Source organism: Rapidithrix thailandica (assembly GCF_039710355.1).
GTDB classification, from domain to species: Bacteria; Bacteroidota; Bacteroidia; order Cytophagales; family Flammeovirgaceae; genus Rapidithrix; species Rapidithrix thailandica.
This window is the reverse complement of record NZ_JBDKWZ010000014.1, coordinates 57,672-173,014: the sequence shown is the minus strand read 5'-3', so window position 1 is coordinate 173,014 and position 115,343 is coordinate 57,672. Positions and strand designations below refer to the sequence as shown.

Annotated in this window: 99 protein-coding genes (1 of these 99 only partly in view); 22 read left to right on the top strand and 77 right to left on the bottom strand. The window is 40.8% G+C overall.

Annotated features, from left to right (window positions below; translation table 11 throughout):
* The 7 genes from AAG747_RS21685 to AAG747_RS21655 form a co-directional block, all read right to left on the bottom strand.
* On the bottom strand, positions 1–5,191 hold the 5' portion of the coding sequence (locus AAG747_RS21685) for a leucine-rich repeat domain-containing protein (RefSeq protein WP_346823331.1). It extends 3,278 nt beyond the left edge of the window; the window shows 5,191 of its 8,469 coding nt (coding positions 1–5,191); it begins with the start codon at positions 5,189–5,191; its stop codon lies off the left edge, out of view.
* A gap of 111 nt (positions 5,192–5,302) precedes the next feature.
* Positions 5,303–6,001 (bottom strand): LolA3 family protein, encoded by a 699-nt coding sequence (locus AAG747_RS21680; RefSeq protein ID WP_346823330.1) that lies wholly within the window; start codon positions 5,999–6,001, stop codon positions 5,303–5,305.
* Positions 6,002–6,094: 93 nt separating this feature from the next.
* Positions 6,095–8,221 carry a hypothetical protein gene (locus AAG747_RS21675; RefSeq protein WP_346823329.1) on the bottom strand — a complete coding sequence of 709 codons (2,127 nt, stop codon included), beginning with the start codon at positions 8,219–8,221 and terminating at the stop codon, positions 6,095–6,097.
* 240 nt (positions 8,222–8,461) lie between these two features.
* Entirely contained in the window at positions 8,462–13,705 is a 5,244-nt protein-coding gene (locus AAG747_RS21670; protein ID WP_346823328.1) for a hypothetical protein, read from the bottom strand.
* 47 nt (positions 13,706–13,752) lie between these two features.
* Positions 13,753–14,337: a hypothetical protein gene (locus tag AAG747_RS21665; protein WP_346823327.1), complete on the bottom strand. Its 585-nt coding sequence runs from the start codon at positions 14,335–14,337 to the stop codon at positions 13,753–13,755.
* 3 nt (positions 14,338–14,340) lie between these two features.
* A complete protein-coding gene (locus AAG747_RS21660) occupies positions 14,341–15,120 on the bottom strand; it encodes a hypothetical protein (protein ID WP_346823326.1) in 780 nt (259 codons plus the stop codon).
* An 11-nt stretch (positions 15,121–15,131) separates the two neighbouring features.
* Complete coding sequence (locus AAG747_RS21655) at positions 15,132–16,364, bottom strand: hypothetical protein (protein ID WP_346823325.1); 1,233 nt, start codon at positions 16,362–16,364, stop codon at positions 15,132–15,134.
* Positions 16,365–17,201: 837 nt separating this feature from the next.
* On the opposite strand from AAG747_RS21655, the gene AAG747_RS21650 reads away from it, so the two are divergent.
* From AAG747_RS21650 to AAG747_RS21620, 7 genes are all read left to right on the top strand, one after another.
* Positions 17,202–18,113: an STM4015 family protein gene (locus AAG747_RS21650; RefSeq protein WP_346823324.1), complete on the top strand. Its 912-nt coding sequence runs from the start codon at positions 17,202–17,204 to the stop codon at positions 18,111–18,113.
* Between the two features lie 126 nt (positions 18,114–18,239).
* Positions 18,240–19,154, top strand: a complete 915-nt coding sequence (locus AAG747_RS21645) for an STM4015 family protein (RefSeq protein ID WP_346823323.1) — start codon at positions 18,240–18,242, stop codon at positions 19,152–19,154.
* Positions 19,155–19,157: 3 nt separating this feature from the next.
* On the top strand, positions 19,158–20,297 hold the full coding sequence (locus AAG747_RS21640) for an STM4014 family protein (RefSeq protein ID WP_346823322.1): 1,140 nt from the start codon (positions 19,158–19,160) through the stop codon (positions 20,295–20,297).
* A complete protein-coding gene (locus AAG747_RS21635; protein ID WP_346823321.1) occupies positions 20,290–20,949 on the top strand; it encodes an HAD family hydrolase in 660 nt (219 codons plus the stop codon). The genes AAG747_RS21640 and AAG747_RS21635 overlap by 8 nt, the downstream gene beginning before the upstream one ends.
* A gap of 4 nt (positions 20,950–20,953) precedes the next feature.
* A complete protein-coding gene (locus AAG747_RS21630; RefSeq protein WP_346823320.1) occupies positions 20,954–21,757 on the top strand; it encodes an STM4013/SEN3800 family hydrolase in 804 nt (267 codons plus the stop codon).
* An 88-nt stretch (positions 21,758–21,845) separates the two neighbouring features.
* Complete coding sequence (locus AAG747_RS21625; protein WP_346823319.1) at positions 21,846–23,174, top strand: STM4012 family radical SAM protein; 1,329 nt, start codon at positions 21,846–21,848, stop codon at positions 23,172–23,174.
* The gene (locus tag AAG747_RS21620) at positions 23,171–24,073 is read left to right on the top strand and encodes an STM4011 family radical SAM protein (RefSeq protein ID WP_346823318.1); all 903 of its coding nucleotides are present in this window, start codon (positions 23,171–23,173) and stop codon (positions 24,071–24,073) included. The genes AAG747_RS21625 and AAG747_RS21620 overlap by 4 nt, the downstream gene beginning before the upstream one ends.
* Here AAG747_RS21620 and AAG747_RS21615 read toward each other — a convergent pair.
* Together AAG747_RS21615 and AAG747_RS21610 are read right to left on the bottom strand one after the other, a co-directional pair.
* Positions 24,046–25,593 (bottom strand): sensor histidine kinase, encoded by a 1,548-nt coding sequence (locus AAG747_RS21615; RefSeq protein WP_346823317.1) that lies wholly within the window; start codon positions 25,591–25,593, stop codon positions 24,046–24,048. The genes AAG747_RS21620 and AAG747_RS21615 overlap by 28 nt on opposite strands.
* Positions 25,594–25,707: 114 nt before the next feature.
* The gene (locus tag AAG747_RS21610; protein WP_346823316.1) at positions 25,708–26,415 is read right to left on the bottom strand and encodes a response regulator transcription factor; all 708 of its coding nucleotides are present in this window, start codon (positions 26,413–26,415) and stop codon (positions 25,708–25,710) included.
* 299 nt (positions 26,416–26,714) lie between these two features.
* Here AAG747_RS21610 and AAG747_RS21605 point away from each other — a divergent pair, with 299 nt between their 5' ends.
* The 3 genes from AAG747_RS21605 to AAG747_RS21595 all read left to right on the top strand — a co-directional run bounded on the left by AAG747_RS21605 (position 26,715) and on the right by AAG747_RS21595 (position 29,348).
* Entirely contained in the window at positions 26,715–27,599 is an 885-nt protein-coding gene (locus AAG747_RS21605) for an anti-sigma factor domain-containing protein (protein WP_346823315.1), read from the top strand.
* A gap of 91 nt (positions 27,600–27,690) precedes the next feature.
* Positions 27,691–28,356, top strand: a complete 666-nt coding sequence (locus AAG747_RS21600; protein WP_346823314.1) for a DM13 domain-containing protein — start codon at positions 27,691–27,693, stop codon at positions 28,354–28,356.
* A gap of 143 nt (positions 28,357–28,499) precedes the next feature.
* Positions 28,500–29,348 (top strand): hypothetical protein, encoded by an 849-nt coding sequence (locus tag AAG747_RS21595; RefSeq protein WP_346823313.1) that lies wholly within the window; start codon positions 28,500–28,502, stop codon positions 29,346–29,348.
* Positions 29,349–29,589: 241 nt separating this feature from the next.
* Here the strand turns inward: AAG747_RS21595 and AAG747_RS21590 are convergent, their stop codons facing one another.
* On the bottom strand, positions 29,590–31,362 hold the full coding sequence (locus AAG747_RS21590; RefSeq protein ID WP_346823312.1) for a TonB family protein: 1,773 nt from the start codon (positions 31,360–31,362) through the stop codon (positions 29,590–29,592).
* The gene (locus AAG747_RS21585) at positions 31,355–31,732 is read right to left on the bottom strand and encodes a BlaI/MecI/CopY family transcriptional regulator (protein ID WP_346823311.1); all 378 of its coding nucleotides are present in this window, start codon (positions 31,730–31,732) and stop codon (positions 31,355–31,357) included. Before AAG747_RS21585 ends, AAG747_RS21590 begins: the two co-directional genes overlap by 8 nt.
* Positions 31,733–32,185: 453 nt before the next feature.
* Here AAG747_RS21585 and AAG747_RS21580 point away from each other — a divergent pair, with 453 nt between their 5' ends.
* A complete protein-coding gene (locus tag AAG747_RS21580) occupies positions 32,186–33,907 on the top strand; it encodes an HsdM family class I SAM-dependent methyltransferase (protein WP_346823310.1) in 1,722 nt (573 codons plus the stop codon).
* Between the two features lie 303 nt (positions 33,908–34,210).
* Here the strand turns inward: AAG747_RS21580 and AAG747_RS21575 are convergent, their stop codons facing one another.
* Both AAG747_RS21575 and AAG747_RS21570 read right to left on the bottom strand, forming a co-directional pair.
* On the bottom strand, positions 34,211–35,236 hold the full coding sequence (locus AAG747_RS21575) for a S1 family peptidase (protein ID WP_346823309.1): 1,026 nt from the start codon (positions 35,234–35,236) through the stop codon (positions 34,211–34,213).
* A 751-nt stretch (positions 35,237–35,987) separates the two neighbouring features.
* On the bottom strand, positions 35,988–37,121 hold the full coding sequence (locus AAG747_RS21570) for an FAD-dependent monooxygenase (RefSeq protein ID WP_346823308.1): 1,134 nt from the start codon (positions 37,119–37,121) through the stop codon (positions 35,988–35,990).
* 82 nt (positions 37,122–37,203) lie between these two features.
* On the opposite strand from AAG747_RS21570, the gene AAG747_RS21565 reads away from it, so the two are divergent.
* Complete coding sequence (locus tag AAG747_RS21565; protein ID WP_346823307.1) at positions 37,204–37,824, top strand: TetR/AcrR family transcriptional regulator; 621 nt, start codon at positions 37,204–37,206, stop codon at positions 37,822–37,824.
* A gap of 84 nt (positions 37,825–37,908) precedes the next feature.
* Here the strand turns inward: AAG747_RS21565 and AAG747_RS21560 are convergent, their stop codons facing one another.
* From AAG747_RS21560 to AAG747_RS21480, 17 genes are all read right to left on the bottom strand, one after another.
* On the bottom strand, positions 37,909–38,745 hold the full coding sequence (locus tag AAG747_RS21560; RefSeq protein ID WP_346823306.1) for a toxin-antitoxin system YwqK family antitoxin: 837 nt from the start codon (positions 38,743–38,745) through the stop codon (positions 37,909–37,911).
* A gap of 143 nt (positions 38,746–38,888) precedes the next feature.
* On the bottom strand, positions 38,889–39,125 hold the full coding sequence (locus AAG747_RS21555) for a hypothetical protein (protein WP_346823305.1): 237 nt from the start codon (positions 39,123–39,125) through the stop codon (positions 38,889–38,891).
* Positions 39,122–39,391, bottom strand: coding sequence for a hypothetical protein (locus AAG747_RS21550; protein WP_346823304.1), 270 nt, complete (start codon positions 39,389–39,391; stop codon positions 39,122–39,124). The genes AAG747_RS21555 and AAG747_RS21550 overlap by 4 nt, the downstream gene beginning before the upstream one ends.
* A gap of 253 nt (positions 39,392–39,644) precedes the next feature.
* Positions 39,645–40,076 (bottom strand): energy transducer TonB, encoded by a 432-nt coding sequence (locus AAG747_RS21545; protein ID WP_346823303.1) that lies wholly within the window; start codon positions 40,074–40,076, stop codon positions 39,645–39,647.
* Between the two features lie 30 nt (positions 40,077–40,106).
* Complete coding sequence (locus AAG747_RS21540) at positions 40,107–42,152, bottom strand: leucine-rich repeat domain-containing protein (RefSeq protein WP_346823302.1); 2,046 nt, start codon at positions 42,150–42,152, stop codon at positions 40,107–40,109.
* A 317-nt stretch (positions 42,153–42,469) separates the two neighbouring features.
* Entirely contained in the window at positions 42,470–44,077 is a 1,608-nt protein-coding gene (locus AAG747_RS21535) for a S8 family serine peptidase (protein WP_346823301.1), read from the bottom strand.
* Positions 44,078–44,372: 295 nt separating this feature from the next.
* Entirely contained in the window at positions 44,373–45,344 is a 972-nt protein-coding gene (locus AAG747_RS21530; RefSeq protein WP_346823300.1) for a hypothetical protein, read from the bottom strand.
* A 12-nt stretch (positions 45,345–45,356) separates the two neighbouring features.
* On the bottom strand, positions 45,357–48,572 hold the full coding sequence (locus AAG747_RS21525) for a TonB-dependent receptor (RefSeq protein ID WP_346823299.1): 3,216 nt from the start codon (positions 48,570–48,572) through the stop codon (positions 45,357–45,359).
* A 390-nt stretch (positions 48,573–48,962) separates the two neighbouring features.
* Entirely contained in the window at positions 48,963–49,931 is a 969-nt protein-coding gene (locus AAG747_RS21520; RefSeq protein ID WP_346823298.1) for a FecR family protein, read from the bottom strand.
* A 686-nt stretch (positions 49,932–50,617) separates the two neighbouring features.
* Positions 50,618–52,117, bottom strand: coding sequence for an IPT/TIG domain-containing protein (locus AAG747_RS21515; protein WP_346823297.1), 1,500 nt, complete (start codon positions 52,115–52,117; stop codon positions 50,618–50,620).
* Between the two features lie 284 nt (positions 52,118–52,401).
* Positions 52,402–53,901 (bottom strand): IPT/TIG domain-containing protein, encoded by a 1,500-nt coding sequence (locus AAG747_RS21510; protein ID WP_346823296.1) that lies wholly within the window; start codon positions 53,899–53,901, stop codon positions 52,402–52,404.
* A 175-nt stretch (positions 53,902–54,076) separates the two neighbouring features.
* On the bottom strand, positions 54,077–55,588 hold the full coding sequence (locus tag AAG747_RS21505) for a hypothetical protein (protein WP_346823295.1): 1,512 nt from the start codon (positions 55,586–55,588) through the stop codon (positions 54,077–54,079).
* A gap of 485 nt (positions 55,589–56,073) precedes the next feature.
* Positions 56,074–56,691, bottom strand: a complete 618-nt coding sequence (locus AAG747_RS21500; RefSeq protein WP_346823294.1) for an RNA polymerase sigma-70 factor — start codon at positions 56,689–56,691, stop codon at positions 56,074–56,076.
* A 225-nt stretch (positions 56,692–56,916) separates the two neighbouring features.
* Entirely contained in the window at positions 56,917–57,390 is a 474-nt protein-coding gene (locus AAG747_RS21495) for a gliding motility lipoprotein GldH (protein WP_346823293.1), read from the bottom strand.
* A gap of 224 nt (positions 57,391–57,614) precedes the next feature.
* Positions 57,615–59,822 carry a xanthine dehydrogenase family protein molybdopterin-binding subunit gene (locus AAG747_RS21490; protein WP_346823292.1) on the bottom strand — a complete coding sequence of 736 codons (2,208 nt, stop codon included), beginning with the start codon at positions 59,820–59,822 and terminating at the stop codon, positions 57,615–57,617.
* Positions 59,819–60,283, bottom strand: coding sequence for a (2Fe-2S)-binding protein (locus AAG747_RS21485; RefSeq protein WP_346823291.1), 465 nt, complete (start codon positions 60,281–60,283; stop codon positions 59,819–59,821). The genes AAG747_RS21490 and AAG747_RS21485 overlap by 4 nt, the downstream gene beginning before the upstream one ends.
* Before the next feature lie 11 nt (positions 60,284–60,294).
* Positions 60,295–60,666, bottom strand: a complete 372-nt coding sequence (locus AAG747_RS21480) for a c-type cytochrome (protein WP_346823290.1) — start codon at positions 60,664–60,666, stop codon at positions 60,295–60,297.
* A gap of 287 nt (positions 60,667–60,953) precedes the next feature.
* On the opposite strand from AAG747_RS21480, the gene AAG747_RS21475 reads away from it, so the two are divergent.
* From AAG747_RS21475 to AAG747_RS21460, 4 genes are all read left to right on the top strand, one after another.
* Positions 60,954–62,357, top strand: coding sequence for a pyridoxal phosphate-dependent decarboxylase family protein (locus AAG747_RS21475; RefSeq protein WP_346823289.1), 1,404 nt, complete (start codon positions 60,954–60,956; stop codon positions 62,355–62,357).
* Between the two features lie 151 nt (positions 62,358–62,508).
* Positions 62,509–63,084 (top strand): Crp/Fnr family transcriptional regulator, encoded by a 576-nt coding sequence (locus AAG747_RS21470; RefSeq protein WP_346823288.1) that lies wholly within the window; start codon positions 62,509–62,511, stop codon positions 63,082–63,084.
* Between the two features lie 67 nt (positions 63,085–63,151).
* On the top strand, positions 63,152–64,255 hold the full coding sequence (locus tag AAG747_RS21465; protein WP_346823287.1) for an SMP-30/gluconolactonase/LRE family protein: 1,104 nt from the start codon (positions 63,152–63,154) through the stop codon (positions 64,253–64,255).
* 278 nt (positions 64,256–64,533) lie between these two features.
* A complete protein-coding gene (locus AAG747_RS21460; protein ID WP_346823286.1) occupies positions 64,534–65,517 on the top strand; it encodes a carboxylesterase family protein in 984 nt (327 codons plus the stop codon).
* Positions 65,518–65,608: 91 nt separating this feature from the next.
* Here the strand turns inward: AAG747_RS21460 and AAG747_RS21455 are convergent, their stop codons facing one another.
* The 10 genes from AAG747_RS21455 to AAG747_RS21415 all read right to left on the bottom strand — a co-directional run bounded on the left by AAG747_RS21455 (position 65,609) and on the right by AAG747_RS21415 (position 74,980).
* Positions 65,609–65,776 (bottom strand): DUF1660 family phage protein, encoded by a 168-nt coding sequence (locus tag AAG747_RS21455; protein WP_346823285.1) that lies wholly within the window; start codon positions 65,774–65,776, stop codon positions 65,609–65,611.
* 147 nt (positions 65,777–65,923) lie between these two features.
* Positions 65,924–66,370: a PepSY-like domain-containing protein gene (locus AAG747_RS21450; protein WP_346823284.1), complete on the bottom strand. Its 447-nt coding sequence runs from the start codon at positions 66,368–66,370 to the stop codon at positions 65,924–65,926.
* Between the two features lie 97 nt (positions 66,371–66,467).
* Positions 66,468–66,593, bottom strand: a complete 126-nt coding sequence (locus AAG747_RS29285; RefSeq protein ID WP_488168897.1) for a hypothetical protein — start codon at positions 66,591–66,593, stop codon at positions 66,468–66,470.
* A gap of 115 nt (positions 66,594–66,708) precedes the next feature.
* Positions 66,709–67,551, bottom strand: a complete 843-nt coding sequence (locus AAG747_RS21445) for an alpha/beta hydrolase (RefSeq protein ID WP_346823283.1) — start codon at positions 67,549–67,551, stop codon at positions 66,709–66,711.
* 773 nt (positions 67,552–68,324) lie between these two features.
* Positions 68,325–68,819 carry a MepB family protein gene (locus tag AAG747_RS21440; protein WP_346823282.1) on the bottom strand — a complete coding sequence of 165 codons (495 nt, stop codon included), beginning with the start codon at positions 68,817–68,819 and terminating at the stop codon, positions 68,325–68,327.
* Positions 68,820–68,963: 144 nt separating this feature from the next.
* Positions 68,964–69,728 (bottom strand): hypothetical protein, encoded by a 765-nt coding sequence (locus AAG747_RS21435; protein ID WP_346823281.1) that lies wholly within the window; start codon positions 69,726–69,728, stop codon positions 68,964–68,966.
* Between the two features lie 575 nt (positions 69,729–70,303).
* Entirely contained in the window at positions 70,304–71,506 is a 1,203-nt protein-coding gene (locus AAG747_RS21430; RefSeq protein WP_346823280.1) for a winged helix-turn-helix domain-containing protein, read from the bottom strand.
* A 373-nt stretch (positions 71,507–71,879) separates the two neighbouring features.
* On the bottom strand, positions 71,880–73,310 hold the full coding sequence (locus tag AAG747_RS21425) for a serine hydrolase (RefSeq protein ID WP_346823279.1): 1,431 nt from the start codon (positions 73,308–73,310) through the stop codon (positions 71,880–71,882).
* Between the two features lie 208 nt (positions 73,311–73,518).
* Positions 73,519–74,535, bottom strand: a complete 1,017-nt coding sequence (locus AAG747_RS21420; protein WP_346823278.1) for a S41 family peptidase — start codon at positions 74,533–74,535, stop codon at positions 73,519–73,521.
* Between the two features lie 4 nt (positions 74,536–74,539).
* Positions 74,540–74,980, bottom strand: coding sequence for a MarR family winged helix-turn-helix transcriptional regulator (locus AAG747_RS21415; protein ID WP_346823277.1), 441 nt, complete (start codon positions 74,978–74,980; stop codon positions 74,540–74,542).
* Positions 74,981–75,283: 303 nt separating this feature from the next.
* Between AAG747_RS21415 and AAG747_RS21410 the strand changes: the two genes are divergently transcribed.
* Entirely contained in the window at positions 75,284–75,601 is a 318-nt protein-coding gene (locus tag AAG747_RS21410) for a hypothetical protein (RefSeq protein WP_346823276.1), read from the top strand.
* A gap of 391 nt (positions 75,602–75,992) precedes the next feature.
* The gene (locus AAG747_RS21405) at positions 75,993–77,456 is read left to right on the top strand and encodes a trypsin-like peptidase domain-containing protein (RefSeq protein WP_346823275.1); all 1,464 of its coding nucleotides are present in this window, start codon (positions 75,993–75,995) and stop codon (positions 77,454–77,456) included.
* A 141-nt stretch (positions 77,457–77,597) separates the two neighbouring features.
* On the opposite strand, the gene AAG747_RS21400 is transcribed toward AAG747_RS21405, so the two are convergent.
* The 14 genes from AAG747_RS21400 to AAG747_RS21335 all read right to left on the bottom strand — a co-directional run bounded on the left by AAG747_RS21400 (position 77,598) and on the right by AAG747_RS21335 (position 94,032).
* Positions 77,598–77,909, bottom strand: a complete 312-nt coding sequence (locus tag AAG747_RS21400) for a cupin domain-containing protein (protein ID WP_346823273.1) — start codon at positions 77,907–77,909, stop codon at positions 77,598–77,600.
* A 132-nt stretch (positions 77,910–78,041) separates the two neighbouring features.
* The gene (locus AAG747_RS21395) at positions 78,042–78,254 is read right to left on the bottom strand and encodes a hypothetical protein (RefSeq protein ID WP_346823272.1); all 213 of its coding nucleotides are present in this window, start codon (positions 78,252–78,254) and stop codon (positions 78,042–78,044) included.
* A 430-nt stretch (positions 78,255–78,684) separates the two neighbouring features.
* Positions 78,685–80,364 carry a CocE/NonD family hydrolase gene (locus tag AAG747_RS21390; RefSeq protein ID WP_346823271.1) on the bottom strand — a complete coding sequence of 560 codons (1,680 nt, stop codon included), beginning with the start codon at positions 80,362–80,364 and terminating at the stop codon, positions 78,685–78,687.
* Between the two features lie 178 nt (positions 80,365–80,542).
* A complete protein-coding gene (locus tag AAG747_RS21385) occupies positions 80,543–80,998 on the bottom strand; it encodes a hypothetical protein (RefSeq protein WP_346823270.1) in 456 nt (151 codons plus the stop codon).
* Between the two features lie 147 nt (positions 80,999–81,145).
* A complete protein-coding gene (locus AAG747_RS21380) occupies positions 81,146–81,286 on the bottom strand; it encodes a hypothetical protein (RefSeq protein WP_346823269.1) in 141 nt (46 codons plus the stop codon).
* Positions 81,287–81,485: 199 nt separating this feature from the next.
* Positions 81,486–83,411 carry an ATP-binding protein gene (locus AAG747_RS21375; protein WP_346823268.1) on the bottom strand — a complete coding sequence of 642 codons (1,926 nt, stop codon included), beginning with the start codon at positions 83,409–83,411 and terminating at the stop codon, positions 81,486–81,488.
* Between the two features lie 1,188 nt (positions 83,412–84,599).
* Positions 84,600–85,475 (bottom strand): alpha/beta fold hydrolase, encoded by an 876-nt coding sequence (locus tag AAG747_RS21370; protein ID WP_346823267.1) that lies wholly within the window; start codon positions 85,473–85,475, stop codon positions 84,600–84,602.
* A 12-nt stretch (positions 85,476–85,487) separates the two neighbouring features.
* Positions 85,488–86,045 carry a TetR/AcrR family transcriptional regulator gene (locus tag AAG747_RS21365; RefSeq protein ID WP_346823266.1) on the bottom strand — a complete coding sequence of 186 codons (558 nt, stop codon included), beginning with the start codon at positions 86,043–86,045 and terminating at the stop codon, positions 85,488–85,490.
* A gap of 206 nt (positions 86,046–86,251) precedes the next feature.
* Positions 86,252–86,905 (bottom strand): hypothetical protein, encoded by a 654-nt coding sequence (locus tag AAG747_RS21360; RefSeq protein ID WP_346823265.1) that lies wholly within the window; start codon positions 86,903–86,905, stop codon positions 86,252–86,254.
* Between the two features lie 89 nt (positions 86,906–86,994).
* Positions 86,995–87,561, bottom strand: coding sequence for a hypothetical protein (locus tag AAG747_RS21355; RefSeq protein WP_346823264.1), 567 nt, complete (start codon positions 87,559–87,561; stop codon positions 86,995–86,997).
* Between the two features lie 669 nt (positions 87,562–88,230).
* A complete protein-coding gene (locus tag AAG747_RS21350) occupies positions 88,231–89,796 on the bottom strand; it encodes a right-handed parallel beta-helix repeat-containing protein (protein WP_346823263.1) in 1,566 nt (521 codons plus the stop codon).
* A gap of 2,014 nt (positions 89,797–91,810) precedes the next feature.
* Complete coding sequence (locus AAG747_RS21345; RefSeq protein WP_346823262.1) at positions 91,811–92,200, bottom strand: RidA family protein; 390 nt, start codon at positions 92,198–92,200, stop codon at positions 91,811–91,813.
* A 135-nt stretch (positions 92,201–92,335) separates the two neighbouring features.
* The gene (locus tag AAG747_RS21340) at positions 92,336–92,899 is read right to left on the bottom strand and encodes a Crp/Fnr family transcriptional regulator (RefSeq protein ID WP_346823261.1); all 564 of its coding nucleotides are present in this window, start codon (positions 92,897–92,899) and stop codon (positions 92,336–92,338) included.
* A 278-nt stretch (positions 92,900–93,177) separates the two neighbouring features.
* The gene (locus tag AAG747_RS21335; protein WP_346823260.1) at positions 93,178–94,032 is read right to left on the bottom strand and encodes an NAD(P)H-binding protein; all 855 of its coding nucleotides are present in this window, start codon (positions 94,030–94,032) and stop codon (positions 93,178–93,180) included.
* 601 nt (positions 94,033–94,633) lie between these two features.
* Between AAG747_RS21335 and AAG747_RS21330 the strand changes: the two genes are divergently transcribed.
* Entirely contained in the window at positions 94,634–94,987 is a 354-nt protein-coding gene (locus AAG747_RS21330) for a pirin family protein (protein WP_346823259.1), read from the top strand.
* A gap of 16 nt (positions 94,988–95,003) precedes the next feature.
* Here the strand turns inward: AAG747_RS21330 and AAG747_RS21325 are convergent, their stop codons facing one another.
* The 14 genes from AAG747_RS21325 to AAG747_RS21260 all read right to left on the bottom strand — a co-directional run bounded on the left by AAG747_RS21325 (position 95,004) and on the right by AAG747_RS21260 (position 106,356).
* Entirely contained in the window at positions 95,004–95,357 is a 354-nt protein-coding gene (locus AAG747_RS21325; protein ID WP_346823258.1) for a VOC family protein, read from the bottom strand.
* Positions 95,358–95,404: 47 nt separating this feature from the next.
* Positions 95,405–95,986, bottom strand: coding sequence for a YdeI/OmpD-associated family protein (locus AAG747_RS21320; protein ID WP_346823257.1), 582 nt, complete (start codon positions 95,984–95,986; stop codon positions 95,405–95,407).
* Positions 95,987–96,066: 80 nt separating this feature from the next.
* The gene (locus AAG747_RS21315; protein WP_346823256.1) at positions 96,067–96,453 is read right to left on the bottom strand and encodes a DoxX family protein; all 387 of its coding nucleotides are present in this window, start codon (positions 96,451–96,453) and stop codon (positions 96,067–96,069) included.
* 11 nt (positions 96,454–96,464) lie between these two features.
* Entirely contained in the window at positions 96,465–96,626 is a 162-nt protein-coding gene (locus AAG747_RS21310; protein WP_346823255.1) for a GxxExxY protein, read from the bottom strand.
* Positions 96,626–97,090: an SRPBCC domain-containing protein gene (locus AAG747_RS21305; RefSeq protein ID WP_346823254.1), complete on the bottom strand. Its 465-nt coding sequence runs from the start codon at positions 97,088–97,090 to the stop codon at positions 96,626–96,628. Before AAG747_RS21305 ends, AAG747_RS21310 begins: the two co-directional genes overlap by 1 nt.
* A 6-nt stretch (positions 97,091–97,096) precedes the next feature.
* Positions 97,097–97,420 carry an ArsR/SmtB family transcription factor gene (locus AAG747_RS21300; protein WP_346823253.1) on the bottom strand — a complete coding sequence of 108 codons (324 nt, stop codon included), beginning with the start codon at positions 97,418–97,420 and terminating at the stop codon, positions 97,097–97,099.
* 442 nt (positions 97,421–97,862) lie between these two features.
* Positions 97,863–98,753 (bottom strand): mechanosensitive ion channel family protein, encoded by an 891-nt coding sequence (locus AAG747_RS21295; protein ID WP_346823252.1) that lies wholly within the window; start codon positions 98,751–98,753, stop codon positions 97,863–97,865.
* Positions 98,754–99,416: 663 nt separating this feature from the next.
* The gene (locus AAG747_RS21290; protein WP_346823251.1) at positions 99,417–100,400 is read right to left on the bottom strand and encodes an alpha/beta hydrolase family protein; all 984 of its coding nucleotides are present in this window, start codon (positions 100,398–100,400) and stop codon (positions 99,417–99,419) included.
* 210 nt (positions 100,401–100,610) lie between these two features.
* Positions 100,611–101,555 (bottom strand): alpha/beta hydrolase, encoded by a 945-nt coding sequence (locus tag AAG747_RS21285; RefSeq protein ID WP_346823250.1) that lies wholly within the window; start codon positions 101,553–101,555, stop codon positions 100,611–100,613.
* Between the two features lie 99 nt (positions 101,556–101,654).
* The gene (locus tag AAG747_RS21280; protein ID WP_346823249.1) at positions 101,655–102,515 is read right to left on the bottom strand and encodes a helix-turn-helix domain-containing protein; all 861 of its coding nucleotides are present in this window, start codon (positions 102,513–102,515) and stop codon (positions 101,655–101,657) included.
* 155 nt (positions 102,516–102,670) lie between these two features.
* On the bottom strand, positions 102,671–103,330 hold the full coding sequence (locus AAG747_RS21275; protein ID WP_346823248.1) for an SDR family NAD(P)-dependent oxidoreductase: 660 nt from the start codon (positions 103,328–103,330) through the stop codon (positions 102,671–102,673).
* Positions 103,331–103,429: 99 nt separating this feature from the next.
* The gene (locus tag AAG747_RS21270) at positions 103,430–104,224 is read right to left on the bottom strand and encodes an alpha/beta fold hydrolase (RefSeq protein WP_346823247.1); all 795 of its coding nucleotides are present in this window, start codon (positions 104,222–104,224) and stop codon (positions 103,430–103,432) included.
* Positions 104,225–104,478: 254 nt separating this feature from the next.
* Entirely contained in the window at positions 104,479–105,399 is a 921-nt protein-coding gene (locus tag AAG747_RS21265) for a GNAT family N-acetyltransferase (RefSeq protein ID WP_346823246.1), read from the bottom strand.
* Between the two features lie 54 nt (positions 105,400–105,453).
* Positions 105,454–106,356 (bottom strand): EamA family transporter, encoded by a 903-nt coding sequence (locus AAG747_RS21260; RefSeq protein ID WP_346823245.1) that lies wholly within the window; start codon positions 106,354–106,356, stop codon positions 105,454–105,456.
* Between the two features lie 150 nt (positions 106,357–106,506).
* Between AAG747_RS21260 and AAG747_RS21255 the strand changes: the two genes are divergently transcribed.
* A complete protein-coding gene (locus tag AAG747_RS21255; RefSeq protein WP_346823244.1) occupies positions 106,507–106,968 on the top strand; it encodes an Lrp/AsnC family transcriptional regulator in 462 nt (153 codons plus the stop codon).
* 72 nt (positions 106,969–107,040) lie between these two features.
* On the opposite strand, the gene AAG747_RS21250 is transcribed toward AAG747_RS21255, so the two are convergent.
* The 3 genes from AAG747_RS21250 to AAG747_RS21240 all read right to left on the bottom strand — a co-directional run bounded on the left by AAG747_RS21250 (position 107,041) and on the right by AAG747_RS21240 (position 108,095).
* On the bottom strand, positions 107,041–107,337 hold the full coding sequence (locus AAG747_RS21250; protein ID WP_346823243.1) for a hypothetical protein: 297 nt from the start codon (positions 107,335–107,337) through the stop codon (positions 107,041–107,043).
* Between the two features lie 11 nt (positions 107,338–107,348).
* Complete coding sequence (locus AAG747_RS21245) at positions 107,349–107,516, bottom strand: hypothetical protein (protein ID WP_346823242.1); 168 nt, start codon at positions 107,514–107,516, stop codon at positions 107,349–107,351.
* A 252-nt stretch (positions 107,517–107,768) separates the two neighbouring features.
* Positions 107,769–108,095, bottom strand: a complete 327-nt coding sequence (locus tag AAG747_RS21240) for a winged helix-turn-helix transcriptional regulator (protein WP_346823241.1) — start codon at positions 108,093–108,095, stop codon at positions 107,769–107,771.
* A gap of 208 nt (positions 108,096–108,303) precedes the next feature.
* On the opposite strand from AAG747_RS21240, the gene AAG747_RS21235 reads away from it, so the two are divergent.
* Positions 108,304–108,645 carry a DMT family transporter gene (locus AAG747_RS21235; RefSeq protein WP_346823240.1) on the top strand — a complete coding sequence of 114 codons (342 nt, stop codon included), beginning with the start codon at positions 108,304–108,306 and terminating at the stop codon, positions 108,643–108,645.
* Between the two features lie 103 nt (positions 108,646–108,748).
* Here the strand turns inward: AAG747_RS21235 and AAG747_RS21230 are convergent, their stop codons facing one another.
* The 3 genes from AAG747_RS21230 to AAG747_RS21220 form a co-directional block, all read right to left on the bottom strand.
* On the bottom strand, positions 108,749–108,961 hold the full coding sequence (locus AAG747_RS21230) for a hypothetical protein (RefSeq protein WP_346823239.1): 213 nt from the start codon (positions 108,959–108,961) through the stop codon (positions 108,749–108,751).
* Between the two features lie 295 nt (positions 108,962–109,256).
* Positions 109,257–109,814: a YbhB/YbcL family Raf kinase inhibitor-like protein gene (locus tag AAG747_RS21225; protein ID WP_346823238.1), complete on the bottom strand. Its 558-nt coding sequence runs from the start codon at positions 109,812–109,814 to the stop codon at positions 109,257–109,259.
* A gap of 90 nt (positions 109,815–109,904) precedes the next feature.
* Positions 109,905–110,744 (bottom strand): helix-turn-helix domain-containing protein, encoded by an 840-nt coding sequence (locus AAG747_RS21220; RefSeq protein ID WP_430300667.1) that lies wholly within the window; start codon positions 110,742–110,744, stop codon positions 109,905–109,907.
* A 306-nt stretch (positions 110,745–111,050) separates the two neighbouring features.
* On the opposite strand from AAG747_RS21220, the gene AAG747_RS21215 reads away from it, so the two are divergent.
* On the top strand, positions 111,051–111,833 hold the full coding sequence (locus tag AAG747_RS21215) for a helix-turn-helix domain-containing protein (protein ID WP_346823236.1): 783 nt from the start codon (positions 111,051–111,053) through the stop codon (positions 111,831–111,833).
* Between the two features lie 383 nt (positions 111,834–112,216).
* Here the strand turns inward: AAG747_RS21215 and AAG747_RS21210 are convergent, their stop codons facing one another.
* The 3 genes from AAG747_RS21210 to AAG747_RS21200 all read right to left on the bottom strand — a co-directional run bounded on the left by AAG747_RS21210 (position 112,217) and on the right by AAG747_RS21200 (position 115,322).
* Positions 112,217–113,287, bottom strand: a complete 1,071-nt coding sequence (locus AAG747_RS21210; RefSeq protein WP_346823235.1) for a basic helix-loop-helix domain-containing protein — start codon at positions 113,285–113,287, stop codon at positions 112,217–112,219.
* Positions 113,288–113,496: 209 nt separating this feature from the next.
* A complete protein-coding gene (locus tag AAG747_RS21205) occupies positions 113,497–113,817 on the bottom strand; it encodes a hypothetical protein (protein ID WP_346823234.1) in 321 nt (106 codons plus the stop codon).
* A 122-nt stretch (positions 113,818–113,939) separates the two neighbouring features.
* Positions 113,940–115,322 (bottom strand): hypothetical protein, encoded by a 1,383-nt coding sequence (locus AAG747_RS21200; RefSeq protein WP_346823233.1) that lies wholly within the window; start codon positions 115,320–115,322, stop codon positions 113,940–113,942.
* Positions 115,323–115,343 lie beyond the last annotated feature (21 nt).

The window sequence follows — 115,343 nt, the reverse complement described above, 5'->3', positions numbered from 1 at the left end:
TTTCCCCTTGTGCAATCACCTCGTTTTGACAAGCTACTAATTGCTCCTCTTCCAACTGCGCCAGCGTCTTATCCGTCAGTAGTTTCAACCCAAACGCATCTTCATTAAATGTATAATCCGTACAAATACCTTGTGAGACTTCCACTAATGAGGTTTGAAGCGTTAATTGAGGTAAATCCGAATTGGTAATCTTACACAGATACAACCCAACATCTTCGGGCGAAAAACCGGGAATATAACAATTGGCATCCTCCTTTTTAGGGGTAGGGAACAGGGCTACCGGTACTCCATTCGAATTTAGTTTGAACCATTGGTAATGGATATTGGGAACTGCTTGATCCGCATCAATCGTTAATATCAAAGATCTCCCTTCCCCAATCAAATACTCCGATTGCTCTTTGGGCAATTGGATTTCCCCTTGATTATTATAATATAAATATCCAATACTCGAAAAATTAACTTTTGAATTATACAGGTCTTCAAATGTCAGATGGTTACTTCTAAGGTAGAAGTGTGATAACTTTGTAAGGTTTTCTAATACAGGAAGGCTTGTGAGTTGGTTCTTATCCAGTAATAAATATTGCAACTCAATTAAGTTCCCTATTTCCTCGGGAATACTTGTGAGTTGGTTTTCATTTAAGTATAAATATCGTAACTCAATTAAGTTTCCTATTTCCTCAGGAAGGCTGGTGAGTTGGTTAACATACAAATATAACTCGCGTAACTTAGTTAGGATGCCTATTTCCTCAGGAAGACTGGTAAGTTGGGTATTTGATAAGTTTAATCTTTCTAAATTAAGCAAGCTGAGTAGCTCTGTTGGAAAAACCGATAAGGAATTATCAGACAAGTTTAATACACGTAACTTAATTAAGTTTATAAACTCCTCAGGAAGGCTGGTGAGTTGGGTATTTGACAAATGTAATCCCACTAAATCAAGCAAGCTAAGTAGCCCCTTAGGAAAAACTGATAAGGGATTATCAGACAAGTGTAAAGACTGTAACTTAGTTAGGCTTGCTATTTCCTCAGGAAGACCGGTGAGTTGGGTATTTGTCAAGTTTAATAGTTTTAAATTAACCAAACTAAGTATTTCTGTTGGAAAAACTGATAAGGGATTATCAGCCAAGGATAATTCATATAATGTAGTTAAGTTTATGAATTCCCCAGGAAGACTGGTGAGTTGATTATTCGCCAAGAATAACCTACCCAAACGAGTTAGGTTTATAATCTCACCAGGTATACTGGTAAGCTGATTTCCGCTCAGGTTTAAGTATTGTAAACCTGTTAGGCTTATTATTTCTTCAGGAAAGCTTGTGAACGAGTTTTTTCCCAAGTTTAATATTCTTAAATTATTAGATAGGTTTACGATGTTCTCAGGAAGACTTGTGAGACCGTTACCATATAATTGTAATTCATGTAAACTCGATAGGTTTCCTACTACTTCAGGAAGACTGGTGAGTTTGTTCTCATTCAACTCTAATACCTGTAACGAAGTTAACCCTTGAATCTCATCAGGAATACTTGTGATATGATTATGAGACAAGTATAATTTTTTTAAATTCTTTAGACGCCTTATCCTTGCAGAAAGTGGTCCGGTTACTCCCATCCACCTCAAATTTATCGTAATCACATCCCCTCCTTCACTAAGGGTAACACCGTACCATGAATCGTCAAGTCTTGTTTTAAACGTTCCGTCCGCATTTTTCCATCGCTTACTCTCCGGTACCTTATCCCAATTCCAAAGGTCTCCATTCATTTCAGTGTACAGGTTGATCAAAGCCCTTCGTTCAAACCCAAACCAATCACCCAACTCATTGGCAGTAGAAGTCTCTAGTAATGCCTCCGAGGAAAACTCCGTTGTTTGGGTAGATGAATTCACTAACTCAGGTTGCCCATCTGCTTCAACAGACGCTTTGCGGGCGGTCATATCCTGTTGCTGAATTGCAATGTACTTTGCTTTCAGTGTTGCGTCCGGTTCTGTGAGCGGGGCTAATACACAGCCTCCCTCCATTGCATTTTCAATGGCAATATCCTCCAGCACCCCACACTCGCCCAGCAAGGCTTTTAAAGCGTCCAGCTCTCCGGAGTTGAGGTCTTCCTGCCGGATAATTCCCGGAAGCACGGCTCCTGCTCCTCCGGCTTCCCGTTTCTTTTGAAAGTAGAGAATCAATTCCGCTTCTACCTCTGCACGGTTCGCCTCGGTTACCGCCTCACATTCTTCCATAAAGTGTAAGGTGTATGCTTGAGCCCGGCTTTCGTCGTCTTTTTGATCCTGCTCTTCTGTGGTTCCTCCTTGTTGCTCACTCAGCTGTTCATCCAGCCAAGCGTCCGTCTGATCCGGTTTTAACTCAAACATCGCCAGGTCCGCCCGGAACTGATTTTTGAGACCTTCACAATTCAGTACCACTCCCTGGTATTGCAAGTCGCCCTGATCAATGAGTTTGCTTATTAATTTCCGTCTATACATTAAGTACAGGTTGCGGTACATATCCAGGCTCTGTTTGTCATAATCACTGACAGCCGTTTCCAGGTACAGGATATGTTTCCCTCCAGCAGGGTCATGCTCATAGTTTTGATTGACAAAAAAGGCTTTGCCTGCCTGAGTCGCTCCTGCCGGATCTGTGATCCCCGCCAACGTTCCCGAGAGGGTAAGGGTTTCCGAGACTTTAATTTCAATCTGATTGAGGCTCTGCTCCATCTCTCCTTTCCAGGCATACCCTGCTCCTCCTTGCTGAAAGAAAGGATCGTTGGTCCAAGGCAAATAGCCTTTGTTTTGGGCCGCTGTCAAGGTCGTCACTGTGTACAGCTTACCTTCCCAGGTTTTGCTTTCCTCCATCAAATTGCAATACAGGTATTCACAATATGAAGGGTCTTGTTGAACGGCAGTTTCATCTACTTGTCCGTTGGCATCAGTGTATTTGGCCTGTATTCTAGCCAGTACATTTCCACATTCCTGTTGAACAAAATCGCCCAGCGCCTCTTCAAGATATGCCTCCTCCTCTTCTTCCGTGAGACTGTCCGGTGCACAATATTGTGTAGCCTCATTGGTAGCCTGATCAATTTCGTTTTTCAACTCATTGATTTCTACAACGTATTTCTCTTCCATCCGGGTGCGAAGTTCCTCGTAGCGGGTATCCCGCAACACCAACTCTTTGGTCAGGGTGTATTCCCCGGCATCCCCCAGGCAAGCGGCAAACTGCAAGGTCTGACTCCCCAAGGGACTCTCACAGGTGGCCAACAGGTCTTCAATCACAATCTCCTGCTGTGCAGGAATACTCCCTCCGCAACTGCTCGCCCCAGGATACAAATCCACCGGAACTCCTCGAACGTTGGTGATCCGGATCTTCAAATCGTAGATACAGTCCTGACATACCGGTTCCTCCCCGGCTTTCACCTCAAAAGAGGCCGCCTCTGCCGACATGTCATACTCAAAATGATAGGTAGTCGGAGCCACGTTCAGGATTTTATGATACAACACTGAGCCCTGCCCTCCCTTCCGGTTGTTGGCCATCAGGCTGACGGTCATTGCTTCGTTTTGAGCTTTGGCTTCCTCGTAACTCTCCAAGCCGTCCATGCCTGCCGGGGGATCCCCGGCCAATGCCGTAGCTATCGTCCTTCCTTCCTGATCGGTATAGCTAATGCTGCTCTGCCCGTTGGGATCCACCACCATGTTTTTCCGGTAATGGGAAGCATGCCCCACATTGCCACCGAACAAGCGGTACAGCTCCGCAGCCGCAGCCCCTCCGTAGAAATAACGGGTCGTGCGATTCACATCGTGATCCGTTTTAAACACCTCTCCTACCCCCGACTGGGCCCGTACCCGGCCGGTATTGTCCAAGGTGTAGACGGCCTGGGTATAGGGAAAACCTTCCGCATCGGGAATGTAATCGCGGAATTTCGAAGTGCCGGGATTGTTGGGTGAATAGTACCGGCTGGCCCCCTTGGCAGGATCCAACGGGCTGTTGTATTCGATATCGTTGTCGTAATGGTAAGGGTGGACGGGATCGGTACCCACCACGGCGGCTACTTCCGGGTCGATGCCCGTACTGGCAAAGCCGTTGAAGTCCGGACGGAAATTCAGGGAGTTGTCCCCGGCCGGTACCGGCAAGATGTTCACCGAGGCCCGGCCTTCAAAATCGTACATACTCTCCGCCACCAAGGTCTGCCCGATCGAGTTCAGGTTGGTCACCGTCTGCCGGCTGCGCAAGCTGCCGTCATAATAGCTGACTACCTGTTTGCTCTTACCCGCTTCCGCATAAGTGCTCACCCCTTGCCAGTTCAGATCCGGTTGAGGATTGTCAATCGCTAAAAAGGCCCATTCGGGTAGTGAGTCCAAAGGTTCCTCACAATGGTACAGCCAGTTTCCGGTGATGCGATGGTGACGGTTTTGAGAATAGTAGGTAGCCCCCCGCACCCGGAAATACAAGCGGCCTTTGGGATACACCGGGCGAAAGCGATAGTCCATCCGGCCCACCGTCACCCGGGTAGCCGCTTCAAAATCACCCTGTTCGGCAGTATGAGGCTTTTCATTCCCCTGCTCATCGTACAGGGTTTCCAAATACAACCACTCAAGGTCATATTCCAGGGCCCCGGGCATCTCCGGCCAGCTCAAACGCAGCTCCCCATCGGTATACAACAAATCGATATTGGCTGTAGCCGCGTCAAAGCCCGGAGGGGTATCGCTCAGCTGTCCGGAAGGAAAACGCAACACTTTCAGACTGAAATCATCCGGATTAACCGTTCCTTCCGCAGTCGTAGTTTTGAATCGCACCCGGTAATTTTCACTGCAACGGATCTCCTGGTCGTAAAACACCGTAGTGACATACACTTGCGGGCTTTGACTCACTGTCAAGACCTGAGAAAAAACCTCGGTAGTGCCCAAGCCGTCCACAGCGGGCTTCTCCAGCGCAAGCTCTACACTCAGCGCTTGCCAATCTGAAGCCGAGCGGGGAGTGTATTCCAACTGAAATGCCACACGGTATTGGTCTGTGGTACAAGTCTCATAGACCAACCAGGCATCCCCCTCATTCAAGGCAGACAAAAGCCGGGCTTGTTGATGGTCGCTTTCCGGGCCAAAGCCGTCCCGCTGAACCTGTAAGGCAGCCGGAGGAACGGTCTGTTGGCCTACTACCAACCCCGGCAAGGTAAATACAAAGAGGAGTGTACTAAATAAAAATGTAGTAAAATGACGCATCACGATCGGGTGATTTAAGCGGTTATTGGGATAATTTTTTAATTTTCAAGGATGACACTCCTTGCCAGTAATTTTTTCACACAAAAAGTAAAAAAGCCTGGTTTTCACTTTTCAATGGACCACACGGTATTGAGCGTATTGCCTTGCCGGTTCCAGACCTTCTTTTGTCTGGCGGACAAAGCGCGTTTCGGAAAACAAATTGCCCGCAAACTGTGGCCGGGTCTCAAAGCGCTTGTATTCGATCTCCACTTCCTGGCTCTCACCGGTGTACAAGGCATTGTAGCGATACCGTACCCGGTGCACTTTTCTAGCATCGGCCGAAAGGTACAAGTCCGTTTGACTGATCTGCCCCCCGGGTTGCTCCAGACGGTAGTGCTTCCAACCCTCCGGGCTCTTTCCCTTATATTCGATGTGTTCGTACTGTGCCAAAGCACTGTCCAACATCGTTTGTAGCAGTTGCTCTTGTCCCGGAGACTGAAGTGCTTCCCCTTGTTGTTTCTGACAGAAAATTACTTTGCGCTCATGGGTCACTGTAATTTTATATTGGGTATTGACCAGCAATTCCATTTTGCCCATGTCGTAATAAAAGTTCTTTCCGTCTTTGTGCATCTTGAAACGCTGTACGGCTTCCGGCTGGCTCTTCCCCTCCGGATAAACAGATACTTCCAAATCGATCAGCACTTTGTCCAAATCGGCAAAAGTCGCTTGCAGTTGCGCCAAGTCCTTGCGGGCATCCTGGGCTATCAAAGCCGTACAATTCAAAATACCCAGCAGTAAAAATACTTGGACCCCTTTTCCAAATGATTTCATTGTAAGCAATTGAGCTAAATTATTATTTCTTTTCATCAGTTATCAATCCCCAAACACTTCAAGGTTTCCATCAACCTCGAAGAGTCGAACGTATTAATTTCCTTGTGGCACCTGATAAGAATGTGCTTCCTGTACGGTGACAATCCCCCGGGCCGTTTCTTTTTTCACGATCTTCAACCCACCTTCCTCATCGTAATAGTACAAGGTGGCAAAATTGTTCGGGTCCAGTGTCGCTTTCAAGCGGTAGTTTTCCGGATCGTATACATACGTTTGCATGCTTCCATTGGCTGGAAATAAACGTATATCATCGTAATAGGCAGTTTTCCCCCCAGCGCCCGGGTGAAAGGTCAACATGAGTTGAGCTTCTTTTTCCTCCGGAAAAGTAAACTCCGCCTCTACCTGTTGCCAGCCTTCAATGATTGGTCCTTTGGGAACGGCTTTTATTTGTTCTTGACTACTACTTTTTTCAAAACTTACCGTTATGCCTAGCCTGCCAGCCAATTCATCACTTTCCGGTTGCTCCTCTCCCACAGATACCCAAGCATTCAGTAGGTATTTTTTATTTCTTTGAAGTTCCAACTGGTCTTGAATAAACCCTTGCTCTCGACTTATGATCAAGCTTTTTTGACCGGTATGGGCATAAGCCCCACGTATATCTCGGTTGTCTACTACCCAAACTTCTTCAAAAGGATACTCTTCAAGATCACTTATATCACTATCATTCAATTCCAAATACCTTCCTTCGGTGTCTTCCCCATATTCGTTCTTAAAAGTTATTGGCCAATCTACTAATTTCATCACATTTACAACCTTGTAATAAGATTGATCAGATACCCTATATTTAATCAGTAGATTTAAATCAGACATTTTATCAAATTCATCTGATGAACCGATTACATTCATCTCTATATATCCTTTGTCTTTTTCATCTTCTACTATATTATATCCTTTATAATGGGCATTATATGTTTGAAAGGGTGTCCTGTTCACAGGAATTTGAGTTTCCAACCAACCTTCCCAATACGACAGTTGATGAAGCTTCTCTTCTTCCAGCCTCACCAAGGTTGTATTTTCAGGGTCTTCCGGATTAGGAATTTTGCAACTAACTACTACTTTTTCCCAAGCAGAGGGCAATATAGCTTCCTCCATACTTCCAGGGTAAGTTTGGCATAAAACATCCACTTCATTCAAAAAATCCAATTCATCCACAGGAAGATTAATTACTGCCGTTTTTCCCGAAGCTCTTGATACTTTTATCCTCTTGGTAGTATAAACAAAAGGTGTACGGGTAGAAAAATGTCCTGTATTTTCTCCGGTTTCAAAACTTGTAAAGAGCATCTCTTTATGCCGGGTATTGGCTCCCACGGCTATGGGTAAGTGATCCTGGTAACCGTACAAGGCAGCCGAATAGCGACCCAAGACATCCATATTTTCCAACTCATAGCCTGAGGGGCTGTACTTGGTAATCGTATTGGCTCGCAGCCATTTACGCACCGTATGGGTGCTTGGGGTATTCCATACAAAACTTTCCAAAGAAAAAGTACCATCACTGCTAAGGTTTACCTGCCCGGTAGCGGATGCTATATTTTGATAATTGCGTTCCTGCCGGTAAGCATAAGAAGAAGAAGGTCGCCAAACTCCTTTTCTACCGTTAAAATACGGATGGCGATCCGAACTTTTATCAACCGGCCAGGTATCACTATAGGTCACCACAGAGGCCGAAAGCACATTCGATATATTTACTCCCTGAGCTACTGGCAACGTTGGAGGAGGTTGTACCCCTTCGGCAATAATCTCGTCTTGCGTATAGCATTTTACTCCATCTATTAACCACATTTTCACCTTATATTTCCCCGGTGCGCAAATATCCGTACTGCGCTGTGTCGAAATAAGGTCCTCATTCGGTCCATAGTACCATTCAAAACGGTAATCATCCGGATTACTATTGGGGTGGGTAGGAGTAGCGGTTAATTTATAGGTTTCCGTATTTTGACTAATTGATACTTCTGATATAGGGCATTTTACTTCGTATTCTGTTGACCAAATTTTCCATAAATCATTACCACACCTTACCATAAATTCCAAATCATGGATACCTATATCTTCTTCTGTCCAAGTGATATCCAATCCAGTGTTATTTCTACTTATCACTTTTGAATCTAAATACCATATGAACTCTCGCTCATCATCATCTACCTCATCACACCATCTTGCTTCCATAACACAGTCTATAAGCTGCCAGCTGACACTGAAACTAGTTGAAGATCCAACATACCCTAACTTATCTGGGGTGGCTCCAGTATAGTCAGGAAAGTTTTCAAAACAATCACATTCAATACAATTGGAAGATGTTTGTTGCCCTATAGCAAGGTTTGCAATTAATACAAAAGTAATTACAAAGATTATAGAAAGCTTTTTATATAAATTCATTACTATTTGTAATTAAAATTTAGTCGTTTCTTATTGTTGTCCGGCTTCCGGTTCCATGGGGTTTTTCAAAGCGGTGATCCCCCCCGCATCGGCATTGAGTTGGTTGCGTCTGCCACTGCGGTAGATATAAAAATGATACTCATTACCTCCCGAAATCCTCCCCTCATCTTGGGCAAATATTCCATCTCCTACATATACCATCCGGGCTTGTGCAGGTTTAATGTTGCCATTTTCATCTTTGGGATATACCAAAAGTTCATCCCACGGCATCAAAAAAGGCTTGGCTTTCATCCAATTACCTTCACTGGCCTCATATGCTAAAGCTTTTAACACATAAGGTGTACATTGAGCTGTGAACTCCAGACCGGTACGGTTCAGACGAAACCGATAGTCGGTATCTTCAGCCACATTTCCTCTCCCAAGATCTTTGGTAAAGATTCCGAATCCTTTATACCTCATTCCGGTAATTGCCTGATTATTGCCACTGGTAGTGAATACCATCACTTTGTCACCTGGTGACAATTGAGAACTCACTTGGTCCCAAGTTCCTCCTTTTACTTTAAAAGAGGGAGCATTTGGTTGATATACATTCAGTTTCGCATCAAACTCCAAACCTATATTTTTATAAGCGGGCCCCATCCCTTCGTACTTCCAAAAGGCTGGTATCTGGTGACTGTAAATAGGTTGATCAAAGTTGTTGTTAACTTTGGTGAGGATGGCTCTTCCCGTTTGGGCATCCCAACATAAGTTTTGTGTAGTCACTCTACTTCCCTCATGCTCGGCCACGATTTCTTGTAAAACCCCACTTTTATGAATCACTTTGTTGATCACCGTGGTGTTTAATGCTGAAAAGCTTTTTCCCAAATTAGGCCACCAACTAGGGATAGGGATGGGAAGAAATATGGCAAATATAAAGTCCACATTTGTATCTGTTCCCCCATTGTATACTCCATCCACGTTTCTGCGCATATCAATCATCACTTCCTGCTCCAGCCCCAGGTAGCGGCTATTGGAAGTCACTTTGTTTGTTTTTTGCAAATACCCTTGACCATCTTCCTGTTCCTGATAAGCAAACAGGTTATCTAGCGCTTGAACTGTCTTCCCCTCATGCCGCATCTTTTTGTTGAAATACTTGTATTCCACTTTGGAGAATGGAGACTGTGCCATTTGACCGTCTTCTCCCTGGGCATAGTGCCGAGTGGCTTTTGGCTTCCCGTGCATATCGTTAAGCACAATGCTGTACCCTTGGCTGGAAGTAAGTTTACTCTCCTCATCCTTATAAAGACCTAAATTAATCTTATGTTTCTTAGGCTTGTCTTTTTTATCCGTTTCATATGCCAACACCGGGAAATCTTTGGCCGTGTAGAATTCGTGTTCGGTCTGCCCGCTACTACCGAATTTCAGTTTGCTCTTATCCGGTGTTTTTGAAAACCAATCGTCAAAGTACTTCATTTCCCGGTTTTCCAACCAACCCGAAGCCAAGCTCTTCACTGTCACCTTCCGGTAACCTACACTCGCTCCCGGATAGTAAGCTGCATTGACCGGATACTCAAAGTATAAGTTGTTGTTGGAAGCCAAAAAGACACTCTGCGTGTACTTTTTTCCATAACGCAGGGTATTTTCCTCACCACCCAGGATGGGTTCATTGGTAGCCACTCCACTACTGATTTGCTCTCCGTTTTCCTCTAAAGTATAATCGTATACCTGTCCGTACACTCCTTCCCGTTCGCCTTTCTGCTCACTACTCAGGTTCTCTTGCCGGGCCCAGTTATCAAACAAAGTCAACTGTTTCACCCGGTGCCCACCCCCTTTTTTAATCTTGTCCGGAGTATACAATCGCACCCAGGCCTTGTCTTGAATCACCTGTTTGGCCCAACCTTTTTCCTGGGCATAGTTATAATACCCGGTGAACATTTGATCTACTTCTTTTACCATCCCAATCAAGGCTTCTATTTGTCCTTTCAAACCATCGGGATTCACACCTGACCGAGCAATGGGGGTAGCCAGTTCCGGTTGGTTCACCTTCAAATGTTGCCAAGCCCGGTAAGCGATGGCCTGGTATCCTCTGTCTTCTTTCATTTCAAAATATCCATAGCGATATTCTCCATTTACAGCGGGTTCCAAACCCATTGAAGCCGGATTGGGATTCAGATCCACATAACCCTTGATAAAGTCGTCAAACACCTTTCCCCCTTTGCTTCTTAGCCGGAGTAAAAACTTAAAGTATAATTGCCTTTCCCGCCCCTGGTCCAACACTCCGTTCCCATTTTCGTCCAAATAGCGCAACACCACCTCTTGAGCGGTCTGTTGTCCTGCTCCCGAACCTACCTTCTCTGCCGGAATCGGCTGTTCCAATTCGAAAATCACTTTGTTAAAATCCACATGTGCCGGTCCGCCCATAGGAAGATAGTTGTCAAACCTTCCCACTTCTTCTAACCCTACCACTTTCATCATCTGCATAGCCTTGCGATTTTGCACATAGGCATAGTCATCCATTTCGTAATCCACCACGATTTTCCCTCCACTAGGCAAGCGAATTTCTTTCAGGCTCCAGCTTCCTGCATAGGCATCCAAGGTTTCTTTTTCGGTTGTCTGATCGATGTAAGGGAAATCGTAATTGGACAGTACATCCTCCTCGTTAGAAGCATTCTTAGGTACCGGCTTGTAATTGCCCCAACGGTCTACCGCATACATATTGTAGTTGGGGTTTTCTATTGGGTTACTAACATGATAATCGAAGGTGTAAGGATTCAACTTACCTCGACTGTTGTTTCCATATTCAAACCATAACTGTTTCAACGTCAATTTCCCCCGGCCATTAGCCGCATTTTCTATCCCTCTACATAATTCATCCTCGGCGGTCTCTGCATACCGGAATCGCACTTGTTTAATGGGTTGCTTGTCTTGTTGTTTACTATACAAGGCTATTTTATCCAGTTTGTAAGAAGCAAAGCTCCCCTTGGCTCCTAGAGTCGCAAATTCCCCTGCGGCTTCCAGTCCATCCTCTCTCTTCGAAACTGAAAACTCGGCATAATGCGACTTGCTTTCCACTCGGGCCAACAGCCACATTTCTTTTTCTCCATATACATAACTTCCCCGGTCATCTTCATCCGAAGAACGATACCCTTCGTCAAAATTGGCTCTGTCATAAGGTGATCGCCAACGATAATACTCCCTTCCACCATCTGTTACTAACTTGCGATAGGTAAATTTAATCCAATAGCCCAGATCATCGTCAGTAATCCCGTTGCCAGTCACATCCACATAATCCGGTCCCGTCACGGAAGTCAGTAAGAAAGCATGAGGATAGGCTGGGGTAGTATTTTCGTGAAGGAATTGATCCGTTCTATTATGTTTATGTTTGGCAGAACCACTATTACCGTCCTCTTGGATATCTACTCTACTCCGTATATTCACACCACCATCATTGACACTAAAAGTCGCTTCCTTTTGGGTAAGGTTATACGCCGGCAAGGCATAGGTGTACTGTAAACCGTCCGGATTCAAAGCTGTAAATCCAGCTATATGATGCTTTTTACCATTACTTTGGAGATTCGTACGTTGGTACGGCCGAAGAGTAGTCGTTTCAGTTCCATGATAATATTGCAGAGAAAACAGTGGATATAATTCCTTATTTTGTCCATCGAGTAATTGTTCCACACGCAAGGGCTGTACCACTTGATTCCGGCTCACACGTTCGTTCAAATACGCCTGAGGGGCTATGGGAGAGGATATTTCATTCACTCCATGTAAATTAAATTTTACAGCTTTTTCCCCTCCGATAGCCTGAAGTTTGTTAGCTGATACGGAGGTCAACTCCCCATGTACTTTAAAATAGGACGGTTCGTACAAAGGATTATCCAAGCTTTTCCCCCGGAATTCGAAATTCTCCCTGCCTGAAAACGACTTTGGCACCCATTGTCCCGACCAGGAATCTGCTAAAAACAGACTTGCATTTACGCCAATATGGCTTGGAATTCCCACATCCACACCCAAACTCAGACTATGTGATCCCGATTCTTTTACCGGATCCGCCACTATTCCAAAATCCGAGCGGAAAGGACGGTACATCGCCCCCATCCCCTGACCACTTGCCGAATATACATCATAGGTATAGGAAGGTAAGCCCAAATTAGGCGTCTCTTCACTCACCATCCCGTCTTTTTCCCGGTTGAGATCCGAAAGTGCATGTTTGTTTAAAGCCCCTTGCTCGTAATTTAAGTATCCATAACCTTCCCAAGGCACTTCAGCCCCATTATTTTTTAACTCTTGTTTGGTATAGAAACCCTGAATAGAGCCATAAGGATATACCCCACTATAAGCAGGTCCCAATTTAAACTTTAAAGCATAACTTTTTGTGTACATGGGATAACTGATGGCCGGAGTATAACTTGGCACACCAAAGTCCAAATTCATACTATAAGATCCGGCACTCAATGTTTCCTTAATTGTTATTTTCACAGGTTCACCGTTCTCATTTGTCACAGGATTACCGGCCTTATCCGTTACCACTACCTCTTTTTTTCCTATTTCTTCTGCACTCCCGGTTATAGCCAAACCCTGTACTCCGTGTCGTGAACTATATGTTCCTGATAAACCTAGGCTTACAGCGCGATTTTTCTCCATTTCATGAGAAAGCCCGTAACTTGCATTGAGCGCGACTCCCTCCTGACTATTTAAACTTAAGCCGATACTAAGATTTGAAGACCGTTTTTCTGCAGTAACTTTATTAATGGTTGCAGTCAATTGAGGTTCCAGACTATAACCAACCCCTTTATAACTGTTATTAAAAATCTTGAGCCCGATTTCTCCCTTAATTTTACTATTTCCAAAAATTTCTCCTCCGACTCCCAATTCCCCTCCAATGGTCACATTGGGTTTGATATGTGTTTTGGTCACTATTTTATCCCCTTTAAACTCATCGGGCAAGCCTCTCACTTGCCGGTTGATTGCTCCGGGGTTCAAAGACCAACCTAAGCCTACCCAACTCGCTTCTTGGTCCATTCCCACTCCGGCGTGGTAGGCCAAATTGAACGGATAGCCCCCGTTTGGTCCCGGCAATTCAAATAACGGAATGTTATAAGTGAAGTCACCGCTGAACAAATCCACCATCTCAGTCGTCCCTACCGGCTCAAAGGCTTGCACCTCCGGTTGACTCGGACCTCCCGTCAACGCATAACTTACCGGAACCGAGAACAACTGTATTAGTATGCTCAAACTGAGACCCAAAGCTACCGTACGCACCAACCGCCTTTTCAAGAATAACTGTATCATTGTCTGTTGTTTTGCTTGTTTTCTTTCTATGTTTTATACTTTATTTCCTACAACCACAATTGTGGCAGACCGTCTTTCTCTATCACAAAGCGCAAGGGCTGCTCCCACAAGGCCGATTCCAACACCAAGGTGCTTGTCCCCTGCCCTTTTGCAGGGTCTTCAAATCCTAGGGTAAAAGTCCGGCTGCCTCCCAAATCGTAGGAGCGCTCGAAATGGTACAGCACACAGGGCAACTTTTGTCCCGACTGTTCTATATAAATATCCGACTGTAGCCCATAGGAAAAATAGTACAACAACCGCTGCACCTCTTCCGGGCCCGAAGTCAGGGACTTCACCAGGTCCTCTCCCGGAATGCCCAACTTTAAGGTATAATACTGCATCCCGGACATCGCCTCAATCCGGCTGACCAGGCTATCTTCGTACTGTTGCAGGGCCATATAGGCTGCCGGAGTGTACCACAACTCCACCCGGAAATCATCCACTTCTTGCCTCTGGCAAAACGCACCTTCCCGGTCACGCACCTCGGCCAAATAGGCCTCCTTGCTCAAGGGGCCAAAAAAAGACCAATATCCCACCAAGGCCAACACGAATGCCAGGCCTATGGCGATGCTCCATCGTACTCCTTGTTTCATCCTTTATTTGATTGGGGTTCCCGGTTGTACTTTTTTAGGTTGTTCGAACCACTCCAGCTCCACCGAGGTATCGCTGTCATTCGCCTTGCAATCCACCTTGGCCACTTGCTCACCGTATTGCCCGCACAAATCCCATACTTTTAAGGTCACATAATACCCTCCGGCTTTGTCCAATTGGATCCGGGGTACTTCTCCCCCTCGCTGTACGGTCGCCTCCAAGGGTTCGTAAAGTAAGGCTTCTCCTTCCCGGTCGGTGGACACCAACCACTCAACCCGGTAGGGCGCCTGTCCTTGCTCCACCGTGCCTAAAAACTCCACCAGGTTTCCTTCTGCCCGGTCACAGTCCACTGACACCGCGTTCATACGAATGTTCGGAGAGGGTTTTTCAACCGCCCCTTTCACACATTTGAAATACAAAGCGTGTTCGCGACCCTGTTCATCGCTCACCACCAGCCGGTACCGTTCCCCCTCTTGCCAACCGGTATACCCCGAAGCAAACAGACGCAAGGCATAGTTGTTCTGTCCGTACTCCTTGGCTAAGGTTACCGATGCCAGCTCCCGTTGAAACTTGTCTTGAAGCCGGCAATCCAACTCTCCCTGTTTGACTGTGTGTTCCGTAAAGGAAAAGTACAAGGTGCTGTCTTTCGCTTCGTACACTTTGTAACTATCCGCCCGTTGAATGGGCAGGTAGTACTGTAGCGAATCGGGCGACTGGCCCCAAGAAGGGACACCGCTCAGCACCCACAGTAAAACGGGTATTAAAAAAATCTTTACATTCATCATTCTTGTACCATTTATATCTTCAAGCCCAGGCGACCTATCAAAGGCGATTGTAAGGCCGGGGCAGGCAAATCTTCATTTACATTGTACAACAAGCTCATGGTCACCGACAACAGTTTGCTCAAGGCCACTTCGTAGGTAGCACCCAACAGGGCCGTATGACCTGCCTGCTTGACCGATTCCTCCGCCTCTCCCCAATAGGAAACTTCCGGTAACAGGGATACCGTCTCGGCCCGCAGGTAAAAGCGATCCGGTTTCAAGGCGTATTTAGCCAAAGTCTTCAAACCAAAAACCAAAGACACCGGAGCTGACTTATCTCCCGTATATTGCAAGGTAAAGCCACCGCCCAAAGAAAAGCGTTTACCAGCCTTCCAGCCAAAATGCGGTGACAGGTGAAAGGACAACTTCTCTCCGGTAGAAATTCCTCCTATCAAATCGAAAAAAGTCTTGTCAGGCAGGCTGAGCAACTGTTTCTTTTTCAAGACAAACTCCTTGTACCCCGTTTCTCCTTTTTTCTTCACCTCTTTTACCTTCATCGGCACCTCTGTTTCCGGTACATACTGCTGGACCTGGGTAGGATCTATCCGGCCCGGAGTCGGCAAAGCGGGAAGTTTGTCTTTTGCTTGTTTGAGTTTATCCATTTCTTTGACCTTCCCCAAAGCTTCTTCTCGTATATCTTTTTCCTCTAATAAAGACGTTGTTTTCTTTCCCTCTTCTACCCAGTTGTTTATTTTTTCCCTTTGCCCCTTGGCCTGGGCCACTACTTCAAGGCTGTCGGTGGCCGTTTCCAATTGTTGGGAAAGCCCCTGAGGTTTGATGGTTTCTTTGCCGGGCAACTTGTTTTCCCAATGCTCTTTCAGGGAATCGATGCCCATTCCAGGTACCGTTGGTACTGCTTGTTTTTTAGCAAGTTTCCCTATGTCAAATCCCGGCACTCCCTTTTGCCCCAACCCGGACAAGCTCTCCGGTTTCCAACTCGAAAGTGATAAATTCTCCGGAAAACGGGCTTTCCCCAAAGACCCTTCTTTTCCTTGCAAATACTCGTAACGGCCAATGCCCCACTCCAGGCTTTCATCACTCCACAACTTGGACTTGGGCGCTTTCCAAGCCGAAGTATCCGGCAAATAACTTTTAGAAAACGAATGCTTCTTTTCATCCAGACGGGGAGCCCAAGAAGCCGGATCTCCGACCGGATCTCCGAAAAGCTTTGTATTTAGCTTTAAGCTATCTTGCTTTATTGTAGGCATAACAAATCCCTCCTGTGCCTGAACACGGAGTAGTACACCCAAAAATAGGAACAATGTGAAACAGCCCTGCCTCATGAAGGTGTGTCTTTTTAAATCTTAACAGGACTGTGCGTTATCATTGAAAAAAATTGACTTTACATGGAAAGCCATAGGAGGAATAAATCCTCTTAAATTAGAGTAGGTGTTAATCATCATCAGGGAACGTTAGTGTAAATAATCAGAAATACAATGCCGCAAAACACTAAAATATTCTCAACTCTATCAAGTCATATTGATACTAAAAATCACTTACACTTTATCGTTCAAAACCGAATTCATAAACACTATTGCACCCATAACAAAGTATAGCATTTTAAAAAAAATGATTTTTTTTAAAATTTCTTACACGATTAACACATTGTTAAGAGATATTTACTACTTAAAAAACGTGATTTTTTCTTGATGAATAAGGTTCCGGAATGTTTGTGTTGGTAAACAACCATAATTTTGGAAGACTTTATACCCAACACAATCTACGTAGTCAGCGATATTTTTTCCCGTTCAAGTTCTACAACTTTAACACCCATTTATTAGCACTTTATGAGATAACACCTCTGGCGGAATTACAAAACAGCAGAGGGAGCTAAACTGCCTTTCCTTTCTACCTCTAGATTCAAAAAAAAGACTACTCTTCCACTTAAAAGGATCTTTTTTAAAAAAGCACCTTGAATACTTACCCTTCCAAACAATTTTTGCACAGACTCTTAAAATATATTACACACCGTAAATCTTTTACGGTGTAAGGGGCTAAACTTGCGCCAACGATTTTAACCAATTCCAAACGAATAACTTTTTAACATGACTATTAACGAAAATCTGTCTGCGTTCAACAACAAGCGAATTGTTGACTTTGAAGAGGAAATTTCTTCTTTAGACTTTGTCTACCGGATAAGGGTTGATTATGATGATGAAGAACAGGATTTCGAAGCTTTACTTCAAAAATTTTGTAATGATCCTAAAGCAGCAGAAGCAAAAGAATTAATCATCGGAGCTTGGAATGAGATTGATGAGGGGACCGAATCATTAGAAATTGTAAATTTTTTGACCCGAAATAAAGACAAATTGCCAAAACTGGAATATCTTTTCTTAGGGGATATTACCTACGAAGAGTGTGAGATGTCCTGGATCAATCAATGCGATGTTTCTCCTTTATTGGCCGCATTTCCACAATTAAAACACTTTCAGGTTCGGGGTGGAAACGACCTCTCGCTGGGCTCACTGCACCATGAGGCACTCGAAACCCTGATTGTAGAAACCGGTGGAATGAATCGCCAAATCCTGAATGAAATCACCAATGCGAAGCTCCCAAAATTGAAGCATTTGGAATTATGGTTGGGTAATGAAAATTACGGATGGTCCGGAACCCTGGAAGACCTACAGCCTTTTTTGTCCAGAGACCACTTCCCTAACCTCACTTATCTGGGTTTGAAAAACAGCGAAATTTCTGATGAGATTGCCAAGGCCTTGAACGATGCAAGCATCCTGGATGGTTTGGAAGTGCTTGATCTTTCAATGGGAACACTCGGAGATGAAGGTGCCCAAGCGCTGTTAGCCAACCCGAAAATTGCCCAACTGAAAAGTTTAAACCTCAGCCATCATTATATCTCTGACGAAGTATCTGCAAAGCTGAGCGAATTACCTTGCCAGGTAGACTTGTCAGACCAAGAGGAAGAAGATGAATACGGCCGCTATGTAGAGGTAGGTGAATAGAAAGTGATTAGAGAACATGTCTGAATTTTACTTTTGGGTTGTAAAAGGGCTCCCACATCGAATTTTAGACATGTTCTAACGCTATGACTATAATTTTAACCGATTCCAAACGAATAACTTTTTAACATGAGTAATAACGAAAATCTGTCTGCTTTCAACAACAAGCAAGTTGTTGACTTTGAAGAGGAAATTTCTTCCTTAGACGTTGTCTACCGGGTAACGGTTGATTATCTTGAAGAAGAACAGGATTTCGAAGCTTTACTTCAAAAATTTTGTGATGATCCTAAAGCAGCAGAAGCAAAAGAATTAATCATCGGAAACTGGAATGAAGTCTATGGGAAGATCGGATCATTAGAAATTGTAAATTTTCTGATCCGAAATAAAGACAAATTGCCAAAACTGGAATACCTTTTCTTTGGGGACATTACCTACGAAGAGTGCGAGTTGTCCTGGATCAATCAATGCGATGTTTTTCCTTTACTGGCTGCATTCCCACAATTAAAACACTTTCAGGTTCGGGGTGGAAAAGGACTCTCATTCGGTTCACTGCACCATACCTCACTCGAAACCTTGATTGTAGAAACCGGGGGAATGGATCGCCAAACCCTGATAGAAATTGCCAATGCAACTCTCCCGAACTTGAAACACTTGGAATTATGGTTGGGTAATAAAAATTACGGATGGACCGGAACCCTGGAAGACCTACAACCTTTCTTGTCTGGAGACCACTTCCCTAACCTCACCTACCTGGGTTTGAAAAACAGCGAAATTTCTGATGATATTGCCGAGGCCTTGGCCAATGCGAGTATTTTGGATGGTTTGGAAGTACTTGATCTTTCGATGGGAACCCTAGGCGACAGAGGAGCCAAAGCCCTGTTAGCCAACCCGAAAATCGCTCCGTTGAAAAGTTTAATCCTCAGACACCATTATATCTCTGATGAAGTATCTGCAAAGCTGAGCAAATTACCCTGTCAAGTGGATGTATCAGACTCGGAAGGAGTCTGGGATGAGAGTGATCGTTATGTGGAAGTAGGCGAATAAAGGATGCAATTTGTAGTTGTTGGCAACCCGGAAAACAGAAGGGTTCAATTTCTTAAAGAAGCCATTGCCAAAAAGGGGCTGCCTGAATTAAAGGTGGTCTCTTACCAATCGCTATTGGAAAACCGGGAAGTTCTGGCCGAAGTGCTTTCGCCCGGTTGTTGCCTGAAAGTGGAATCTCCCGGGGAAAACCCCGAAGCCTTCCAAAAGTTGGTTGCTTTGGGAGAAGATTCCGTACCCGATTATTTTAATAAAATCCCCGCCCATAAAATCCTTTCCACCCCTTTGGAGTTCGGGAGGATTCAATACGGGGCACAATGGTATGCCGGGTTTTCCAAATTGCTGGATGAAATTGATAACCTTCTGACAAAGCACCCGGAGGTACAAGTAGTCAATGCACCGGGGGAGATTAAAATGCTGTTTGACAAAGTGGCCTGTAGCCAAGAATTTCTCAAACAAGGAATTTCCGCGCCTCCGTTTCTCGGAGTAGTGCGGTCGTACGATCACCTTCAGGAAATTCTTCAAACCACAGGACACAAACAAGTATTTATCAAGCCGGCTCATGGTTCTTCTGCTTCCGGGGTAATGGCCTATAGGCAAAATTCCCAGGGAAAAGAATTGATGACTACATCGGTGGAAATGGTAAAAGAAGGGTTCGAAATAAAGCTATTTAACAATCTGAAAATCAGAAAATATAACAAGAAGGAAGATATTGCAACTATCATTAATACCTTGGCCAAAGAACATCTCTATATGGAACAATGGCTTCCTAAAACACAAACGGAAAACGGACTTTTTGATTTGCGTTGTGTGAGCATTGGAGGCAAGGCCCGGCAAATGGTCATGCGGCAAAGTCATCATCCGATGACGAACTTGCATTTGGGAAATCAACGGGGGGATTTGGAGCAATTGCAAAACCGGCTTCCGGAAGATCAATGGCACAGTATTTTACAAATCGCCGAAAAAGCAGCCCGGGTCTTCCCACAAAGCAATGTATTGGGTTTGGACATCGCCTTGAACCCTAAGCAAAAGAATCCCTTCGTCATCGAAGCCAATGCCTTTGGCGACTTGTTGCCTCATGTATTGCACCGGGGAGAAACTACGTACGAAGCCATGGTCACCTATTATTTGCAACAAAATGCCTGAACTCAAAGCCATTGTCTTTGACTTGGACAATACCTTGATCGACAGGAACCAGGCCTTCCGTTTGTTTTTGGAGGATTTTTTAGCCCGGCACCAAAAAAACATCTCAAAAAAAGATTGGAAAAACATTGAAAAACAAGATCAACAAGGCTATGCCCAACGACTTATTTTCACAAAATGGTTTTTAAACTATTATAAACTCAAAGACCTTTCCCCGGAAGCATTTTGGCAATATATGCAACAGCACTTGGGAAACTTTGTAGAATGTGTTTCCTCTGTAAAAGAATGTTTGCGGGTTCTGAATGAAAATTATAAGCTTTGCCTGTTGACCAACGGGGGCAGTCAAAATCAGCGAGCAAAAATCCATTCGGCAGGCTTGGATAATTTTTTTGAAAAAGATAAAATTTTTATTTCCGGGGAAATGGGATTTGCCAAACCTTCAACAGAAGCTTTTGAGCGGGTGTTGGCAAAAACAAAGACAAACCCCGTTGAAACCTTAATGGTTGGGGATCATTTTATAAATGATATTCTCCCTGCCCGGAAGCTGGGGATGAAAACTTGTTGGATCACTTCAAAACCGGAAAGCGGAATACAACATACAGATTACTGTCTTCCCCATGTAGGGAGGTTAGCAGAAATTTTGAAAAAAAAGTAGTACAATGATTAATGCAAATGAGCTTGTAGGCGAAAGTCATATCGTTTTTATCACCTTGGATACTTTGCGGTACGATGTCGCCCAAGAACTGTTTCACCAAGGGGCGCTTCCCAACTTACAACACTATCTGCCTGCATCGGGATGGGAGCTCCGGCACACTCCGGGTAGCTTTACCTATGCAGCCCATCAGGCATTTTTTGCGGGTTTTTTCCCTACTCCGGCGAAAGCGGGTAAACATCCCAGACTTTTTGCCGCCCGGTTTGAAGGCAGTGAAACCACCCAACAAACTACGTATACCTTTGATACCCCGGATATTGTCAGCGGTTTGCGCCAAAAGGGATACCATACCATTTGCATTGGCGGGGTAGGTTTTTTTAACAAAAGAACTCCTTTGAGCCGGGTCTTTCCGGACATGTTTCACGAAAGCCATTGGGAAGAGACTTTCGGCGTTACGGATCCCGAATCTACCAAACACCAATTCCAACGGGCCGTTCATTGCCTGGAGGCTTTGCCGGATCAACAGCGTTTTTTCCTTTTCATCAATGTTTCGGCCATTCATCAGCCGAATTACTTTTACCTCGACCCGGAGAAAAAAGAAGATAACCTGGCTTCCCATGCAGCCGCCTTAAAATATGTAGACAGCCAATTACCCATTCTGACGGATTATCTGAAGACCAAGGGAAAAACCTTGTGTATTTTATGTGCGGATCACGGTACCACTTATGGGGAAAACGGCTATCAGGGTCACCGCTTGGCGCATCCTAAAGTTTGGGAGGTTCCTTATCTGGAAACAGTAATCAATCAATAAGAAAACGGTTTAAGGAGCAAGGCACATCACTGACCAATTCCTCCTCCTTCATTCAAATAAATTTTTAATTCGAATTATCTAAAAATATATGCAACTCAGCTTAAAAGAGCGGATCAATCAGGGAAATTATTTTCAGGGATATGCGTATTCTTACCCACATAAAACGGCTTACCGGCCTTTTGAAAAGCCTTATTCCCTGGAAGAAATTTGGAAAGAAGAAGCTAAAAACCAATTGTTCATGTATGTGCATGTTCCCTTTTGCGAAATGCGCTGCGGATTTTGCAATTTGTTTACCGTAGCCAATCCCAAAGAGGGTTTGTACAATCCTTTCTTAAAGCAATTTGCCCAACAAGCCGAAACGGTGTCCACTTCCTTAGGAGATGCTAAGTTTTCAAGAGTGGCCATCGGCGGAGGGACGCCCACTTTTTTGAGTTTGCCAGAGTTGGAATCCCTTTTTCAAATAATGAAAGATCAGTTTGGGATCATTCCGGCTGAGCTTCCTACTTTTATCGAAGCCTCTCCCAAAACCATCGATGAAGATAAATTGGCCTTTTTGAAGGAGACCGGAATCAGCAGAATCAGTATGGGAATTCAGAGTTTTATCGAAGAGGAAACCAAAACTTTAGGAAGGCCGCAAAACCCTAAAGATTTGGAAGAAGCACTCCGGCGGCTCAAAAAATTTAATTTCCCAATCACCAATCTCGATCTGATCTACGGGGCAGGTAACCAAACTCCCGAAAGCTGGATGTACTCCATAGAAAAACTGGTGGATTATGCCCCGGAAGAAGTCTTTTTGTACCCCTTGTACATTCGTCCGCTTACCGGGCTTTGGAAGAAAAACAGTCAAGCGTGGGATGATTTCCGCATCAAACTGTACCGTGCCGGCAGGGATTACCTTCTTACCCATGGATACGAACAGGTGAGTATGCGACAATTCCGCAAAACAGGCAGTCCTAAATTTACCGAACCTGCCTATAGTCCGCAGGAAGATGGCATGGTCGGTTTGGGAATCGGAGCCAGATCGTATACCCGTTCCTTACACTACAGTTCGGAATACGCGGTGAGTAGTAAAGAAATCAAGCCGATTATCCAGCAATACAATCAAATGAGCCCGGAGGAATTTGGTAAAGTCTATTACGGAGTCCGCCTGACAGAAGAAGAACAAAAAAGAAGATATGTGATCAAATCGCTTTGTGAAGGAGCCGGATTATACACGGAAAACTACCGACAATTCTTTGGTACGGATGTCATGAATGATTTTCCTGTGTTGGAAGAGCTATTCGAACTTAATTTGTGCGAAGATACTTCCGAAGGAATTTTCCTGAACCTTGCCGGGCACGAGTTGGAAGATGTAATCGGCCCTTGGTTATACTCTGATGCAATGGTGGAAAAATCTGAAAAATTTACGGTGTTATGAGAAAGCAATGGTCCATTTTGTACCGGGGTTCCTTGAGCAGTTGTAACTATGCCTGTACGTATTGTCCTTTCGGAAAAACCAAAAACACCCGGGAAGAACTAGCACAAGATAAAAGGGAACTACAAAAATTTGCCGGATGGGTCGCAAACCGCAAAGAATCCATTGGGGTCTTGTTTACCCCTTGGGGAGAAGGCCTGGTCCGTAAGTATTATCAAGAGATACTGACGGAACTTACCCACTTGGAAAATGTGCGCAAAATAGCCATCCAAACCAACCTGAGCTGCTCTACTGCCTGGATGGAAAAGGTAAATAAGTCCAAATTTGCTTTGTGGGCAACGTATCATCCCACCCAGATCAGCCTGGAAAAGTTTGCTGCCAAATGCCATGAGCTGGACGCACTAGGTATCCGGTACAGTGTGGGCTTTGTGGGTTTCAAAGAGGATTTCGAACAGATGGAAAAGTTGAGAGCTTTACTCCATCCCAATGTATATTTATGGGTCAATGCCAACAAGAAAATAGCCGATTATTACTCCGCTACGGACTTGGAACGCATCGGAAAAACAGATCCGTATTTTATAAACAATACGGTTTATCACCCCAGCAAAGGAGAAGCTTGCCAGGCAGGGGATTCTGTGTTTTCCGTGGATGGCGAGGGCAATGTCACCCGTTGTCATTTTGTCAAAGAAGTCATCGGCAATATTTACGAGCCCGCTTTTGAATCCGTACTCTATCCGCGAAAGTGTGTCAATGCCACTTGTGGCTGCCATATCGGCTATGTACATATGGATAAGCTCAAACTGTATGAGCTATATGGAGAAGGTGTGCTGGAAAGAATCCCCGACAATTGGAGGCATCAAACGGCTGAAACCCATCATGTCAAGGAAACATCTTCTTCATAAACCGGAAGCCAAAAGGTAAAAGCCGTCCCTTGTTCGGGTGCACTGATCACTTTGATGGTCGAATCGTGAATTTCCAATATCTTTTTGACAATGGCCAAACCCAACCCGGCCCCGCTATTGATCTCTTTAGTGGGGCTGGATTTTCGGTAACGTTCAAAAATATAGGACTGTTCTACTTCCGGAATGCCCGGTCCGGTATCTTTGACAATGATTTCAATCGTAGATTTTGTCGGTTTGATTTGAAGGGTTACCGTCCCTCCTTCGGGAGTAAATTTCAGCGCATTGTCCATCAAGTTCTGAATCACCCGGTCCACCAATCCGATATCGGCAAAGACCAAAGGAGTTTTGTCTTTTACATCCAGCTCCAGCCGAACCCCCTTGTTTTTGGCCAAGACCTGGTATTTGTAATAATTGTCCAGTGCCAGTTCTGTGATTTGAAAGGGTTCTTTTTGCGGTTCGATTTGTTTGGCTTCCAGTTTGGAATATTCAAACAATTGACTGACCAAACGGGCCAGTTTTTCCGCACTTCCCCGGATAATCTGCAAGTATTTTTCTTTCTCCTGTTTATGAAGTTGTTCGCCTTTGATTTGCAAGGTTTCGATATACCCTTGCATAATGGCCAACGGAGTACGTAAGTCATGAGACACATTGGCGATGAGCTCTTTGCGAAGCTTATCCACGGATTGGAGTTGTTCGATATTCCGGACAATGGTATCGGCCATTTCATTGTAGGTCGTTGCCAGTACAGACAAATCTGTTTGGGCCGCATTCGGAATACGGGAAGTCAAATCGCCTTCTTTAAAGCGTTGCACCGCAAAGATAATTTCCCGGAGGTTTTTGGTCAGGTACCAGATGGCCAACAGTCCGATGCCTCCTGCAAAAAGTACCGTCAATAGCGAAGCCCCCAAACCTAAGCGAATGTAATAACTGGCCAAAAGGCTTTTTGTTACGTTTTCAAACTCCTTACTCGCCAACACAATATAGATATAGCCTTCCTGCCCCTGATCCGTAAAATGAGCTGCGGAAAAGATCGTTTTCTCTTCCGGCTTACGAGGATTGTCTCCTAACACATAGCTCTTTCCGTCATTTTGAATAAAAGAGCGGACCGGTGCCAAATCCACTTTGGCAAGCGGATCGTCCGGACCATCGTGGCTCAAGACAACCGAATACAACACTACCCCTTCTTTGTCCAGCAAATATACTTCAATGCCCCGGTTGACCGCCATCATATCGTGCATAATGTCTCCAAATAACGGTTTGTTTACCGAACCGTCTTCCAGAAAAGGCGAGGCATTTTGAAACTTCTCATTGATCAGATGACTGGCTACTTCTGCATTTAACTGTTGAGTGGTTTCATTGTAATATTTATTGGAAAAATAGACTGTAATAAGCATGTATGCGATGCCAACCAATACAATCAGCATTAAAAAAATCACTGATAATTTGATCAGTAAGCGGTTGGTGATAGAACCTCCAAACCGGGAGTTTTCTAAAGCAGAACCTGAATGGTGAATTGTCATGACCGGTAAATTGTAATGTTTCGAGGAATTTTCATTTCAGCAGTGTTCCTTCAAATTATCTGTAAGCAATCCTATCGGATTTATAACTTCATCCCCTCAATCCTTTATTTTGCATCAACCCGGAATCTCTTCATTAAATCGATACCCTACACCCCAGGTAGTCAAAATGTATTGAGGGTTGTTCATATCCGGTTCGATTTTCGTCCGCAGGCGGTTGATATGCGAATTGACCGTATGCTCGTAGCCGTCAAAATCGTATCCCCAAATCAAGTTCAACAATTGACCGCGGCTGTAACTTCTTCCCGGATGCATTGCCAACAAAACCAATAATTCAAATTCTTTCGGAGAAAGCTCTACTTTCACTCCTTTTAAAAGCACCTTTCTTTTTTCCACTTCAATACTTAATTCTCCTGAACGGATCACCGCCTTGCCTTCTTCAGACAAACTTTCTTCTATCATTTGGGCTCTGCGGAAGATCGCCTTTACCCGGGCGATAAATTCCCGGATGCTAAAAGGTTTGGTGATATAATCGTCCGCTCCCATTTCCAGTCCCAGCACCCGGTCGATTTCTTCCGAACGGGCCGTAAGCATCATGATTGGGGTTTTGAGTTGGTTTGCACGAATTCTCCGGCAGACTTCAATTCCATCCATTTTAGGAAGCATTAAATCCAGAATCACCAAATCGGCCTTTTCCGTAAGGGCTTTCTCCAAGCCCTCTTCCCCATCATACGCCTTAATCACTTCGTAAGAAAGATCGTGTAAGTGGATTTGTAATAATTCAACAATTTCCCGGTCATCTTCTATAATCAATACTTTTTTCATGGTGTAATGAGCCTTTTGAATAAAAGAAAAGAGATAGTGTCACAGAACCATCACAAATGGTTCACGTTTTTGAAGGTTTCTACATTGAGCAAACAAAAAGGCTTGGGGAGGTATGCATGATTTCCCCCTTATACAAACCTACGCAAATGTCTATTACCGTTCTCTCTTTTCACTGTTCTTCAAGCCAATCTGTCGCCTGGAAGACATATACCCCCTTGTGATGAAAATGTGATATTTATGTGACTTGGGGGTTATAGCTTCTGCCTTCCTTTGTACTATAACCAAAACAAATCAAACCTATGAAAAAATTATGGATACTCGGAATGCTCCTTACGACAGCTCTACTTTATACTGCCTGTGATGACGATGATGACAACGGGCCGGTGGACAAGAACTTGCAGCTGTCCGTCAACGGACTCACGGATCTGGGAAGCGGATATGCCTATGAAGGCTGGCTGATTGTAAACGGAACACCCAAAAGCACAGGGGTATTTACCGTGGATGGTAGCGGAATGTTATCAAAATCCGGTTTCAAAATCCCGGTCAGCGATTTGAGCAATGCATCCGCTTTTGTGTTAACAATTGAGCCTTCTCCGGACAGCGATCCGGCTCCCAGTGAGGCGCATATTTTAGCCGGTGATTTTTCTAACGGAAGTGCTAACCTTTCAGTCGCACATACTGCCGCCTTGGGGGACGACTTTGGCGATGCAGCCGGAAAATACATACTGGCAACACCAACCAATGGGCCTGACAGCGATGAGAATAGTGGGGTTTGGTTTTTAGACCCTGCCTTAGGTCCCGGGGCCACTTTGAATTTGCCAACGCTTCCGGCCGGATGGACATATGAAGGGTGGGCTGTCATTGGAGGTTCCCCTGTCACTACCGGTACTTTTACCCAGGTGGATATGGCGGATGACGCAGCTCCGTTCAGTGGCGATCAGGACGGTCCTCCTTTTCCCGGGGAAGACTTTTTGGTCAACGCACCTACTGGCCTGACATTCCCTACCGACCTTTCCGGAACAACCATTGTGATTAGTATCGAACCAGTTCCTGACAACAGCTCCGCTCCCTTCTTACTGAAACCTCTGCTTGGAAATGTGCCTGCCGATGCTGACAGTCATACAACCTATGAGATGATGCAAAACCTCAATTCTTTTCCTACTGGGTCCGTTACTTCGAATTGAAAAACGGAGGCAGTTGTTATTACAAGGTAAAATTACTTATTCATTATCATCATCCGATGATTTATAGATCTCTTCATGTAAAGAAACTTATATGAAAACCCAACTCTATATACTGAGCCTTTTCCTGATTTCAATGGGTTGTATCGGTACGGATGTATTGGAGCTTACCCCGGTACCCCCCCGGTTAAAAATCACTTCTTCGGTACTTAGTTTAAAAGTAGGCGAAAGTCATCAATTTGCCGCTACGTATTATGACGAATACGGAGAGACACAAGCGGCAACGGTTCAATGGACATCCGGAAATTCTTCCATTATTCAAATTGATCCGCAAGGACTGGCGAAAGCTTTGCAAGCCGGAAAGGTATACATCACGGCCCAAGCGGCAAATTTGAAAGACTCTGTAATGGTAGAGGCCGGGGAAGAAACCATAGGGAGCCCTACGCAACGAACAGGTACGTTACAAGGCAGCAATAACTATTCGGTAGAGGGGACTTTTACTTTGACGGATAACGGAGGTAGCCTGACCCTGAGACTTGAGGGTAATTTTAAAGCAAGCAATGGTCCCGGCTTGCATGTGTATATGGCCCATTCTTCCCAATCCGTAGCGGGAGGTCTTGATTTAGGAGCTTTGAAACAAGTGGAGGGCACCCAAGCGTATACTCTCCCTTCGAATGTCAGTATCAATACCTACGACTATGTAATTATCTATTGCAAACCTTTCGGGGTAGTCTTTGGCAACGGGATGTTTAGCAATTAAGTAACTCAAGTTGCGGGTTATCATCACAATTTGGTGTTCCAATTTGGTGAAATTGTGAATGAGTAATATGGTGACTGTGATAGAACGTCTGTTCCTTGTAAATCTCTTACCCATTGACTGAACAGTAAATTCTTCAAAAAATCATGATGAAAAATCTATATATCCTTCTTAGCCTACTTATTTCTGTTCCGTCCATTTCTTGGGCAGGTGGGGGTTGGCCACAAAAAAAAGGAAAACTCTATTTGAAACTGGGCCAATACTCTATCCTCGCAAAGCATTACTATTCCCCTGCCGGGCATGTGCTGGACATTACCACAACGGGGTATCACGCCACCAGTCTGTATGGGGAATGGGGTATCACCGATAAGTTTACGGCAATTGCCTATTTTCCTTTCTTTGTTCGCTCTACCCTGAACAAAGTGGAAAGACCGGACGGGCAATTGGTACAGAAAGGGGATGAACTCAATTCCATAGGGGATGCGGACATTACGTTGAAATACGGCATTCTCAAAGCAGGTCCTTATGTAGGGGCACTCAGTCTTACCCTCGGTGTGCCTTTGGGAGAGCCTTCGGGCGGAAGAACGGAATTATTACAATCCGGAGACGGAGAGTTTAACCAAATGCTGACCTTTGAATTGAGCCGTTCTTTTGGCAAAGGCCATCAATATGTCAGCTTACTTTTGGGTTTTAATAACCGAACCGAGAACTTCTCAGACGAATTCCGCTACGGTGCCGAATTCGGGGCGAAAGTCAAAAGGTTTTGGCTCATTGCCCGCCTTTATGGCATAGAGTCTTTTGAGAATGGCAATGAAGCCATCATCGCCAATAACGGCATTTTTAGTAACAACCTGGAATACCTATCCCTCAGCCCGGAAATTGCCTATGAGTGGAGTGAGCAGATGGGGGTAAGTGTGGGTGCCGGCTTTGCCTTACAAGGCAAAAGAATTCTGGCAGACCCTTCTTTTTCCATGGGGATTTATTTGAAAATTTAACCCCTCATTTCCTTTTACAGATAGCATAAAAAACTCATGGAGCATATATGAATCCATGAGTTTTTCTATCAGAAGTGGTTTACACGTATAGTTTTTGACCGAACATGGAATCAAAATCGGCTCATCAAGGCATTTTTTGAAGAGAATAGCCAAAGCTATTGTTGAAAAAAGTAACACAGAGGAGGCGTTTTTGAAACATTTTTTTAGGAAAATGAAAAAGGTTAATTCACTTCTCAGTTTACTATAGATGTATTTCTCTCGGTTGATAACCAACATACTGAACTACAATAGGTAGTTTCTCTTCTAGTTCTATCACAAACTTTCCTTCAGCATTGGTAACGGTTCCTTGAGTAGTCCCTTTTACAATCACTACAGCTCCATTTAAAGGCTCACCTTCATCACTGTGTACTACCCCACTGATAAGCCAAGTATCACTTTTCTTTTCCAAATCATAGTCTACTTTTAATTTATTCAAAAAGGCTGTACCATCATGCTCCCCGGTTACCGGAGCGCCTAACGAGAAATTGATCGGCAACACAATTTTTTGCTTCACTTTTGCTCCCCTTTGTACTGCAGGTTCCCATGCCGCTGCCAGCTTCATCACTCTTACGGCCTCTTCATCACATCCTCCACCAATACCCCGAATCGACTTTATACCGGACAGGGTCCCGTCTTTGTTCACAACAAACTCTATATATACCTTTCCCTCAATCTTATTGGCAAGGGCTTGTTGAGGATAGCGAATATTTTCACTGAGAAAAGTATAAAGCTCACGAAAGCCCCCTACAGGCTTTGCCGATTGTTCTACAACCGAAAACACATCCTCTTTGGCCGTATACTCAGCGAGTTTATCAAAATTACCCGTTTCTTTTAAGATGATTCCTATCTTTTCTTTCTCTTTGAGCATAAATACCTGAACTACGGTTTGGGGATCTGTTTCATGCAGTTGTTGCAATTGCCCCGGTGCCGATTCACCTATTTCTATCAAGGTATGAACCCCTGGCGCTTTCATATGATTGGGATTGTCTATTTCCACATAGGCAAATTCATCATTTGGAAATTCAGCTTGTAGAGCTTCCAATTTTGCTTGGACTTCCGGAGGATACTCTCCTTCCACCATGGTCAGGTTCATTTTGTCCAGATCATCCAATGCTTGATTCTGACAGGCAAAAAAGCCAAGCATAAAACAGAGAGAAAAAATTGCCATCATACGGCTTACAGGACTAGTAGGGTTATTTTTGGTCATCATTTCTAAACGGTTTAAGATGTTATGCTGATTTAAATTACTCTCAAGAGTGAGGGGAAATACTGACAAGGCTTGCCGGGCCAATAAGTCTTTATAGTCGTCCAACTCGACTTGCCGAAGCACTTCCCGGTCGGCCAGGTATTCATGCAGTAAGCGAACCTCCTGGTTGAGCCACCAACTTACCGGACTGCACCAACAGATGATTTTTAACAATTCCACCAATAAAATATCCCAACTGTGTCCTTGCCGGATATGGGCTAACTCATGCAATAAAACCTGGTTGCGCTCTTGCTCATTCCGAAGCGATTTACTAAGAAACACATAGTGAAAAAAGGAAAAAGAAGAGGTAAACGACTTGCTTTCCAATAGGAAAAAACCGCCTTCCCGGTTGGCAGGAGTACTCCTGATAAAAAACCAAAGTCTGGCCATCCGGTACAGGAATATAGCACTCAAAGCAATTACTCCGATAAGGTAAACATACAAGAATACCGTTTCCCAGGCTACTTCTTCCGGAGCGGCTGCACCAGCAACCGGGCGGGGTGTAACGATGGCAATCGGGATGTATTCTGCGATCGTCAATGATTCCTTGGAAAGCAAGGAAAACGGCCACAGCAGTTTGGGAGCAAGTAACGAAAAAAGCATACTAAGCACCAAATAGCAACGACTAAATTGAAAAGACGTTTGCCGCCTAAGCAGTAAGGCATATACGACAACGGCAAGAAGTAAAAAGCAATTTACTTCCAGCGAATACACTAAAATACTACTCATGAGATTTGTCTGTTTTACGGGTCTGTTTCGCGTGGTGAAGCAATTGTTCTACTTGTTTCAAATTCACATCCCCTTCCTGAGCGAAAAAAGAAAACATCTTTTCAAAAGAACCATTGAAGTAGCGGCTTAAAAAAGAACTCATAAAGTCTTTCCTGTAAGCATCTTTGGATATCAATGGAAAATACCGGTGAGTTTTTCCAAACGTCTCATAACCTACAAATTCTTTTTTGACCAGAATCCTTAAAATGGTCAATACTGTGGAATACGCCGGACTCCCGGAAACCTTTTCGTAAATCTCCTTGGCAAATCCTCTTTCTATTTCCCAGATCGCCTGCATTACTTCCTCTTCTGCCTTAGTTAATTCTTTCATATTTATTTACATTTATAATTAATAGTTTAAATATATAACTAAATATTTAATTATAAAACTAATTACTTAGTTTATAGTAATTTTTCTATTCCACTCTCGAAAAAGAGCAGAAGCAATCACTCCTATAAAACCCTGAATATTAATAAATTAAAAAAACACTCATTTAATTTATAAAACCTAATTGATACTCAAGAAGAAAATTTAAAGGTGATTCTATCGGACAAACCTGAGGTAATAGAAAAGCAGCAACCGTCTCAGCTACCATATTTTCTCCGGCAGCGAACTTTCCTTTTTATCTAAACATCCATTGCCTTATTCGCGCAATAAACTGAATGTTCCGATGGATGAAAACCCATCAACGATGTCTTAATTTTTCTATATTCCGGTTCATTTATACACTTTCTTTGGCAAAGTGTAACCTATGCTTTTGCCTTTTTAAGTACCTTTGACGGCATGAATCTGAAGGAACAAATTAAACATACTGGTGCAACATTTACTCCGAAGGAATTAGCCGCCTTTTTGGCAGAAAGATTAACCAGACATATACATACAAGTGCACTTATCAAGGTACTGGATCCTGCTTGTGGTGACGGGGAATTACTATTAGCCATGAAGAAAGCTTTACACCCAACAGGCCAACACTACTCTCTGACCGGATACGATTCCAATGAAGATTATCTCAACGAAGCCCGTTCCAGATTGAGTGATAACGAAATGGGAAAGGTTCATTTTCACCATGCTGATTTTCTAGAGGCTGTTGATCTATCACATGAGCAACTGGCGTTGGGACTTGAAGCGGAGAGCAAGGGCAATATAATCAACGCATCCGCAGATATAATCATAGCCAATCCCCCCTATGTTAGAACGCAACTTTTGGGTTCGGAAAAGGCCCAAAAGCTAGCAAAGAAATTTAATTTAAAAGGCCGGGTGGATTTGTACTATCCGTTCTTAATTGCAATGACAAAAAGCCTTAAAGAAGGTGGAACTCTCGGAGTCATTACATCCAATAGATACTTATCTACCAAAGGAGGGGAAAGCATTCGTAAATTTCTTGTGGATCATTTTGAGATCATAGAACTCATTGATCTGGGAGATACCAAATTATTTGATGCAGCCGTATTGCCCGCAATATTTATAGGTAAAAAGAAAAAAAAGCTAGATACAAACTCCTGTAAAACAACATTTTTAAAGATTTACGAAGCACTGAACGGATATCAGGGAAAGCTGGAAAGCGCAACGAGTATTTACGATATCCTGAAACATAAAAGTCCGGGATATTTTCAAGTAGGACAAAGAAAGTATAAGAAAACCAATGGCATACTGAAATATGATAATCAACCGGAAAAGCCTTGGCAAATGCTATCCGATAATGAAACGGATTGGGTGCGTAACATCGAACAAAATGCCGCCTCAAAGGTAGGAGATTTGTTCAAGGTCAGGGTGGGCATTAAAACCACCGCTGATAAAGTATTCATCCGCGATAAATGGGATGAATTGGGTAAGGATACGCCTGAAGAGGAAGTACTGAAGGACTTGATTACTCAAGAAAATATTGCGCGATGGGGACTCACAGACACAGTCCGGTTACGGGTACTTTATACCCATGTCCATCAAGACGGTAAAAAGGCAACCATAGATCTGGAAAAGTACCCGAAGGCCAAAAAATACCTCTTATCTCACGAAGCGCAATTGAAGGGCAGAAACTATGTGATCAAAGCAAAGCGTGAATGGTTCGAAATATGGGTACCGCAAAATCCCGGCTTGTGGAAGAAACCCAAATTGGTGTTTCCGGATATTAGCGTAAGTCCAAGATTCTATTTCGATCATGACGGAAAAATTGTCAACGGTAATTGTTATTGGATGGTCGCTAATAGCAAAGACGATATTGACAAGCTACGGCTGATCCAGGGGATTGCCAACTCTAAATTGATGACTCGCTACCATGACCTTGTTTTTAACAACAAGTTGTATTCCGGAAGAAGAAGGTACTTTAGTCAGTACGTAGAGCAATATCCCCTTCCGGCCTTCAGCTCCAAGGAAGCTCAAGACATAATACGCATTGCGGACGAGTTACATCAAGCTTCCGGGCAGTCAACTATTGAAAAGTTGGAAACGGAACTGGAAGGAGCCGTGGCAAAGGCTTATGGCGTTTCCCCTGTCTTTCATCCGGACTAGCGGCTGATTTTTGCCTTGATAATCTTTAGCTTTTTTTGACTCATCACAATGACCTTGTTCAAATAAAATAACAGATTTGATACCCTATGCCTTCAACTTCCGTAATCGCATTTGGTTTTGGCTGAATTTCTTAGATTAAATTTCATCCTTTGGATTGCAAGTTCCCATTTCAAGAGCTTCAAAGCAGCATTTTTAAGAATCCCATTGTTGATCTACTTTCGTTTTTTTATACATTCATTGCTGAGTTTTAACAACTCATTTGTTCTTATTAAAACGTTATCACATTTGTTTGTAAGAGCAGGTTTAAAGCTCTCCACTGATAAATGGTCTGAGTTTCTCTTGGCCGGTTTGTGACAGCCCATTATAATACCCCAGCATTTTTGATTTGATGTAAGTGACTTTCACCACTCGGATAATTTTCGGAGCTTTTTCCGCATCACTGGCTCTTACCATAATGCCTAATAATTGTCCTTCCAAATTGAACACCCCGCCTCCGCTCATTCCGGCTACTCCTTGAGCATCCAGAAAGAATTCGACATGGGGGTTGTATGGTATATCTCCTTCAATATCTCCGGCTGCTTGTAATTCCGTAATTTTCACGGCGGCTTCTTCATCCGAAAGTATTTTTCCATAAGACACCGCACCGTTCGGGAAGTTTGTTACATCTTGAGGGTAGCCCAGCGCTATGGCATTTTCTCCTACATTCGGGGTATTCCAAGTTTGGCCGGCTTTTGTGCGATTGTCCGGGTCGTACATCTTCAAGGGTGTGCCTGTATCAACAGGTTTTGGCCATTGAGGCAGGGAGCCAGGTTCTACTCTTTGATTGTCAACAATGCCAATATAAAAATCCTCAGCAGGCAGAATGGTTGAATTGGTAACAGAGGTAGAAATATCAAAGTGCATTAAAGGAAAATCTGCAACCCAAAGGTTTTCCAATTCCACCTGCCCATTCACCGGAGGAATTTTAGAAGTTTCAAAAATACCCATGTCTTCAGAAGTGATATCAAAGTATTCTGCATTTTTTGAAAGCCAACTGTTTATAGAAATAACATGATTTGCGCTGATATACAGCCCCAGGTCGTAATCGTTTTTTCTGCTCCAGATAGTTTTTGATCCCGGGCCTCTTTTTCCCACACTTCCCCTTACTTTATTCAACAAATTCTTTAAGACTTGATCCTCCCCATCGATAATCTCTTCTATTTTAGCGACTTGAACTTTGCTCCCTGGTAATGGAGAGGGATTCGGCTGGTTATTATCGCCATTGGAACAGGCTTGTAAAAAATAGGTAAAAGTTGTTAACAGTAAAATTTTCAATAATAGATTTTTCATAATCAATTGTACCTCTGTTTTATTGATGAATTGGCAATTGTAATAAAAGGAATGTCCCATGATGATGAACCTAAACACCTTTTCAATTACACATAACGGCATAGCCCATGAGAAGCATCTTCTCATAGCATTCTTATAGCCATTAAGTTTTGTGAAGGAAAGTGTGTTTAAACTATTGCTTTCAATCAGGTATGGATTCTTCTCAAAAGGTAAATTCTCCAGGTCAGACAAGCCGTCTGAGAGGATTGTCCACAATAAAAATTTTGCTATACACTATCTGACACAGCGTATAGCGAAACCGTTGTAGATGGTCTTTAATTTTTTCCATTTTAATATGGAAGTGAATTAAGCTTTTTCTTTTTTTTTGAAATGTTTCAAAAACGCCTCCTCTGTGTTACTTTTTGCAATAATAGCTTTGGCTATTCTCTTTAAAATGTGCTTTGATGAGCCGATTTTGATTCCATCTTCGGTTAAAAACTATACGTCTAAACCACTTCATGGATTAAACAAATGCAATGCTTGAAAACTGTCAACTTTATTCAAGATATACGAGGCTTTCTTTGAGACGCCAGAACTAAACTAAGGAATCAAAAGGGACAATAGCATATCATCAAAAAAGCCAATTATTCCATTGACTAAAAATGAGCTATTCTCAAATACATTTGAAAATAACTCATCCAACTTAGGAAATTAGTAATTTTTGTCACTTTCCTTGCTCAGGCGCGAATGGGTATTGGCAATACCACCGGAATCATATTTTTGCCAATTGAAAAATTTGTTCGCTTTGTCTTCTATTGACAGATTCTGGCGTTAATCGCAACAACTGGTTACGCAGGCGGACGAGCACCGGATTGGAAAGATGAGCCATTTTTCCAATCAACCAACTTGTATTGACTACTTGGTGTGCTTTTGGTAATCTTAATTTTTGAAACTCTTCAAAGGCTTGAGCGGGCTCATACTTATCCAAACATTCGGAAAGTAAATACGCATCTTCGATTGCCTGACAAGCACCTTGACCCATATTTGGCGTGGTGGCATGGGCAGCGTCACCGATTAAGCAAACATTCTCTTTATGCCAACTACCTGTTGGTTTTAGATCGGATATTTCGGCCGTATTTACGCGGTCTTTTTGGGTACAGGAAATTATATCTTTAATGACCGAATGGTATTTCCCATAGTATTTTTCGATATTATTTACAGAGAATTCCTCTTTATTCTTTTTAAAAGACTTAAGTGCGTACCAATACACTTTATTTTCGGCAATTTGAACAAAGCCAAACCGTTCCGCTTTGCCCCAGGCTTCATTTAATTCATTTTTATATTCTATGGGTAAATTGAAATCAATAACTCCTCTCCAACATATTTGATTTACATTTCTTACGCTAGTGTTTGGAAATAACTCCCTCCTTACCATGGAATTAATCCCATCGGCCCCTAAAAGAACAGAAGATTGAACTTGCTGCCCGTTCGTAAACGTCAAGGCATAACCCTCTGCATTTTTGATCACCTTATCAAGTTTATGGTTAAGGGTAATCTCCGTAGACTTCAACTTATCCAATAAAATTCGTTGCAAGGCACCCCGGTGTATGGCAATGTTTTTCACTCTATATTTCTTTTCAAAATAGGACAAGTCCACTTTTGAAAGAATTTTCAGATGGGTATTGGTAATGTTCATGGAAGAAATAGGATTTCCATTTTCTTCAATTACGTTTCTTAAACCCAACTTTTCATACACTTGCATTGCATTATTCGCCAGGATAATGCCCGCACCTACAGGTTTAATACTTTCAGCCTGTTCAAAAATCCTGGTTTTAAACCCTTTTTGTTCGAGAGCAATTGCTGTGGTTAATCCTCCGATTCCTGCTCCGATAATATCGATTGTCATCTTAATTTATCTTTGTTTAGTACAAATGTACTAAAAACAATTCAACTAGTACAATTGTACTAAGTTAAGTAACTTTGCGGCTATGAGTAACACAAAAGAAAATATATTAGAGCAGTCATTAAAACTATTTAATGAAAGAGGTTTGTCAAACGTTTCTTTGAGAACGGTAGCCGATGAACTCAATATCAGTGTAGGAAACTTACAATATCATTTTAAAAAGCGAGAGCATATCATTGAAGCGCTATATTTTCAATTGGTAAAAAAAATCGATACTTCCATTGTAAAGTCATCTACTTTGGGCGGTATGTTACAGTCATTTTTTAACATCACTCAAAGTACATTGCTTTCTTTTTTTGAATACCGCTTTTTTCTACTGGATTTTACTTTGATCATCCGACAACACGAAAAGATAAGAGCCCATTATAAAGAACTGATCAAAGTCAGGGAGCAACAGTTTTTTAATTCCTTAACGCTGTTAATTGAAAATGGATTTTTACGAGAAGAAATCTTACCCTCTGAGTACAAAAACTTATTTATACGGCTTCAAATTTTAAGTGATTTTTGGGCTTCATCGGCGTCTATTCATTCGGAGAAAATTTCAAAAAACATGGTTTTGGAATATTCACAAGTAATAAACCAAAGTATATTTCCATACCTAACTGAAAAAGGCAGAATACAATATTTGAAAAAAATCGAGTCTTAAAATACAATCCCGCAAGGTGCATGACAAGTTCGTAACGATTCAGGCTTTTTACACAAAACCACAATGAATGATAGCCATGGGTAATTACCGTATTTGTTCTCCATTTCTATTCCATTTTTTGACAACATCACTTATCCGTTCCATTTCCATTTGTCCGTTATCATACCAATATCGATAATCGGAATCATTTATTTTCTCAAATTCAATTTGGCCATTGCTATGCCAACTTTTAATAGTTTCTTCATCAAAGCATCCTTCTTTAAAGGATAGTTTTCGTTTGTTACCATCATTGTCATATTCAGTATATTCACCTAATATTTGTCCATTTACCACTGAATACTCACATTTGAGAATCCCATTTTTTAAATACTCTTTATATTTCCCCGTATAATTTGGATTAATAGAGTTGCCTTGTTCATCTCTGCAAAAATTATCCGGATTCTTTATAATTTGATTCGCTACGATTTCTAATGTTTGAGAATAATAAGCGTTATATTTATCTTCCAACGCTTGGGTTTTATCCCACCAATCGTCATCTTCTTGGTTTTCACCGAGTTCTTTTATTTCCGCCTCATTCTCAATATAAAACTCTAATGTTTTCTTTAAATTAGGAATCTCGGATTCAAATTGAAATTCATTCGCAAAAAGGATCAGTTTTTTGTAATAATCTTCAACATCTTTTCTTTCAGGAAACTCAAAAAAGAATGGAATTTTTCCATTCCGGGAAGTCCATTCATCTTCAAATAGCATTTCACAAAGCTGTATTCTTTTTGAGAATATTTTCTGTTCTGCAGGGCTTAAAATAACGTTATCCACATATTCATTCGAATGAGCAATCAGTTGAATCAAGTTCAGAGGGTTATCCCCGTCAGAAAAATCACTGTATAAATAAAATTCGTATTTGTTAATTTTCGGAATCATTTTTTTATTGAGTTTATGTTATAACTAACGGTTAATTATATGAGTAGTGGCAAATTGTGTAGCCTTTTACAGCCCGCCTGTAACGAACAAGGTGAAGAGCCTAAAACGTTAAATTTAGCTTTTGCCTACTTTGACAAATGGTTTTATTCTTCATTTTCTGCTTCAAACAATTCAGCAAAATATTTTTTCGATTTTATGCTTTCGTATTTGAAGCCACCTGTTACGATTACATAACCCAAAATTAGCATTCCAAAAGGAATTAAGGACATTGAATCAAAATTATGCCTTTTTGAAAAGGACCCCAAAACAGCCAAACACCCCATCCCAACTCCACCAAGCCATATCAACATGAAGACCATAACCAATGGATGTAACCTCATTTATACGTAGATCTTTGTTCCATGAATATCCTTTCAATATTTCCCTTAATTCGTGGTAGGAAAGAATTTCCATATCCAATTATTCTGGTAATAGTAAATGACGTTCCATCCACTCGTCCTTCATATGGTTTGTAATTACTACTTCCCCAAAAACCTGTCTTCCTAAAGATCTTTTCAGGTTCAATGATTTCTGTAATTCTATTTTGAATTTCTTCAGAATCCAGTTTTGTCTTATAGGTTATATTTTCAAATGGTAAATATTTCATCTTTACCATTTAAGAGGGGAAAATAAAAAGGAAATCTACAATAAAAGAGAAAAATGACACAAACCTTCAAATGTTACTTGTAAAGGCAGGTTTTACTGGTTTTCGGATTTGATCGTTCGAAAAACGAAAAAATAAACGCAAACCACTAAAAAGGTACTTTTTGTTTAACCTTAGTGTTTGGAAATGTAACCGTAAAGGGTACTGTAGACACCCTTTTTCAATATGGATCATTCGTTTAAATTAAAACAGCCAATCATTTCAATCTAAAGTGAATCGGTAAGATAATTTTTTGTGCTATATTTTTATTTAATTCACTTGAAAATCCAGGTATCCACTTTGGGCTTTTCTTAATCAGCCGTACAACTTCACTGTCACACGAAGCATAAATACCTCTAACGACTCGTACACTTTCCTGTCTGATTTCACCAGTCGATTCAACGATAAACTCTATTCTGACGATTCCTTCTATTCCCAATTTCTTTGCGTCCTTTGGGTATTTTAATTTTTTGGAGATATACTTTACGTAAAAATTCATCATTCCTCCAGGAAACTCCGCATATTTTTCAACCCTATGGGGCTTTTCTGTTACTGTAGTGTCAGCCGTTTGCACCCCTGTGTCGCTTTGCCCCTTTGCTTCAACTATCAGCACCATGCTAGTAAATAGTATTCCAAGTAATTGCTTCATTAAATTTTCTGTTTGAACTGTTTACCAACCCTATACCCAAGAGTCTGATTCGTCAAAGTACAGCCCGATTAGGTTGGGTAGTTTTTCTGTTATTCCTAATTCCTCCAATTGTTTTCTATACAGGTAATCCGGTGTTACTTCCGTGACCTTTTCCAACCAAGCGCTTTTCTCCAAGGCAACTTTGCTACTATAAAAACTTTGCAATGCCTTTAATTCTTCCAAGATGCTTAGGTCATGGAGGGAAGTCCCTCTTATATCCAAAAATAATAAATGAGGAAGCTCTGTTAATGCGCTAACATCATTGACAGGGTTCTGGCTCAACTTTAAGAATTGCAACTCTTTACAGGCACTTGTAAAGCCTATGTCCCTCACATAATTCTGACTGATGTCCAAAGACTGCAAGTTGGGTAGCTTTGACAGACTATGATAATCCTTTACCGGATTTTGAGAAAGACTTAACACTTGCAACCGGGTTAACGTCTCCAAGGGCCGGAGATCTTCAACTTGGTTTTCATTGAGGTTGAGGCTTTGTAAATTAGAAAAGCTTTCTAAAAACCGGATATCCGTAATACCCGTATTTTCCAAACTCAAGAACAAAAGCTTTGACATCGGTTTGAGAGCATCCAACTCATCAATCATACAATATTCCAAACTGAGCGATTGTAATTCAGTAAGCTTCTCCAAAAAACACAAATCGTTCAGTTCCATTCCTTTGAGCTCCAGCGTTTGCAAAGCCGTAAACTGCTCTAACACCTCAAAATGATTAGTACTTTCTCCCTCAAAAGATAAATATTGAAGTTTGGTAAGGTGGGCCAAAGGCAAAATATCCATAATTTCATTAAAGCCCAAATCCAGAAAACGAAGTTGTGTAAGTCCCCTTAAGCTATGAATATCCTGAATTTGATTATTGCTGAGAGATAAGGTTTCCAGATTTGCTAAATACCCCAGACTGGTACTATCCTCTATTTCATTACAATCCAATTGCAGAGATTGCAGCCGGTTAAGCTCCTTTAAGCTATGAATATTCTGAATTTGATTATTACTTACGTCTAAGGCTTGAAGTCTCCATAAGTTTTTTAAACCGGAAATATCTTCAATATTATTCCGACTCAGATTTAAGGTTTGTAAGTTGGATAATGCTTCCAAACCACGAATGTCACTGATTTCATTATTACTGAGATCCAACGAAAGCAGGTTGGGCAGTTTTTCCAAAAAACGTAAGTCGTCAATCAAATTACTTCCAAGATCTACCGTATGCAGATTGGAAAGATTGCTTAAGAAACGGAAGTCATTCATCACTCCGTCACTTATGGATAAATATTCCAAATCAGGCATACTTTTCAATACTTGGGCATCACTGATATCATTCGGGTTAAAGTGCAAGGTTTGTAGTCTTTTCATTTCACCCAAAATGCTGAAATCAAAGACTTCATTCCCACTGATATTTAAGCTTTGCAGGTGTGAAAGATTGGCCAAATGCTCAATTTCCTTAAGGTTATTTCCTCCCAGGTCCAGGTGTGAAAGCTGCGTGAGATTTTCTATAAAATGACTATTTTCCAATTCATTATCGCTGAGATCCAAGTAACGGAGATGAGATGTTATTTCCGAAAAACGAAACTCACGAATCATATTTTCACTCAAATTCAGAGATTGTAACTTTGGGAGTTTCGTCAAAAAGCGATAGTCTTGGATGAGGTTATTTTTCAGGTATAAGGTTTGTAAAGTTTCCAGCTGCCCCAATACACTGCAATCGTTCGCTTCCCAATACCGTATTTGCTCCTCACAAAAATCATCATCGCCTCCCCAATACAATTTTTTCAAATTCTTCAAACGGACAAATTCATCGGGAAAAGCCTCCATTTTAAAGTAATTGAAGTGCCCCCTTTTAGGCTGATAAGGAGGCATCACCCCCCAATGCTTTTTTTCATCGGGGTCATTACAAAAAGATAATTCTTCTAACCATGCAAGTTCAAATACTTCCTTGGGAATTTCCGTCAGTCCGCAAGTACCTAAATCCAGTTTGCCGGTTCTATCTCTTTTTTCTTGTGCGATACGTTGTAAAGCCTGTTCAGACATTAGATCAGATTATTTGGTTGAAATTTACCGGGGTAAAGCTAGTCAAGCCCCACCGGTTTTCAAAGGCAATCCCTATATTAAAATACCTAAATAACAGTAAAAAAAATTAAGAACCATGAAAGTAATTGGGTTTCAGGCCACTATTTAAACAAAAAGTGAATGAGTGAAGGGGTAAGTGAGTGAAATAGAGAAAGGATGAAGGGGTGAAATAGAGAGTGGGTAAATAGTTGTAAACGATGGATCATTAACAGATCAAACGGCTTTCTTACCCTTCAAAGGAGGACGCATAACGGCAGAGAGGAGATGAAGTTCTTTATTCAAATTTTCAATAGCTTTTTTACCCATTGTTTTCTTTCGGTTTTGATTATAATCAAATAGATCCCCGGAATCCAGGTGGAAGTATCCAGGGCTCCCTCTACTCTACGCGTCTCTTTTTCCGACAAGAATACAGTCTGCATTACCTGTCCATTCATATTCAATACGGTCGCTTGTACGGTTTCCGGGAAGGAAGTTTGCAGGTGAATGTTTACAATATCCTTGGCGGGATTGGGGTAAATAAACGGAGTATCTTCTCCTTCAAATTCTCTTTCCTCTAATAAAGTCAAAGCCCTGAAAGCATCGACTCGACCGAAGCCGTAAAACGAGTCCCAACCGGGCCGGTCTTCGGAAAGATCGCCTAGATTGTCCTGGGCGGAGCGGCTGATAATCTGTGTCAGTTGAGCGGGCGATAAAGAAGGGTCTTCTCCCAAAAGCAATGAAGCCACTCCCGATACAATGGCAGTAGCCATGGAAGTACCTCCCCATAGATTACCAGGCATCTCTGCAGAAGAAGCATTCAGCCCGTAAATATAATTGCCGGGTGCTACCACATCAATATGCTTTCCGGTATTGCTTCCAAAAGCCGGGTTACCGTTAAAAGCAATGCTCCGTTGGTCGTCCGGATCGGTAGCTCCGACCGCAAGGGTTTGATGGTAGGCTGCAGGATAATAAGGTTCGGAACTATTGGTATTGCCCATACTGCAAACCACTAAAACGCCTTTGCTGTGGGCATAGGCAATTGCATCTTCCATGGCCTGGGAAGGCATTTTGCCCACTATCGAAAAATTAATGATGTCTGCACCATTGTCTACCGCATAGCGAATCCCTTCAATCCAATGACTGTAACGACCGGACAGCTTTGCATCCAGCACTTTTACAATCATCAATTTGCACTTCCAATTCATACCTGTATAACTAAAGTCGTTGTCCCCAGAGGCTCCCAACACCCCCGCTACCGCAGTACCATGTCCGTTGTCATCTATAGGTTGTGCATCTCCATTCACAAAATCCCAACCTTCGTAATCATCAATATACCCGTTGTCATCATTGTCCTTCTGATCTCCCGGAATTTCATTTTTGTTGATCCAGATACGGTTTTTAAACTCCCGGTGTTCCTGGTATATTCCACTGTCCATCACAGCCACTACCACGGTACTGTCTCCTCTTGTAATTTCCCATGCTTTTTCGGCTTGTACATCCGCTCCCATAAGGGCTTTTCCAAAAGTAAAAGAACCATCGTTGTGCCAATACCATTGTTGTACATAGCCCGGATCGTTGGGAGCCTGGGCTTGTATACCGGCTGCATGTCCGACGAGGTCTTGTTCTACATAAGCGAACAGTGCTGAATTTTTATAGGTTTGAAGAATCTTTTTCCCATTCATTTTCCGGTCAAATGTAAATAGCCATACCGAATCTTGTACTAAGGTGGTGATGGAGGAAGGTAAAGGTAATTGGTGCTGTTCCAAGATCCGTACAGTCATTTTCCGGCTTTTGCCAACTACGGCAAAGTTACCTTTTGGCTTCACTAAGAGACGCAAAGGTGCTGTTTGGGGAAAAGCCAAAAAAGAACTCAGTATTAAAAACAAGAACCATCCTGTCGTTTTCATAATTGTTTGATCTGATTCGGATTTGTAGTTTTAAACCTACCAGGTTTCAGAAACCTGGTAGGTTTTCCATCCTATTAGACATTGGCCCTCCATTTAAAGAAGAGGGCATCTAATTGATTTTTATCACGCTTTTGTCCTTCATTTTACACAACCCTGCACCCTTAGACCTTCCAGGTTTTGAAAACCTGGAAGGTCTCAAGCCCATTTCCCAAAATAAGGCGCCAGGGGAAAACCCCTGACGCCCGTTGAAAGGGTACCAGATGAAAGAATCTTTCGGTCATTGTTAATTTTTTTATTATAAAAGTGGCGTAGTAATGGTGATTACGGCCAAACCCAGCCCCACTTGAATACCTCTTAACAGACATTCCGGCTCCGAACGTCCAGCCAGTGTTCCCCTGTAAATACTACCCTCGTTGAGTTGATTATGCCAATAGAGATATTCCTTTCCAGGGCCTACCGCCAGCGCATAGGCATTCTCTACGCCATCTTCCCGGTTATACAGCATTTCCAAGGCTTGTTTGCCATCCAGGCTTCCTTTAAGAATACGATCCGTATGGATAGAACCTGGCAAAGGATTATCCAGAATATACAATGCATTCAATTCCTCGTTCACCGCCAAGGCATAGGGTCTTAAAAAACCACTTCCCCCTGCATATAGCAGTTCTGGCTTTGCCTGATCCCGTAATGAGACCCTCCATACTTCCGCATCGTTATACTCTACCCAGTACAAATGACCGGAACTTAATGCCAATTGAACACCCCACACACCGTTGATTTGTTCTTTTTTCGAAAACAAGGTATCCACTGGGCCACCTCCGTCTGCCGGTGCCCGAAGGATCAAATGGTCGTACGGCTGGCTCCAATAAATGGTACGGTTTTTCTGGTCCAAGACTAATTCTAACGGTCCTTTTCCTTTGTAGGAAGCCGTGTATAAGACCTCCGGGTTTCCACTTCCGTCCCAAGGGGCTCTTAAAATTTGACGAGCCGAAAAATCAGTCCAGTAAATAAACTGAGTACTCCCGTCCGCAACTATGCCCGAAGGCGATTGGAGCCCTTTTACTTCATCGTACAAAACTTCTGTTTCTACCGCCATTCCCTCTTTTATCACGGCCCTTTCAATCGTTCGGTCTTCCAGACTCGTCCAAAATATATAGGTTTTCGAATCCAAGAGCGGTTCAGGGTCTTTCCCTTCCGTACAAGCCCCCAAGAAATAAAGTGGCAACATCAGCCATAGGTAATAGTTTATTTTACAAAACTCTTTAAGCATCCTTCTCCTTACTTAAAACTCCAAGTTGATCCCAAAAGAAAAATAACTTCCGGGTTTGTACTCACTTTCCACATAGTCCTCGTAAAGGATTGTACCGGCATCGTTACGCTGTTTGATCATTTTCGGTTTTCCAGGGTTATAATCCCCGGAGAGGTCTTCATCCCGGATCAAGCGTACCGGTTGATTCAATAAGTCTTGTACCCCGATTTTCACACTTAGAAATTTGGTAATTCGTTGCATCAATACCAGATCCAAGATATGACGGGACAATTCGTATTGATCGGGATTATTCATCCCGGAAGCAATTCTCAAACGGGGACCTATCAGGTTGTACAATACGGAGATTTGGGTTTTCCATTCGGGTTTGTCGAAATACAAACCGGCATTTACTACATAAGGAGATGCTCCGATCATCGGACGCTCATCGTTACGCAAACCTACATCCAGTTGCGCTCCCCACCAGGTAGTGTCTTGAAAATTCGCCTGGCTTTTCATCAAAGCCATATTGGCAATGACCGAAAAATCTTTCAGGTTTTTTGAGATAAAATCCAGGGAACGTCTGAACTCCATTTCCACGCCATATACCGAGGCTTTTTCCGTATTACCGTACGAGATATAATTACCCACCCAGCTCGCTGCAGTCCGGTCAAACGTTTCGATAGCATTTTTAAATTTTTTGTAAAAGACACCCACCGCTACAAATTGCCCTTCTTGAGGATATAGCTCCCAGCGGAGGTCCAGATTATGGATGGTGGCTGTTTTTAAATAGGGATTTCCCTGAATATTTACTCTATCGTCAAAATCATAATACGAGAAAAACATTTGCTCCCGGTAGTCCGGACGATCGATCGTTTTACCATAGGAAGCCCGGAGCATCTGTTTGCGGTTCAATTCATAACTGACGCTAAGTGAGGGCAACCAGAATTGATTGTTTTGTGTAGGAGGCGGCAAATTCTGAATGCCATAAATAGGCTCGCCATCCAAATCGTAAAAATCCCGTTGGTTATTTTCAAAACGAACCCCACCGTGCAAGGTCAGCTTCTTATCTAACAAATGAGCTTCCAGTGCCAAGTACCCTGCATAAAACCGGTCTTCAAACTGATAAGAGGCATATTGGTCTGCTCTGAAACGGTATAATTCTGCCATCCCTTCTCCCAAAAGCACCGTATCCATCACCATCCAAGGTTGCGCATGCACCATGGTTGTCGCATTTGCCCCTGCCAAAGGTGTATAGCCCAATAAAGAATACCTGCGTTCTTTTGTTTGGTACCAGCCGCCCATCTGCAGGTTAAGTTGTGGGGTAAGGGAATAGTTCAGATCCAATGTACCGGTATAACCCGTTTCCTCTGTTTCTTCGGCATACGACCTCAGGTAAAAATCACCCGGGTTGGTAGAGAGTTGGAGAACCCAATCTGTGGTATCCCCTTGATGTGCTTTTGCTTGACTAAACTTAAACCGCTCTATATCAGGAGCCTCTTCCTTAATTTGAGAGTATCCGGCTTTCCAGTTGGCTTTCAATTTACCCAGTTTATGCGTTCCGCTCAATTGCCCTTGATAATATACTTTCTGTGCGTATGAAAGCTCAAAAAGCTTTTCGACAATATTTGCATCGGACATAGCCCCTTGCCGGTTTACTACTTGGTCTTTTCCTTGCCGGTTATACAAGTTATCAAACGAGAGTTGATGCCGGTCGTTCAACAGCAAAGTGAAGTTTTGCAAAATACCCAGCCGGACATTTTGGGTATATGTGGAGTCCGTATAGGACTGTTCTATATATTTCTCCAATTCATTATTTTCACCCGCTTTCCGGTAATTCACTCTCCACTGGTATTTCGTTCGGGAAAACCGGCCTGACTGAGTATAAAAAGCAGAAGTCAGGCTATTAAGCCGGGCATTTCCGAACCTCCAAGAGTCGTAATATTCCAGGTTAAAGCGTTTGTCAAAATTATAACGTTTTTGTTTCAGGTTAGAAAAATTGACATCTTCCAACAAAGCTCTGTTTTCTTGTGGATAATCCTCCGCTTTCGGAAAGATAAAATTATGGTCGTACAAACTACTGTTTTTCCATCGCCGGTCTTTTACTCCGGCCGCCAGCCAGTCGTTGGAACTACTTTCGCCATACGTTTGATAGTCAGCAAAGGAAGACCCCCCGCTACGAAATTGTCCGCTAACCCCTAGCCGTAAGTGCCGGGCAATATTGGTACTTTTCGTTTTGACCTGTACCACCCCACCCGCAAATCCACTGGGCAAATACGGCAAAGGACTTTTATGAACAAATACTTGATCGATCACTCCGGATGGCAGCAAATCAAAGCTAAAAGCCCTGCGATCCGACTCGGAACTGGGAGCAGGCAGGCCATTAACCAGCACCGGAGTATACCGGGGGCTTAAACCACGGATCAGAATAAAGCGGTCGATCAGACTGACTCCGGCTACCCGTTTCACTACCTGTCCGGCATCCCGGTCCAAAGAACGGGAAATTTGTTGATGAGATATGCCCGTGGCAATTCCCGGAGTTTCCTTGATTGCCTCAACCATAGTCACTTCCGTAGATTGTTTCACAGGCGCAGCAGCTACATCGATGGCGGCTTCCACGACTACTTCTTCCAATTGTTTTTCGTCAGGCATCAAGGTAATTTCCAAATTCAGCGGCTTGTTATTAACCACATTTACCTCCGTGATCTGTTTTGATTGATAGCCAATAAAAGAAACCAATAAGGTATAAGTTCCTTCCGGTACTTCCATGGAAAACTTGCCGTCTACATCAGTAGCTTTTCCGGTACCCAATGAACGGATATATACTGTGGCCCCGGTCAAAGGTTCCCCGTTTTCACCGTCCGAAACGGTTCCTTCTACCCGCCCTTTGGGCACATTCACCTTTCTTTTGATGACGATTCTATTGTTAATGACTTTATATGTAAGCCTGTGGGGTACCAGCAGAGAAGTCAAAAGCTTGTCTAATGCGGTTTCTTTAAAGTGAATGTTCCGGAATGCTATACCTTGTACATCTTCCTGTTTATAGAAAAATTTCACATGAGCCTCTTGCTCCAGTTGTTTCAACACTTCCTCCAGGGAACAAGCACTGCATTGTAAGGTCACAGGCTTGGATTCTTTCTCAATCGTTAAGGGATGATCCTTTTGTTTGTTAGGATATGCTTTGTTGATGAGCATGCAAAATAAGAGCAATGTAAATAGCCCCTTTCCACAACAAAGTAGTTTTTTTCTCATTTTATTCTGTTTTAAGTAGTTTGATTTGAAAAATCCATTGCCAATCGCACAAGAGTCTTGAGCACCTAATATTTTTCAACATAGTTGCCGGAAGGGCCCGGTTTCCCAGGTCAGAAATATTGTATAATTGTTAATTATAAAAAGAGAGATTTAACGCAGAGGTAATTTAAAGAAGGGAGCGTGTTTTTTCTGGCTCGTTATCGTTGGTCGGACCTCCGGAAACTCACCATTAAAACACTGATACACAAACTATTAATTGCTATTTTCACTATCAAACACTTATAATGAATCGCGTAATTTATCTTTTCAGGATTCGGAAAAGGCTTGTGCAATTGCTTATTTACTATCGTAATACAGTTCCTTACAGAATTGAATTATAAATTGTCCCGTTTACTTTTCCAGTTTTCTGATATGAACCGGACCACTTGGGGTACTATGTATTTCAAAAGGGTGAATTTCATTAATAATTTTCAAGGCTTGCGGGATACTTAACCCGGTAAGATCACCCGTATACCTCAAGGATTTTAACAGAGGATCTTCTATGAGAATTTTCTGTCCGTAACGCTGTTCAAACCGCCAGGCAATTTCTTCCAAGGACTGATTGTCTACATATATTTTTCCCTCTGTCCATAGCATATACTCTTTTCCATATACCGTAGAATGTTCCGGCCGTTTTCCCGTACGGATGGATATTCTCTGTGTTGGGAGCAATTTGGCTAACAATTCATTTCTACCTTCTACTTGTACCTTACCTGTTTGTACCGTTACTTCAAACAAATCCAACTCCGGCAAAGATTTCACGGAAAAAGAAGTGCCTAGTACACGGGTCTGAAAGCCTCCACTTTGTACCACAAAAGGCTTCTTTTTGTTTTTGGTAACTTTAAAAAAGCCTTCTCCATCCAAGAATACTTTCCGCTCATCCCCCAGAAAAAATTGATTGTACACCAAGGTACTTCCCGCATTCAGGGTGACCTGACTCCCATCCGGCAATATTTTTTTCACCAACTTGCCTTTCGGAGCAGCTACGGTGACATTAGTAGCTTTTACTAGACTGGAGATAATCGTGTTTTTTTGCCAAAAAAAGAGCAAAATTGAAGAAGTAATCAGTAAGAGGATACCGGCAGCCCATCGCATCAAGGCAAATGAACGCCTCTGTGGCACCCCGGCAGTTTTTGTAATCGTAGCATACATCTTCTCTTTCAAGCGATACTTAACAGGCGTATGCAAACTGCGCAAGTGTGCATCGTCCGGTTGCTCATCAAAAGCATCGTACCATTGGTCCAACTCAGCTAATTCTTCTTGTGTAATCGTTTGCCGATCGTATTTTTCAAGTAATTGTTGTATTCTATAGTTATCCATGTGCGGACGATAAAATATGCCTTATCGATTAATTAAGTATTGGTAGCTTCCAAAGGAAACAACTTATTATCATCAATCACTTGTATTGATGAGCCGGTTTTGATTCCATATTCGGTCAAGAACTATACGTGTAAGCCACTTCAATGAAAACTCATTCTGACTTTTTATTACCCTAAAAAAGAACTTCATTTACTTCTCAAAACAGCTATGGAAAAATGTCAGGGTCAAAACCCGGGCAAATATGACCGTTCTCATTATATCTTTCAGCTTGATACCTACAAAATTGCTTACCGGAATTATAAATTTAAAATTTAATAATTAGTTGCCGGAAAAGAAGGTATTCCCCAAGGGGGAGATATTTTTAAATTGTTAATTCTGCCGCAAAGAATTCATTAAAACTTTATACAGGTATTGATTTAAAAGAAGAAGTGATTTAAACTAATTATTGGATTTTAATTGTAGTTAGTTGATTTATAAGAATTTAATTGTGTTTTTGATCTTGAAAAACGCTCCCGCTTTTCGACTTTTTATGAATTGTTTTTTCTATGAAGTAGACAGAGATTAACCCCTAAAGCAACTTTTCAAGAAAGTCCAGTTTCAAAAGTTTAAATCACTTCGAAGAATAAAACCTCCGGAACTCGATTTCCGGAGGTTTTAGCACCTATTATTCAAAGAATGATTTACATTTAATAAATACCCAAATCAAAGAAATTTGCATGGGAAAGGTTTTGTCCGGAAAACAAGACTTCTATCTCCGAACCATCCAACTTGGCACGCATCACCCTTAATTCTTTTGTACCTTCTGAGAACGCATTTGTCCAAAATACATATCCGTTTTCCAGATCCAATTCCACATCTATCGGTAAAGTCAGATTACCTCCCGGCTCAATTAAAGCCGTCAAACCACCTGATCCATCCAAGCTTCCTACATACAGGTTATCTACCGCAGTAGGCCCTTCAAAAGAACTTGGAGAATCCGTAATAAATACCTTGCCGCCGGCAGGGTCTATGGCTACTCCGGATGGAGCTTTCAATCCATGGGAAGCATCAAAAAGCACCTTGGGCGCCTGACTGGCTTCTCCATAAATACTTCCCTGTACTACTGCAGGAGTAAACGTCTCCGTCCAGTATAGTTTTTCTTCCAAAATCTGTAATTTAATTCCATAAGGATATGGAGCATAGGTATCCGGATCGACTGGCAAAGCGTATAATTTTTCCAGGGTTCCGGAGCCGTCCAGGTTTCCTCCCATAATATGATGATACTCACCAAAGTCAGCATCCGTAACATAAATCCTTCCGTTATCCAGATCAATCGCAATGCCCCCGGGAAATTTCAATCCATCAGCAGCATCAAATAATACTTCCGGTTCTTCACTGCCATCCAATGGAGCGCTGAATATTTTTGTTTCCAGATAATTTGCCCAATAGATTTTACCTCCTTCTACATCCACCTCTATACCGTTATTTCCATTCAGTTCATACAATTTTGTAAGTTCCGCCCCGGTTTCATTGATTTCCCCTTTGTATACCTCCTCACTGGTGGTCCAATACACCGTACGTACATTTACCGGGGTGGGGTCTACCGTGAAGTCTAAAGTATTGGAGGCCTGTTCTTCACGAACTACCCGTACTTGTACCACACCCGGTTCCAATACGGGCACTTTTACTTTAATATCCGTATTATTGATACTGGAAACCTCCACTTCACTCTCTCCAAAATAGACTTTGACCACCGATGGATCACTCCCGAAACCGGTTCCGTTAAGTGTGATCTCAATACCTGCAATTCCATTGGGCGGGGTAATACCAGTGAGACTGGGGGCTCCTAAAGAGGTATCCAAGGTAAACTCCTGGGAAGAAACGGCTGATTGCTTGCCCACCTTTACCGTCAACGGCCCGTTTTGAGCCCCTTCCGGTACCAATACTTTTAACGCTGTAGAACTGGCTTCGAACACCGGGCTGACAACCTCTCCGGAAAACAACACCGTATTTTGGCTACCTATAGCATCAAAGCCTTTGCCCTTGATCAACACAACATCTCCCACCCGGGCCGTGAGCGGCTCGATGGACTCTATACGAAGTACCGGATCTTCATCCCCGTCTTTCTCACATGAAAACAATACAAGGCCCAATCCTACTATCAGGGCCGTCATCCAAATGGAATGTAAATTGTTAAATTTCAACATAGTCAATTGAATTAGATATGGAAAAATTTTGTCATACAAGTCCAAAATCAATACAGAAAGATCTACTTTGGAATTGTGAAAAAAGATTTTAACTTCTGACACTGTCAAGCTTCAGCTCTGTCAAAGAAATGAGCTTAACTAACATCATATTTTTAAAATTGTCTATCGCATGAAACCACTCTTCAATGGTTAAAGAAAGGGGGAGGTCTTACAACTCAAAAAAAAGAAATTGTTCACTTTTACAATTAAGGTTGCCTGTAAAACCAAAAATATCTAAGTGTTAATTAATAGATATCCAAATCAAAAAAGGTCGCACCTCCCAATTCATCACCGGCAAACAATACTTCCACATCGGAACCGTCCAATTTGCAACGCATCACTTGCCCTGTTTCACGTTCACTTGTAATCCAGAATACATATCCGTTCTCAAGGTCCAACTCCACATCAAAAGGTTTGTTAAAATTGTCTCCGGGCGCTATTACCTTTGCCAGGGAACCTGAACCATCCAAACTTCCCATATACAGATTATCCACAGCAGTTCCTCCTTCAAACAGGCTGGTTGCATCGGTAATGTAGATTTTATTATTTTCGGAATCCACTGCCAGTCCTACCGGATATTTTAAACCATGGGAAGCATCAAATAGAACCTTGGCCGCTTGGCTGGCCTCTCCATTCACACTCCCTTGCACCACGCGTGTACCCACAGCTTCTGTCCAATACAGCTTGTCATTAGCCACTTCCAGTTCAATCCCGACTACTAGAGGTCCTCCATTGCTGGGATCTGCCGGTAATGCATATAGTTTGTCCATCGTTCCGGTACCATCCATATTTCCCGCCATAATATATTGATAATCACCGCCTGTAAAATTTGCCACAAAGAGTCGCTTGTTTTCCAGATCGAGAACAATATCATAAGGAGTCTCTAAACCGTCCGCACCCTCAAACAACACTTCCGGAGTACCTGTACCATCCAGTGGAGCCCGGTAAATCTTATTTGTACTGCTCCAATAAATCATACCCGCTTCCCGGTCCAAAGCCACCCCAAAATTGCCTGGTGTCTCATATAACAATTGAATATCCGCTCCATCCTCGTTGATTACGCCACTGTAAACTCCTGCTTTGGTATAGTAAGGTGTTGCAGTCCAATACACCGTACGCACATTTACCGGGGTGGGGTCTACCGTGAAGTCCAATGTATTGGAGGCCTGTTCTTCCCGCACTACCCGCACTTGTACCACACCCGGATCCAATACGGGCACTTTTACTTTGAGTTTCGAATCATAAACAGTCGTGATTTCAGCTTCTGACTCCGCAAAATAGACTTTGACCAGGGATGCATCACTCCCAAAACCAGTACCGTTCACCGTCACTTCCGAATTAGCAATCCCATTGGCTGGGGTAATACCGGTGAGACTGGGGGCTCCTAAAGAGGTATCCAAGGTAAACTCCTGGGAAGAAACGGCTGATTGCTTGCCCACCTTTACCGTCAACGGCCCGTTTTGAGCCCCTTCCGGTACCAATACTTTTAACGCTGTAGAACTGGCTTCGAACACCGGGCTGACAACCTCTCCGGAAAACAACACCGTATTTTGGCTACCCACAGCATCAAAGCCTTTGCCCTTGATCAGCACGACTTCTCCCACCCGGGCCGTGAGCGGCTCGATGGACTCTATACGAAGTACCGGATCTTCATCCCCGTCCTTCTCACATGAAAACAATACAATGCCCAGTCCTATTACCAGAACCGTCATCCAAATGGAATGTAAATTGTTAAATTTCAACATAGTCAATTGAATTAGATATGGAGAAATCTCTCCATACAAGCCCAAGACCCGTACAAAGAGATTTTCTCCGGAATATTATTTAATTTTATTGATTCCGGGAGATTGTCAGGTGATAGGGAATAATCAATATGTTTTACAAGCGAAATACAGACCCTTACCACCTTCACCCCTGCGATTAATTACAATAGTTATTGTCAGCAGGGTACCAATCCACCCAAGTACTGCTTATGTTCCAGCCGGCATTGGCAGGATCACCAGCAGAACCGAAAGCACCACGGAAATCTACAGAAGTGTTGAAGAAACCGGAAGTCAATAAGCTACTGGTAAAATCAGAGCCTTTTTCTACATTCGGTACAAAGTCCGGAACTGGATCAGAACCGCTATTTACAATGTTCCAGGCGGCCTTTTTCAAACCAGATTGTCCATGTAAAGTCGCACCAATAGGAGCAACTGAAGAAGCACTCAATACTTCGTTATTCAAACCTGCTGTAGTAAACCCACTTACATTAGTACCTTGAGCGGTGAACCCGGCATAAGTAGGATATACCAATGTAACTCCTTCGGCAAAAACGACACTGCCAAAATCACCTGGGGTTTCCAGTTCCAATTGGTAAGCAGGATAACCTACTATGATGGAGTTGAAGATATCCAACTCAGAAGCATCACGGATCAGCGCACCGGTGTTATAGTTAGATGCAATAGAGCTTCCGGCAGGATCAATCGGACCGATCACAGTGAAGTTACTGAAAGTACCATCGGTAAAGTTGGTAGAAGCATCATCACTATCACCGTTTGATTCGAATCCGTTTACAGGAGCAACAGTAATGTTATCAGCAGGCGCTGCTACAGAAATACCAAACTGAATACGGCCTTTATACCCTTGGTCGGTATCGAAGTTATCATCACGGTTACGGTAAGCGATCAAGTAAGTAGCATCTACCGTACCTCCGAAAAATTCAAAAGCATCGTCATTTCCATAAGACACCATTACGTGGTCAAGAGTTGTTCCGTTTCCAACACTTCCCAAAGTCAATCCGTTGGTTTCGTTTCCTGACACCTCATCGATAGAGTTACCGGCGTACTCAATTCTTACATACTGCAAAGTACCACTGTTATCCGCATCGTCAAAAGACTCTCCTTTGCTGAAATCCGCTCCGTAAAATCCTTCGGTAGTACCGGGAACAGGTAATCCTTCGATCTCTCCCAAACCACCGGGAAGGTTGTTAGAAGCACGACCCAAAATGATCACACCTCCCCAAGCTCCTACTTCTTTGTTTTCACCGGAGAAAACAACGGGGCTGGAAGGAGTACCTACCGCGTTGATTTTTGCGCCTCTTTCAACAATCAAAGTACCGGGGTTTACCGGAGCGTTTACACCATCGTCTTCTCTACCTAAGATATGTGTACCGGCATTGATGGTCAAGGTGGCACCGTTGGTTACCCGTACAAAACCGTTCAGGATGTAACAAGTATCGCTGGTTAACGTACGGTTTGAAGAGATATAGGAGTTTCCGTTGGCATCAGGACTGGCACCCAATACAACGACCGGCTTGGCGGCACCCACACCTTCCAATTCACCGGAAGCATCCATAAAAGGGGTTTCATTCTGACAAGAAACCACTGCAAAAAAGGAGGAAATTGCGACTCCTAATCCTAAGAAAGAGCGTAATAGTTTGAAATTTTTCATAATTTCTGTATTTTGAAGCTTTAGTAAATGAGTTTATGCAACGCCTGTGTTTCTAGCCAATTTAACACGGGCGTTTCCCTTTTACAGGCCGGGCATACCTTTCAACTCCTTGCCTGGCAAGGGTTTGAACAATGGTTGTTGTCTGGTCTTCTGCTTGTTGTCTATTATAGGTTTTTTAGGTTTTACGTTAAAGCACCTCCGACTACCCTTTGGAAATGCCCTCCATACAAGTGAAAGGCACTTTCAAAAAGTTTTTAATCAGCACTTGAACTTATCTATAAAGTTCACCCCTATAGTTGCCAAAACGGCACCCATCTCCCAGGTCAGAAATATTGTTTAATTGTTAAGTATCTTCCGGCAGATTTAACAGTATGGTAATTAGCAGGATTTTAAATAATAAGCAGGGGCCATTCACCGAATTACCTCTAAGAGCATGTCCAAAGAAGCTAAGCGGTTTTTGGGAATGGGAAGAAAAAAGAGAAAGGCTATTGTATAAATCGTATCAAAAGCGATACAGTGATGGCTACTACCATATCTCCACAGTAATTTCTCAAAAAATCCGTGGCGTACTTTACATGATATTCTACTGTCTTTTCCGAAATTTCAAGTTTTTGGGCTATTTCCTTATTGGTGAGATAGCACTTCCGCTTGAGTTCGAAAACTTTTTTAGACTTTTTGGGAAGATGCCGGAGCAAGTGTTCTACTTTGTTTAAATAATCCGTATAGATGATCCGGCTTTCAAAGGATTCGTCTGCTTCTTTGATCATATGGGACTGGGATTGCATACGGGCTTCCTGGCGGTATTGGGTACGGAAATGCAATAAGATTTTCTTTTTTAATGCTCCGTATAAATAATTACCTACCGACTTTTCAATATTGATCGTATTCCTTTTCTCCCAAAATTCCACAAAAATATTCTGTACAATATCTTCTGCGGTTTCTTGGGTATTCAGCCGTTTGTATGCCTTACGGTAAAGTTCCTCCCAATATTGGTCGTAAATTGCTTTGAAAGCCTTGGCGTCATGGTTATTTTGAAAGTCCGGGAAATCCATATTCAGTTTAAAGCGATTGTTGAACAGATGAGGAAATTGATAAAACAGCATACCTTCAAATGTGTATACCTTCTCAATTCAGGATTCTAAAATAGTTGAAAACCAATCGGATTAAGCCGGGATTTATATTATCTTTTTATTAAGAAATGAAAGGGATTTATTGGGTGGTGGTAAATTCCCCGGTCTTTTTACACAAAGGATATAAAACACCAAAAAGTACTTACCAACAAATGATTGAATAAGTACTTTTTTAAACTTGTCAGATGATGAATTGAGTTATTTTGCTGAAGCTTTGTCTAAGATCAAACCTATTTCCAAAGCCATCGGTATGGGATTATCCGGCATGACATGTTCGATGGAATAGGAATAAGCGCCCTTTTCCGGATACGTTTTCTCTGCCTCAATCAGATGCTCACTGTCCCAAATACCGAATTCCCCTTCCCCGGCATAATTGCCATATTCATCCCGAATTTTCAAGGCATATTCTTTAACCGACTGGGTTCCCTTGGGATCTGTTTCCGTCACCTTTACTTTCAATTCTTCATAGGGATATCCTTTTGCATGCCGGAAAGCCAAGCTTAGACGATAACTTTGTGTAATATCTTCTACGGCCACGTCAAATTTCCGTACATCTTCTTGTTTCCATTGGGCTTCCGGAGAAAGCTCCTTATGTTCCACATAAATCCTGCCTTCAGGTTGGCAGCCCCATAGACAAAAAGTAATCGCAACAATGCTAAAAATACATTTCATAGTTTCTTCAAGATTTTATTCAGTTTCCGACAAGATACTCTACTTTCATGTATAACTCAAATTATAAAAGCATTGCCTTTCTACTATTATGGTTCTTTATACATGCCACTTAGAGGATAATCCAAGGTAAAATCAATTGTTTGCCAGTAATAAAAAGAGCCTCCGGAGCATTGCTCCGGGGCATCAGTTTCCAAACAGCGTTACGTTAATATTCTAGATTCTACTTAGATTGAATTGGCCTGCAAATCTTCTTTGGTCACCGGTATTTTTCGGATTCTTTTTCCCGTAGCATCAAACAAGGCGTTTAACACGGCCGGAGCCAATGGCGGTGTACCCGGTTCGCCCAAGCCGGAAGGAGGTTCATCACTTTCGATAAAGTATATCTCAATCTCCGGAATTTCATCCATTTTCAACAAACGGTTGTTGTGGAAGTTCCTTTGTTTCACCACGCCTTTTTCCACCTCAACGCCTCCGTATTTCAAGGCCGAAAGCGCCCAGATGATACTCCCCTCGATTTGTCCCTTGCCAAAGTGCGGGTTGATCAAAGTACCGCAATGGACCACACTGCTCACTTTATCTACTTTAAATCCAAAGTCGTTGTCTGCCAGAGATACCTGGGCAATATGTGCACAAACGGTTCCGCCAAAGTTCTCAATGGCAATCCCTTTCCCGCTTCCCGAAGGCAAGATGCTATTATTCCAAAGTCCCTTTTCTTTGATGGTATTCAAAACGGCCACATGCCTTTCTCTCAGCAACTTTCTGTAATTATAAACCCGCTCGGCATCATCGGTATTTCCTTCTTTCCGGATTTCCTCTTGTAACAATTCCAAACGGAATTCTACGGGGTCTTTGCCCAGTTTTCTGGTGAGTTCATCCATAAATGATTCTTTGCCTAAAGAGCTGGAATGCTCGGAAACACTTCTCCAGGCACCGGGGTGAATGATGCTCTCCAATTGCTTCCATTCGGTTTTCACATTCGGAAAATCATAAGGGATATCCGCGATATTAAGGCCGGATGCATAAACTTCCGTTCTGCAAAGGCTCGTTTCCCAACCTACCACTTTTTTCTCCGGACTGATTACCGCCCGGTGAATGCTTTTCTGGTAGGGATGGAAATAATCATGAGCGACTTCGTCTTCTCTCGACCAGGTTACTTTTACAGGTTTCTTTATTTGCATGGAAATATAGGCAGCTTCCATGGAAGAATCGCAATAATACCGTCTGCCAAATGCCCCACCCGAATTTAATACATGCGTGGTAATTTTATCTTCCGGCAGGCCTGTCACCTTGGCTACTTCCTTGGTAACCCGTTCTCCCGATTGTGTGCCCACCCACACTTCGCACGTATCTCCTTTGAAATGCACCGTAGCATTGATCGGCTCCATCAAAGCATGCGCCTGATAAGGGTTATCGTATTCTGCTTCAAATACTTCGTACCCCTCCTCCTTCTTCAATTTATCCGTGTCTCCTCTGCGATACCCCGGGTCCATCGTTCCGTTGAGGACTGCAGACATCTCCTTTTTTAAGGATTCGATATTGGCCGTAGCAAATTTTCCCGGATCCCACTCTATTTTTAAGGCTTTCCGGGCTTTGAAAGCGGCCCAGGTAGATGTCGCTACCACCACTACTCCTTCCTGTACATGATTATCAGGGCTAACGGGCTCAAAAGAAGGCATAGGGAAAACATCGATCACTCCGGTCACTTTCAAAGCTTCCGTAGCGTCAAAGTTTTTCAGTTTTCCTTTATACACCGGACATTTTTCAATAGACGCATAGACCATTCCCGGCACATCGGTATTGATACCATAGTTGGCCTTACCAATGGCCATATCTTCGGTGAGCAGATTTTTGACCGGCTTTCCGATATACACGAATTCTTCCGGCTTTTTCAGCGTCACCGATTCCGGAACCGGAAGCTGAGCAGCCGCTTCCGCAAGCTGTCCGAATTCCAATTTTTCCCCGTTTTCCGTGTTGACGATAAAGTTGTTTTCGGCTTTTAAAATAGCCGTACTTACCTCCCAACGCTTGGCCGCAGCCTGTTTTAACATTTCGCGGGCAGTAGCTCCGGCCTTCCTCAATACATCCCACATTCCGGAAATAGTACTGCTTCCACCGGTAACCCCCATCGTTCTCCAATTAAATTTCCGGTCGTAATCCGATCGTATGATAGAAAGTTTATTCCAATCCGCTCCCAGTTCATCGGCCAGTATCATGGGCAATCCCGTACCTGATCCCTGACCCATTTCGTGCTTGGTGAGCAGAAATGTGATTTTTCCGTCAGGGGCAATCGACAGGAAAGCATTCAACGCAGCTGAACCCGGTGAGGTATTATCGAGCAAATGGGTACTTCCCGGCAGGGTGATGGACATCATTAAGCCACCGCCTGCCAAAGCCGAAACCTTTATAAAGTTTCTTCTTGATGTTTTTGTCATGATTGTTGGTGTTTTGAGGCTTCGTGAATTGCTTCTCTGATTCGGGTGTAAGTACCGCAGCGGCAAAGGTTGCCCTTCATGGCCCGGCTGATTTCTTCATCCGAGGGATTGGGTTTCCGTTGCAAGAGGGCCGCGGCCGTCATGATCTGTCCCGACTGACAATAGCCACACTGAGGCACATCTATCTTTTTCCAAGCCACCTGAACGGGATGGCTCCCGTCTTCCGACAGACCTTCAATGGTCACGATTTCTTTATTTTCCAGTTTCTCAATCGGCACACAACAAGAGCGGATGGGCAAACCGTCTACATGTACCGTACAGACTCCGCATTGGGCAATACCGCAGCCATATTTGGTGCCGTATAGTTTCAGATTGTCTCTCAGCACCCAAAGTAAAGGAGTGTCCGGATCGACCTCTACCGTATGTTGCTTGCCATTTACTTTTAATTGATAAGAAGCCATGTTCATTCGATTTAAAGGATGTCTTGAATCTGTTTTTCAGTGAGGAATGGGGCTTTATTCCCCCAAGTGTTTTGGATGTAATTGACCACTTCCACAATTTCTTGATTCGTCAGGTCAATCGGTTTCATGCCTGCTTCAAAACCGGAGCCCTGTTTAATCAGGGTAACGGACCGGGCCGTGTGTGCCTCCAGAATTTCAGGTTTAATCAACGTAGGATAAGCTCCGCCCATACCATCGCCTTTATCCCCATGACAACTGACACAGTGGGTCAGGTACACTTCGCGCCCTCTGTCAAGTTCTGCCTTTTGTTCGGAAGTAAGTGACTCACAGGAAAAGAGAAAAAAATACATGAAAGAAGCCCAAAGAATGCTTTTCTGAATCATAAGCTCAATACTTGGTTAAATGGGAAAGGAAATCGATTTTAAAGTAAAGAAATCAGTAAAAAAAGTCAATACGGCTTGGGGTGAATTTATCAATTCTCCGTATAAGTGGTATTTATCTTGTTTTAAATCATTTTTTTGTTTTTAAAGTTTGCCACCCTTTTGGTATTCATAGTTGAGGCTCATTCTTTTTCTGTTACTATCGATAGCGTAAAATCTGTACTGGAATTATTAGTAAATACCAGTGTACTTTTGCCCTTTCATCTATCCGGTAAAAGATAAATCCTACTATGGAATACTCATTAAAAAAAGACTTGGACTGTTTAGAACAATTGCTTCAATCTGCCTTAAGCGAAGGCCTCTTGTATTTGGGTCAACTCCATGAACTTCCTACTTCGGTCAGTGTAAACGAAACTATACAGCCGAACCTGAATGCTTTGGGAAAAGGAGGAGCGGCAACGCTGGAAGAGTTCAAAACCCGGTATCGCCAATTGATGGTGGCTTCGACAGGGCCCAGATATTGGGGTTTCGTCACGGGCGGCACCACTCCGGCTGCCCTGATGGGTGATATGTTAGCCTCTGTATACGATCAAAATACACAAACCAGCAGCGGCCAGGGCGATGTCTCTGCTTTGGTCGAACTGGAAACCGTTCAATTATTACTGGACTTCTTCGGCTTGCCTGAAAATTACCTGGGGGGCTTTGTCACCGGAGCCACCATGTCCAACTTTACTTGCTTGGGGGTAGCCCGGCAATGGCTGGGCAAACAATCGGGCTTTGATATCGCCAAAGAGGGAGTATCCGGCCATCTCCCCGTGTTATCGGCTACTCCCCACTCATCGTCTATCAAGGCCCTGTCTATGCTCGGCTTGGGCAGTCAAAATATCCGCTTGGTCCCCGTTATGGAGCCTACCCGGGAGGCCATCGATCTGCAAGCGCTGGAAAAAACCATTGAGTCGCTTCACGGACAACCCTTTATTTTGATTTCCAGTGGAGGAACGGTTAACACCGTGGATTTTGATGATTTTTCGGGCATTGCCCAACTCAAACGAAAATACAATTTCTGGTGGCATATCGATGCGGCTTTTGGTGGATTCGCAGCCGTATCACCCGAGCATGCCCACTTGCTCAATGGTTGGGAAGAAGCTGACAGTATTACCATTGACGGTCACAAATGGCTGAACGTACCCTATGAAAGTGCTTTCTTCTTTGTACGGGACGAACATAAATACCTGCAGGTGGAAACGTTCCAAAATTCCAATGCCCCTTACCTGGGTGACCCTTTGGAAAACTTCAACTACCTGAACCTCTTACCCGAAAACTCCCGAAGATTCAGGGCCTTGCCAGCCTGGTTTACCCTAAAAGCTTACGGAAAAGAAGGGTACCGGGAAATCATCGAACGGAATATCCAAGCTGCACAAATGCTAGGAGAGTTTATTCAAAACTCGGATGCCTTTGAACTGTTGGCTCCTGTCCGGTTGAACACGGTATGTTTTTCCTTAAAAGAGGAAACCAAGGTACAGCCTTTTCTGAATACTCTGAACAATCGTGGTAAAGTCTTTATGACACCGACTGTCTTTCACCAACGAAAAGGCATCCGGGCCGCCTTGGTCAACTGGCGCACTACGGAAGAAGATGTAAACCTGGTGATTGAAGAAATGCAACTGGTTATCCGGCAAATCTCAGAGAATTGAGTATGGGACGGATAAGGCAGGCATCCATTTTTAAATAGATGGCCACCCCGTATCCGGAGAAAAGATAAAGAAACGGATACTCTAATGTAAATAATGTTTAGCTTTAAGCCATTTTTACAACAGGACATTCTTCCTTCTTTTCACAAACACAATGAACGCACTTTACCAGGTACTGCAAGAGGAAATTGCGCTTTCCGAAAAGGAATGGCACACACTACGGGAAATTGTAAAACCCAAAACCATCAAGGCAAAAACCATGTTACTCCGGGCAGGACAGATTGCCCGGGAGTTTTATTTTATCGAAGAGGGCTTGTTAAGGGTATATCATTTGGAAAACGGCAAAGAAGTAAACACGTATTTTTCTTGTGACCATCAGTTTATTTCTACCTTTAGAAGTATGATTACCCAGTCGGCTTCCTTGGAATACCTGGAGGCCATCGAAGAAAGTCGCATTTTGTGTATTCCCTACCAAAGTCTTTTACAACTGTACGATGAAAACCCCAAACTGGAACGGCTGGGAAGAACCTTTGCAGAAAAAAATTATTTATGCGTGATTAACCGGAGCAGTAACCTGCAAACCAAAACAGCCAAAGAACGGTATCTGGACTTCATTGAAACGCATTCTCCTAAAATTATCCGGAGGGTGCCTCAATATCAAATTGCCAGTTACTTGGGTATCGAACCGGAATCTTTGAGCAGGATCCGCAAGCAATTGGCCATTTCTTAACAAATATCAATGAACCGGAAAAAGCAGGCATATTTCTTTGCACATAGTTCAATCAAAAAACAAAACAATGTCAAAGAAACGCATTCTCACCGGCAGTATAACAGCCGTTTTATTGGTAGTCATTGCCAACCTGATGATCAAAGGTTATTCGATAAACCCTCAAGCCTGGACGCCCCCTGTAAAACCGGAACTCAAAGGGCCTTTGGCTGAAAACGAATTGCTAGATCATACACAAAGAATAGACCTGGATGGCTGGTGGGGGCCGGAAGATATCGAAACTGACTCATTGGGCAACCTTTACTGTGGAGTCCATATAGGAAAAACGGATTTCAGTGATGGCCGGGTATTGAAGATCGACCCTTCCGGAAAAGTCAGTACCTATTGTAATACGGGCTCTTGGGTGGCCGGTATGGAATTCGACCAAGGAGGTAACCTCATCGCCTGCGATCAAAAAAGAGGTTTGATCAGTATCGATCCGAAGGGACAAATCACCGTACTGGCAGATCATGACGAAAAAGGAAAGCCTCTCTTGCTTCCAAATGATGTGGATATTGCACCGGACGGGATGATCTATTTTTCCAATACTTCTTCCAACTATTCCTTCAGCCTGCCCAACATCCGAAAGATCATTTTTGAAATGAGACCGGACGGGGGGTTGTACCGTTACAATCCCACTACCCGGAAAGTGACTACCTTGATTGACAGTACTTTTTTTGGCAATGGGGTAGCCGTTTCCGAAGACAATGACTTTGTCCTGATGGCTGACTTATTAAAATATCGAATCACTCGCTATTGGCTAAAAGGGCCTAAAAAAGGACAAGCAGAACTATTTCTGGACAATTTGCCCGGCTTTCCCAATGGAATCACCCGGGACATAGACGGTAGTTTCTGGATCGGTTTTTCCACGCAAAGAATTGACCAATTGGATCAACTTCAACCCAATATTTTCTTAAAAAGGTTGGTGTATGCCTTGCCCCTTTGGCTACAGCCCCAACAAGAAGCTTACGGCTTGATTATGCATGTCAACCGATCGGGCGAAGTACTCAAAACCTACCATGATCCCAAAGGGAAAACCGTTCCGGAAGCAAGCTCTATCGAAGCACACCAGGGATACCTGTATATCGGAGGCGATCAAACCGGCCATATCGGAAAATACAAACTGGAACAATAAAACGGATATAACTGGGGGAACATGTTTTATTGTTAAAAGGTGATGACCGAGGGAAAAAGGATTCTCAATCCGAAGGATGTACTGTTGCTTGTTCCCCCTTCCCTTTTTCTCATTCTGTCAAACGGTTTAGATAAGTATTAACTAATAGAACGCAGAAATACAGCCCTCGGTATTATAACAATCAAGAGCATGTGAAATACCTTCGAACTCTTGCAGACTCACATTGTGAAGTGTAACTTAGTTGAAATTTAAAACATTACACAAAACCCCTAAAGTCAATGCACTCGAAGTTTTTTTCCCTATTGTTCTTAATATTAGTGAGTGGGATCTCTCAGGCACAACAAACTGAAGAAACCCTAGTAACCTATACCAATTACTTACTATATGTACCTTCCCAAAAACCTGCATCCGGCAAATATCCTCTATTATTATTTCTACATGGCAGTGGAGAAAGAGGAGAGGATTTGGAAAAAGTAAAAACCCATGGCCCTCCTTCTTTTTTAAACGATTCAACGGATTTTCCTTTTGTGGTGGTCTCTCCGCAATGCCCGGAAGGCCAACGCTGGAACATTCCACTTTTATTGCGGTTATTAGATCAGATCGAACAAAAACTACCCATCGATACCGACCGGGAATATGTAACAGGTTTGAGCATGGGAGGGTTTGGCACTTGGGAATTGGCCCAAGCGGCCCCCTCCAGGTTTGCAGCCATCGCCCCGATTTGTGGTGGAGGCGACAGTACCCGCCTTTGTGTTATGAAACATGTACCTACCTGGGTATTTCACGGAGGCAAAGACCAAGTAGTTCCTCCTGCTTACTCTGAGAAAATGGTCAAAGGCCTCCGGGCTTTGGGGGCTGAGGTCAAATACACACTGTACCCCGAATTATACCATGACTCTTGGTCCATTACCTACGCCAATCCCGAACTTTACAAATGGCTATTGCAGCATAAACGGGGACATAATTCGTATGCCTTGGGTAAGGATTTTTTGCAATTATATGAAGGGGTTTATCAATACTCTGCCTCAGAAAACCTATTGATCAACCTCGAAGGAAATAGCCTGTATATCACTCCTCCCGGTTCGTCTCAAAAGATTTTGATAGAGCCTTTTGCCATGCACCAATTCCGGACAGCAGATAAATCTTTTGCCGGACAAAACGAATTGTATTTTAAACTAGATAAAAAAGGTACCGTTGTAGGCTTGACTATCGGCCCATGCGATTTAACCTACTGTGAAAAAAACATACGCAGCGCAAAATAGTGGGTTATCGGAGCATTCCAATGAGAGAATATTCCTTTCCAAGTACAACTTGTTTGTGTTGACTATTGATCTGTTGGCCCCCTTAAGAAATTTACCCGTAAGGGTATTCTCCTTTTTTAAAATACAGGTATCCGGAAAAATGCAAGATCCGTAAGGTGCCACAGCGTTTGCATTTTTCCGCGATGGGGGCTAATGGGGTATTAAAATAACCGGACTCCCAACGGTGGAAGCCCATTTTGCACAGTAATTTTTTATGCATTTTCATAAGTATTGAGTCGTTGCCTTAAACTTTTAAGTTAGTTTGTCAAGCCTTCAAGGTTTTTCGGTTCCATCCGCTCAGAAGAGTAACCGTTCCGAGAAAACCTTGAAGGAATGAATAGCAGGCCGGTTGAATCCACTTTGAAATTTACCAATCCACGTTGTTTTCCAAAATTTCTCCGGCTTCGTCAAATGTCACTTTCCGGTCTTGTTCGGTTGCACTGTCTAATTCTACCTTATAAGTGATTTTTCCTTTTTCATCAATCTTATCCACATCATCAATCCGGAAATTGACAAATTCACTGGCAATTTTTGACTTAATACCTTCCGGCAAATCCTTTCCAAAAAGCTCTTCTTTGATCCTTAAAAATTGACCGGAATGATCCAACCAGGCTTCAAACTCTGTCAAGCCCATATCAAATTCTACTTCATATACCTCTCCTTTCCGTTCCCATTCTATTTTTTTCGCTTGTTCAAAGCGTTGTTGAAAAGCATTAAGTACCACAGAAGGGACTTCACTTTTGGAAATATCTTGTGCACAAGAGGTACCCATCAGAGCTACTAAGGTGAATAGTGGCAAAATAAATCGTTTCATCGTCTTTTCATTTTTTGTTTGTCGATGATGCAAATAAAGAAGGGGAATCTGGAAAGAATTGGGAATGGTAACCCCTGAGGTTTTTCTACGATGGAATTTACGGTTCGTAAATCAAGCGAGCCATAAAACTATAAGCCTCCGGATGCCGGGTAGGTAAGCCGGTAACAAATCCAATTTTCATTTTGGGAGAAACCGCTACACGCATCTGCGGATGAATGCTCAGAGAAAAGTCCTCCCCCCCTCAGTTCGTAATTGAACTCCGTACCTAAAAAACTTCCCGAGGTTGGAAGCATATAATGTACACTGGTATTGATTTGGAAAACTGTTTACTTTCTTGTTTATTTTTCTTTAACGGCAGGGTATAAACATTCAAAAGCCCTATAAACAGCTCTGTGCAAAATGGTTGCATGGTTTTCATCCAACAAGGACTCGTAAAAAAATGTAATGTTGGAATTGCCGGTATTTTTAATGGCATGAGCTAGTTTATCCGCAACTTCATGCATCACTTCATGTTCTTTTCCCAAAGAAAGAAAGACCTTCTTCTTTAATGATGTATTGGCTTTTAATACCGAAGCAGCAGTATCGACCAACGATTGTTGGTCCCACCATAAAGAAGGACTTACGATGATATAATCATCAAATAGTTGAGGTTTTTTCAAAAAGATTTCCGTAGCCAAAAGCCCGCCCAACGATTGACCGATCAGGGTACGGTGGCCATTGGTTTTATAGTGTTGGGTCACCAAATCTTGGACTTCTTTCTCAAGAAATCCAATAAACTTTTCCGATCCTCCTCCGGTAGGCAGGGCTTTCAAGTCTTCCGGATCGTCAGAAGGATGGGTAAAATCACGATAACGGTCTACATTGGCGATACCGACCACAATGGATTTTGGCATAAGTTCATACATATTCAGAAATTGCACCAATCCGGCAATATGGGGAAAATCTTCGTGGGCCGAACCGTCCAACACATATACGACCGGATAGGTAGTGACTGAGTCCGGATGGTATCCTTGGGGTAAATAAATATTCAAAATTCTCTTTTCAGACAGTTCCTCAGAATCAATTTCTTCGATGACGCCAAAGGGAAAAATCTTTTTATTTTCCGGGTAACTTTTCTGCGCCAAGGCTGAGTGCACAACGAAAAGCAAGACATACGAAGAAAACAGGAGTGTTTTGTACATTGTAGTTTGTTTGTTTAAGGTTTAAACATACAGCTTTATTCAAAGTTATGGAAAAGCAATCTGCTACCCAAAAAGTACTTAGTTTTTTATAATAGAAATATTCCTTCAAATACCATCCATTGCACCGGTTGATCTTCTTTTGTATAAAAGATGATATTGGGATCGCGATAGATAGAGAAAAGAGCATTGGCCGTTGCCGGAAGTATATAATCAGGCTTGCCGTAAAGGGCTTCTATTTTTGCCCAAGAAGCTCCCCGTTGGAGGCCATTGCGGGTAGAAAATGTATCAGACTGATCACCCTCCCTCCATCATATAAAATGTCTTTTGGTTCGTTTTAATTTTTAAGGCATATCCTTCCTGAAATTGAAAAAAAGAAACCCGTACCGGAGTAGTTGAAGTATTGAACAGGGGTAATGATACAAACCCTTGTTTTTATGCCGGACAAAGTACATGGATCGATACCGGACTCGGCCAAGGTGAATTCTAGGGCTTGTTTTTGAAACAAAGACTCTTTGGTTCATTGCCTGAGTTGCACTTTCCAAGTGTCCCACCAAGACGCTGTGATTTTTTATAGAGATCCGCATATAGTTTGCCGTATACGCTTTTCGGTTGCGTATATGGCCAAAATCTTTTGCGGCAAGCTGTAATTTTAGTTTGCCTTCTATTTGGTTAGCTAACTTGAGCGATCTTATTCGTGCAGTGTTTCATTCACCTCTTCATTTGTTATAATATACCCAAACACCGAATCACTTCATTGTAGCTTCGCCGTATTTTCATTTTGCGCTATATAATTCATTTACTTTTTTCAAATCAACGGATTCCCCAATTTCGTAAAAATAATCCAGTTGCCACTTTTGTGTTTTTTCCGCTTGGTTATTTTTCGCCATGTCCCAATTTGGATAAACCCGGAAAGCCCGTTTTCCTTCTTTTTTGTCTGTTGAAAGGATACCCTTTTTAAGTAGCACTGATTTGGGGAAAACAAACTGTCCGAACCGGTCTTTGCTCCGAACGTTTACAACATAAAAATCTATGGGATCATTATCATCCAGCGGTTCAATTGAGCCATTGTTATTCCGTTTCCAGAACGTTACAAATTGCCCGACTTTTTTAGGAGTTATTTTTGCGTTTCTACAAACGATATTCAACCCGTTTAATTTAAACCGGCACGCATCATATTCTTTGCTTTCGGTTTCTGTATTCACATCAGAAATTCTTAAACCGCATTTGTCGTAAACTTCCGTTTTGATTGCTTTCAGCTTATCGTCCATTCGTTCTAGTTTGCTATATTTTCAAAGTTCTTGACCAAAATTGACCGACAACTACTAGTGGGAAATGTATAAGTTCCCTCCTGTGCTGCAAGGGAAGTTTTTCAAGTTACATTCTACACGTTGATTCATATCCGTTACCGTAAATTAATCCACACCTGTATAAACTTCCCGGTTCATTTTTATAAATTTTTCTTTTTCTAATGAATCCATCTCCTTAAATATTGTAATCTTTCGCCCACTTATTAAGTTTATAGGTTGTACATAATTAACCCCCAAATCTCTTGTATGAACGATGGCGATCAATTGTGAATTTTTAAAAATCAACCGAATTCTATCCATGGGAGACGGGTCATCTATCCAGTTTTCATAAATCATATACTCCACATATTTATCATCAAACCGCCCAAGAAACTCACTCCTTTCAAAACCAAACGATTTTAAATACTTGTCAAATTCTGACTCTGTTAAATTCTTTTTCTCATTGATTAAAATTGACTTTAATGCAATCTCAGGGATTGACTCAAGCCTGATATTTGATTTATAAGTATGCCCTATAACTGTGGCGTTATACCATTTGTTATCTTTTGGACCTCCCGATGAAAGTATATCCAGTGACAAATCCACCAAGGTTTCTCCAAGCAATTCATTTTTAGGACTATACAGTTTCGAACCGGCAGGCATTACATCCTTTGCTTTGGATCTCTCATATTGTTCTTTAGTCAGTTGTACAGTTATTCCAATTGTATACCACCCTTCTTTTATCTCGGTACACTCCACAACTACATTATCGTAAAGAGAGATAATTTTCACCCCATTCGGTTCTTTTCTAACATTTGCAGGTCCGTCAATTTTTTCTGCAAAAATGTTTAAAGATAATAGTGTCAATAATAAAGTCATTAATTGTTTCATAGTGTTCATTTTTATGGTATACAACGGTCTAGTATCAACGTAGTGCGGGATTTCCACGCACTCGTTACTCATTTACCGATTAGATTATATGCATCTGCGCCCGCAGTACACTTATACAATTAGTTTCTTTGTCAAATTCCCAATGGTTTAACTACTTTCATTAAATCCCCTTTGGCAGAAGTTTTAATGTACTTTCCTCCATCGAATAATTTTAGAAACGATCAGGTTTTTCGCTATACACTATATCACCTTGTATGGTTCTGTATCCAAAAAATATATTACGTTATCTACCTTGTCAGGGATTTGATCAAGGATGTTTTTATTCATAAATCCTTGCTATAATTTGACAATTTGCCCATCAGCATTATTGTTCTCATTGGTAGTTCGAGTGCCATTGAATTTAAATGGTTCAATTTTTACGATTTGCATAATTTTGAATTTTATTTAATGCAAAATTAGATTGGCCTTATACCAATGATATAACCATTTTTACCGGCACTCTTCAATGTATTATTCCAACATGATTTTATTTGGGTTCACAACGCTCTTGTGTATCAATTAAATACTGAATACGATCAAAACATCATTTCGTTCTCTGCAAAAAACGGCTTTAGTATACCTAACAATTTGGGAGAATTTACTTGAGAAAGCCTGATTGACTGGCAACCATTAAAAATAGCAAACTGTTGTATTGTTTTTACTAACGGTTTCAACCATACTTCGATGTCCCCCTGTCTTTTTTCAATGTGCAAATGAATAATCTCAAATTGATTATTTTTACGATGCGCTTTGCAATCGATGCGTCCGATAAATTCATCTCCAAACAGAATAGGCAAACAAAAATAACCATACTGCCTTTTGGGTTTCGGAGTGTAACATTCGAGACGGAAATCAAAACCAAATAGCTGCTCTAAACGCTCCCGGTGAATAACAGAATTATCAAAAGGAGACAATAACCGTATACTGGGAGATGGCTTTTTGATGGAATTTTCAAGTAAGTCGCTAAGTGCAAAAATTGTTGGCATCCCATCAATCTTTACTTGCTGCACTGTTTGGGCTTCAAGCATTGTTTGCAGCACTTGTTCAGCGTTTTTTCGCAGCGCTTTCCCCGTTCTTAGGTGTGTTATTTGTTTAATTGTTGTAATACCATAAGCGCGCAAATATGTTTTGACTAAATATTCAGCAAATTCCAAAGAACCAGGCTCAGTAGTATTGACGGTACCGGGTAGTACTCTTTCTGTCAGGTCATAGATTTTTTCCATACCCTCACGACCACATACCATTAAATCTCCTTGCATAAAAAGTCTTTCAAGGGCAATTTTGGTTGGCTTCCAGTCCCACCAGCTTCCTGACTTTTTGTTATGAGACGCAAAATCCCTGGCTTTTTGCGGACCGTCTAAACGAATTTTATCGTGTACATAATCAAGGATTTTGGGGTCAATAGTATTGTAAAAGCGTGCTTCACCTCGTTTGAATTGACGCATTTGAGGTAAAGCGTAGCGAAAATCCTTCATGGGTAAATAAGAGGCCGCGTGAAACCAATATTCAAATACGTCACGCTCTTCTACCAACTGATCTAAGTATTCTGTTTGGTAGTCTGGCAGCCTTGACCACAAGGTATGATGATGCGCTCGCTCAACAACCGACAGTGTATCAATTTGAACATAGCCAAGATGCTCCAATACTGATAATGCCGCTTTCTTACCCTTTCCAAATGGGTATTTTTTCGTTAGCCCTTGGCATTGTAATGTTGCTCGTTGAAGTTGTTTTATCGTCAAGTCTCTTTATGTTTAAATATATGGGCAAACTAATTTACAACCCTTGGGATCTTTCTATTCGGCCCTTGAAATAAATAGTTCTACGTCCGTATTCACTCCCTCATGATACCTTTTGCTATGTATGACAACACACCCTTTTTAGATTTTTGTCTTGCCAAATTTCTGTACAAGTTTACTTTATTATATTCACTGAACAAAAGTACCAACTGTCAGGATTATTCTTGTATGTATTTGTTGCATCACAAAATTCACCCACAACGGGCCCGCTCATGAGCCGTAGTTCTTATGCGCTAGTTTTTCGGTTTACGACTTAAAAGTATGCAATGAATTAAAAGATTAACCACAATTGCACTTATCCAATGCAATGTGTAATCTACAGATTTTCCTGTAAGTCTTTTAGTTTTTCAATTGCATTGGTATTTTCAGGATTTAGTGCCAAACTTTTTTTATAATTTTCAATTGCCTCTCCGGTATCGCCATTCATCATATAGGCTTCACCAAGAGAATCGTAGGCATCATAAGACTCAGGAAAAACAAACACTTCGAGCTTAAAAATAGCAATTGCTTTTTTGTAAAGACCTCTTTTTATCATTTCATAACCCTTTGCATTCAAACCCATTTCCGATACTTTTTTATCCGTGTCGGCGATTACCTGTTGCGCTTTTTCCAGCCCTTCTTCCAAAGTCATTTTCACAAGTTTTTTTGTAAAAAAATAACTATCTAACATGGGTGTTGAACCGGCAATCGTTTTTTGTATAAAAAACCGAGCATCTAAAAACCCCTGGTCTAAATCTTTATTTGTTAAAAGGATTACCGTATAACCTTGTTTTTCAAAAACTCTCCATTCAGCACCTACCCCAAAATGACCACCGCTATGTCCGAAGATGCCTGAATCTTTTGCCCGTGGAAACTGCATCCCAAAGCCGTATGAGTCATTGGGCCTTTCCGTTTTCATTACATTGGTATACTTAGCATCCAACAGTTGGTTGTTTTTAAAGGAAGTAGCAAATTTATACAGATCCTCTAAGGTTGAGTAACCACCTCCGGCAGAGGTACCTTTCACCGCACTCATAAAAAATGTATTTTGGAGTTTGTTGGGATATACATTTGACAACATATACCCTTCCGCTGCATTTTCTATGGGGTGGTCAGTATCAAAATTACCCGTATGTTTCATGTTTGCTCTTGCAAAGACATTCTCCTTTATGTACTGCTCGTACGGCATTTTCGAAACCACTTCGATAATCCTTCCCAAAAGAATATAGTTTGTATTTCTATAATCAAAAAATTGATTTGGTTTTGACTCCATTGGCTCGTTTTCATACAAAGGAGCAAGGTCTTCCATAGTTCTAAATTGTTCTTTTGAAGTATTGATAAACTTTTCCGAAGCAAAATAGTTAGGCAAACCACTTCTGTGAGAAAGTAGCAACTTGATGCTTACAGAGTCTCTCACCGTCTTATTGGGGTAGCCCGGAAGAAACTTCCCAATGGGATCCTCCAGTGATATTTTACCGGATTGGATTAATTGGAATATGGCAACTGCTGTAAAAGATTTTCCAATAGAAGCGTATGAAAATTTTGTGGATGTATTATTTTTCACTTTGTGTCCGAGATGCGCAAAACCATACGCTTTTTCAAATAAAATGCTGTCGTTTTTTGCTATTAAAACCGCACCGCTAAAGCCCTCTAATGAGTCTAGATAATTAGCAATTTCCCTTACCTTGGGGTTTTCTTTGAATGTCTTGTTTTTTTGAGTGCATGAATAAGCAAATAGGACGAGAAGGAGTAAAAGTATTTTTTTCATATCTGTTTTGGTGAGTTTCATGTTATGAAGTGAATTAAACTTTTTCTTTTTCCTGAAAAATGTTTCAAAAACGCCTCCTCTGTGTTACTTTTTTCAACAATAGCTTTTCAAAAAGTGCCTTGATGAGCCGATTTTGATTTCATTTTCGGTCAAAAACTATAAGTTTAAATCACTTCTATGTTTTTAAAGAGTGAACCAGTCTTTCGGATTATTCTATTTTTTCAGATAAATCGATTATTCTTTTTTCAATTTCCTCTTTCGACAATTCGGTTATTATCTGTTGTTTTAAAATGTATTCTAATGCTACAATTTGAGCTTTTTCCAATGCCTTGTCGTGGGATATGTTATAACTAGGTTGTACGCCTGTATGCTCCCAATTTGTATTACTGATCAGATTGGTTTCATTACCAACCGGAATAAAAAACAGAAAATCATTATTTATTACCCACATTTCTACCGGGTTAGCCGCCCCTGCGGTTTTTTCTCCGATTATGGTTGCTATTCCTTTTTGTTGCAGGTTATAACTTAATGCTTCAGCCGCAGAGAATGTATTTTTACTCGTTAATACATAGATTGGTTTATCTAAATATTTTTCACCTGTAACCTTAGACCTGGTTTTGTTTGTAACCGTTTTATTGTTATGCCTGTAGTAGGTTTTGCTCAAGGCTAATTGATGCTCAAAGAAATAACTACAAAAAAGCAACATCATGGGTCCGTCACCACCGCGATTATTCCTTAAATCAAGGATTAAAGAATTCGTATTAGCCAAAAAATTCATGGCGGCAGCTAAAGTTGCTTTGGAGGAATTAGATTCGGCAAATCCGGAATAATTTATATAACCAATATTTCCGGAAAGTCTTTCCACTAAATCAAATCCAAAATTCCATCGTCTATTGATTTCGTTGAACTTTTTCTGTTGGTCTTTTTTAGTTTCGGTATTCCTTAAAAAGTTGGGTCTGTAAAGCAGAGTGAAGTGTTTATCCTTACTTTCTTTCCTTAGAATTGTTGTAATGGTATCGGCAAATTGACTCTTAGATAAATTTATGAAGGGATTGTTCTTTGATACATTTGACAATTTCGTTTTAATGAATTCCGCTTTTTCGGGAAATATATAGTAGTCTATTGTTTTATCAACCAATGTGTCGATTATCCTGTTGTAATCCGTTTTTTCTTGAGCCAACACAGTTGTAGTGATCAGCAGAAATAAAAAAGTAAGCCACTTCATTTATTTACTTATTTAACTGACAGTTTTGAGTTATTTTCTGCAATGTTTCAAAGAGCTGTTGTAATTCTTGATCTGATATATTGGCCAAGGCAGTCTCTCTATTTTTGCGAATCATAGGTTTGAGTTTTTTTAAAACCTCCCTTCCTTTTTCGGTTATGGTTAGTTTTGATTTTCGTTTATCTGCATTATCTATGGTTTTATGAAGGTAGTCCTTTGAAGTCATTAGGCTGATTATTCTTGTCATAGACGCATAATCTTTGAATACCAAATCTGCAATTTCAGACTGGGTTTTGTCACTTTGACTAATCATAATCAAGATTAATGCTTGGTCAACAGTGATGTCAGGGATAACACTGGAGATATTTTTTTGACATAATCTTCGATATGCTTTTATGGTTTCTTCAATAGAGTAAAGAACGGTCGATGTAGGAGTATTGAATTTCATATTTATTTGATATATCAAACAAAATTATGTAATTATTTGATATATCAAAATATATTCACCTCAACATCCGGTTTACGATAAATTCAAAAAGAACGTAAAAAGAAGCTATAGACGATAAAACCACATATAACGGTATAGCGTATGATACATTTTAGTGTGTTATACACTTTACGCTGCAACGTTATTATTTAATCTTCATCGTTTTAATTAGTAGTCCCAAAAGGCACGATTATCCAAGCCAAAAAGAATACATTAGAGAAAAAATAAACGAATACCTCTCCTATCGTAAAAATAGCACAGCATATGAACCTCAATATATTTAAAACGATCAGCTTCGTCATAGTACTGATAGTCTGCATCAAAACGGAAGTTCTGACCAATGCCTGGCATATACTTACCGCAAGTGATTTTAGTATCCCTGAAGAAAGTTCTGTTTTTACATTTAAAGTAACCCGGATGAACGAAGGGTCGGGGGAATGGTGGTTATACGGGGAGGACGAAAATTATTATTACACCATGGAAAGGACAAAGGCAGAAAACCCCTATGCCATTATCTCCAAATCAAAAGCCCGTACATGTGCCCATTTTAATAAACTGGACTACACTACCTGGTGTGAGTAAAACAAATTTCAAAAAACAGCACTTGCAAGGTGTAAAACCATACTCTTACACTGACAGGCGTATTTTACCGGAGAAAGCCAAACCGGCATTTTTCCGAGAAATCATTATGTTTAATGACTTCCACAAAAAACTTTACGTAACTTGCTTTCTCCCCCATCCGGTTTGTTACACCTCCGACCACTGGTTAGCTATCCACTATTCAACGGCAAAACTTTCAAAAAATATTTAAGTATTTATTGGTATAAATAATAGATTTTACTAGCTTCAATAAATATTAATTAACACCTATAAAATGGTAGATATACAGCCCCTCCTTCTGTATAAAGACCAGCTACTGCCATTTGAAAAAAATAACTGACAAATCAATTATTCATGTTAAAAACTCATCATTGTGAAACAGTTAGTGACCCTTTTTTTCATCTTGATCGCCACAGGCTATGTTTACGGCCAACAATCAAACCCATTTGTTAAACAAGTCGGAGAAGAAATTCAACGCGCTTATCAAAGTCCCCACCCCTACATTGGCAACCCTTCACAGATCTATCAGAAAGTCTGGTCGGAACGGGTGTATGAAAAAGATGCCAGTTATATCGCCTTGCATTTTACCCGGCTCGAACTATCGGAAAACGATTACCTCATAGTGAGAAATGCAGAAAACACCAGAGCCTGGAAATACTCACTGCAAGACAGCAAACGAAAAAGCTTCTGGAGTATTCATGTGTATGGAGAGGAAGCCATTATTGAAATTTTCAGTAAAAATTCGAAAGGCGGCTATGGCTACGATATCGATAAAATCGCCCGGGGATATTCGCATGGCGACATTACACAGGAAGCCATTTGCGGGGGTGACAATTCACGAAATGCCATTTGTTATATAAATACGGAACCCTTTGTCTATGACAGGTCCAAGGCGGTCGCCAGACTACTCATCAACGGTGTTTCGGCCTGTACCGGGTGGTTGGTTGGTGATGACGGACATTTAATGACCAACGAACATTGCATTGAGAATCAGAGTGATGCCAACAACGTAACCGTAGAATTTATGGCCCAAGGGAGTAATTGCAATACCAACTGTAATAGCTGGCTGGGCTGTCCGGGTACGATTGAGGCCACTTCCGCAACCTTAGTCCGGTCCAGTGTCAATTTGGATTATGCACTGTTGCAACTTCCCACGAATGTGTCAAGCACCTATGGCTTTCTTCAACTTCGAGCAGGTGGCGCGGTAGAAGACGAACGGATTTACATACCGCAACACCCGGCAGCCTGGGGTAAACGCATTGCCCTTAATTCGGATAATATAAATGACACAGGTGGATTTGCCCGGGTACATACCCTAACGGCCCCACGATGCGGAGGTTCCGGTTATGATGTCGGTTATTATGCCGATACACGGGGAGGCTCTTCCGGATCTCCGGTACTTGGCTACGGAGATCATTTGGTAATTGCCTTACACCATTGTGCCTATTGCCCGAACAGGGGAGTTCCGATTGAAAAAATTATTGAGGATTTGGGAAGCGACCTTCCCCACAACGCCTTGGGCAGCCCGGCAACCCTCTCAGGAAACACTTCCCTTTACCCATGTGGCGATGCTACTACTTACCGGTTAGAGCAATCCTCCCCGAAGCATTACAAGATTCAAAAAATCATTAACCCTTGTAACGAAACCTCCGGAGGTACTCCACCCGAAGTCTTAAATGAAAAGGATAAAATTCAAATACACGTCTATGATTTTACCGGTTTACCTATTTTCACAACTACCAGGAATTCCATTGATTTATCCAAGCAAAGGCCAGGGATTTTCATTATCAGGGCCATGATCAACGAAGAGATCATAACCTACAAGGTTCAAATATAGCGTCCATACCATGATGTCAATGGCATATCTCACCCGTACGGTGACACTGTGCTTTAAAAGAGAAGATCAAGTGTCTTCTCTTTTTTACTTTTTGCCCAACGACAATCATTAGGCAGACATGGGGGGTTGACTGGTCAAATTTTACGACTCCGGCTCAAAAACCATTAAGCTTACTTCATCCTGTGAATAAGGCTTGTGCTCAAAACCTTTTGGCACCTTGATGAACTCCCCTTCATTAATTTCTAAGGTTTTATGATTGTTAAATTCAAGAAACAGAGTCCCCTCGACAACAAAAAACATCTTGTCTCCATTGTCGTGTTTATGCATTTCGTACTCTCCTTTCATTTTTATTAACCTCACCGAATGGTTGTTAACTTTTCCGATATTTTTAAAAGCCCAAAGGTCTTTCATCGAATCTAACTGAGACTTGATATTTATTTTGTCAATTGTCATCTTAATTCTCTTTTTGATTTTTAGGATGAATGTTTTTATTTGTTGTATGCTTGCCAACGGTTTCAGGTATGCATAGTTGCTTGAGCAAAAGCATTTACTGATAAGCCATGTTAACAAACCGTAGTTTTTCTTTTAAGCCTCTTTTGAAATTTTCTCTTTAATCAAGCTTGCGGAAATTCGTAATGCTCTAATACGCCTTTCCATTAATGTCTCTTGAGAAGAATTTCTTTTCAATTTATCTTTCGCTTTTTCACACTTATTGATTAGCGATGTTATGGCCGTACAGGCTTCTTCCAATTCCTTTTCGCTAAAATGCTCTTGTTCACTGACTAATTTGTTTTTCATGGCTAATCGATCATGTTTTCAAGGCTTCACTTATTGAAAAGATCTTCTGCCAATTATTTTTTAATTCGAAGAAGCCATAAGTGATGCTTTCCTGATAAATAATTATTTCAAACCGGAAACACCTCCTTGTATTTATCCTCACAGATTTGGACTTTCCCTGTGAAATAGGGAATTCTGTAGTAATCCGGTTAGTGTTTCTTTATCGAAAGAAAAAATTCTACTTAAAACGCCTATTTTTCTTCTTCCAAGTCATTCACAACGGTAACGGCTATGAACAGATGTACTTAAAGAAACACTTTTCTTCTGTCTACCGAGAGCAAAAATAAAAAGTTTTATTGTTTAATTTAGGCCCCTAAAATTACTTATTTCCGAAAAACTTCCAATTTTTATCGCTTCCATAGTTGATTGGCTATGGTTCTTCACCGCCCCGTTAATTTTTCCATACAGGCACTTTGATAAAGGTATTGTTGTGCCATTTTATTTGTAACGGCTCTCCGGCATCTTTGATAGTTTCTTCCGCAACCGGTTTTCCCGAACCATAGTTAATCACCTCAAAAGGATGTTTGTTAACATTGAGTAAAATAACAAGCCGGCTCCCCTTCCCGATTTTTTTGCTGACAAATCTAGTATTGTCAAAGGGAATGCTTTCCTTTTTACCCGGATGTAATAACTGTCGCTTTGTATGGTCTTTGGCATAGCTTGCCCGGCCTACATACCGGGTAAGAAAGAAATAACTCCCATCGGGCAGAAGTTCATACAATGCCATTGAAACATCCATGTCCTTTTTATTAATGGTCACGGACAGGTTTCCGGTAAAAGAACCGTTTATTTCAAAATCCTTGGCAAAAGGCTTTGAGGTAAAGGTTAAACCATTACTGACATCCAACGAATCAAAAATAATTTCGGGAGTGAAATAATTATTTTGACGCTCCCGGTCTTTAAAATCTACCGTTTGCATTTCAAAGCCCTTCTTTTCAGGCTTTCGCAGAGAAAGTGTACTCTGGTCCAAATAAAAGGTCAATGTATCATTGTTGATTTTTTGCAAAGCCGGAGCATGTCGCCATACATTCGATCCCATTACCTGAAAGTTTACTTTGTCCTGGAGCAATTCCGGTTTGGGTGTGCCTTTTACAATATAGTCAATCCACTGATAGGCCAATTCCCCCATATTGACCTGAGCAACACTGTCAATCTCATACCCCATTAAGTTTTTTGCCGGTTTGCGTTGCCCTCCCCAATGGTCGTAAGGCCCGATTACCAGGTAGTGGTTTGCCTTTTTATTATATAGATGATGCCGTTTGAAATATTGAATTGCTCCGATTTGTGAGCCGTCATAGTAACCGGTGGTCGTCAAGACAGGAATGTCGATGTTTGCGTATTCCCCGGGGGTAGGCACCATTGCCTGCCAATATTCATCATAATCCGGATGTTGCAGCCACCGTTGAAAAATCTCGTTTTTATAGCCGGCCAGGCTATCCATACTTTTAAAAGCCACCCCAGTTTCATACCACTCAAAAGGCAGGCTGCGCCTTAGCGGTTCTTTTTTATAGATATTGTTGTGGGGCCAGTACAAACCTAAATTCATTTGCACATTATTTTCCATAGGCGTATCAAAGCCCGGCATTACCGCCACCTGCGGAACGATGGTTTTTAACGCAGGATGGATGTTTTTTACCGCTGCCCATTGTGCAAACCCCGTGTAACTCCCTCCATACATCGCCACACTTCCGTTGCACCAGTCCTGCTTGCTGGCCCAGTCAATGATATCGTAAATGTCCGTTCCCTCATGCTCATAAGGCGCATAATGTTGCAGGTCCGTTCTGATCCCACGGCTATACGCCACCATGCCCACATAATCCCTGTCGGCTGATTTTTTCCCAAATATCACATCATTTGCCCCCTGGTAATAGGTGGTATAAAATAAGATGACGGGTAAAGGGGCTGCCTGTACTTTTTTACGAACCACAATGGCAGAAATATCCGTTCCGCTTCGTGTGGGGATCAAAACACTGTCTTGAATGAGGTAATCATGATCGTTTTGAACAGATTGTTGGGCAAAGGCTGTGGACAGAAGACTCCATAAGACAAAGCCGCAAAAAAAATACTTCATTTTTTTCAAAATTGTTTTTAGGACGTCTGAGGCCCATGTTACTAAAAATCTGGCAAAACAGTATTTCGTTTACCATATCTTTTTTTGGTTACGTGCAACGGCCACGGCTATGAGCAGGAGGGTTTTAGAAGCACAATCCTGCCTACCGAGCACCGAACTTTATTAAAAGGAATTGCTTTCAATTTAACACTTTTTGTTTAAAAATTTTCTGTTCAACGGCTTCTTGATATAGAGCTGGAAGAACCTTTCTATCTTTCTTTCTAAGCCTTTTTTCTTTCTTTACGGTCATAAACTCATAGTACACACCAGGGAGCAGTATTACTTCCAGGAAATCACAATTACCGGTTAGTTCGAATTGTTCAGGATCCATCCCTACCCATCCAATGCGAAGTGTTCGAATATCTTTGGGGATTTCAAATTCAAACTCACCATTTTCGTCAGCGGTACCTAACCGAATGGAATCGTTTCCAAATATCACCGCTCCGGATGCATTCCAAAATGCATGATCTGTCGAATTGTGCTTACTTGGAAAATCAGTGCAAATAACCTTTCCGGCAATAGTTTTCGTTTGTCCGGCTGATGTAAGACTACAGGCTGTTAGTAAAAGAGTCAGAAAGAAGAGCAAACTTTTCATATTAGATTCTGTTTGTGCTATGTAGTAACTTTGTGGCTAACAGTCTCGAGCATTTAAAATAGCGCGTTTCGGCACTGAATACTTGTCTACCGAGACATTGTGCGGCCGTTTTTATTCCATTTTATAAATTCTCGAATAGTCTGCAAATTAAGTGTCTTTCAAGTCTTGTTCAATAAGTTTTTTGGCAAGCTCAAAGTCAACAACAATACAACCAACTTCCATTATCCCACTGCCAATACTTCCACCATCAGTATGCCCAAGCCCTGTCCAGCCTAAAGTTCGGTCCATTCGTTCTTCAAGTTGATGTCTTTTTTCCAAATCTTTGTCTGTTCCGAAACAGTCAATAAAGCAAACATTGCCAAAAAGCTAATTGAAAACTTCATTTTCATTTCTTTAAATGCACCACAACGGTTTGGCTATGAGTAGTACGGGATTTAAAGGCACCTCATTTTCCGATTCCTGATTAGTTCATTTGTAGCTTTAACTTTCATTTTAGCACTTCTGCTTTTATAGTTTCTAACCATCTTTTAATTTCATCAAACCCGCCACGTTCAGTTAATCTTTCAACTGTCATTTTCTCTACTGCAAGTTTGTTTAAATGACGTTTAGCTTTAGATATTTTTTTCTTCTGCTTTTCTTCTTTTTTTACAGGATCTGGATTAATTGCATTCCAATTGGTTTCACTTGTTGCTTGATGAACAGCCATAGCTACTTTCATAGGCACATCCTCATCATCAGTTATGTCAGTTAAAGTAATGTTTATGTTTAAATCTTGATAACATTCAACGATTGCTTCGTGATGTAAGTAGTTTTCTAATTCAGTTTTTGCTGTATTGAATCCAATCTTTGTATCAATGCCCTCTCCATTAAGGTCAGCAACACTTTGAATGTAATCTTGTTTGTCAGAATCATAAATATGTACTTGTGATTGCAATAAACCATCTAAATATTTTTTCTCAATGTAGAATTTAAGTTGTGAGCCACCTGTTGGAATAAAAGCAACTGCCTCATTATTCTCAAGGTTTATAATATTCTCATCACTAGCATTCAATAGCTTGCTTATACCTTTTAGAGCGTTAACGTCATTTTCTCCCTCCACAAAAATTAAAACTTTTACCTTGTTTTTTGGGTCAGGCAGAGCTCCAAGAGTTTCAATAATTCTATCGATGATTTCTTCATTATCAGAACCATCTTCATTTATACCACTTTGAACTCTTATTTGTCCATTATCGGAATAAACATATCGCAGTGAAGCTTTCGGGATTTCTTTGGCAAGATTTGAATTATGCGTTGTGAAAAATACTTGGGCATTTTCCGTTTCTGAAAGTTCCTTTAAAGCATTAACTATCATCAGTTGAAAATCAGGATGCTGGGAAGTTTCTGGTTCCTCCAGGGCGTAGATAATATTTGGTGCGTTTTCAGTTCTACGATTTTCTACTTGAGCTCTAAAAAAACTTAATAAAACTAATCTTCGCATACCACTTCCTCTTTTATTAAGTGGAACTCCTCTGTCGTCTTCTAAGGTTAACTTGAAAATTGAATTCCAAGTTGGTTCTTTGGGAAAATTAGAACGAAGTGTTTCTGCTAATTCGGAATCTAAATCATTTAGCTTTCTAATTGTGTCATCTGCCAAGCTTGTAGAAGACTTTTGCACAGCTTCTTTTAATTTGTCTAGAAGTGGTGTTATGGTATCTCTCTTTAAAACTTCTTTTATTATTTCTTTCATTGGGTCTTGAATGTCCGAATCTTGATCATTCAATTGCTTATCAACAAAGAACAAAGAAAAAATTGGAAGATATTTTTTAAGATTAGTCCATATTCTCTTTCTGTTATCCTCATTGTCTAATCTACCGTCAATTTTTATTTCTGTTCGCTGCGTGGTTATCTGTCCATCTTCATAAAAGTGATTACGAATAGCATTTCTTAGCTCTTTACTTTTAGTTTTATTAACTCCTTCTGGGTTTATGCCAAGTTCCTCAAATTGTAATTGTAGAGTTGTTCTTTTTTTCGAGAGCAGGTCAGCTAAATCATTGTGGTCAGGATAATTGCAAATAATTACTGATTCTTCAGAAATGCTTCCTGTAGCGGAAATCGGAAATGATTTTTTAATTTCTAATTTATTGTCAGAGTTTAATAAGTATTCATCAGCCAAACTTGTAGTAATACTATCGTCTAAAACAAGTTCTTCAGGCAAGTCTGTGAAAATGCAGGTAATTTCAATTCTACCGTTATCATTGTTGATACACAAATCATTTTTATCAGGTTTTCCATTGAAGAATATGTTGAGAGCTTCCAAAATAGATGACTTACCCACATCATTTTTCCCAATGATTACATTAAGGTCAGAAACTTCAATTTTAATTTCTTGAGAGTAACTTCTAAAGTTTTTTAATATAAGTCTATCTAATTTCATCTGTGTTTTTGGTTAGCTTACTCACAACTTGTTTATATACGAAACTCTATTAGGCATATACCACCCAAATAGCGAACTATACAGAATTTTACCCATATAACTTCTCTTCAAGGGGATTGCCGCTGATACTTTACACAAGGCTAATCCATCTTCTCAGTTTAACTACCTTAATTTACTTATTTTTGCTAAAATTCCAATTTTTATCGCTTCCATAGTTGATTGGTTACAGCCCTATTTTCTTTGCCTTTCATACAAATAGCGAATCACTAACAACTAATCCCTGGCAACGCAATGCTTCTCCCCTCCTTTCTGCTCCGCCCTATTTTTAAGTGGTAAAAAATTCTAAGGTATTTTACTCCCGGAACGGTATTCCTTGAAAAATACAAAGTTGACGTGGTATTTAGTCCTTGATTCGCTTCGGTTAATTCGAACGGATGACTGGCTGTTTTTCAGATATTTTCACTTAGCAGGCCTTTTCACTTATTTTCACTTAGCAAGCCTTCAATAAATTTTTTTTTTCGCGCCTCTGCTAAGTGAAAAGCTAACTGAAAATATCTGGAAAAAAATGAAAATAAGTGAAAATTTCTGAAAGGCCTCTAACAAAAAGCCTTCCCGGAAGTTGCTGTCTTTTTTAGGCTGATCACAGGTATTTTTGTTCTGAGGGAGAGAAATCGAGTGGTTTATTCATAACGGTACGGGTCCCAAGGAGGTATCGACCGGTACTTTTGATACACCTTTGTAAAGTACAATTACTTGTCTGGCCTGTTAGGAGTTGGGGATTTGGGGTTAGCTATTAAGGGGCAATTTATTACATAGTACAAACCCGGAAGTTCAGGCTTAACGAGGCGCTAGTGATCAATGGAGCTTCTGACTCTCAGGAAGGGCCTCACTGAGGGTTTTTACCACCAAAGGGGCGGCCTCTCAAAGGAGAACCTCCCGCGTGGCGGTATCCGCAAAGAATTTTAAACATGCCCTTAATGGATTTTTCTTTATAGGTTTTTTTCCGTTTTTAAGAGAAGTATGCCTCCTGCTTTCTTGTTGTTTCAAATTCATTTTTCTTGCTCATAACGGCCTGGAGCATTCGGAGTTCCTCTGAAACTTACGCAAACCACTGCCTGCCCCAAGTTTTCTTAGCCATGGGTGTAAACAGCACTTTATTCAACCTGTTTCAATTTTATTATTTTAATATTAACTCAAGAAATCTGAGATCGCCTTAGCAATTTGCTTGGGCTTCTCCTCATGAAGGAAATGCCCCGCTCCTTCTACTTCCATCATTTCATACTCAAAAGCATTGTGAGATAGAAAATTGTCTAGGATTCCAAAACTAGCCGATGACGCAATTCCTTTGGTTGAATTTTTAATTTTAGGATAGGTCTTCTGTTCTGAAATATCCTGACCGAAGGTCTGATACCAGGCACTGGATGCTCTTATGTTTTCTTTGTTGTTGTAGTGTTGAATGTAAACGGAGCGGTCAAAATCATTGATTGCTTCTTGGTTGACAAGTAGCTTATCCAAAAGATGATCTAACAACAACCCGAAACGCCCTTCCAGCAGTTGGGCAGGCAAATCACTTAACTGATTAAATGCTACCCACCAGGGGTATACGGGAGTTCCTACAGGCAACATAGGTAGTCGATACATATTTTCATCGGGAGGTGGGGTATCCAAAAGAATCAGTTTATTGATTCTTTCCGGATGATTGGCTGCAAAAGAATACGCTACATTGGCTCCAATATCATGTCCGGCCATATGTACCTTGTCGTATTCTAAAGCTACTATCAATTCTTTGATATCGCTGGCCATATTCTTTTTGCTATATCCTTCTACAGGCTTATCACTATCTCCCATTCCGCGTAGATCAATCACAATTACCGTATATTTTTCAGCCAAAGAAGGCATGATACGATGAAAAGACCACCAAGTCTGGGGCCAGCCTGGCAACAATATCAATGGTTCTCCACTTCCTCCTATGACATAGTGAAGATTTATATCATTAACTTTTTGAAAACGACCGGAGAAACCCGGCATTTTTTTAATGAGATTTTCTGTTGAGTAATGATTCATATTGATATAGGTTTATTCTTTTAATCCGATAGCTCCTTTAAAGGAAATCCAGGCAAATTTTTTACTATCATTTTTGGCAACATCCCCAGCCTCAACGGCATAGATTGAAGTTTCGATGATTGATCCGAACAAATTAAAAATCCAGGGGACCGTCAACTCACTGTTAATACGTTTCTCCTTTTGAAGTTCTTCTATGATTTTTAGCCATTTCGATTTGACATTATCTGATTCGAATTCTTTTTCCCTATCTAAATCTGAATAGTTACTGTGCTCATAAATCCTTTTGATGAACGAATAATTAGCTCCTTGCTCAATCGCAGCAAAAAGCATATTTCTTACTTTTTTTATGGGGTCCTTATCACTTTCGTAGGCCTCATTCATAGCCTTGTTACAACTATTGAGCATTTCGTTTTTGCAAGACTCAATTAAATCCTGGCGATTTTCAAAATATCGGTGTAGCGTTCTCCGAGAAACCCCGGCCTCTTCAGCTACTCTCTCCAAGGTATCCGATTTATTGTTGCGAAAGCATGTCACTGCCGCAGCTATAATTTTGCTTTTTGTGTCTATCATGACACAAACATATGTAATATGTCACAAATATGTGACATAAAATAAAAATAATTAATCCCCTGCTATCATTAGCAGGTTCAGTATAGCATTAAGAGAAGAGTACTGAAGAACTGGTCAGCCGGGGTTGCTTATAAGACTTTTGAAATCTGCTGGGATTGCCCACAACGGTTTGTATAAACGGCATTAAAATAACCGTTTATACCCTGCTATTCTATTTCAAGATATTCCTCCAATAGTTTTGTTACTTTTTTACTCTGTTTTTCATTGTATAATGCATTTAAAGTCTCTCTTTTTTTATCATTTTCAATGTTACTTGTCCATAGTATCGTATAGTACTTTACGTCACTTTTTTTATGATGAAAAAAAGGAGAAAGACTTTCATATACTCGAAAATAGTTAAAGTATCTATCATATGCACCGCCAAGGGCAATTATGAGATTTATAATTACCTTATCATTTTTTTCAGTTTCCAATATTGAGATGAGTTTTTCAAAAGTACTCGGACGCTCAAATAATATGGCTCTATAACCGCTAGTCTCTTGTAGTGCTTTCCCTCTAAAATATTTACTTGCCTTTATTCTTAGCTCTAAATCTTTGCTCTTTAGATTTTCAAATTGAACCGTACTTTCTTTACAGTCTGCATTATCAAACAATTCGGGGATGTGTTTTTCAAAGAACCGGTTAATTTTCAGTTCGTTTTTTTCATTGTACACTTCTAGCAACAATTTAACAGCTTTTGAATAAACAATATGATATTCTGAATCCCTATAGTACTTTGTCCTCTGCTTCTTTTCTAAAAATTCTTTTTCTCCTATTTGGATCAGCTTCTTGGCTTCTACTAAAACTTCATCTATTTCCATTTTGCTCAAATTATGTACAACAGTTTCTTGTATGATTCGCACTATGACCTCACGGGGCCATGCATCAGGCACCTTGTTGTGGTGTCGTTTTAGTTTTCTTTTAATTCAATTTTAGTTCGTTGGACAGCTATATCACCGTTTTCATCCAATTCATTTTCATGGTTGATGTCGACAGTTAAGTTCTCCTTATTTAGGAGTTTTAAAATTGATTTTGCCTTTTCTCTAAGGATGTTCCAGTCAGATGAATGCTTTTCCATCTCAAACCAAAAATCTTGTGCTTTTTCCTCACTCCATTTATTCGTCAAAAAATCAATTTCGTCTAGTTGTTCTTTTGCTTGTGCATTGATTAAATTCCGTTTTAAAAAATGGGTTTTATTCAATACATAACATGAATCAAAATCCTCAAGCATTTCATCGGCTGTAACTCCAACACCGTAAAAGTCTATTTGTTCATCTAATGGCAGTGTCATGGCGATTAACGTTTTGATCATTTCTTCAAATTGCCATAACAAGTTATCCGTTTCGAATAATTCATTCCGAATGAACGCTTTGCCAGCATTTCGTTCCCTCCTCCAAAATTGGTTCTTCATGTATTTCCTTAAATGCTTAGCCCATTCGGGAGAGGTTGTTAAGTGTCCTTTTTTCTTATGAGCCATTGAAGTGAATTAAACTTTTTCTTTTGCTGTTGCAACGACTTTTTTGGGTCCTTGAAGATAAATTTCAGCATCACCTCTCATCCACCCTTCCAAACCTTCTCGTTCAATTTGCTCTCTTGTTAGAATCAAATCGTCTATGTCCAAAACAGTTCCGAAAAAATCATCTGCTTCGCTCCAGTCTGTACATTCATTTGATTCTTAGAGAAATTCAAGAGGTTTGGAACACTCCCCTAATTTAATTTTCGAACTAAAGAATTAAGTTCTCAGAACTAAAGTCTCCCCCATCTAATACTAGCGTTTTTCGGTATCCATTCTCTTCATGCCAAAACTAATTTTCTTTGCCACAGGGTGAACATGCTTCTCTCATGTCAATATACACTTCGAATGAATATTCTATTCATTTACATGAATCAACACTCAGTCTATACATCACAACGGGAACGTTTAAACGCAGTAGCGGATTTCAAGGCATTAACTTGCCCGAATGTGAACTACTGCCATTTTTCAAATTGAAAAATGGCAGTAGTGGCGGTAAAGGATTGAGAATTTAAGGTTTGACCATTATCCGCTATAGCTTTTTACCATGTTGAACGCTATTGTTTCTTGCTAATATCAATAAGCTGTTTCAGTAGCATTTTCGAGCTTTTTATTTCAATAAAAGCTCGAAAATTATTCAAAATACTTTTTACGTTCAAGAGTACTAATTTCCCAGTCATTATTTTTAAAAGAGGTGTTTTTGAATCTTACTGAATATTTAAGTGTACCAGAAACAAAAAACGGATTATCTTGTTCATCTACATCAAAAATTTTGTTGTTATATATTTTACAGCTATAAAATCTTGCACTTCTTTCTTCCTTATAGTTAAAGTTTAGAAAGGTCCTTTGAAAACTATTATTCGCTATTTCACAACTTTTCAATATCACATCACTTGGTAATATTTTATTGTTAAAGCTTTTGCCAAAGCCTAATAGCTTGTCAGCTTTGTTATTGCTTATTTTACAGTTACTTAACTTAATTTCTTCTTCATAGTTCGAACCAATTCCTTCATCATCTTTCAACTGAATGATAGATTTACAATCATTGTTTTTAATAGTTACATTATCTAAAACGATATTTTTTGCTCTGTCCAATGCTACTACATTTTTTTGAATATTTGTAAAAGTAGAGTTTTTAAAGGTTATGTTGGAAGCCTTTGAACAGTATACACCTGTAAAACCTATCCCGTCAATATTACAATTGATAAATTTCCCATCTTTTCCACTAATTAGCATTCCATAAAAATTCTCGTATTCGTCATTCAAGTTTTCCTTTTTTTCTTCACGGTCAGATTCGCTTGTTGGGTAATAGAAACAGAAGTTTTTAAAGACAAATTTTTCAAGGTCTTTGATATAAAGTAAAGACTCTCCATATGTATAACATATAAAATAGACCCGCTGTTTTCTACCTATAAACTCAACATTTTTTAAGTCTCTTAATATCAAAGTTCCTGTTCTTTTTGGAGCAAAGTGCTCGTTAATGACTTCAGTATTATAGGTTAATTCTTTCTTGTGAAAATTTAAGATAGGCGTATCAATTAAAAAGACTCTATTTGATTTTAAGTTTTTAAGTAAACTCATTTCGTCAGTAATAACAACAGTGTCTTTTGTAGGTTTTATATTTTCATTATTGATACTTGACCATTTTTCTCTCAGTTTCTCTTCTCTCAGAATAGATTCTCCAGGGGAAAGGGACTTTTTATTTCTATAATAAGTGTACATTTCTTCCTTTAATTTATTGTACTCATCCATCACCTCTGATATAGGTTTTTCAAGCTCTACTTTTATGATTTTTTTTATCTTAGCCTCAGTAACAGCGTCTACTTCAGCATTAATTTCTGCTAGTGATTTTGATATGGTATCCGCTAGGAAAGCGTTGAAAACAAATACGTTTTGACTATTTATTGTTGTGCTAACCCATTCGCCTTGAATAAGGTTATTCCCGACTTTAATCTTTTCATAAACGCCTGAATGTGTGTCAACAATTATTTTTTGATTAAAATCAAGTTTTCCGAGTTTTTTCCCTTTTGGTTTGTCTCTATAATTCAACCCTGACTCAGCAGTTACGTATTTAATTTCATTTTTAGTTTCATCCGCTTTTTTGGTTTTACACATAACTGATAGGAGAACTAATAGAATTAAAGTTCCTCTTTGTGTTATTGTAATCAATCTTGTTTTTAATCTTTTCTTTAGCTTCATTTATACAAAAAAATTTAAATTTCGTTTCCCTATATTTTTTTTTCAGCTCCCTACTTAAGTTTACCGATATGATAAGAAAAAAGTAGTTTGGTAGGTGTTCCAAACAAATTCTCTTTGAATTGCCGGAAGTAAATATTTTTTCTTGTGGATATTATTGAAGTGAATTAACCTTTTTCTTTTTCCTAAAAAATCTTTCAAAAACGCCTCCTCTGTGTTACTTTTTTCAACAATAGCTTTGGCTATTCTCTCCAAAAAGTGCCTTGATGAGCCGATTTTGATTCTATTTTCGGTCAAAAACTATAAGTTTAAATCACTTCATTTACAAGATCCGAAATTTTCAAGGCTGTTTCGTATGACATTTCTTATTTCTGTCGGTTGTGTTCAAATAGGTGCTAACAAATTTATTAGGCATATACCACCCAAATAGCGAACTATACGGAATTTTATCTGCTTTTTTATACCGTATTACTTCTCTCCATGAGGTTTGCCACCTATGCTTTATACAAGGCTAATCCGTATTATTTGATTTCACCCCTAAATATACTTATTCCCGAAAAGTTTCCAATTTTTATGGCTTCCAAAGCCAGGGGCTTTCTTGTAAGTGTAAGGCTTAATTTTCGGAGGGATGATGTTGTAATCCATGGCCATCAGCTACTAATAGCGAATCACTAACAACTAATCCCTGGCAACGCAATGCTCCTCCCCTCCTTTCTGACGGCCTGCCCTGTTTTTAAGTGGTAAAAAATCCCAAGGTGTTTTACTCCCGGAACGGTATTCCTTGAAAAATACAAAGTTGACGTGGTATTTAGTCCTTGATTCGCTTCGGTTAATTCGAACGGATGACTGGCTGTTTTTCAGATATTTTCACTTAGCAGGCCTTTTCACTTATTTTCACTTAGCAAGCCTTCAATAAATTTTTTTTTTCGCGCCTCTGCTAAGTGAAAAGCTAACTGAAAATATCTGGAAAAAAATGAAAATAAGTGAAAATTTCTGAAAGGCCTCTAACAAAAAGCCTTCCCGGCAGTTGCCGTCTTTTTTAGGCTGATCACAGGTATTTTTGTTCTGAAGGAGAGAAGAAGAGCGGTTTATTCATAACGGTACAGGCCCCAGGGAGGTATCGCCTAACACTTTTGATACACCTCCGTAAAGTACAAATTAGGGATTAGATATTAGGGGGTTGGGGGTTAGTGATTAGGGGTAGGGAGGTGATTTATGACAAAGAACAGGCTTGAAAGTTCAGGCTTCACGAGGCGCTAGTGATCAAACCGGGGCTTCTGACTCTCGGGAAGGGGGCCTCGCTGTGATTCTTTTCAGGTATAACCGAAGTGGTTTTTAAATAAGCTGGTTTCCTAAAATTTTTCGGTGTACATACGCTTACACGGCTTTCATTTTTCTATGCCGGAGAAGATAAATCGTCTCCCAAGTTACTACTCCGAATATCGCTGTTTGCACCAGGTATTTCAGTACAACACTCCCGGATGACGCAAATGTCAAATAGGAGCAAGTGGATGGAAAAATGTTTTGTTGTATAACACCAATGGGGAAAAGCCGGACAACTACAATGGAGAGAAGTTAGCCGTATCAATATACGCATAAGCTAACCAGGCAAATACGATTACAAAAAACAGGATCTCTAGCTTGGTTAAAACAATACTTAGAGCATGCCTAAATTTCATTCCTTTGGGTCAAAAACTTCCATTTCATAAACCTCAGCGTAGTATTCCGTTGGTCGGCCACCGAGTGTCGGACTACAAAAATGCTATTTTGAGAACCCTAAACTGAGAATTTTCATCACCAAAGGGGTATCCCTGCAATGAATTTCAGACATGCTCTTATAGAAGTGAATTAACCTTTTTCTTTTTCCTAAAAAATGTTTCAAAAACGCCTCCTCTGTATTACTTTTTTCAACAATAGCTTTGGCTATTCTCTTCAAAAAGTGCCTTGATGAGCCGATTTTGATGCCATCTTCGGTCAAAAACTATACGTGTAAACCACTTCATATTTAACAAGCAAATTACTTCACTACTGTAGCTTCTAACTCTACTTTTAATGTTTCGAATAGGCTTTCTACCTGTAGTAAAGTGCTGGCTTGTTTAATGCCATGCCTGGCGACCCAGTCCTGAAACACATCAAAGCATGTAAAGAGCTCTGTGGTATTGGTGGTAAAAACATTTAAGCGTACAATGTTCTTACACTCATACCCGGCCTCATGAATCACGTACTCCAGGTTTTGTATGGCCTGTATCAATTGATCTTTCATATCATCTTTACTTGATTTTCCATCAGCGTCTACTGCTGCCTGGCCCGAACAATAGAGAGTGGCCTCCGCTTGCTTTACTTCTACAGCCTGTACATAGCTGCGCTCATCTTGCCATTGCCAAGGATTAATTACGGTCGTTTCCATTTGTTTTTCCTTTAAAGTCATTTAAAAATTTACACTTCAAAGGTCGGGGTGACCTGTGGATTCAGGCTGTGATCTACCTCACAGTTTATCAGCATACCCTGTGATCTACCTCACTATTTAATTGCGGCAGAATCACTAAGAATAAAACCTGCTTAAGGTTTCCCTCGATACTCCCAGATAGGCCGCAAGCTGGGCTTTCGATACTCGCTGAGCCAGCGTAGGGTATTGCTGTATCAATTGCTCGTACCTTTCTTTTGCATTGGTGGTGAGTAAAGACAGGATTCGCTGTTGTGCTCCGATAAAACCGGCATTCGATTTTTGAAGTAAAAAGCTTTCCATTTTAGGAACCTCTCGACACAGCTGTTGATAACCTTCCGGAGAAATACAAAAAACAGTCGTATCTTCCAGACACTGCAGGGACATGGAAGCTGGAGTTTGGTGGAAGTAGGCATGGAAATCACTTTCCCACCAATCTTCCATGGCAAATGAGACTATGTGTTCATTGGCTCTATCATCAGTGTAAACCAATTTTAACAATCCTGACTCAACGTAATACGCATAAGGTACATTTTCACCGCACTGAAAAAGGAACTCGTTCTTTTTAAATTTTTCAACGGTGAATTGAGTCAACACAAAGGAAAACTCATGATCGGTAAGCGGAACAATTTTTTCGATATGATTCCTCAGTGTTTCAAGCATCCGTTCAGTGGGTTTAACTATGGAGATTACTGAAATATATTAACAATCTTCAAAATTGGGAAAAAATCACTTTAAAGAACCCAGTATTCACGCCTTTCTCAGAATGAGGAGCTCTTGAAGGAGTACAATGGTGAGTATAAGAACAGTAACCAATTGTGCAGTAATTTTCAAAAACGCCTCCTCTGTGTTACTTTTTGTACCAATAGCTTTGGCTATTCTCTTCAAAAAGTGCCTTGATGAGCTGATTTTGATTCCATGTTCGGTCAAAAACCATAAGTTTAAACCACATCGCTTTTAAAATTTTGAATATTATCCAAAATCCATTTTTTAAAATTTTGTGCTGGTCTTCCAAGAATGCTTTCAACTATAGGCGTGACTTTATAACCTTGTTCAGGTGTGTTACCATACCAACTATATAGATAATCCATTGTCTCTTTCGGTAAACCCCATTCCTTCCACCTGGCTCTAGTTTGTTCTTCATTTAGTTCTTCAAATGTTATTTCCTTTTCAAGAGTTTGGGCTAATTGTTCAACCTGTTTACGCGGTGTCAGGGTTTCAGGCCCTGTTAATGTGTATATTTTTTTATGATGTCCTCCATTAATTAATATTGAAGCTATTACACTACCTACATCATTTTCGTGTATAGCAGCCGTTGGCCTGTCTCCAAAAGGCTCCTTAATCTCACTGTTTCGAATAATAGATTCAGCCCAACCTAAAGCATTTGCCATGTATTCCTGCGGTTGTAAAATTGTCCACTCTAACGAACTTAGTCTTATTGCTGCTTCCAAGGAACTTTCATTTCCTTCTCCATTCCAAAGTACAGTTACTCGTTCGATTCCTGATTGTTTTGTTAACTCTACAATTGATTTTCCATTTGACAAAGGGGTATATTTTTCATCTCCAATTGATATAAAGTGTACCGCATAAACACCGTCAAATGCCTTTTTTAATGTTTCCGATTTGTTTAAGTCACCAGTAATTACCTCTACTTCTTTAGGGAAATCAGAACTATGAGAGTTTCTAGCTAGTACCCTTACATTTTTTTCTTTATTTAAGAGTTCCTTCACTACTTGTCGTCCGATAGTTCCTGTAGCTCCTGTAACTAAGAAAACTTTATTTTTAGTGTCTTTCATTTTATCATCATAATTTTACTCAAACAATTTGTATTCAATGCCCGCTAATAATTGTGCCGGTTAAACAGAAATGTATCCGGAGGAAGCGAGGGCTTTAAGTTGCGAAAAACTTTCCAGTCCACCTAAGCCCAGTATAGTTTTTTATGTTATACTCATTAGAGAGTATTACGAATCGAATATTATAAGGGAGCAAAAGAGTGGGTGATGTAATTTTCCCACAGGAAAAGTATTCACCCACGCGCTTTAAGGCTTTGCAGAGCCTGAGCGAGTGTGAATGTGAAATATTATTGTCAGAATTCCGGCCAGTACTATGGGGCAAGCCGCCAGCCCTTCGAAAGTTTATTGACATTGAATGATATCTTGTTACAACCCGGACATCATCTCCCCTTAACGGCTTCGCATAATTGTACGGTCATATTGCTTCCCGCGATGGGTAAAATACTTTGTAAAAACTCCTCAAAAAAACAAGATCCCATAGAGGCGGAAGGGGGTCTATTTCTTTACCTGTCAAGAAGGAGAGGTTTTTGAAATTACCAACCTCTTCCAAGAAGAGGGGCTTAACCTGCTTCAAATAGAGCTAAAGACTTCTGTTGCTTAAGGGTTGGGAAAATTACCTTTCGAAATACAATCATTTCCCAACCAGCTTCTCACCTTGTTTCGGGAAGCCCAAGCATCCTCTCTTCCAAAAATACATACCGGGAGATGTAAAGGAAGTGTAAAAGGGTGCTATTCCTTATTGCCAACAAACAATGGAGCTTTTATTTTTGTCATTGACGGAGCATTCGAAATACAAGGCCGCTTGTTGCATCTCAGAGATGCCCTGGCTATGTGGAATACGGAAGCCATCACCTTTGAAGCGTTGTCGCATGAGGACCCTCCTAACTGTAGAGGTTTGCATTGGTCTGAACTCTTGCTCTTGCCCTTCTACAGCGAAAATTTTACCTTATCGCTATAAATAGATTTCCGGTTAGCTATTGGTGTGTTAATAAATTGATTGTAACGCCATTGGGATCTTTCACAAAGAAACGCCTTACCCCCCAACTTTCATTTGTTATTTCATACACTATCTCATGGTTCATGCTTTTAGCCAGCTCATACATTTTGTCAACATCGGATATTTCAATAGAGAGAAAAATTGATTTATTATCCGGTTGTTCCGTTTCTGCATTTTTAAAAATGCTTATTTGAGCCGTGGGATTTTCTTTGGATGCGAATGTCAAAACCCAGCCCATGTCCATCACCAAATCCATTCCTAAGAAATTAAGATAAAACTCCTTGCTCGCTTCTATATTGTCAGAATAAATATTAGGAACAATTCTACGCATCGTTATTTTCTTTTCAGTTCTATTATAGTTGTTTGTGAGAGTAAAATTTACCGGTCATTCAAACCCTTTCCATCAAAAATTTGTGGGATACACTTTTCTATCCTTGAAGTGCGGGTTTTGGATTGTTTGGCTTGTGAAAAATGCAAAAGGTAGCCTCTTTGCCGGCCTGGAGTCAATGCCTCAAAGGCGGCTTTCAAGTCGGGATTTCCCTCCAGTTTTATTTGAAATTCTTCCGGCATATTGAATTCGGAGGTCTTTTTAAACTCCACTTTCAAACCAGCTTTTTCCACTTCGATGGCTTCGAATATATACGTTTTTAACAGGGACTCCAATTCCTCTATTTCCTGAAGGCTGGTAAAGCGGATTTGGCGTGCAGCCTGTACATTTTCGGTTTGTTGGATCAACAGGCCATCGGCATCGCTTAACAAGGCCCCTTTATGAAAAAGAAACGCACAATACTCTTTAAATTCATGAATTAGTACAATGTTACTTTTCTGAAATGTATAGCAAGGTACTCCCCATTTCAACTCTTCCGTCAGTCCGCAATTAAGAGCAATTGTTCTCAATCTCCCCAATTCGTCTTGCCACTTTTGAGATTTATTAAAAAAGAAATCAACTTTAGGATTCATTCTGTTTATTTATTATTGATGTGAATTAAACTTTTTCTTTTTCCTGAAAAATGTTTCAAAAACTATACGTATAAACCGCTTTATTGATTAACCGGAATAATTTTTCTATCTGTGGGTCTGAAATACCACGATGCTGCCGTCAAAACGATTAACAACACCGGACCGAAAAGCTCTTTCACCTCATCTCCATTGGCGATATGAGAAAAGACAGCACCGGACATCGCAAAGAAGAAGCCGGCATAGGCCCATTCCTTTAATAAAGGAAGCTTTGGCATCAGTACTGCTACGACTCCCAATATTTTCCAAACGCCTAATAAAGATAAAAAATAGACCGGATAACCCAAATGCGCAGATGTACGTTCTACTTCGTCTTCCATTTTTATTAATTGTACTATCCCGGTGGAAAACATTCCTAGGGCCAGCCAAACCGTGGCTACCCAATAGATAATTTTGTTTCTTTTTGTCATCACAGATATTGTTAAGGTTTGGGCCACAAAGTATTCCTTAATTCATACGCCATACAGGTCTCATACACTTTTTCAAGCAAACCAAGACCCAGTTCTTTATGAATTTGAAAGGCAGCGTTGACAATCGTTTTGCCTATAAGTTCTTCTTCTTGTGACAGCTCTTTATAGTTCATCACTTCAATTGGCTGACAACTTCCTGCAAGCGATTATGGGCCATATTGATGCCTTGAGAAAAGGGTAATTTTAACATTGCATCCCGGTCTGCCACGGATCTGAATACCATATGCATGGTGAGCTTACTGGTAGCGGCTGTGAGGGATTCAAAATCCAGGAACTCCAACTGAACGGGAAAGGATGTATTTTCCATTTCAAAAGTCCGTGTGATCTTCCGGTTCGGAAAAAACTCATGAATGACCCCATTGAATCCGTATTTGTTTCCCTTTGGGTCAGTGGTCTCAAACTGCCAACTACCGTGCTTTTTATTTTCCAGTTTAAGTACTTTCGTGCCCATCCATTGCTCCACAATTTCCGGCTCAACGTATGCTTTAAAAAGCAATTCCAAGGGCAAATCAAATTCCCTGGTGATCAGTATTTCTTGCTTGCCGTCTTCAGCATGAATTTTAGTTTTTGGTTCCATGGATTTCTATTTATCGGTTTTGTAATTTTTCATAATCGCCTCCAATTTATTAAACCTGTTATCCCACAGGTTGCGAAACGGCTCAATAAAATCTGCTATCTCTTTCACTTTCATCGGGTTTAAGTGATAATAAATTTTCCTGCCTTTATGCTCTTGTTCAAGCAATTTGCACTCCGTAAGAATTTGAATATGCTTGGAAATGGTTTGCCTGGATGAATCAAACTCTTCAGCAATGGCACTGGGCGTCATTGCCTGTAGCGCAACTAATGTAATGATCGCCCTTCTTGTCGGATCGGCAATGGCTTGAAATACGTCTCTTCTCTGTTTCATTTATACAGCTATTTGACTGCTAATATAAATGCAGTCATTTAACTGCGCAATATTTTTTTTCATTTTTTTTGAAAATCAGTAAATAACCTTAGTAAAACAATTATTGAGGGGAGCTATCAAAAAAGGAGTTTTTCCTCAACTATTTTTATTCCAGGCATTGTAAGGTTTTCTTGAAGTATATTTTATGAATAAAGCTTAATCTTCCGGTTTTAACCATAATGCGGGCCGAACACCGCCTCCATCCCTGGGTTTGCCAAAGACACCATTTCCACGGACGTAAACATACCCGTGGGAATTGATACTTGCGGAAGTACGACTATACATTCTTATTTCCGCTAATAAGGACCGCTAACGTTTTGTATAAAATGCCTGTTGTAATCCCTCAGGTGGACCTTCCCGTTAGTGTCCGGTCAAACTTCAGGTTTCTATTGACCGTCGAAATCTAATCAGGTTTGACTTTTATTTCTTTGTCAAACAAATTGACGCCTCCTTTTACACCAAAATCCAAGGTGGTTACCGGATAAGCAATAGAAATACTTTCGTTTTCGAATCGCTTTTTGATCCGGATAATTATATCACTCATCGCCCTTTGGTAATCATTATTGTTGGTAAATTTAATCCAGAAACGAAGCTGGAAATTAAAAGTAGAATTGCCAATTTCGGTAAAATAGAAATCTACTTCTTCATGGGGTAATAGCTCCTTTATATTCTTTACTTCATCCAAAGCAACGGCTTTCACATGCCCTAAATCGTCACCGTAAGAAACTCCACATTTCAGAATGACTCTTCTTTTACGAAAAGTGGAAAAATTGGTAAAGGTATTGCTGTAGATCACTTGATTGGGCACAAATACTTCCTGTCCGGGAATGGTTTTGATTGTGGTCGTGACCCAACCTACGTCTAAAATGACTCCGTAATTATCCTCAATCTGTACCCAATCGTCTTTTTGAAAGGGATGTTGAATTTTTAATAACAACCCTGCGAAAATGTTCGAAGCGATGTCTTTAAACGCAAAGCCGACAATAATTCCTATTATCCCGGCCCCGGCCATTAGCTTTGTCAATGCTTTTTCCAGGCCAATGATCTGTAAAGCCAAGAATACTCCTGAAAGAATAAGGAAAAAGTAAATCATAGAGGATATAATATTGACGATCTCAGAGTGGGCCCTAATGGCTTTTGAAAAGAACTTTTGGCTTATACTTTTGGCAAATTTTGCAAGCCCCACAAACAGTATCAGCACCACGATCGCCAGAAACAATTTGGGTAAGTAATCCAAAACGGACTGCTCCCAGTTTAACAGTACTTTTTCAAAATACGTAATTGTGGTATCCATTCGCTTAAGACTAAAAGGTTATGAATGCTTATGTTGTCATCTTAGTTGTTTCAATAGCCGGTTGAATGTATTCCAATTTCGTATTTTATGTCATTGCCTGTACCCGGTTACGGTTTAATTTTTTAACTTGGATTCTGTTCATTTTTTTCTCCAGTTAAAAATAAAAAAAACCTCCAAATCCCAATTTAACTTTAAAAAAACTGTAAATATTCAGGTTTCCAAGGAAGCCAATGGTTTCTTTCAAATATATAAACAGTACTCACAGAGGGGCATAGCCGAAGATCAATCCCATAGCCCCGGTCCGGAGATACAAACAAGCGATGGAAACCCAAATAGATATAAATAGAAAACCCCGGCTTTTGCAAGCGGGGTAATGGTATTCTTCTTGTTGGTTGATTACTCTTTGGGCTTTTTAAAGGGTATTGTTAAGAGCATATTTAAAATTTGTTGACCTAAAAAACATGCTCTTAACGGCTATAAAGCTTTAAAGCAAACAATTGATAGTGTATACCTTATAGGCCGGTTTGACCGTTTTCACGGATTGACTCATTCATTTGTCATTTCATACCTTCCCAACATAACTGTATCAATAATCTAAAAATAAAAGCAGAGGTGAACACCAATGCTTCTATTTCATAAGTGCTGATTAGCTTTTGAAAGCCATTAGGGCTTCATATACTTATCGAAGAAGCCAAGCACTAATTCCGGGTTTCTTCCGAAATGGTTGTACCCGTCTCTAAACCGGTGTGAGGTTCCTTCAATCCAAAAGAGTTCTTTATCTTCACTGGCAATCGAATCAAAGGTATTTTGCGCGTCTTCCGGATTTTTCGTCCATGCATCTTCTTTCACTTGTACCATTAATAAGGGCATTTTAACAGCACCTGCAAACAACTTCGGATCCATTTCATCCATTACAAAAGCGCCCGCTTTTAACAATTCCAGATCCAATAGTTCCAGGTATTGGTCTACCCCTTGTAACTCTGTGAATGCCTGGTATATGGCCCGCATAGAGGGTACCAAAGGGCTACACATACAACGTATATTTTCGAACAATTCCGGCCGTCTGTAAATCGCTTCATATTGAGACAACCCACCCATACATTGACTGTACAAGCCAACTTTCATTTTGCTCAACCGGAAATGGTTATCCACATACCTCTTTGCTCCGACACAATCGCGCCATTCAAACCTTCCGACTCCACTGACATTGTTATTATATGAGCCACTGTGGCCGTGGTTACGGATATCATATGCCAACACATTGTATCCGGCATCGGTCAAATGTTTCATTTGAATGACAAAATCAATTTCAACTGCTTCAAAGTTGCTCCAAGGCTCGCCTAAATGCCCCTGAAAACCGGCACGGCACATCGGCAAGGCATGGTTGAAAATAATCAGTTTATCACTTTCACCCCCTTTGGCCGGAATATACCAGCCTTCTAAAGGCACTCCATCCTCTGCAGGAAAGAATACATCTTCCCAATTCTTCATATCATAATCATCAGGTGTTTTGTGAAGAATACTTCTAAAATCTCTCTTCACGACACCCACCATTCCTTTCACTTTGATATAATCCTCTTCCGAAATAGTTTCCAGCTGCTTGAAAGCCTCTTCCATTCTCTTTTTAGAAATTCTACTTTTCGTCATAATTTTTGGAGTTTAAAATTCATCTATTAATCCTCACCAAGGGCTGGTTATATACCTAGCCTTAGTAGCCCTCGTGTATTTTTAGATATCCACCTCGGAGCGTTCTGTGAACCTCCCGAACGACCGCTCTATCCACGTGCAGTAGACAAACCGTCACATTTTATATTGAGATGTCCATCATTTCCCAGGCATAAAATTTCTTTTTATGGATTAGTTTTTTCCCGGTACCGGTACTTCTTGAAGGTGTTTTTGAAAGAAGGGCACTAATACGGATACGGCTTCTTCCACATACTGAAGCACATCGTACAAGGACATATGATTGGCCCCTTCTACAATATGGAAGTTTTTGTCTTTACTGGCCACCCGGTCATATAAATCGTCACTCATCCATTTGCTTCCGGCAACACTTCCCGCTACAATTTGCAATGGTTGGGTAAAGAATACTTCCGCCTTGTAATAAGCATCATAGGTGATAATTTGTGTCAGGCTTCGGGCCGTAGCAAAACCGGGAGCGGTCGGGTATTGGCATCGATCGGTATGATAGTATTCCCAGGCTTCTTCCAATTCCGCATTGGGCGCATCTTCTTTTTTCAAAGGGGCCAAGGGCATAGTGGCAATGGCAGCACCGCTTGCATCGTTCGTTCTGGCACCGGAACCTCCTAACAAATAAGGAATCGCTTCCGAATCCTGTACATTGTTATCCCATCCGTTGCGGAACATGGCTCCGATGTTGACGGCACTTACCGTCCCCACGGCTTTGATACGGTGATCATTAATGGCCGCATTGGCCGTATATCCGGCTCCCGCACAGATGCCCATGGCAGCGATTCTTTCCCCGTCCACATAAGGAAGTGTAGTTAAGTAGTCGATCACGGCACTGATATCCTCCGTTCTTATATGAGGATTTTCCAACTGGCGTGGCTCTCCTGTACTTTCTCCCTGGTAAGATGCATCAAATGCAATGGTGACAAAGCCTTGTTCGGCTATTTTCCGTGCGTACAATCCGGCCGTTTGTTCTTTTACACCTCCACCGGGATGACTGACAACAAGGGCAGGGTATTTTTGATTTTCATTAAATCCTTCCGGAAAATTGATAACAGCTGACATGGTAATGTTTCCGTTATTGCTGTTTTGGAAATTTACTTTCTTTGACATAGTATTTGACTTTATTTTGATTGCAATTTTTACTTACAACAAAGGTACTCGTCTACTATATCCTGGTATGAAAACAAATTACCCGGATGATGAAACAAATTACTGATCTCGAAATACGGAGGGGGTAATTCCTGTTTCTTTCCGGAAGAATCTTGTAAAATAGGTAGGGTATTCAAAGCCCAGGCTATAGGCTATTTCACTGATGGTAAGCTCAGATTGGCGAAGCTTATTTTTAGCAATTTGTAACACATGCTGATGAATATGTTCCTGGGGTGAATTACCTGTAAAGTGCTTAATAACGTCTCCGAAATAATTGGAAGATAGGTTAGATTTGTCTGCAAAGAAAGCTACGGAGGGCAGTTTTGTGATGTCCTTGTGATGATCGTAATAATCTTCCAGATGCTTATAAAAATCACTCACAATTTTATTATATAATTTTCCTCGCGTGTCGAATTGCCTTTTATAAAAGGTATTGATATACGAAAGGATCAATGTCGAATAGGACAATAGGATTTCTTTCGAGAAATTTTCCTGGTTATACTCTGTATATGCCTTTTGAAAGAGATCCAATAAAACCCCTTCTTCCTCTTTTGTTACAAACAGTGCCTCATGATTCTTATAATGCATAAAATTATAATCCTTCGCATACTTTGTAAACAGCCTTTTGCTGATCAGGATATTATAACCAGACATAGATTGCTTTAAATCCCACTCCAACGTTTTGTCTGGCGAATCGAAATAAAGGTAGGAGTCAGCCTTATCAAATCCGGTTTGCCCAAAGTCCAGATTTTTATCAAAGTCCAGTTTAATGGCCAGAAGATAAAAATCAATATTTATAGGCTTTGACTGAAGCCGGATTTCACTTTGATTGTCATACCAGACTATATGAATATCCTCATTTTTTGAACTGTCGATGTTCAAATACTTAATAAATTCCGGTATGCTATATTTTTTGTTCAATTGGTAATCATCATAGGGTTAAACTGTAAAAATAGCAGATCTGCGAAGTTTTGTCCAATACATTTTAAGGAAGAAATGAAACAGATTACGGTTTTTAGGCTCTGGCCCTGCTATCGTATAGCCAACCGGAAGCTTCGCATGCCTTTTCCCCTGTTTTACCACTCTCTGATTTTCCCTTGGTGCCAGAATTGACCGCTGATGACATCGCCCTCCAATAAATTCAAAATATCCGTGGCCACCTCTTCGGGTTTTCTCGAGGCTTCCTTTCCACCCATATCCGTTTGGGTCCATCCGGGATCAAGGGAGGAAACGATCGTATTTTTATCCGCCAGCCTTTCTGCTAACAGTTTGGTGTACATGTTCAGCGCTGATTTTGACATTTTATAATGAGGCTGATATTCGTCAAAACCCGTTTCACTGAAAGAGCCCCAATCGGAAGTAACATTGATGATATGCCCGCCTGGGTTCATCTTCGGTAAGAGCTTCTCCGTTAGCTCGATCGTCCCAAAAAGATTTACATTAAACGTATCCCTTAATTGCTGTATATTCACAGTCGGCTCATCCCACCTTTCTAGCAAAATACCGGCATTGTTAATAAGGAAGTCAAGCTGTACCTCTCCAAGTGCCTGGACAAAATTGTGTATTGACTTACTGTCGGAAAGATCCAATTGGCAACAGCGAAAATTTGATTTTGAAATGGGATGCTTCCCGGATGTAGAAGTCCCAATAATTTCATACGCTTGAGATTCGGTCAACAATTTGGCCGTTGCGAAACCTATTCCCCTGCTACAGCCTGTGATGATTCCTGTTTTCATATTCCGGATTATTTTTACAAATTCCGCTCTTTTGTTTTTGTATCTTAAATAACATCTGTACCTCCATACATCAATTCCCAGAAAGAGAATTACTCTCTCCTACCTTAACTTTTTTGTTAGGGCTTCCAGTTCTTTGATCACCAATTCAGGCTCGTCAAACTGGATAAAATGTCCGCTTTTTTCCGTCAAAACGGAGCGTCCTGAGGGGAATGCACCCACCCAATCGCTCCAATGTTCCCCCCATAGTTTGCGCCCTTTGTCTGTAAAAAACAGGTTGGCCGGAGTCTCACTCTTTTTGACCGAAACAATCACCGTAACAGGAATATCCGGGATCTGAGGATAATCCGGCAAAGGGCGTTTGCTCCAAAAATCCAGATAATTGTTAGACATTCCATTGGCCATATCATCCAGTTTAATTTGTGCGATTTCCGCATTTCCCTTTTCAAGATCAATGGCTCGAAGAATATCTACGTCATGTTCGGAAGAAGGGTCCAGCATTAACAATGCCTTTACTTTTTGCGGATAGGCGGCACAAAAATCCCTGGCGACACTCCCTCCGTAAGAATGGGCTACGACAATCACCGGTACATCTATGCTTAATTTTTCTAAGAGTTCATTGGCATATTTTGCGTAATCTTGTGAAGTGAAATGCCGCTTTATTTGTGTGGAATTCCCATTTCCAACCCGTGAGTACCTGATCACGGTATAGTTTTTTGAAATTTCCTGATACACAGAATCCCAATCTGACAACCCGGCCCTCGCCCCACCTTCCAACAAGACAATATGTTGCCCGTTTCCTGAAATTTCATACTCCAAACAAAAGTCTCCCACTTCCACAAAATCCGGTGAAGAATTCAAAAACTGAAAACAGAAAATTAACAAAAGGTATTTCATAAATTTTATTATGTTAAACTTTGAGATTATGAATGAACCATACTATAAAAAAGCCCTAAAGTCCAGTCCGGAAACGATGAAAAAGGAATAACGGTCCGGAGCAAGTACAGTCGCAAGTTTCACAAAAAATACGAGTATTCTTACAGAAGGCAGAGTTATATTAGAGCATGTTTAAACTTCACCTTTTGGGCCGAAAATTCCCATTTCAGGAACCTCAGCGCATCATTTTTTGCGTATAGCTTCCTCAGTTCTTATTAGGTATGAGATAGCAATGGTATCATGAGTTTTTTTGTCTCAAATAAGGTTTTCAAAGGCTCTGAAACAAAAAGTGTCAAATCTTCATTCTGATATTCTTGGTATTCAAACCCTTCCTGAACAGGCGTAAAACCCAAGCGGACCTGCCGTATCCCATCACTACTTAAAGCAGAAATTAATGTATGAATATCTATTGTGCTTTCGGCAAATACCTCTTGCAGCAATAACACTCCGTCACTTTCCTCCCGGACCACCGCCACACAATCCAAATTCTCAACATAGTATATCGAGTCCTTATAGCCAAATTCCGGATAGGCATAACAATAAAAAAATGATAAGCCTCTGTTATAAAGTTGAACTTTACTGTTTATAGCGGCTTTATTGACCAGCTGTTCAAATAAATACAGATCGCTTGCTTCCGATAAGTCTAACTTCCTCACCTCTCTTTCTTTTGCGGAAAAGCTATCCTGGAGGTTTTTAAAAGCCTGATGCTCAGGAACAGGATAAAACCCGAACTTCGGATAAAAATCCAAGACGGTGTCATTGGCAAAAAGTAAAAAACCATCCACCTGCTTTTTATAATCTTCCAGGATGTACTCCATCAAAAAGCGACTTAAGCCTTTTCTTTGATAAGCTTGATCGGTCATCACCGTGCCAAGTTGTAAAAGCCTTTGGGGCATTCCAAGGAAAGATGTACGGAATATACTGACCGTAGTATGAGATACGATGGTATCTCCGTGAAAAATAGAATATAGTAGGCAGCTATCATCCCAATAACCGGACTGATAATACGCTTCAAAATCAAAATCCCAAAATGACCGGCACATATTGTTGAAAGCCCTTCTCCGCTTTTCATCCTGCTTATAGCCAATGCATAGCGTATATGTAGTCTTATTTACGTCTATTTCAATTTGTCTCATTTTTGTTGGTTTAAGCGGAATATTTGTCCAAATATCCAGTAGTACATTCCTACATTATATCACTTTTGCTTTCAGCCGCTTTTCTTTTTTTGTTGTGGCTAAATTAAGATAAATAATAGAAATCAGCATAATCAAAATACCTACTACTTGTAAAGGAACTACCTGTTCATGAAGAATAATATGCGCACAAAAAACAGCAGCCGGCAACTCTAAAGTAATTAAAATCGAGCTTATACCCGGGCCGACTTTTGGCATTCCGGTAGTAAAACAGATGGGTGGGATGACGGTCCCGAAAATGGCCAAAAATATCCCCCACTGTAACAAGCCCACATCAAAGTGATGGCTGGTGGTGATGGATTTCAGATTGATCAATAAAATCATCAATGCTGAGCCGGTCGTCATTAAGGCGCTCTTTTCAAACATGGGAACGTCATTGCCCAGTTTGCTTGTAAATAGTACATATAGGGTATATAATAAAGCGGATAAAATTGCTAATAATATACCCAACAAAGACAAATCAACATTGTCGGTATTGAGAAAATCCCCGGCTAATATGGTCCCTATGAAAAGAAAGCATGTAGAGGTGATCTGAATAGAGGAAGGCTTCTTTTTAAAGAATATCCATTCCGCCAGAATACTCATCCAGGTTACTTGCATTAATAAAACAATCGCCAACGAAGCCGGAATGTATTCCACAGAAAGGTAATACGTATAAGCTGTAACCCCCATTGAGGTGCCGGCCAACAACAACTTCCAGTTGCCAATGAGTTTAAGCGATTTGTTCTTTACAACTCTGAATAAAACAAAGGCCCATAAAATGAAAGCGCCTATGAACGCCTGTGCAAAAGTTATCTCTCCTGCATTATATCCTTGCATGTAAGCAATTTTTGCAAAGGAAGAGAGCATGCCATAACTCAATGCTCCCAAAGCAACGATACCAATATGCTTAATCATCATACATTTGTTTTGTGCGCACAAATGTATAATTCTTTGAACTCAAGATGATATCAGGCAATGAAATACGGAAATAATCTTATAAGAAGGCTTTTTTAGCGAACAAAATACAGTTTTTAAATTGACTTTTATAAGTTTGCCGGAAAAAATCCGATGGAAGAATTAAGCAATCAGGATAAACAACTTTTAAGGATACTTCAGAACAATGCCAGGTTCGATATCACCGACCTTACAGAGCGCTTAAATATGTCCCGTACCTCTGTGTATGACAGGATTAAAAAACTGGAGAAGGAGGGGTATATCAAAAATTATGTGGCCTTGGTCGACAACAAAAAGGTCGGGCTAAATTTCACGGTGATTGTGAACGTTTCGCTTCATAGCCAACAACAGGAAGTTACGGAACATTTTGCCAAAGAGATTGTCAAATTAGACGAAGTAATGGAGGCGTTTATTACAGGGGGAATCGTTGATTGTGTGTTGAAAGTGGTGGTAAAAGATGTGGAAGAGTATAACAACTTTATCGCCCAAAAGCTTTCGGTGATTCCGAGTATTAGTAAAATTCAAAGCTCCTTTGTGATGCAGTACGTAAAACAATCCACCGAATTGTTTTTTTGAAAATAATACATCTCCTCTCTGTATTCATCGCCATCCGTGAATATTGACAAATGCAACAAAATATCCTCTATTTCATTGAAAAGCTTCGGAAGTTTCAGGAGCTGACAAATGAGATTCCATAGGAAACTTTGCCGACACCTGAATTTGTACGTTACTCCCGATACGATGCTCCTTATCTCCGTCTGCTTCACCCTCATACATCTCCGGACCCATCTTGAATAAATACTTTATCCTGTAGTATGGAGGACCTTCTACGTCTGTATTTTCCGTTTTATCGGTAATTTTCGCCTGTATAAATTTTTGATCTTTGTAGAAGCGTTTATAATACAGGTGGTTCGTTATCAGGAAATAGATTAAATCCAGTAGCAATAAAATATCGGCTAACCAAACCAGAGTAGTTTGTTCATTAAAATAAAAAACACACTACATTCTAATAATACGAAGGGATTTTTGGATACCTTTAGCATCCCATCCGAAAGGCCATCGGTTTCCTGAAAATGGTAGTAATACACCGCTCCGACTTTTTCAATCTTTAGTAATTTGACCATTTACTTGATGCCATCAAAGGTTTTCCGAGAATCAGAAATTATAACCTTTCCAACAAAGATACCCTCACCTCTTTGGAGAGGGTTTGAAAGGTTTTGCTAAACTAAAATTTTTTCTTTTGAGATTCTAATGTGGGAAACAACGTACAATGATCCTGTACAAACGCGGCAGTGGATTTTCTACGCTGGAACTTAAAAGAACAAACCCACTTACAGTTTCACTACAGGAAATAATATAATAAGGCTTTTGTACATCTAAACTTCTAAGGGAGCAATATTTTCCTTTCTCTGTATGGCTAATTCATAGATTTTTTGTGCATTTTCATTCCCCCACTCTTCCATAATTGAAATAATCGGAAGCAAAGTTCTTCCAAAGTCGGTCAGTTCATATTCAACTTTTAAAGGGTATTCTTGATATACTTTTTTTGAAACAATATCATATTCATACAACTCTCCTAATTGTTGATTGACTACCCGTTTGTTGGCCTGTTTTATTTTTTTATGTATCTGATTGGGTCGCTTCATCCCATTAGCAATACAATCAATAATACATGGTTTCCATTTACCTGCTAATACTTTCATGGTCACCGTCACCCCGTATTCGAGGTCTTGCGGTATTTTATTTTCATAGCTTTGCATATTCTTTTCTTTAAAAAGGTGAATTTCATAAAGTTAATAAAATCATTTTTGTTTCACTTTCGCAGCGATAGGGATAAAATTATCCGTAAAGGATAAATTTCTGCCTTATTCCTTGATCCTTCATCTTCTGGTAGTTTTGTTAAAAAAAGATATGAAGTACTTATTTCTTTTCGGAGCAATCGCCGCAGAACTGATTGGCGCTATCGCTACTAGACAATCTTCTGGTTTTACCAAACCCTTACCTTCCATCATCGCAGTTCTTGGTGTGGTAGGAGCTTATTTTATGTTGTCTTTATCTCTCAAAAGCGGAATGACCATTGGAGTAGCCTATGGTATTTGGGCGGCATTAGGAATTACATTGCTTGTTCTCATCGGAGTGTTCTTTTTCAAAGAACCCTTGAGTTTTGTTCAGGTGATCGGGATCATATTAATTGTTTCGGGAGTTTTGGCATTGGAATTAGGGAAAGGCCGTTTCGATACCCTCCAAGAGTAACTCTAAGGGTTTCATACAAACGCAGTGGCAGGTTCAGGCCGGCAAATTTCAAATTCAAAAACCTGCTGGAGTGCTTGCCAGCTCGCCTGCCATTGTGTTTGAGTCATTGACTCCCGGTCCGTTGTATTTTTTCTAATTGATTATGAGCATATTTCTCTTTAAAATTCAATGAGATTAAATCAGTATAGATACCTTCCGGTAATTCAGATTCAAGTTCGTGCGTCTTGTAAACCCATGGCTCAAAGTCCTGAAGAAGCATTTTATGATTCAGAACTTCATAGAACTTCAATTCAATCATTTCGCTAATTTCCTTCATAGGATGGTTAGTTTAAATGAATATACGCCCTCATATTTCACAGCTATTCATCAAAGAACTCCGTTTTCGAATTCGCATTCATGTTAATTGTATTTTAGAGCAGGTTTAAATTTTACTTTTTGGGTTCTTTTAATTCGTACTCTATTTTATCCGTTTTCCGTTTAAAATCTGTTGCCCTATCGTACTCAAAACCATACCTGAACGGTGAAAACACAACACACTGTAACTTGGGTGAATCCCTACAAAACAAAAAACGGTTTAAATGAAAGTTCAAACCGTTTTTGTCCGTACATCGTTAATTTTTCTCTCTCTGATAGTAGGCCACAATACTAGCTTTTGCCAATGTATTACTCCATAAATAATAGCCAACCACTGCTGCATTCGTATTTGCGTTCAGTCCTAGTTTCTCCGTTTTCAACGCGTAAACGGTAAGGATATATTGATGCGGCCCGTGGCCTTCCGGAGGACAAGGCCCTCCATATCCTTTTAGTCCATAGTCGGTGATACTTTGAATAGCCCCCTTGGGTGCCAAATTGAGGTCAATATTCCCTGCGTTTGCCACCAGTTCATTCACGTCTGAAGGAATATCAAATACCAGCCAGTGCCACCAGCCACTTCCTGTCGGTGCATCAGGGTCATACATCGTGATGGCAAAGCTTTTTGTTCCTTCGGGCGCATTTGCCCAAGACAGCTGGGGGGACTCATTTTTCCCTGTACAGCCAAAGCCATTAAATTCTTGTGATTTTATAGCTTGTCCTCCTAAATCTTTACTTGAAAGAGTAAATGTACTCTGTCCCAAAACACTTGTTGACACGATCAGTATCAACCCTAAAATTAAATTTGCTTTTTTCATACTATCAATGATTTAACTATTTCTAGCAAACTTAAAGGAGAGTGACTTTAGACCAGCATAGGAGATCGTCCAAAAAATGTTTCTAAAAGCTCAGGCCTTATGGTGTTGTTTGGGCGTAATACCATACTTGGACTTATATGCCTGTACAAAACTTGACAAATTTTCATAGCCCACTTCCAAATAGATATCCGAAGGTCTTTTGTGTTCGTCTTTCAATAAGCGACATGCATATCCCAACCTCTTGTCCTGAAACCATTTTATAGGAGATTCCGCATAGTGTTTTTTAAATTCTCGCTTGAACGAAGAAACACTCATATTGCATAAGAAAGCCAATTCTTTCAAACTTAATTTATTGAACTGATTATGTTCAACGGTTTGAATAAATTTCCGGGTTTGATTATCATTATTGTTAATGAGTGAATAAATAAAATCAGTTCCTCTCATTTCAAGCAGATAAAGCATCAGTTCCTCAAACTTAACTTCTAAGATGTGTTTTTGGGTTGTTTTTGATAATTTAAGAATATCTAACAGACTGTGGACGAAGCGCTTAATGAATGGGTCATACTGAAAGGAATAAACGGATTGATAATTTGTCAATTCGGATTTGTGGAGTTCGAATTTTCGAATGAATTTCAATACGGATTCATTTCCAAAGAAAAGCAAAACGCTGTTGTAATTGCTATTCACCTCAGATAGTTTTTCCGTCATTATACAATGGCCCGATTTCATCAGTAAAAATTCGGTACTATCAATCGAGAGTGAAGAATCATCAAAAAAAACTTCCTTCGTTCCTTCCCTCAAAAAACTAAATGTATTCTTATGGAGGACAACTTGTTGCTTTGATAGCTCTTTCAGACTCCTGTAATCGAAAAGATTAATTGATAGCGATGTGTCTGAATTCAGTTCATCGGGGATAGCAATAGTTTTCATTCAATTTTATGCTCACTTTTTGTTTAAAACACAGAACTCTTATCAAGCCCTTCCGGTTGCCTGGAGCTACTTTTTCATACCACATAATTTTCCTTCAAAAGGGCCTGAAAATTTATACAAGCTCAATAAATTTTCAAACAAGATTGTAATATTCCTACAACTTACCAAGAAGTAATTTGGAGCAGGTTTAAATTTTCGATTCACGATTGCAATGTTCTGTATCTCTACTCAGATCTAAAAAACTCTATGACATTTGCCATCCATTAAACTTATTTTACCTTTGGTCATATAGCAATACCCATCACCATGAAACTGGAACTCTACTATCCCTCAGCAGCTTTGCAACCGTTTATAAAATCCTATACCCTGGTACAAAGTGACTCGGAAATGCACAACCATATTTTACCGGACACTTCTTTAATCATGGCCTTCCGGGTAGAAGGGAATCTTACCTTGAGCGAAAACGGCATCAGTCAGTCAATGCCTGCTTCTATCATAAGCGGCCTTCGTAAAAGTGTAAGGTTTGTCGGGTACTCTAAAAACTCGACTGCACTTTTAGTAAAATTTAAGGAGGGAATGGCTTCTGCATTTTTTCAATTACCCATACACCGGCTATTTGGCGAAAGCCTGGATTTGGAAGATTTGATCCCCCGCGATAAAGTCCAGGCTCTTGAAGAGCGTTTAAGCCTTGCGGAGTCCCGTCTCCAAAGGATTCAATTGGTTGAGCAATTTCTGCTCTCTTTATTAAAATCATCTTTTACCGATCCATTGGTGTGCTATGCTTTGCAAAAGATGATCCTTGCCAAAGGGAATATCAAGATCAAAGACTTACTTTCCGACCTCCCGACCAGTAGAGATCCTTTTGAAAAGAAATTCAGGCGTTTTGTCGGCACCAGCCCAAAGCAGTTTGCCGCATTACTTCGGATGAAACATTTTATAGAGGTTTATACCCAAGCCGGAACCCCCAATAATCTTACTGAGTCTGCACATGCAGCAGGCTATTACGATCAACCTCATTTGATCAAAGATTTCAGAGAGTTTACCGGTCAATCTCCAAGGGATTTTTTTAAAACAGCCTCTTTTTGGTAATGAAGTGGTTTAAACGTATAGTTTTTGACCGAAAATGGAATCAAAATCGGCTCATCAAGGTACTTTTTAAAACATTTTTTAGGAAAAAGAAAAAGTTTAATTCACTTCAATAAACCATTTACATTTACTAGAACACTTACATCCAGTAAAATTCATAAATGATTTATAGTTGACACCGAAGAAACTCTATCAAAAAAATGAAAAAACCCTTAACTTCTTATCGCTGGTCAGGAAATACCAAATAGTCAGCCAAGGGTTTTCTCGGCCAATGGTGTGCAAAACTTGCCAGGTTTAAGCGACCATTCCAACAGAAACACTCCAGTCCTTCTTTCCCATGTCCAAGTTTTTAATCATCCCATCCTTATTTTTAAAACCACTACCGATTAGTTAGTTTTTTCCTTTTTCAATTCAATCACCTCTTGCTGCAACTGATGACTCTCTTCTTGTAGAGTTTTCACCGTTTCTCTAAGTTTTTGAACTTCCTTGCTTTGCTCAATCAAATACAAAGTCAGTTCTTCCACTTTTTGTAACAGTTTGGCATCCATCTGACCTAAGTCCAGACCTTCTTGTACTACTTCTTCTGCTTTGGGGATTTCAGGCAAGTGCCGGTTTTGTTCAATATATTGTTCAAGTGAATCCAATGAAATCAACGGATACTCTTTGTTAAACACTTTGTCCGCCCAATCGTTTTCCGATGCTACATCTACTTTTACTCTCTCTGTACGGATGCCTTTCTTGACAAAAAGTTGGAATTGTTCACAATCCGTACAATCGAGGTTTTGTGTACCAATGCCTACTTTCATACCATCACTGACCAGATGGTTGTTCTGCTTCTTCCAGTACTGCTCCGAAGCCTGTACATACAAACCTTCGTAAGGAATTTTCGCGGCTTCCGGATGGATGAAGTAGAGTTCGGAGAGTTGAATTCTTTTGCTTGGGTCAGAGGAAGAACCTTCTAAAAAAATAAATTGCAGTTCAGTATATGCACCAGATGGAACCTTCATTAGAAAATCAGGTGCAGTATAATCCTGTGAAGAATAATCAGCAATAAGAACTTGCTCATCCCCCTCAAACATATTTCGTCCAATAATTTTAAATCGTTTAGGAGTCCAATACCTACTAGTCCACCCCACATAGGCAGCACCTTGTGTATGAATATTTGGTAAATCTTTAATGGTAATAGTCAAAGGGTTCTCTTCAGTAATCTGTGGTGTACTAGATGTTGAGTTAAAACCTCCGTCAAAAAGCTTTGGTAGATCAATTGTTTGATTACCAATTTCCTCCGTATACCTTTCTGTAGCATTAAACAAGATATTATGTTCTAATCCTACCGGTGAACGATTGGTGGGCACCACAGGGTTAAAGATACTTGGAGACTCAAAAGATATTTTTTCAAATAGGCCCTCGTAAAGTTCATTAACAACCTCAGGATGAATAAAGAAAATTTCAGACAATTGTACTCTTCCATTACTACCACTTCCGGCTGGACTATATCCTGAATAAATCACTAATTGTAATTCAGTATAAGTCCCACTAACTTTTTTCCAAAAATCAGGTTCCGTATAATCTTTCGTAGAATAATCTTCAATAACTACTTCACCGAGATTAGCATCCTTACCAATAATTTTAAATCTATTGGGATACCAATATCGACTTGACCATCCTACATATCCCCCATGCCATGTATAAATACTTGGTAAGTGTGTACTCTGGGCAGGTCTTTAATGGTGATGATCAATGGATTACTTTCAGAAATTCCCTCAGAAGAACTGTGTGAAGCAAAACTACCATCAAAAAGGGCTTCCAGGGAAATGATTGACTTATTGATTTCTACAGTATATCGCTCAGTTGCATTAAATAATATATTATGTTCCAAGCTAACTGGCATCCGATTATTAGGAATTACCGGATCATATTGCGCATAAAGCACCTGCACAAAAAACAATAGAATTAAACTTAGGGAAAGTTTATGTATAATTTTCATAGGAATTGTTTTTAATTGGTCTAATATCTTTGATTTTATTCAAGATATTAGATCTACTCAGTGGGTAAGAAAAAAGCCCTTAAAGAGACAAAAATATTAAAGGCTTTTTCTTATACTATAAATCAATGTTTTAGCTGTTGCTCCAACTCTTCGATTCGCTTCTGCATTCGTTCTATCAATTCACTTTGTTTTTCAATGAGCTTACTTTGTTGCTCTTGCATTTTATTCTGCTCTATCAAATACAAAGTCAGTTCTTCCACTTTTTGCAACAGCTTGGCATCCATCTCAGCTACGTCAATGCCGTTTTGTTCCACCTCTTTGGCCGAAGGAATTTCCGGTAGGTGCCGGTTTTCCCGAACAAATTCTTCCACTTCTGCCAGGGATTTTAACTTATAATTATCCGAAAAAACATAATCCGGCCATACCCCTGTGCCGTCTCCGGACAATTCTACTTTTACCCCTTCCATTATCGCTTTTCCTTTCACCGCAAAGGCATAGCCATCCGGTACCGCATTGGTATTGATGCCGACTTTGTTATTGTCAAATTCTCCATAGATCAAAGGGATTTCACTGGAGGAGTTTTCTATATAGAGACGATGGCTAATGTTCTGTATATTTTCATTCGACCCGGCTGCATAACCAATAAAGACATTGCGATGCCCCGTCCGGTTCCAACGACCTGCCTGACTTCCTACAAAAACATTGTAATCGCCTTCATTATGATATACTCCTGCCAAATTACCCAATATCGTATTATCTTTGGATTGATTCGATACACTCTCTAATGTTTCACCATTTTCTGCAAAAAAAGACCCACAGCCTGCTAAACGTCCTAGTAAAACGTTTCCATTACTGGCTTTTAAATAATAACCTGCCTGGTGGCCAACTAATACATTATTACTAGCTTCTAACTCTGGAGTACTGGCAATAGTTTTCCCTGCCAAAGAACCTAAATAAACATTATATACCCCCGTCACATTATTTTCCCCGGCCATCGCTCCTAAAAATGTGTTATAATATCCTGACAAATTATGTCTACCGGCAAAAGCTCCCACAAAAGTATTATAATAAGCATTCTCTGTAGCTTGCTGGGCAGAGAGTCCTGCAGCAAACCCAATTAATGTATTATAAATTCCGACTCCATCGGAACTACCTGCATTAATACCAAAACTCGTATTCTTTTTATCATAATTAGCTTGGATCAACTCATATCCTTCAAATCGATAGCTTCCCGAGGTATTAACATCTCCTTCTACATCCAAAGGGTATTTTGGAAATGGTACACCAACACCCAATTTCCCATTTTCATCCGCAACAGCAAATTTTCTCCAAGGTCCCCAAGCATTCTCCGTACCATTTTTACCCCTCACTCTTATATCACTTGCCAAATGGTTAAAGATAAGTTGAACATGTCGATAATTATTGGTACTTGGAGATGGTTGTAAACCAAATAATACTCCAGCATCAAAAATCCACCTTTGAGGCTCCTCAGATTCAGTTCCCATGGTATATCCTCCTTCAGGATA

Excerpts from the sequence above, each read along its gene's own strand:
- AAG747_RS21680 (WP_346823330.1), bottom strand. The coding sequence starts at position 6,001 with ATGAAATCATTTGGAAAAGGGGTCCAAGTATTTTTACTGCTGGGTATT.
- AAG747_RS21675 (WP_346823329.1), bottom strand. The coding sequence starts at position 8,221 with ATGGAAGCAAGATGGTGTGATGAGGTAGATGATGATGAGCGAGAGTTC.
- AAG747_RS21670 (WP_346823328.1), bottom strand. The coding sequence starts at position 13,705 with ATGATACAGTTATTCTTGAAAAGGCGGTTGGTGCGTACGGTAGCTTTG.
- AAG747_RS21665 (WP_346823327.1), bottom strand. The coding sequence starts at position 14,337 with ATGAAACAAGGAGTACGATGGAGCATCGCCATAGGCCTGGCATTCGTG.
- AAG747_RS21660 (WP_346823326.1), bottom strand. The coding sequence starts at position 15,120 with ATGATGAATGTAAAGATTTTTTTAATACCCGTTTTACTGTGGGTGCTG.
- AAG747_RS21655 (WP_346823325.1), bottom strand. The coding sequence starts at position 16,364 with ATGCCTACAATAAAGCAAGATAGCTTAAAGCTAAATACAAAGCTTTTC.
- AAG747_RS21650 (WP_346823324.1), top strand. The coding sequence starts at position 17,202 with ATGACTATTAACGAAAATCTGTCTGCGTTCAACAACAAGCGAATTGTT.
- AAG747_RS21645 (WP_346823323.1), top strand. The coding sequence starts at position 18,240 with ATGAGTAATAACGAAAATCTGTCTGCTTTCAACAACAAGCAAGTTGTT.
- AAG747_RS21640 (WP_346823322.1), top strand. The coding sequence starts at position 19,158 with ATGCAATTTGTAGTTGTTGGCAACCCGGAAAACAGAAGGGTTCAATTT.
- AAG747_RS21635 (WP_346823321.1), top strand. The coding sequence starts at position 20,290 with ATGCCTGAACTCAAAGCCATTGTCTTTGACTTGGACAATACCTTGATC.
- AAG747_RS21630 (WP_346823320.1), top strand. The coding sequence starts at position 20,954 with ATGATTAATGCAAATGAGCTTGTAGGCGAAAGTCATATCGTTTTTATC.
- AAG747_RS21625 (WP_346823319.1), top strand. The coding sequence starts at position 21,846 with ATGCAACTCAGCTTAAAAGAGCGGATCAATCAGGGAAATTATTTTCAG.
- AAG747_RS21620 (WP_346823318.1), top strand. The coding sequence starts at position 23,171 with ATGAGAAAGCAATGGTCCATTTTGTACCGGGGTTCCTTGAGCAGTTGT.
- AAG747_RS21615 (WP_346823317.1), bottom strand. The coding sequence starts at position 25,593 with ATGACAATTCACCATTCAGGTTCTGCTTTAGAAAACTCCCGGTTTGGA.
- AAG747_RS21610 (WP_346823316.1), bottom strand. The coding sequence starts at position 26,415 with ATGAAAAAAGTATTGATTATAGAAGATGACCGGGAAATTGTTGAATTA.
- AAG747_RS21605 (WP_346823315.1), top strand. The coding sequence starts at position 26,715 with ATGAAAAAATTATGGATACTCGGAATGCTCCTTACGACAGCTCTACTT.
- AAG747_RS21600 (WP_346823314.1), top strand. The coding sequence starts at position 27,691 with ATGAAAACCCAACTCTATATACTGAGCCTTTTCCTGATTTCAATGGGT.
- AAG747_RS21595 (WP_346823313.1), top strand. The coding sequence starts at position 28,500 with ATGATGAAAAATCTATATATCCTTCTTAGCCTACTTATTTCTGTTCCG.
- AAG747_RS21590 (WP_346823312.1), bottom strand. The coding sequence starts at position 31,362 with ATGAGTAGTATTTTAGTGTATTCGCTGGAAGTAAATTGCTTTTTACTT.
- AAG747_RS21585 (WP_346823311.1), bottom strand. The coding sequence starts at position 31,732 with ATGAAAGAATTAACTAAGGCAGAAGAGGAAGTAATGCAGGCGATCTGG.
- AAG747_RS21580 (WP_346823310.1), top strand. The coding sequence starts at position 32,186 with ATGAATCTGAAGGAACAAATTAAACATACTGGTGCAACATTTACTCCG.
- AAG747_RS21575 (WP_346823309.1), bottom strand. The coding sequence starts at position 35,236 with ATGAAAAATCTATTATTGAAAATTTTACTGTTAACAACTTTTACCTAT.
- AAG747_RS21570 (WP_346823308.1), bottom strand. The coding sequence starts at position 37,121 with ATGACAATCGATATTATCGGAGCAGGAATCGGAGGATTAACCACAGCA.
- AAG747_RS21565 (WP_346823307.1), top strand. The coding sequence starts at position 37,204 with ATGAGTAACACAAAAGAAAATATATTAGAGCAGTCATTAAAACTATTT.
- AAG747_RS21560 (WP_346823306.1), bottom strand. The coding sequence starts at position 38,745 with ATGATTCCGAAAATTAACAAATACGAATTTTATTTATACAGTGATTTT.
- AAG747_RS21555 (WP_346823305.1), bottom strand. The coding sequence starts at position 39,125 with ATGAGGTTACATCCATTGGTTATGGTCTTCATGTTGATATGGCTTGGT.
- AAG747_RS21550 (WP_346823304.1), bottom strand. The coding sequence starts at position 39,391 with ATGAAATATTTACCATTTGAAAATATAACCTATAAGACAAAACTGGAT.
- AAG747_RS21545 (WP_346823303.1), bottom strand. The coding sequence starts at position 40,076 with ATGAAGCAATTACTTGGAATACTATTTACTAGCATGGTGCTGATAGTT.
- AAG747_RS21540 (WP_346823302.1), bottom strand. The coding sequence starts at position 42,152 with ATGTCTGAACAGGCTTTACAACGTATCGCACAAGAAAAAAGAGATAGA.
- AAG747_RS21535 (WP_346823301.1), bottom strand. The coding sequence starts at position 44,077 with ATGAAAACGACAGGATGGTTCTTGTTTTTAATACTGAGTTCTTTTTTG.
- AAG747_RS21530 (WP_346823300.1), bottom strand. The coding sequence starts at position 45,344 with ATGCTTAAAGAGTTTTGTAAAATAAACTATTACCTATGGCTGATGTTG.
- AAG747_RS21525 (WP_346823299.1), bottom strand. The coding sequence starts at position 48,572 with ATGAGAAAAAAACTACTTTGTTGTGGAAAGGGGCTATTTACATTGCTC.
- AAG747_RS21520 (WP_346823298.1), bottom strand. The coding sequence starts at position 49,931 with ATGGATAACTATAGAATACAACAATTACTTGAAAAATACGATCGGCAA.
- AAG747_RS21515 (WP_346823297.1), bottom strand. The coding sequence starts at position 52,117 with ATGTTGAAATTTAACAATTTACATTCCATTTGGATGACGGCCCTGATA.
- AAG747_RS21510 (WP_346823296.1), bottom strand. The coding sequence starts at position 53,901 with ATGTTGAAATTTAACAATTTACATTCCATTTGGATGACGGTTCTGGTA.
- AAG747_RS21505 (WP_346823295.1), bottom strand. The coding sequence starts at position 55,588 with ATGAAAAATTTCAAACTATTACGCTCTTTCTTAGGATTAGGAGTCGCA.
- AAG747_RS21500 (WP_346823294.1), bottom strand. The coding sequence starts at position 56,691 with ATGCTGTTTTATCAATTTCCTCATCTGTTCAACAATCGCTTTAAACTG.
- AAG747_RS21495 (WP_346823293.1), bottom strand. The coding sequence starts at position 57,390 with ATGAAATGTATTTTTAGCATTGTTGCGATTACTTTTTGTCTATGGGGC.
- AAG747_RS21490 (WP_346823292.1), bottom strand. The coding sequence starts at position 59,822 with ATGACAAAAACATCAAGAAGAAACTTTATAAAGGTTTCGGCTTTGGCA.
- AAG747_RS21485 (WP_346823291.1), bottom strand. The coding sequence starts at position 60,283 with ATGGCTTCTTATCAATTAAAAGTAAATGGCAAGCAACATACGGTAGAG.
- AAG747_RS21480 (WP_346823290.1), bottom strand. The coding sequence starts at position 60,666 with ATGATTCAGAAAAGCATTCTTTGGGCTTCTTTCATGTATTTTTTTCTC.
- AAG747_RS21475 (WP_346823289.1), top strand. The coding sequence starts at position 60,954 with ATGGAATACTCATTAAAAAAAGACTTGGACTGTTTAGAACAATTGCTT.
- AAG747_RS21470 (WP_346823288.1), top strand. The coding sequence starts at position 62,509 with ATGAACGCACTTTACCAGGTACTGCAAGAGGAAATTGCGCTTTCCGAA.
- AAG747_RS21465 (WP_346823287.1), top strand. The coding sequence starts at position 63,152 with ATGTCAAAGAAACGCATTCTCACCGGCAGTATAACAGCCGTTTTATTG.
- AAG747_RS21460 (WP_346823286.1), top strand. The coding sequence starts at position 64,534 with ATGCACTCGAAGTTTTTTTCCCTATTGTTCTTAATATTAGTGAGTGGG.
- AAG747_RS21455 (WP_346823285.1), bottom strand. The coding sequence starts at position 65,776 with ATGCATAAAAAATTACTGTGCAAAATGGGCTTCCACCGTTGGGAGTCC.
- AAG747_RS21450 (WP_346823284.1), bottom strand. The coding sequence starts at position 66,370 with ATGAAACGATTTATTTTGCCACTATTCACCTTAGTAGCTCTGATGGGT.
- AAG747_RS21445 (WP_346823283.1), bottom strand. The coding sequence starts at position 67,551 with ATGTACAAAACACTCCTGTTTTCTTCGTATGTCTTGCTTTTCGTTGTG.
- AAG747_RS21440 (WP_346823282.1), bottom strand. The coding sequence starts at position 68,819 with ATGGACGATAAGCTGAAAGCAATCAAAACGGAAGTTTACGACAAATGC.
- AAG747_RS21435 (WP_346823281.1), bottom strand. The coding sequence starts at position 69,728 with ATGAAACAATTAATGACTTTATTATTGACACTATTATCTTTAAACATT.
- AAG747_RS21425 (WP_346823279.1), bottom strand. The coding sequence starts at position 73,310 with ATGAAAAAAATACTTTTACTCCTTCTCGTCCTATTTGCTTATTCATGC.
- AAG747_RS21420 (WP_346823278.1), bottom strand. The coding sequence starts at position 74,535 with ATGAAGTGGCTTACTTTTTTATTTCTGCTGATCACTACAACTGTGTTG.
- AAG747_RS21415 (WP_346823277.1), bottom strand. The coding sequence starts at position 74,980 with ATGAAATTCAATACTCCTACATCGACCGTTCTTTACTCTATTGAAGAA.
- AAG747_RS21410 (WP_346823276.1), top strand. The coding sequence starts at position 75,284 with ATGAACCTCAATATATTTAAAACGATCAGCTTCGTCATAGTACTGATA.
- AAG747_RS21400 (WP_346823273.1), bottom strand. The coding sequence starts at position 77,909 with ATGACAATTGACAAAATAAATATCAAGTCTCAGTTAGATTCGATGAAA.
- AAG747_RS21395 (WP_346823272.1), bottom strand. The coding sequence starts at position 78,254 with ATGAAAAACAAATTAGTCAGTGAACAAGAGCATTTTAGCGAAAAGGAA.
- AAG747_RS21390 (WP_346823271.1), bottom strand. The coding sequence starts at position 80,364 with ATGAAGTATTTTTTTTGCGGCTTTGTCTTATGGAGTCTTCTGTCCACA.
- AAG747_RS21385 (WP_346823270.1), bottom strand. The coding sequence starts at position 80,998 with ATGAAAAGTTTGCTCTTCTTTCTGACTCTTTTACTAACAGCCTGTAGT.
- AAG747_RS21380 (WP_346823269.1), bottom strand. The coding sequence starts at position 81,286 with ATGGACCGAACTTTAGGCTGGACAGGGCTTGGGCATACTGATGGTGGA.
- AAG747_RS21375 (WP_346823268.1), bottom strand. The coding sequence starts at position 83,411 with ATGAAATTAGATAGACTTATATTAAAAAACTTTAGAAGTTACTCTCAA.
- AAG747_RS21370 (WP_346823267.1), bottom strand. The coding sequence starts at position 85,475 with ATGAATCATTACTCAACAGAAAATCTCATTAAAAAAATGCCGGGTTTC.
- AAG747_RS21365 (WP_346823266.1), bottom strand. The coding sequence starts at position 86,045 with ATGATAGACACAAAAAGCAAAATTATAGCTGCGGCAGTGACATGCTTT.
- AAG747_RS21360 (WP_346823265.1), bottom strand. The coding sequence starts at position 86,905 with ATGGAAATAGATGAAGTTTTAGTAGAAGCCAAGAAGCTGATCCAAATA.
- AAG747_RS21355 (WP_346823264.1), bottom strand. The coding sequence starts at position 87,561 with ATGGCTCATAAGAAAAAAGGACACTTAACAACCTCTCCCGAATGGGCT.
- AAG747_RS21350 (WP_346823263.1), bottom strand. The coding sequence starts at position 89,796 with ATGAAGCTAAAGAAAAGATTAAAAACAAGATTGATTACAATAACACAA.
- AAG747_RS21345 (WP_346823262.1), bottom strand. The coding sequence starts at position 92,200 with ATGGAAACGACCGTAATTAATCCTTGGCAATGGCAAGATGAGCGCAGC.
- AAG747_RS21340 (WP_346823261.1), bottom strand. The coding sequence starts at position 92,899 with ATGCTTGAAACACTGAGGAATCATATCGAAAAAATTGTTCCGCTTACC.
- AAG747_RS21335 (WP_346823260.1), bottom strand. The coding sequence starts at position 94,032 with ATGAAAGACACTAAAAATAAAGTTTTCTTAGTTACAGGAGCTACAGGA.
- AAG747_RS21325 (WP_346823258.1), bottom strand. The coding sequence starts at position 95,357 with ATGCGTAGAATTGTTCCTAATATTTATTCTGACAATATAGAAGCGAGC.
- AAG747_RS21320 (WP_346823257.1), bottom strand. The coding sequence starts at position 95,986 with ATGAATCCTAAAGTTGATTTCTTTTTTAATAAATCTCAAAAGTGGCAA.
- AAG747_RS21315 (WP_346823256.1), bottom strand. The coding sequence starts at position 96,453 with ATGACAAAAAGAAACAAAATTATCTATTGGGTAGCCACGGTTTGGCTG.
- AAG747_RS21310 (WP_346823255.1), bottom strand. The coding sequence starts at position 96,626 with ATGAACTATAAAGAGCTGTCACAAGAAGAAGAACTTATAGGCAAAACG.
- AAG747_RS21305 (WP_346823254.1), bottom strand. The coding sequence starts at position 97,090 with ATGGAACCAAAAACTAAAATTCATGCTGAAGACGGCAAGCAAGAAATA.
- AAG747_RS21300 (WP_346823253.1), bottom strand. The coding sequence starts at position 97,420 with ATGAAACAGAGAAGAGACGTATTTCAAGCCATTGCCGATCCGACAAGA.
- AAG747_RS21295 (WP_346823252.1), bottom strand. The coding sequence starts at position 98,753 with ATGGATACCACAATTACGTATTTTGAAAAAGTACTGTTAAACTGGGAG.
- AAG747_RS21290 (WP_346823251.1), bottom strand. The coding sequence starts at position 100,400 with ATGACGAAAAGTAGAATTTCTAAAAAGAGAATGGAAGAGGCTTTCAAG.
- AAG747_RS21285 (WP_346823250.1), bottom strand. The coding sequence starts at position 101,555 with ATGTCAAAGAAAGTAAATTTCCAAAACAGCAATAACGGAAACATTACC.
- AAG747_RS21275 (WP_346823248.1), bottom strand. The coding sequence starts at position 103,330 with ATGAAAACAGGAATCATCACAGGCTGTAGCAGGGGAATAGGTTTCGCA.
- AAG747_RS21270 (WP_346823247.1), bottom strand. The coding sequence starts at position 104,224 with ATGAAATACCTTTTGTTAATTTTCTGTTTTCAGTTTTTGAATTCTTCA.
- AAG747_RS21265 (WP_346823246.1), bottom strand. The coding sequence starts at position 105,399 with ATGAGACAAATTGAAATAGACGTAAATAAGACTACATATACGCTATGC.
- AAG747_RS21260 (WP_346823245.1), bottom strand. The coding sequence starts at position 106,356 with ATGATGATTAAGCATATTGGTATCGTTGCTTTGGGAGCATTGAGTTAT.
- AAG747_RS21255 (WP_346823244.1), top strand. The coding sequence starts at position 106,507 with ATGGAAGAATTAAGCAATCAGGATAAACAACTTTTAAGGATACTTCAG.
- AAG747_RS21245 (WP_346823242.1), bottom strand. The coding sequence starts at position 107,516 with ATGGTCAAATTACTAAAGATTGAAAAAGTCGGAGCGGTGTATTACTAC.
- AAG747_RS21240 (WP_346823241.1), bottom strand. The coding sequence starts at position 108,095 with ATGAAAGTATTAGCAGGTAAATGGAAACCATGTATTATTGATTGTATT.
- AAG747_RS21235 (WP_346823240.1), top strand. The coding sequence starts at position 108,304 with ATGAAGTACTTATTTCTTTTCGGAGCAATCGCCGCAGAACTGATTGGC.
- AAG747_RS21230 (WP_346823239.1), bottom strand. The coding sequence starts at position 108,961 with ATGAAGGAAATTAGCGAAATGATTGAATTGAAGTTCTATGAAGTTCTG.
- AAG747_RS21225 (WP_346823238.1), bottom strand. The coding sequence starts at position 109,814 with ATGAAAAAAGCAAATTTAATTTTAGGGTTGATACTGATCGTGTCAACA.
- AAG747_RS21220 (WP_430300667.1), bottom strand. The coding sequence starts at position 110,744 with ATGAAAACTATTGCTATCCCCGATGAACTGAATTCAGACACATCGCTA.
- AAG747_RS21215 (WP_346823236.1), top strand. The coding sequence starts at position 111,051 with ATGAAACTGGAACTCTACTATCCCTCAGCAGCTTTGCAACCGTTTATA.
- AAG747_RS21205 (WP_346823234.1), bottom strand. The coding sequence starts at position 113,817 with ATGAAAATTATACATAAACTTTCCCTAAGTTTAATTCTATTGTTTTTT.
- AAG747_RS21200 (WP_346823233.1), bottom strand. The coding sequence starts at position 115,322 with ATGGGAACTGAATCTGAGGAGCCTCAAAGGTGGATTTTTGATGCTGGA.